Genomic DNA, 115,343 nt, shown 5'->3' with positions numbered 1-115,343 from the left:
ATAGTTGCTTAAACAGAATTATACTGCCTGTACATAAAAGAAATACTACTGATAAAAATATACCTATAAACAGCATAAGACCACTTAGTCTTATCAAATTATTATAGTTCTCAGTACTTGATGTAAAATTAAAAGGATAAGTAAATTCCATATTTTCATTTACTATATTTTTCAATTTTAAAGTTAAATCAAGTTCCTCTTTTTCATTATCTATGTCAATTAATCTTATTAGTCTAGTGCTTGCGTCTGATTTTAACCTATTAAATACTTTGTCTTTTATTACAACTAAATCAAACGTAGATTGTAAATTTATTTCTGGCTCTAAGATATTTTCTTGTACTGTAAAAATATTTGTACCATATTTTTTTTCACCTTTAATATATAGCTTTGTTTCTCCAATATTAAAGTTTTCAAAAAATATTTTCTTATATGAATCATAAACATAATATACATATTCATCTGAAGATAATTCTTCATAATCATTATTCTGATACTGTCTTAACTTCTTAAAATCACTTTCTTTAATAAAGTCTATAGATATTTTATCTTTTCTATGACTATTTGCATTTTTATAATACATTTCAAGGATTATATCTTTGTCTATAAGCTCTATTGTCTTATCAAAAATTACACTATTATCTTTTTTATATTTATATAACAGCTTGTCGATTTTACTATTTACATAACTATTTCCTGCATTTATAGTATAACTATATTTGTAATTTTCACTTATATTTCTATCTATATCATAATAAAGTGATATGGTAAATCCTAACATAGTTACACTTGTAGCTATTAATATTGCTATAATAGCCAATACTCTACTATTGCTCTTCAATTTAAATCCAAGCTCAGAAAAAGCAATTAGATTTCTTCCTTTATAATAAAAACTTTTTCTCTTCTTAACAGTATCAATGATTATAGACATAACTGATGAGAAAAATAAAAAGGTTCCTGGTATTATTGTAATTAATATAAAAACTGAAAGCATAATATTTTCAGCAATAAAATAACTAATTGACATAAAATAAGAAATTGTTATTAGCAAAATACCAAGTATCCCTTTTAGCCTTATACATTTTTTAGTTGTATGCTTTTCTGGAGATTTATTAAATAGTTCTACAATCCTTTTATTTCCAATGATTACAGTATTTCTTATTCCAATAATTATGAATATTATTAAAAATACAATGAGTGTTTGAACTAAAGCCTTTATGCTTAAATTCATCTTTACTACTATCATTTCGTTCATTAATTTTACAAGCATCATAGTCATAAGCTTTGAAAATAATAGACCTAAAACTATTCCTATTAATATTGCAAATATCCCCATTAAAAAAGTCTCATATAAAAATATTCTTCCTATCTGTTTTTTCCTCATTCCAAGTAAGCTATAAGTCCCCACCTCTCGCCTACGTCTATTAAAAAAAAATGAATTTGAATAATATATAAACAAGAAAACAAATATAATTATTACAATTGAACTTGTATTAATACCCATCCTAGTTTTTTCGCCAAGTGAGCTTAAAGCATCGTTATACTCTATAGATTTAAAGCTAAAAAATACAAACACACTAAATACAATTGAAACGAAATACATTAGATAGTTAAAAAAACTATTTTTTACATTTTGCATTGCAATTCTAAATAAACTCATTTTTATTAACTCCTCCAATTAAGGAAACTGTGTTTACTATTTTATTATAGAATTCTCTAGTACTTTCTCCCTTAACAATTTCTGTAAATATTATTCCATCCTTTATAAAGAGTATCCTATCACAAAAACTTGCACTTATAGCATCATGAGTGACCATTAATATTGTTCTATTGTTATTTTTATTTAATTTCAATAGGCAATTCAACAAATCTCTAGCAGATTTGGAATCTAACGCTCCTGTAGGTTCATCTGCAAGTATTAATGATGGTTTTGTTGCTATTGCTCTACAGACAGCTCCTCTTTGTTTTTGTCCTCCTGAAACTTCACTAGGGTATTTATCTAGTATAGATTCTATATTTAATTCTTTTGAGATTTCTTGTATTCTATTTTCTATTACTGATACACTTTCATTTTTTAAAGAAAGAGGCAACATTATATTTTCTTTTATTGTAAGAGTTTCCAAAAGATTAGAATCTTGAAACACAAATCCAAGATTATCACGTCTGAAATCTGCTAATTCATTTTGGTTCATTTTAATAGTATTCTTTCTATTTATATAAATGTCTCCTGATGAAGGAAAGTCTATTGTAGAAATGATATTTAAAAGAGTTGATTTTCCAGCACCAGATGAACCCATGATACCAACAAATTCTCCTTTATAAACCTTAAAATTTATTCCTCTTAGAGCTTCAAGTTTTGAACCCCTTCTCCCATACTCTTTTTTTATATTTTCAACAGATAAAACTTCTTCCATAGTTAAATACTCACCTTTCACCATAATTAGTTATTTATTAATTCTCATAAATATATTATATATATTAAAATAGCTTTTAAACATTTAATTACATTAATTTAAGGTTACATTTATGTAAGGTTACATTTATGTAAGTATTGCTTATATTTCTTCATTTTTATTGTAATTATGTTTAAAATATAATTTATCAAGCAAAATATAGTTATATTAATATAATTATTTTAAATTATAAGGTAGAAATATTCTTATTTATCAAGTAAAATAAGGTTATGTTAATATAACTATTTTGGATTAGGAGGTAGGAATGTTTAAAATAATGGTAATTGAAGATGATGTTTCATTGAAGAATATCATCTCAGAATGTCTTTCTAAATGGGGACATGATGTGCATCAAATAGAAAATCTTGAAAATATAATAGAAGAATTTAGAAACTATAAACCACAATTAGTTTTATTAGATATAAATCTTCCATTTTATGATGGTTTTCATTGGTGTAATGAAATAAGAAAAATTTCAAAAGTCCCTATAATTTTTATTTCTTCGAGAAATTCTAATATGGATGTAATAATGGGTGTAAATCTAGGAGCAGATGATTATATACAAAAACCATTTTCTATAGATGTTTTAGTAGCTAAAGTTAATGCCCTTTTAAGAAGAACTTATAATTTTGTTGATAATAATTCAAATCAAATTGTTCACAATGGTGTTATCTTAGATTTATCAACTGCAACCATAAGCTATGAAGGCAGGATTGTTGAACTAACCAAAAATGAAATTAAAATTCTTCATGAGCTTATGAAATATAAAGGACAAATCGTCAGTAGAAATAAACTTATGAAAAAATTATGGGATAGTGATTGGTTTGTAGATGATAATACGTTAACTGTAAATGTAAATCGAATACGAGTAAAGTTAAATGAAATTGGTTTAGAAAATTTTATAGATACAAAAAGAGGATTAGGTTATATAATCAGTTAAAACAACTCTAAGTAGGTGAATTTATGAGCTTTAAAGATTTTCTCAAAGATAAACTTGGGTTTTTAGTATACAATTTTGCTTTCTTAATTTTTACAATAGCAGTTATTATGTTTTCTCCTGTAGAGATTTTTCTAACTGACACTATTATATATATATTGGTTGTGAATGTTGTATTTTTGTTTTTATATCTACTAATTAGCTACATAAAGAAGAATAAATTTTTGGATAACATAAAAAATGACACATTTAAAATTAATACCAATGATATAGAATTAATTAAGTGTAAAAATGAAGAAAAAATATATTTGAATATCATTAAAAGTTACCAATATAAGTGTAATAAAATGATAAACAATAATATTGAGAAGTTTGAAGAAAATAAAGAGATTATGAGTATGTGGGTACACGATATAAAGATGCCTATAGCTATAATAAAACTTACCCTCGAACAGAATGAGAATTTAATTGATGAAAAAATTTCTGATGATATAGATAATGAAATATTTAGAATTGAAAATTCTGTTGAAAAAATTTTATATTTATCTAAACTTGAAGATTTTCATAAAGATTTCTTAATTCAAGAGGTAAATATTGAAAAAATTATTAGGGAGATTATAAGAAAATATTCAAAATATTTTATTTCAAAAAAAATAATTTTAGGCTTAAATAATTTGAATTTTAAAGTTTTATCAGACGAGAAATGGCTCTACTTCATATTCGAGCAATTATTGAGTAATTCCCTAAAATATTCCTCATTAGGAGATAATATATCTATCTATTGCAAAACAAGCAAAAATTATTTACAATTAAGAGTGGAAGATACTGGTTGTGGTATAAAAAAGGAAGATTTAAATCGAATATTCAATAAGGGATTTACAGGTAATAATGGAAGGAATAACGCTAAATCTACAGGGCTTGGGCTTTATTTAGCAAAAGAACTTTGTGACAAACTTGGCCATAAAATCGATGTAGATTCAGAGTACAATCAATATACAAGATTTACTATTACATTCAAGTATGATTTATAGTATCTTAGTATTGATAGTTTATTTTCATTTAACTTATATTCAGCAGGCTTCTTAATAATGGTTCTATATGTACATCCCAGTATATAATAAATAGTTTTTATAAAAAGGAGGAAGACATGTCTTTTCTAAAAAAATTTAAAAAGAAAAAATTTAGAAATAGCAGCTTCAAAAGTAACAACTTTAGAAGTAGTAGTTTTGGAAGTAGTGGCTTCAAAGCTAAAAATAAAGGTTTTAAAAACAATCCCTTTAAAAATAAAAGATTCAAAATCTATGCAGGAATAGTAGTAATCATACTTTTAATTTTAGGGATACTTGCTTATAATGATGCAAAAAACACTGAATTACAAGCTAATGAAAACTTTATAGAAACATATACTATTCCTGAAAATGAGAAAATATTTATAAATGGTATGGTTGTTCCTAAACAGACTAAAGACTTTAATATCTCTGGAGATTATGAACTAAGTGATGTTAATGTTACAAATGGTCAAAAAGTAAATCAAGGTGACCTTCTTTTTACTGCTAAAAATCCAAGTATAATAGCAGAAATAGATAGTCTAAAATCACAACTTAGCCAATACAGAAAACAAAAAATATCACTTTCTGATATTACTGAAAATAGAGATGCTATTGCTTCTATAAATGCTCAGATAAGTGCTTTAAACTCTCAAATAACTTCTTTGGATAAGAAAGCATATGATAGAGTTACTGCTCCTTTTGATGGTACTGTATACTTAAATGACCAAACTGGAAATCCAGACCAACCAGTTTCATTTATGACTATTCAAGGTCTAGAGTTCTATATGAAAGGACAAGCAAGTGAACAAGATTTACCTAAAATGAAAATTGACCAAATGGTTAATATACTAGTTTTCTCAACTGACCAAAAGCTTACTGGTAGAATAAGTTTTATATCTGATAAGCCATCTACTCCAGATAGCGAGATGGGAGCTCAACATAATACTCTATCTTATTATGATATAAACATAGCATTTGATAATCAAGAAGGATTAGTAAATGGATTCCATCTTCAAGCATCACTTGAAGTAGCTAGTTCAAGCTTTAAGATACCAGCATCTTGTGTACTTAAAGACAAAAAACACTCATACGTATTTAAGGATTTAGATGGTATATTGAAAAAACAAATTGTAGATGTAGCAAGTCAAAATGATGATTTTGCTGTAGTTAGAGGCGGTCTTGAACAAGGCGATATAGTAATAAAATACCCTACTAAAGAAATGAAAGAAGGAGACCCAGTTCAAGGCGATGGCGTAACTGCTAGTTCTAATAATGGAGATGCTACTCCAAATAAAAAAGTAAAAGAAGTTACTATGGATGTGAATTAATTTACATATGTTGATTAAATTAGAAAATATTCAAAAGTATTACAAAGTAGGGAAAGATGAATTACATGTTTTAAAATCCTTAAACTTAGAAATTGATTCTGGAGAATTCGTCATGATAATGGGTAAATCTGGTAGTGGTAAAACCACTTTACTTAATATCCTAGGTTTTCTTGATGTATTTGATGAAGGAAGATATATATTTGATGGAACAGATGTAACTAATTTAAGTGAAAATGAACGTTCTGTTTTTAGAAATATTAATATTGGATTTGTTTTTCAACAATTTAATTTAATAGAAACTTTAAATGTATATCAAAATGTAGAGTTACCTCTAATCTACAATAAGACACTAAAAAAATCTGAAAGAGAAGAAATTGTTAAAGATAAATTAAAATCTGTTGGACTTTTGGATAAACTTAAACAGAAGCCTCTTCAATTATCTGGTGGTCAGCAACAGCGTGTAGCCATTGCACGCTGTCTGGCAAATGACCCTCAAATAATCTTTGCTGATGAACCAACAGGAGCACTAGATAGCGAGACTAGCAAAGAAATTATGGAGCTTTTGACAAAACTTAATGAACAAGGTAAGACTATAATAATGGTTACACATGATCAAGATTTAACTAAGTATGCAACTAAGGTCATACGACTTAAAGATGGTGTGTTTACTTCGGAGGTGTAATCATGGGTTTATTAAAAAATTCTTTGGCTAATTTAAAAGGGCACAAACTTCGTGTTTTTGTAGCTTTACTTTGGATTATAATAGGAATAACTTCAGTAATACTTGTTAGTTCTATAGGTAATGGATTTCAGAAAGAAATTAAGAAGTCTGTAAACAATGTAAATCCTAATAAAACTACTATTTCGTTTGAATCGGCTGATAACACAGGCCTTACTGATGATATGAGTATATTTTTGAAACCATTTAATGCAAAAGACTTAGAAGAATTATCATTTGTTGAAGGTGTAGAAAGAATTGCTCCATCAAGAGATGGGTTTAATCTTGATTCAACTTACTCTTCACAAGCATCTTTTGATAAAAAGAGTACTTATGTTGACATTGGACCAGTAAAAAAAGATTCTAAAATAAATTTAGTTTGTGGTAGAGATTTTTCTCTAGATGATGAGAAAAGAAAAGTAATTTTACTTACATTACAAAGCACAAGTGAAATTTTTGAAAATCCAGAAGATGCTTTAGGTCATGGTATTAACATAAATGGAACTATATTTGAAATAATTGGAGTATTAGATGACTCTCAGCAAAACCAAAATGTAGGATTTTTTGGAGGTTATCAAGACATGCAGTTTACTACTTCTCTTATACCTAAAAAGGCTTTTGACAGTTTAATGAGTCAAAATTCTTATTCAAATGAAATCTACCAGTTAGACTTGGTGTCTTCTAATGGATATAATGTAAATGAAGTTGCAAACAATGTTATAGCTAAACTATATGAGATGCATCCTGGTATCAATGGTTCTTATACTACACCAGACCCAACTGAACAGACAGCTTATCTTGAAAGCATTAATTCTAATGTAAACAAATATGTATCTATAATAACTGTAGTTGCAATGTTTGTTGGTGGTATTGGTGTAATGAATATAATGTATGTTTCTGTTATGGAAAGACAAAGAGAAATTGGTATAAGACGTGCTATTGGTGCAAAACCTAGGTCTATATTATTTCAATTTTTAGTTGAGGCTGTATTTATAACAGTATGTGGTGGAATTTTAGGAACTATAGTTGGATTTATTGCTACTAATTATGTTTCTAAATACATCGGATTTGAAGCCATTCCTAGTTTAAACAGCTTATTTTATGCTATTGTGGCTACTATATTAACTGGGGTTGTGTTTGGTCTGATACCAGCCTTTAAAGCCTCTAAACTCGACCCTATAAAGGCGATTTATAAATAGACATTTTCTAGATTTATGATTTTTATATTTATTTATCTAAAACAAATTTAATATATAACGCACTATTATATATGATAGATTAAGAATTTAATCTTTTTCAAATATAATAGTGCGTTCTTTAGTTTCTAGTCTATTATTTCTCTTATAAAATCTGTTTTATTATCACAGTAAGCATCAACATTATATCTATAAAGTTTTGCTAGTTTTTTCTTTAAATTAGAATATTCTTTAACTTTATCTGGATTTAATCTTAAATAATCTCTAAATTTAATGTGTTCTAAATACCCTTTTCCATTTTTAGGACATACATATAAATTGTGTTCCATAAAATCAGTTGTATCATATAAAAAAGCTTCTCTTCCTTCTATATCTAAATTACCAAGATGCCTATACCCTAATTTTTCTAATTTCCTTATAGTATCATTTAGATAATTGTAGTTTTCAATTACTATATCAACATCCAATCTTGGTTTCGCAGAAAGCCCTTCAACAGAGGTACTACCAACATGTTCTATTTTTAAAATTGAGTTTCCTAATACCTTTTCTAGTGCAGATTTTAACTTTTCAAACTCATATTTCCAGTTTGGATTATACTCTACTACTTCGACAATCTTTGTAGTTAATCCAGTTACTTCTAATTGATAGATATCATGTTTCATTACTTTTCCTCTATAAATCTTATCATACTCTGATATTTTTTTCATACCTAACCTTTTTGCTACATTTATAGATGTTGTGTTTTCAGGTCTTATATCTGCTACTAAAGTATCTGCTTTTAAATTCTTAATAGCATAATCTATACAAGCAATTGCACCTTCAGTAGCATATCCTTGGTTCCAGTATTCTTTTTTTATTATATATCCTATTCCCAATCCTATGTCTTGTTTTATAAGACCTATTTGTCCAACTACGTCTTCTCTTTCCTTATCTATAGCAATAAAGTATCCATATCCATCATTATCGTATCTTTGTATATTTCTATCAATCCATTCCAAAACTTCTTCATCAGAGAAAGCATGTTCCCAAGCATACATTACCTCTATATCTTGTAATATTTTACTTATTTCCTCAAAGTCATTATGATTCATTTTTCTAATATATAATCTTTTACTTTCAATCATTGTATTCACCGCCTTGAAAAAATAATCCTAAATTAAGCGTTATATACAATCTCTCCATTACATATTGTATAATTAACCTTACCATATAGAGACTTACCTTTAAATGGCGAGTTATCAGCTTTAGAGGCAAAGCTTTCAACTGTCCATTCTTCTTCAGGATTAAATATAACAATATCTGCTATTGCACCTTCTTCTATAAATCCAGCGTTTAAGTTGTACAATTTTGCAGGGTTTGTAGACATTTTTTCTATTAACTGCATCATGCTAAGATGGTTTTTATGAACTAAGTTTGTTATTCCAAGAGATAAAGAAGTCTCCAACCCAATAATACCACTTGGAGCTTTAATGAATTCTCTGTCTTTTTCTTCTCTACTATGTGGTGCATGGTCTGTTGCTATTATTTCAATGGTACCATCATTTAATCCCTCTATAATCTTATCTCTATCCCACTTACTTCTTAAAGGTGGATTCATTTTTGCATTTGTTCCAAACTCTAATACATCTTCTTCTGTCAGTGTAAAGTGGTGTGGTGAAGCCTCTGCAACTACATTTGCACCAAGGTATTTTGCAAATCTAACCATATCAACAGATACCCCAGAACTTATATGTTGTATATCAATCTTAGCTCCAGTCTTTAATGCTAACATACAATCTCTAGCTACCATAACATCTTCTGCCACACTTGATGCACCTTTTAATCCTAACTCTGAAGCTACCTTTCCTGCATTTACACCTGGATTTCCAACTAAAGAAGGGTCTTCTTCATGAAAACTAAGTGGCACATCCAACTCTTTTGCCTTAATCATAGCCTCCATAATTAGATTGCTATCCATCAGAGGTAATCCATCATCAGTGAATCCTGGTACACCAGCTTTTTTGAGATTTTCCATATCAACTAACTCTTTACCTTCAAAACCTTTAGTTATAGCAGCCGCTTGTAAAACATTTATACATGCGTTTTTTGATTTTTCTTTAACATAATTAAAAGTATCTTCATTATCTACAATAGGATTAGTGTTTGCCATACATATAACGGTTGTAAATCCTCCTCTAGCAGCAGACTTAGCCCCACTTTCTATATCTTCTTTATATGTAAATCCTGGGTCTCTAAAATGAACATGTACATCTACTAAACCTGGAGCAATTATATTGCCACTAGCATCTATTATCTTTTCATATTCATTGCTTTTATCAAATTTACCGATTTTATAAATTTTATTTTCTTTTATAATTAAATCTATTTTCTCATCTTTTTGACTCTTAGGGTCTATTACCCTACCATTTTTAATTAAAATCATCTTATTTCTCCTTTATACTTTTCATTTATATAGACTTATATAATATTATACATTATTTTACATACTTAAATACAAAATTACGTTTGACATCAATAGCCTTTTTAGGACAAAGTTCATGGCAACAGTAACATCGTATACATTTACTTAAGTCTATAATAGCTCCCTTCTTTCCCATCTCTATAGTACTTGCAGGACAAGCTTCCTTACATTTTCCACATTTTATACAATCTTGAAATCTAACCACAGGTTTTGGTGTTATAAGCTTTGAAATAGGTTCATTTAAAAATTTTGGTAGTTTTACAGAAAATAATCTCAAATCTTTACTTACATTTGGAACCTTATAGTCTTTTATAATTAAATCATTTATATCTTCTCCTACAATCTCAACATCCGAAAAATCTGCTTCTATATATCCTCTTTTTATAGCTCCTCTAATTGTAGCAACTCTATTTGGAAATAAATTTATAATCTTACATGCAACTACATCTATAGCATACGGATTTTGTGATGCTAATAGGACACCTATTTCTCTAGTAGTTCCAGCTGAGGGTCCATCACCTTCCATACCTACTATTCCGTCCATAATTGTCAATGTTGGTTTCACATAGTCACAAATATCTAAAAGTACATTTTCGCAAAACAATTCTTCTGTAGGAAATCTATAATGAATTTCTGCTTTTTTCAATCCAGCTATGCATCCATACAAGTTTTTTGTACCACCAGTAAAAGTTGCCATCACATGTGTCTTTAATTTACAGAGATTTATTATATATTCTGCATCTACTATTGGTTTAATAATATCCATATATTTTAGAACATGTGCTTTTTCACTATGTATCTTAACATCTGAAACATCATAATTTAACTTAATACCCAAATCATTTGCTACCTCTTCAATTCCAGATGCTTTATAAATACTCTTAAGAGAGCTTTGATTATATGGACCACCAGGGCTATCTGCTATTGTAATATCACAATTTAACTCTAAAAGTTTCTCACATACAACTCTTACAATCATAGGATGCGTGGTTGTAGCTTCTTCGGGTCTTTTTTTCATCAATAAATTTGGTTTTACAAGTACTTTACTCCCTTTCTTAACAAATCTATCAATGCCTCCAATATCATCTAAATTTTTTTCAATAGAATCTCTTACATCTTCATAATTGTAAGTTTTACAACTCCTAACAGATACTGACTTCATATTATTTCCATCCTTTTATCAAAACAATTTATTTGTATAATTCAAAAAAGGAGAAACTAAAGTTTCTCCTTTTAATCTATGTTTTTAATTATTATTTTCCAAAATGTCTGTTTAATAATCCTAAGAATGCTTTACCATGTCTAGCTTCATCTTTACACATTTCATGTACTGTATCATGTATAGCATCTAATCCTAATTCTTTTGCTCTCTTAGCTAATTTTAATTTTCCATCAGTTGCACCGTACTCAGCGTCAACTCTAACTCTTAAGTTTTCTTTTGTATCTGCAACTACAACTTCTCCAAGAAGTTCTGCAAATTTAGCAGCATGCTCAGCTTCTTCAAAAGCTATTCTCTTATATGCTTCTGCTACTTCTGGATAACCTTCTCTATCAGCTTGTCTACTCATTGCTAAGTACATTCCTACTTCTGTACATTCACCAGTAAAGTTAGCTCTTAATCCTTCGATTATTTCTGCATCTACACCTTGAGCTACTCCTATTCTATGTTCGTCAGCCCAAACCATTTCACCTTTCATTTCTTCGAATTTATCAGCTCCAACTTTACATACTGGACATTGTGCTGGTGCAGCATCCCCTTCATGTATATATCCACATACTGTACAAACAAATTTTTTCATAATTAATTTCCTCCCAATTTTATATAATTAAATTTTTATTTTTAAGTTTAATAACTTGCTACAAGAATATATATACCCCCAGCTTTATGGTTTAAACACTAAAAATAAAATTTATTTCCTAATTAATTTTATCACTTTGAAACACCAGTATCAACCAAGTTTTGATGTCAAATTTCTACATAATACATAGTTTATTTGATTAATTAGGAAACAATTGTCTTATTAAATACTTTCCAAGGAAGACTCTTTTGAATCTTTAAGTTTAACTTTTTTGCTCTTTAAAAAAGATAATTTAGTTTCTGCTGTTATGATTGCAACAAATATCAATATGCTACCAATAACCAATTTTGCTGTAATAAGTTCCTTTAGAATTATTATAGAAAATATAGTACCAAATACAGCTTCTGTAGATAATATTATAGCTGTTCTCGTTCCATCAACTCTTTTTTGACATATAGTCTGAAATAAAAATCCTATTGTAGTACTAAATATAGCTAGATATATAGTTCCCATATAGCCAGATAATTCAGCTTCCATCTTCAATTGACCTGCAAATGTCTGAACTACTAAAGACATTAAAAATGCTACAGTAAATTGAACAGCTGTTAATGCTATTGGGTTGTTATCTTTTGCAAACTCACTTGTAAAGAATATATGAAATGCAAATCCTAATGAACATATAAGTGTTAGTAAATCGCCAAAATTGATAGAGAAATCTGCTTCTAAAGAAAGTATACCAATCCCTACAAGGGCTACCAAACTACTTATTATCCCTATCTTATCAAGTTTCCTTTTATAAAGTATAAATCCTATGAATGGAACTATTACAACATTTGCTGCTGTTATAAATGCATTCTTAGATGGTGTAGTGTACATAAGTCCAATGGTTTGTACTGTGAAGGCTAGAAATAAAAATACTCCTAAAAGCCCTCCTGCTTTTAACAATTTTTTCCCCATATTAGCGCGGATCTGTTTAAAAAACAATAAATTCATAATTACGGCTGCTAAGAAGAATCTTACAGTTATGATTTGTAGAGGTGTAAGCCCACCGTCTAATGCAAATTGGGTTGCTACAAAGCCACTTCCCCATATAATTGCTATAAATATTAGTCCTATTTCTCCAAAGTATTTTTTCAATAAAGCCCCCTCCTTTTTATTTTTTTGCAAAATTATAAACCCCCTAAACAGCAAGAGAGTTTTTCTATAAGCATTACTATAGATTAATATAGTAAATTTTTTCAGTATTTTAAATCTAAATTTGTATCCATCGTGAGCTCAGATTTATATCCACTATTTAACAGTAATATATTAATCATTTTTTGTAAACACCTTTTTAATAAATTTTTTTATTTTTTTACTTATACTAAATTTTTTTATGAATAACTTTAATATATTATACTTTAATATTATGCAAATAATGTCAAATAAGTTACACTTTGGTTATCTTAGTTACAACTTTGTCGGTTTACTTTTTCTACTTTGTTCGATATAATTATAATATATTTTTGATACAATTCGACAAAAGGGGGAATGCTGTAATCATGGTAAAAAGAAGAAAAAAGAAAACTGTTACACTTACTATAATTGTTGTAATAGCTATTGGTATTTTTTCTATGGCATGGGCGGATATGTCTAGAAAAAAAGAAATTAAAGAAACTCAAGAAAGACTTAGGGCTGAAAAGCTAGAAAAAGAAAGAATCGAAAAAGAAAAAAATGAACCTATTATTGGTGCAAAAAAAGAAGCTGCAAAAGAATATGGATATGATGCAAAATTAGTTTGGGATAAACTTAGCAAATACGACTATTCAAACAACGGAGAGAAGATAGTATTTCTTACATTTGATGATGGACCATCTACTACTAATACTCCACAAGTCCTAGATATCTTAAAAAGACATAGTGTTAGGGGAACTTTCTTTATTAAAGGTGATTCACTTGAAAGAAAAGGTGCTAATGAAATTTTAAAAAGAACATTTGATGAGGGAAATGCAATAGCTCATCACTCTTACACTCACGACTATAAAAAACTATACCCTGGCAGAAGCCTAAATCTTGATACATTCGTAAATGAACTTAATAAAACTGATGAAGCTATGAAAAAAGTTTTAGGAAAGAATTTCTCATCAAATGTAGTTAGATGCCCAGGTGGATATATGTCTTGGAAGAATATGGAACCTCTAGGTAACTACTTAAAAGAGAAAAATATGGCATCAATTGATTGGAATGCTTTAAATGCTGATGCAGAAGGTAAAAAGAAAAATGCTCAAGAATTATTTGAACATGCAAAAAAATCTTCTGAAGGTAAAGAAATGGTTGTTCTTTTAATGCATGATACTTATGGAAAGCAAGAAACAGTAAATGCATTGGACCAAATTATAACATATTTCAAAGATAATGGTTATCAATTTAAGATTTTAATATAATAAAAAAGCAAGCTCATTGATTATATTTTTTATACTCAATGAACTTGCTTTTATTTTAATCTATTTTACTAGTTCAATTTTTACAAACTTTTTCTTTCCTATTTGAACAACTAATTCACTTTCTTTAACAATAGCGCTTAAATCCTCTACTTTTTCACCATTTACCTTTACTCCACCTTGAGAAGCTAATCTTCTAACTTCACTCTTACTCTTAACAATTTCATTAGCAACTAATACTTCAATTAAATCAAATTCATCTTCTTTAACTTGAATTGTTTGTATATCTTCAGGTATTTGACCTTTTTGGAATACAGATTTAAATCTTTCTTCAGCTTCTTTAGCAGATTCTTCTCCATGGTATAATGTTACTATTTCTCTTGCTAAATTCATCTTTATATCTCTTGGATTTACTGAACCATCTTTTAACTGAGATTCTATTTTATTAACTTCGTCAGGATGAACATCAGTTACTAAATTATAGTATTTAATTATAAGTTCATCAGGAATTTCCATAGATTTTTGGTACATTATTCCTGCTTCTTCATCTATTCCAATATAGTTGCCTAAGCTCTTACTCATTTTTTCTTTTCCATCTAATCCCTCTATTAAAGGCATCATTATTACTATTTGAGACTCCATACCAAATTCTCTTTGTAGTGATCTTCCCATTAATAAGTTGAATCTTTGGTCAGTTCCACCAAGCTCTATATCAGCTTCTAATGCTATAGAATCATATGCTTGCATTAATGGGTAGAAGAATTCATGTACTGATATTGGCATTTGCCCTTCATATCTTTTCTTAAAATCTTCTCTTTCTAACATTCTTGCAACAGTAATAGTTGCTGCTAGTTTTATTACATCTTCAAAATTTAATTTAGCTAACCACTCACTATTGAATCTTACAATAGTTTTTTCTTTATCTAAAACTTTGAAAATTTGTTCTTCATAAGTTTTTGCATTCTCAAGAACTTGTTCTGTTGTTAAAGCTTTTCTTGCTTTAGATTTTCCAGTTGGGTCTCCAATTTTCCCTGTAAAATCTCCAATTATTATTACTATTTGATGACCTAAATCTTGTAGTTGCTTCATTTTTCTAAGAACTACTGTATGCCCTAAATGTATATCTGGAGCACTTGGGTCTAGACCCAATTTTACTATCATAGGTTTTCCTTCTTTTTCTGATTTAATAAGTTTTTCTCTTAACTCTTTTTCATCTATTAAATCATCTACACCTTTCATAATTATTCGTATTTGCTCGTCTATCGATTTCATTTTTCATTCCTCCTAAAATATTTATATAATCTTTAATTTTTATTTTTATAATAAAAAAAGCTTTCATCCTATTAAAAGGACGAAAGCATTGCTTACGTGTTACCACCTTAGTTCATCAATATCTCACGATACTAATCTCTTAGAGTATAATTACATATACCCGTGTACTATAACGTGTACTACTCCGATATCTCTTAATGGTTGTTATCTTTCAGAGATAGTGCTCTGAGATGTATTCAAACTAAATTAATTTATTCCATTTCACCAAGCTGGAACTCTCTGTTAAATAAAATCTAGCTCTACTTCTTCTCTTCACAGCATTTATATATTCAGATTATTTCATCAATTACAAGAAATTTTTCTTAACTTACTCATAATATATTATTATTTTTGTATTTTGTCAACCTTTTTTATTATTATATACATGTTTTTTTACATTATACTATCTTTTTATATTTTTTACCAATATGTAAAGTTATTTTTCAATTAAAATATTGATTTGTTTATTGACAATGTTAGTCTGACTCAATCTTATGTTTATTTTCTTATTTAAAAATGCATTTATGATTATTAAACCAACAATCGTCACGTTAAACATAAAAAATAACAATAAAATTATTATTAAAAAAGAAATTCTAGCATATAGTAACTTTCTAAACTTAGATATTATAAAATTTTGCAGTGACATACATGAATCCCTAATGATAAAATAAACACATAAATAAGCAATTGATATTAAGATTGTTTTTAAATAAACAAAATCAACTTTAATATTTAATAGTTTTACAATTTCAAAAACAGTTAAATAAGAAACACATATATAAAAAACTTTCTTTGAACAACATAAAAATTGATTTAGACTTCTAAAGTTCCTAAATATCAAAAACTTTTTTAAAGAATTAGAACCTAAAATATGCAATTTATGTCCCAAAATCAAGCTTAAAAAATATATACAAAAAACCATGCCAAATGGAAACAGTGCTATCATCAAATAATAAATAAGATTTGCATATCCATTAAAATAAATTAATTTACTATATCCCTGAAATTCTTTCATAAAACTGTAACCTATTAATGCTGAAGCATATATATCAATAAAAACCATTATAATTATTCCAAATATTGAACCATATACTAAATCATCCATCACCATTGTAGGTTTATTTATAAGATAACCACACATTATACCAAGTAATACACTCTGACTTGCCCAAATAGCAGTTCCTAGATTTCCAAGTACTAGAGAAATTATTAAAAGTGAAGTAATTCCAGATAAAATAGTATACTTTAAATCACATTTTAAGCATATTATACAAAAAAATATTGGTACTATAAAATCTAAATAAATAGCATATCCAAATCCAGTCCCCACAGCTATAATTGTCACTACTATGAATAAAGATGACAATAAAGCAGCTTCAGTTAATTTTTTAGTAGTATTCAAAATAAATCCTCCATAAATCATAAATTTTCTAACTAAAATTTTATTTTTAATATAGTATATCATTTTTTTAAAATATTTTTAATAAATATAAATTTTAATGAAAGTATTTATATTAGAAATGATATAATATATCTTAATATTCAGTTTTTTAAGACGCTAGGAGGTAATTACTATGTTTAAAATTAAACACTTTAATGATTTAAGTTTGGATGAATTTTATGAAATAGCAAAATCAAGATACGAAGTATTTGCTTGTGAACAAAGGATATTTTCGTTAAACGATTATGATGATATAGATAAAAACTCTTATCACATATTTTTAAAAAATGATGGATTGATTTGTGCTTATGCTAGGATAATTCCTAGAGAATATAGCTCTTATGATGATGTTTCTATTGGTAGAGTTTTGGTTCTTTCTACTCATAGAAAAAAGGGGTTAGCAAAACAAATGATGGATTGTGCTATAGACTTCATAAAGATTAATTTACATGAAAACAATATAACTTTATCAGCACAAGCTTATATAAAAAATCTTTATTTGTCTTGTGGTTTTAAAGAAATATCAGAAGTATACGATGAAGCTGGAATTGAACATATTAAAATGAGATTACAGTGTTGACAAGCTAATATTGTTAATATATAATTTAAGTATAAATAATATATTGAATTGATATTTAGGTATTTGAAAATACCTTATATAGAGTCAGAAGGCTTTTTGCTTTCTGATTTTTTTATTATCAAAATTCAATAATTATATAGATTCAAAATGTTAATTTTTATTCTATATTCTACTTTCCCCAAAAGTAAGAATTATACCCAACTTTGTGATAGGCATCTTGCCTATCTTTTTTTTGTGAAAGTAACAAGGTAATAATATAATGCATAGTTTAGAATAAGAAGATTAGCTCAGGCTAAATTTCATGCATGGAGGTGCTACTATGAAAAACCTTAACGATATTCAAGTGAAAAAAACTGTTAAAGTTGAAGATATATTATCTAGTGGTAATTTAAGAGAAAGAATGTTAGCGCTTGGTCTTACTAGAGGAGCTGTTATAGATGTAGTTAGAAAAGGTCCAAAAAATAATTTAACTGTCTACAAAATCAGAGGTAGTAAGATAGCTCTACGACAAGAAGAAAGTAGCTTAATATTAGTTTCTGACATTTAAAATTTTCTAGTAGGAGGATATTAATATGGGGTTGACACATAACTCAACTAAAATGAGTTCTTTAAAAGACATGTTTGATATAGACAATAAAGAGGACCAGTTTGTAATTGCATTGGCTGGTAATCCAAATACAGGTAAAAGTACTGTATTTAACCATCTTACAGGGCTTAGACAGCATACTGGAAATTGGCCAGGAAAAACTGTAGCTACAGCTCGTGGTAATTTTAAATATAAGAATGCTGAATATGCATTGATAGATTTACCAGGGACATATTCTCTATTTGCCTTATCACAGGAAGAAATTGTGGCTCGCGATTTTATATGTTTTGGTAATCCAGATGCAGTAATAGTAGTATGTGACGCTACATGTCTTGAGAGAAATTTAAACTTGGTATTTCAAGTGATGGAACTTACAGATAAAGTTATTTTATGTATAAATTTAATAGATGAAGCTAGGAAAAAAGGAATTACTATTAATACAAAACTTCTAGAAGATTCTCTTGGTATTCCAGTTATTTTAACTGCTGCAAGAAGTGGTTCTGGTATGGATGAATTATTAGATACTTTAAATGATGTATCTTTTGATAAATACAAGTTCAATAATAAACCTGTAAAATATAGTGAAGATATAGAAGATATGGTAAAATCAATTCAACCAGAATTAGATAATATCATGCCAAATATAAATTCTAGATGGTTAGGTCTCAGACTTATTGATGGCGACGAAAGTATCTTTGAATCCATGAGCAATTATATAGATAAAGATTCAATAGATGCTATTAATGAAGTGAAGAAAAAAATCCCAAATGATATAAATAAGCAGAAAATTAGAGATAAATTTACTAAAATCAACTATGATTATGCTAAGAAACTAAGTGATGAATGTTCTTCTAACGTTCCTAAAAAATCAACTGATAGAGAAGAAAAAGTAGATAAAATATTAACATCCAAAATATTTGGGCTTCCAATAATGCTCTTGTTACTAGGTACTATATTGTGGATTACTATAGAAGGTGCTAACTATCCATCCTCTTTACTGTCTAATTTGCTACTTGGATTTGAGCCAAGTATTTCAAGTGTATTGAATAGTATCAACTGTCCATCATGGTTAAATGATATGTTGGTTTTAGGATTATATAGAACTTTAGCGTGGGTAATTTCTGTAATGCTACCTCCTATGGCAATATTTTTTCCACTATTTACCTTACTTGAGGATTTTGGATATTTGCCAAGAGTTGCGTTTAACTTAGACCACTTATTTAAAAAAGCTTGTGCACATGGCAAACAATGTTTAACTATGTGTATGGGATTTGGATGTAACGCAGCTGGAGTTATTGGTTGTAGAATAATTGATTCTCCAAGGGAAAGACTAATAGCTATACTTACAAATAACTTTGTACCTTGTAATGGTCGTTTTCCCACTCTGATAGCTATATCTACAATATTTTTTAGCTCAGTTATAACTAGCTCTTTTGTATCAAGTATAGCAACTGCATTTTGTATAACTTTATTGATAATTTTAGGTGTTGTAATAACATTATTGGTTTCTTATACTCTTTCTAAGACGTTATTAAAAGGAGTTCCATCTACATTTACATTAGAACTTCCTCCTTATAGAGTTCCTCAAATAGGAAGAACTTTATATACTTCCATAATAGATAGAACAATATTTGTTTTGGGAAGAGCTGTAGTAGTAGCCATACCTGCTGGTGTCATAACTTGGATATTTGCAAATATCTATATAGGAGATTTAAGCGTACTATCACATGTTGCAAACTTTTTAGACCCTTTAGCTAAAGCAATTGGTCTTGATGGTTTTATATTGATGGCTTTTATTCTTGGATTTCCAGCAAATGAGATAGTTATACCTATACTTCTTATGGCTTACTTGGCAACTGGTTCTATGATAGAATTAGATAGCTTTAGTGCTTTAGGTCAAGTTCTTAGAGAACATGGCTGGACTTATTTGACAGCTTTAAATGTTATGCTATTCAGTTTATTGCACTGGCCTTGTGCAACAACGCTTTTAACAATAAAAAGAGAAACTGGAAGTTTAAAATGGACTGCCTTAGGATTTTTAATGCCTACTGTACTTGCTTTTGTTGTTTGTTTTTTAACAACTACAATTTACAATTTGTTCATATAATTAGCATTAGTTAGTATTAAAGGTGTTTTTTAAATACTATTTAAAACTTTATAGATATTATTATAAAACATAGAGATATACTCAGTGATAGGTATAATTACTTAATATTTGAATATATCTCTATTTTAATTCTTATTTAGATATTTGGATTGAAATCTCGGTCATATAATTATCTTCATTACTTTCACAAAAGAAGTCAAGTATACTCTCCTCATATGAATTTCCGACAATTTCATATCCGTTCTCATATATATACTTTTTCAATTTTCCATAAGATTTATATGAATCCTCATATTTTCCAATATGCTTTATACACGCATACATTCCCTCTGGCTTTATATATAACTTTTTGTCTTTTATTTTTTTATCTATTTTTAAATAAAAACTTGATATGCTCAAATAGTCTTCATTTTTTATATTATCATTACTTACTATTACTCCTAACTCATATCCTTGATACAAATTTTTTAATTTACAGTAATTAGTAAAATCTATTAATTCCATCATAAAATCACCATTACTCATACTACTCAAGTCGCTTGATAAGACTAAGTATTCCTCAAACCTTTTTGATATATAAATTTCTTCATTATTCATTTTAGAAATTCCTTCAACTGTTGTATTTATTCTATTTTGCATTTTAGAACTTATCTTTCTTAATTTTTTTATTTTTTCTCTTATCTTTTTTTCTTCTTCTCTAAGCATTTTTACACAAAGTTGGGGGCTTCTATTTTGTATATACGCTTTTATTTCTTCTAGACTCATTCCTATTTCTCTTAGTGATTGTAATATATCCAATGTATCATATTGATAGACTGAATAATATCTATAATTATTTTTATCTTTATATTCTGGAGAAAAAACTCCTATTTTATCATAAAAAATTAATGTCTGTTTAGATATTCCACACAACTTTGCAAATTCACCTGTGGTAAAATACTGTTTTTCCAAGGGCTACACACTCCTTATTTTCTTGTTTTCTATATAGTTACTATATTCTTTATTATTAGCTAAATCAAGTAATTCTTATTTAAGGAAGTTAGTATATTTTATTTTTAAGAATTAAATGTCAGCCATGTGTCAGTTGAATATTTATTTAAACTATCAAAATTTTTTTCTTCTATTTTTAAACATTCCTTAATGTCAATCCTCTTTTCTCAACACAACTCCTTTTATGTTTTATATAAAAAGTAGATAATTTAAACTTTCATTTTGATACATGCCCTTTTAACTGTTTATTACCATTCTTTTTTAATTTATATAAATATTGAGTACTCCATTCACATAATGATTTAAAAACTGGTTCTAGTGTTTTCCCTAATTTAGTAAAAATATTCAACTTTGATTGGAATTTCTGGATAGACTCTTAAAACAAGGAGCTAATAGCTATCAGATACCAATTAATATTATCTATTCATGTACATGTATTCTTATAAATATATTGACATTTTATAGTAATATTTATATAATGAATATGAATTCAAATTCATTATGATTGGAGAAATTTTATGAAAAATACTGTTCCTGATAAAACAGATAGTAAAAAATTTTTAAAAAGAAAAGCTATACTTGATGCAGCTGTAAAAGTCTTTTCTGAAAAAGGATATATTGATTCTTCTATAAAAAATATTACTGATGAAGCCTCTGTATCTGTAGGCTCTTTTTATTCTTACTTCGATAATAAAGAAGATGTATTAGAACAAATATATGAAGAAATTTTGGATATGAGTCTAAAATTGGCTTCTAATGTTTGTATAGGTACAAATGATAGTCCCTTTAAAAAATTCACTTTAGCAATGACTTGTGCTATTTGGACATATGTAAGAAATAAGGAGTTGTCAAGGATACTATTTGTAAAATCTACTGGCGTTAATGAATTGTTTGAGAAGAAACGTTGGGATATATTAGATAAAACAAATATTTATTTGAAAAATATATTGAAACATTTAAACGAAGTTCATTCCTTTGATATCAATAATATTGATGTAACTTCAGTACTGCTTACTCATAGTATATTTGGTGTTATAACTTACTGGCTTGATGAAAAATTTACAAATAATTTAGAAGATGTTATATTTTCTTTGTGTACTTATCATCTTAGGGCTTTGAAAATTGATTTCACAGATGATGATGTAAATCAATATATCATTCAAATTCTTACATCAGATTATGAAACTCTTCTTAAGTAAAAGAAAAAGTAATTATCTAAAAAACGTGTAAGTAGCTCAATTTACATTTAGCTTTAAAACAGTACTGTTAAACCTTTATCTATAGCAGTCAATAGTTTTATTAAACTTAAGGAGGTAGTTACAATGAAAGAATATCGAACAAATGAAATTTATGGTGACCTTTACGAAAATGATGGAAAACCACTAGTTATTGTCTTGGGTGGTAGTAGACCAGGTCTCCCAATAATAGGTGGTGATTTACTCAAATATTTAAAATCTAATTATAATGTTTTATTACTTGCATATTTTGGTGTTGGAAATCTTCCCAAAACCTTGGAAAGAGTTCCAATAGAGTATTTTATAAAAGCTATTAATTTCATTATGGAAATACTTAAACTAAATAATAGTCAGGTAGTTATTATTGGTAACTCCAAAGGAGGAGAGGCTGCTTTGTTATTATCAAATTATTTTGAATCAGCTATTACTATTGCTTGTGTCTCTGGATGTTATGTATTCCAAGGTCTACCAATTAATTCATTTAGCATGAAACATCCAAAATCCTCATGGTCATTAAATAATATTGAAATGCCATATATTAAATTTTATTATGACAAAGAGGTTATAAGAGATGCAGAGAACAATATTTATTCTACTTGTTATGAAAAATCTATCGAAAATAATTTTAATAAAGACGCATTAATCAGCATTGAACAATATAACGGAAAAATATTATTACTTTCTGCTGAAAATGATAAATACTGGCCAAGTAAAAAAATGAGTTCTATTCTAGTTGAAAATAGTATAAAAAAAGATAATATTAAACATATTGTATTGGACTTAGAGGGACATTATTTTTTAGAATATGATAAATCAAGTCAAAATATAATTACTTTTCTAAAGAAAAATGCCCAGTCTTTAGCTTAAAGATTTAAACACAACAAGATATAAACTTCGAAATAAATTAAATGTATATATGCCACCTTTTTTTACAATTACTCCTGATAATTATAAAAAAAGGTAGCAACTATTTATAGGTTCTACCTTTATGTACTCAACATCGTATTTCATTTTGATTATATTAACAGTTTCAATTATTATAATTACATGCATAAAATTCCTTTAATGATAAGATAAATAACCATAAATTTACAAATTCAATTAATATCAATTATCTATTTTTAAGGTATCAAAAATTTCCCTTGCTGTTTGTGGCTTTCCAAAAAAATATCCTTGTATATAATCTGGTTTCATTTGTTTAACTAAATTATACTCTTCCTTTGTTTCTACTCCCTCTAAGCAGACTTCTATGCCCACATCGTGACAAATTGCAACAATAAAATGTATAAATGTAGCATCAAACTTACTTTTTAATATATCTTTGACAAATACTCTATCAATTTTTACTATATCTATTGGAGAAAATTTTAAAACTTCTAACGATGAATATCCAGTACCAAAATCGTCCATAGCAATACGAATTCCTAAGTCTTGTAAAACCTTAAACTTATGTTGTAAAATACTCATATTTTGTACTGTATGACTTTCAGTTAATTCTAAAACAAGATTTTGATAAGGAAAATTTTCTTCATCTATAATTTTGATTATATCCTCAATAAATGTATCCTCTAATACTTGAACAGCTGAAATATTTACACTTACTGTAAAAAGTGGATAATAAGTAATCCACTCTCCACAAGTACGTAGTGCCATCCGAAGTACCCATGCTCCAACAATATTTATCATATCATTTTCTTCTAAAATTGGAATAAATTCTAAAGGAGAAATTGCTTTACATTCACTATTAGTCCATCTTAAAAGCACTTCTACACCTATTATCTTATGACTTTGTGTATCTACTTGTGGCTGAAATCTGAGGCTGAATCCCCGAAAATTGTCATTAATTGATGCTTTCAATTCCCACATCATTGCTAATGAATACATTTTATTTTTTAATATTTCTTCAGAGAAAAAAACAATTCTGTTCTTACCATGCTCTTTAGCATACTGCAAAGAGTAACTAGCATATTTACTAAGTTCTTTTACTGTATCTCCATGTCTTGGATATATAACACAACCAGCAGAAATTGTTATATTTAATCCATATTTTCTCCACAAGTGAAGATGTATAATTAAATTCTGTATTTGCTCATATAAAAGTTGAATTTCCTTTTCTTCAACATTATCAACGAGAATTCCCATTTCATCACTATCAAGCTTATAAAGTTCCGCATTACCTGGTAAAATAGATTGTATAGATTGTGCTAAAGTTTTTATTATATTATCTCCAAAGTCTCTATCATACATCTCATTAACATTTTTAAAATCATCAATATTCAATAATACTATACACAATTTTTCAATCATAGGATTTGAAAGTTTATCCTCAAACGCACTCATAAATTCATAGTAATTCAACAACTGTGTTAATGGGTCAATCTTATTTTGTTTCCCTAATTGTGTCATTATTCCAGCAAAAATGCTTGGTTCTCCAAATTCATCACGCATTAATTGCCCTCTACATCTTAACCAAATATATTCTCCAATACGATTTTTAGCCCGGAACTCTACTGAATGATAATCCATATGATTTTTACCTATTTCCATATTCGACTTATAAAAACGATTCCAGTCTTCTGGATGTACAATTTGCTTCCAGTAAACAAGTGGATTCTCCACAATTTCTCCTGGTAAATCAAATAGTTCAACCTGTGATGGTGAATATCGAAAGACTCCTGTTTTCATATTGCAAATATATATATACTCATCTGTACCTCTAATCAAAGCATCATAAAGTAATGTAGAATCATAATCAAACTTACTTCTTAAGATATTAAAATCTTCAAAATCATCTCTTTCTTCTTTGGTATTTGATATTTGATAAAATTCATCAAACTTAACTTGCTCATTTAAACTTGTCGAGTTTGTAATATCTATAGATTGATGCATATAAACAACTGTATCATCTTGCCATGTAATTAAACTATCATAATTCTCAAAAATTCGATTTAATTTATTACATTTTTCATACCACTTTATTAATATTCCTTTTTTATTATTCTTTAGCAGTTCTAAAACTTTATAAAAACTACAGGGGGCATTTTTTTCAGAATATAGTACCTCCCAACAAACTTTATCTTCTGGAACCGAAATATTATATTCTTTTTTCATATTTTTATTCATGAAAATTATTTTATTAGTATGAATATCCGTAATATATATATTAAACTGTAGTTGATTTAATATAACCTCAAGATTATGTTTGTTCATATACTTACCTCCTTCATTATTACTATTATTTCTAATAATATTCCTAGATTTTTTTTATTATAGAGGATTTATTTATCATTTATATATACATTAAATAGATCAATTTAATTGAAAAACTTATTTCTTTCTATTTTAAATTATAGTTGATAAAAAAAAATACATCAATATCATATTATCAATTTTAAGGAGATTATTGCTATATAATGGCTTGTAAATCTTGTCTTAAATTTTAATCCAGTATTTATCTTGATAAAATCAAACACAAAATAGACTATATATTTTTTATTATTTTAAACTTTGAGATAAAAAGATATAATATTGATAATATAAAGTAAAAAAAAATATTTTTTTACTTTATATGAAATTATTTTCATTATGTATTGTAAACTTTAAAATATTGAATTTAATAAATACCATAATTTTTTTACTTGTATTTTATTATATAGATTATGTTTTATATGAATTATCTAACTATATTTATTTTATTAATTTATGAAGATATTATTTTAAAGCTTTTTTAATTAGCTACATCTTTATCAGAATAAGACAATATAAATAAAAATACATTTAATCAATTTTTATAGAATTAATTGTCAACTTTTTATTTAAATGGTAAAATATCCATGGATGGTATCTTGTTATAAGAACTATACTTTAAATGTTTTTAATTATTTTGTCTTATATAACTCATATCTTCGTGAATGAGATTGGAAATTAAGATGTTGTATCACAAATTGGAGGTGATACTATTAAAATAGGATTTATTGGTTCCGGAAAAGTTGGTACATCTTTAGCAAATTATTTTTTGTCAAAGGATTATTGTGTAACAGGTTTTTATGGAAGAAATCAATTATCTTTATTAGAATCAACAGATTTAACAAAAACAAAGATTTATAGTAAATTGAAAGACATTATTTATGAAAATGATATATTATTTATTACAACATCAGATGATTCTATTGAAATTATAGACAAAAAACTTTCCAAATTTAATTTAAAACATAAATACATTTGTCACACCAGTGGCTCTTTAAAATCTAGTATATTGTTCTATTCAAAAAAAGCAGGTGCATTAATTTATTCTATCCATCCTATATTTGCATTTTCCAATAAAAACACTGATATAAAAAAAATGAAAGAAATTTGTTTTTCCATAGAAGGCGATAGTGAAAAAGATGATTCATTTATTCAAAATTTTATAGATAGTTTAGGAAATCAATTTTTCGTAAGAGATAAGAATACTTCATCCACTTATCATTTAGCTAATGTTTTAGTTTCAAATTTAGTGCTATCTTTACTAGATGTAGGAGTAAGTTATTTTATCAAGTTAGGTTTATCCGAAGAAGAAGCTTTGAAAGCTATAAATCCTTTAGTCAAAATAAATATAGAAAATATACTTAATAATGGATTTACTAAAGCTCTTACTGGGCCTATTGCTCGTGGGGATATAACACCAATAAAAAAACATTTATCAGCATTAGATAAAAAAGATGAAGATATTTACAAAATACTTTCCTTAAATCTACTAAAAATAATAGCCTTAGCAAATGAAGATTCATCAAAATGTACAAAAAATCTTTCTATAGAAAATGCAGTTGAAAATTTAATAAGTAAATCTGAGAAATACAAAGAGATTTACAAAATTTTAGGAGGAAAAAACGATGAAAAATACTGTAATGACTTTTAAAAATGCTAAAAGTGAAGGAAAAAAGCTATCTATGCTTACTGCTTATGATTACTCAATAGCAAAAATAATGGATGAGTGTAATATAAATGGTATTTTAATAGGAGATTCATTGGGAATGGTCATAAAAGGAGAAGAAAACACTCTATCTGTTACTATAGATGAAATTATATATCATACAAAAGCTATAAAAAAAGGTGCAAAAAATGCCTTAATAGTAAGTGATATGCCATTTCTATCTTACCACGTTTCTATAGAAGATGCTGTTAAAAATGCTGGTAGACTTGTAAAAGAAGGTGGCGCACATGCTGTAAAATTAGAAGGTGGCTCAAGTATTATAGAACAAATAAAATGCATTGTAAATGCTCAAATACCAGTAATGGGTCATTTAGGTCTAACACCTCAATCTGTAAATTCATTTGGCGGATTTAAGGTTCAAGGAAATACTAGTGAAACTGCAAAACAACTAATTGAAGATGCTAAATTAATAGAAAAAGCAGGTGCATTCTCTATTGTTCTTGAAGGAGTTCCTGCTAAAATAGCTGAGATGGTGACTAATTCTATTTCAATTCCTACAATAGGAATAGGTGCAGGAATTAATTGTGATGGTCAAATTTTAGTTTATCAGGATATGTTGGGAATGTTTGGAGATTTCGTACCTAAATTTGTAAAGCAATATGCAAATATAGGAGATATAATGAAAGATTCAATTAAAAATTACATACTAGAAGTTGAAACAGGTGCATTTCCACAAGAAAAACATAGCTTTTCAATAAATGAATCTGAATTAAAAAAATTATACTAAGATTAAGGATGGTACAAAATGCTTGTAAAAGAAATTAAATCATTAAAAAATATAATTAAAGATTGGAAAAAATCTGGCTATTCTATAGGGCTCGTTCCTACCATGGGATTTTTGCATGAAGGACATCAAAGTCTTATCAAAAAAGCTGTAAAAGAAAATGATAAAGTAGTTGTGAGTGTATTTGTAAATCCAACTCAATTTGGACCCAATGAAGATTTTAATAACTATCCAAGAGATATAGAAAAAGATTTTAAATACTGTATGGATAATGGTGCATCAATAGTATTTAATCCATCATCAGAAGAAATGTATTTAAAAGGAAATTGTACTACTATAAATGTGTCTGGACTTACAGAATTCCTTTGTGGTTCTAAAAGACCTGTTCATTTTGGAGGTGTATGTTTAATTGTTTCAAAATTTTTAAATATAGTAACCCCTGATAAAGCTTATTTTGGAGAAAAAGATGCTCAACAATTAGCAGTAATCAAAAGGATGGTCAAAGATTTGAATATAGACACAGAGATAATAGGCTGTCCTATAGTTCGTGAAAATGATGGTTTAGCAAAAAGCTCAAGAAATACATATCTTTCAAAAGAAGAAAGAAAATCAGCTTTAGTTTTAAATGAAAGTTTGAACTTAGCAAAAGAAGAATTAACAAAAGGAAATCTAGATGTAAAAAAAATAAAAGAATTAATAATCTCTAAAATAACTTCTAAAGATTTAGTAAAAATAGATTATGTTGAAATTGTAGATAGCGAGACATTACAACCTGTTAAACAAATAGAAAATTCTATACTCGTAGCAATTGCCGTTTTTATAGGGAAAACTAGATTAATTGATAACTTTACATTTCAGTTAAATATATAAATTATAATTTTATAAAATTTATACGATTATAAAAGGATTTTTTAAAAATTAGATTTACTTAAAATTATTATTAATTTCAATTATATAAGTGTGCTACTAGCACACTTATATTTTTTTGTGTAATTTGACTTGTTAAATTTTCTTAACTTAACTACCTAATGATTGGGTTTAAAAAGTTAGTATTTCTTCCTTTTGTATAAAAATTTATCCAGTTTTGCAATTATAATATCCAGTTTTACATATCTACTTGTAAAATATATGTAAGCAATATATCATACTATATATATTTATAAATGAAATAATGTCTACTATTTACTGAATATTTTTATTTTTTTGTTTTTTAGGGGGATTGATTGTGTTTAAAGATAAAATCGATGAATGTGTTCATATAATGACTGCATATATTGCCAGTTTAAAAGAATACTATTCATTCATAGAAACTCAAATTGGTGATTTTATAAAAAAATATGGAGAAGAGATTGTAGAGTTATGTCTCCATAGAATAATGATTCTACTATGTGAGTGTGGTTTGGCATAACATTAAATATATTGAAGTGGGGAAGAAAAATTTTATATAAGATTCTCTTCTTACCCACTTTAATATATCAATCTTATATTTTATTTTTTACAGAATTTACTGTCTTAACTATAATAAATCATACATAATTATCATACATTTAAGTCCTATCCATAGACTTAGTCATTTCATTTATTCTATTTGGTTCTTCCTATTCAAAAAATTATGCATGTTCTATTTAATACAGTTTACAATATTTCATATTTTACACTAGCTAACTTTACCATCTCTTTTTAGATTTAAAACATTTAGACCATTTATAAAGTACGCTTTACTTATTCTTCTTACCTATTTCATATATTATTCTATACATTAAATTATTCTTATTTTAATAATACTTTTTTATTGATATATTTATTATACAATCTTTTACTTATCATTGTCTCTAAATTGTTTACATACTTGATTTAATCCAATTGATACTCCCCAACATAGAATTCCTTGTAACACAGAAGTTGGATTAAACCCTAACATCCAAACAGAAAATACTACTCCAAATGCAAGCAATATAATAGGAATGTACTTATCACTTAATTTTTTATATTTTTTAAACCCCATACCTAAGACATTAAGTGCAACTATTAAAATTAACAATTGTTGTGGTATAAAACTTATTAAACTATCCATGTATTATCCTCCTCAAAATATTTTTTCTAATAAACTTGTATGCTTATTTCAGCAAATCACTTAAGCATATTCTAAGAGAATTTAAGTTGCACTCATATAAGGCTTTTATTTTTTCTTTATTTTTTGCTTATAATACCTTCAATTCGCCAATTTGTTCTCTATATTTAATTATGCTTGCTTCATATTTATTCAAATTTTCTTATAAAAGTTCTTGTTTTGCAAAAAACATTTGTTTCATATTAAGCTAACAATTCCCTTTACAACAGTAGAAAAAATGAATATATTACAAAATCATGCTATAATTATCACAAGAAAAAAGTCAATAAATTATAAATTTTTTAATAAGGTAGAATAAATATGAAGAAAAAGAATATAATAAAATGCTTATTGATAGCAATTGGAATCTCAATAATTTTATATATCTCACCTGTTTTCCAAGAACGCATAAATCACGGAATATGGCTTTCTGAACCTCCCATGACTAAAGTCACAGGGTTCCTGTTTCATAGAATTTCGCATACTAAAATATGTCTTACCAATTCTCCACAGGCTATCCCCGTAGTTCCTACGGTTCTTACATAAGTTATCTATTTTAAACTGTTATTAGTCTTAATCCTTCTTTTAGTATATTTATACTCGCATTTATGTCTCTATCGTGAGTTACATTACAACAAGGACAAATCCATTCTCTTATATTTAAATTCTTAACTTCCTCGTTTTTGTACCCACATTTATTGCATATTTGTGAACTTGCAAAGAATTTACCTACCTTTACAATTTGTCTACCATACCAATTAGCCTTATATTCTAATTGACGAACAAATTCTGACCATGACACATCAGAAATTAAGCGAGATAATTTACGATTTCTAGTCATATTCTTTACTTGTAAATCTTCTATGCAAATAATATCATTCTCTCGTATTAATTTAGTAGATAGTTTTTGTAGAAAATCCTTCCTTTGATTAGCTATATGTTCTTGAAGTCTTGCAACTTTTAACCTTGCTTTATTTCTATTTAAACTACCAATTGTTTTTCTCGATAATTCTCTTTGTAATTTAGCAAGTTTGTTTAATGACTTTTGAAGATACTTAGGATTTTCTATAAATTCTCCACAACTTGAGATACAAAACTCTTTAATTCCTAAATCTAAACCTATCTGATTATTAGTATTTTCAAATGCTTCAATCTCTATATCAGTACAACATAGTGATACATAATATTTACCACTTGGTTCTTTGGATACTGTAGCATTAAGTATTCTCCCTTGAGGTACTTGTTTATCCCTTACTTTAACCATACTAAGTTTAGGTAATTTTATATATTGACTAAAGTACATAATATTTCCATCTGTAAAGTTAGTTCTATATGAAAATCTATTAGTTTTCTTTGATTTAAATTTAGGAAATCCTGCATTTTCTTTAAAGAATTTTTTATATGCGTTTTCTAAATCTTTTAAGGTGTTTTGTAGTGAAAATTTGTCAGGTTCTTTAAGCCACTTTAATTCTCTTTTTAAATTGGTCAAATCAGAACTACACTGTTTATAAGTAAAAGTTTCTTTATAGTTTTCATAAACTTCTATTTTTTTAGCAAGATACTTATTATATACAAATCTACAACATCCAAAAGTTTTGTTAATTAACTCTTGCTGTTTTTTATTTGGATACATTCTAAACTTATATGCTTTTTCCACTACTATCACCTCACTTTAATTGTTTTTTATGATTATTAATATACATATCCGAGTAACTTCTATTTTTCATCACCCATTATAATATTAACAAACGTAATTATTTAAAACAATTATTTCGAAGGTTTTATATCTATTTTTAAATAACATATGTAAGAACCGTAAGTCTTAACTTTTATCATTTTTGAGGTTGTCGTTCACATAAGTTCGCTACTACCTATGCAGTTCTCTTATGAACTTCTTACACTTTCATGTAAGCACAGACTATATCTTATCCTTCGGCATTATCCGTTAAGGTCTACCCACTTCCACTACCAATAGCTTGTAGTGTACTTCCCTCAAGAGGAATAGTCGTTGAAGTTTCTCCTATTTGGAGCTTACCTGCTGATTGCCCATTTTAAAGTACTTAGGGTTTAACCTTATACCATCTAACCAATTTTTTCTACTTTCGTAACTTTCACACTTAGGTTTATTTCATCCTTATGTTTTAGTTTGGTTAGCTTTAGGGGTTTCCAGCAATTCAAGTAGTATTGGATAGGTTCTATCCTATCTCTACATATAAATTTCCCTATACGCTGACTACTTTAGTTACTAACTCACGACTAAAGTCACAAGTTTGCGTAGCTATTTTTTAATCAAATATAACACAAGAAAATATTGAAAACGCTAAATTGATAATGAATGAAAATTCATACCATACAGCAATTATTGTAAGCGACCCATTGCATATGAAAAGGGCAATGCTAATGGCAAATGATTATGAAATAGAAGCTTATAGTTCTCCAACACCGACAACAAGATATATAAGTTTAAAGAGCAAACTACCATTTTTAGCAAGAGAAGAATTTTTTTATATAGGATATAGAATATATAGAAATTTTCAGTAAAGTATTATTCATGTGCTCAATAAAAGTATTGATAAAGTAAATTTTTTAACTATAATTAAATAAAAAATATTGATATTAATAGCAATATAATTAGTTAATTTTTCCCTAATATACATAAATTCAAATATTAAGAATAAAGTATTATAAATAAGATACTTTCTAAAGGGAGGAAATTATGATAGATAATCAAAAATATGCTATTTTATCGCTAGAATTACATTTATTTTTTGCAAGAATTATGAAGGAACATTCTCTTTTTCTAGAGGCAGGATTTACACATAAAGATTATAATCTTGCTATGGAAGCTGACCACTATAAAAAACAATTTGAAGATTTGTTATCATATACTGTTAGCGCTAGTAATGGTATAATCAGACCTGATATATTATATTCAGAAGAGATTGTAACCACTCTCACATTGAATGCAGAACAAAAAACCGAAGAACTTACAGGAATAGAAATAAATCAAAACTTAACTACAAGAGAATTGAACCTACAAAGTGGTGTAAATCCTCAAGTTGGTCAAGATTTAGTAGACTATGTAGCTCAGCTTAACTCTGATGCAATAAGATTACTTGATGGGCTTATTGACTTAAAAGAAAGGGTTTTAGATGGAGTACTATCATGTACCCTTTTTACTTCAAACTATCCACTACTTATTGAACATATAATACATGAAGCAAACTTGTATCGTTCCTATGTAATTGACTTAGAAAATAAAATAGATATTGATTTGAAAAATTTTAAAGAAGTAGAATTATTCTGGGACCATATTATGATGGAACATGCTCTATTTATGAGAGGATTACTCGACCCATCTGAAAGTGAACTAATAAATACTGCAAATGAATTTGCCATAAAATTCAATGAATTAATTGAAAAAACAAATGAAATGACTGATACTGATGTAGCAAGTATTACAGAGGAAACGCTAAATGAAACTGTTGAATTTAAGGATTTTAAAGAAGCAGGTACATCAGGAATAGAAGAATGTAAGATAAAATCTATAATATTACCACTTTTGGCAGACCATGTATTAAGAGAAGCCAACCACTATGTTAGAATATTGGAAAGTTATAAAAATATGTAATTAAAATTCCTTTTAATCTCTATGTATTTAATCAAAATAAAGGTACACATAAATCGTACCTTTATTTTTTTATATTCTATAGAATTTAAATCATTTATTATAAAAGAACTAATCTTCTATAATTAATAACTTTATTTTTAATAAATAAAAAATTAAAAATATCCACAAGTACGTTTTTGTAAGCCCTTCTATCCCTCCAATGATTTATTAAAATTTTAATAGTAAATCTTATCCTAGAAAAATATTTATGTTATAACTATATTATAACTACATTAATAATTTGTAGTTATAATCTTAAAATTTAAATACGGGAGTGATTTTAGTATGATAAGACAAACACCTTTAGAAAAACGATATGACAAGTTAGGGCCACATATCGTTAAAGCTCTTAAAAAACGTTACTTTGATGCTTATTACTGTAAAACTAAGAATGATGCTTTACAACAAATCTTAGATTTGATTCCTCAAAATCATGTAGTATCATGGGGAGGTTCTGAAACTCTTAAAGAAATGGGAGTACAAACTGCTGTTAGAGATAAAGGATTCAAAGTCATTGATAGAGATTTAGCAAAAACTCCAGAAGAAAGAACAGAAATTATGCGCCAGGCTCTTCTATGTGATACTTTTTTAATGAGTAGCAATGCAATTAGTGAAGATGGACAACTCTTCAATATTGATGGAAATGGAAATCGTGTAGCTGCAATGATATTTGGTCCAAAAAACGTTATAGTTGTAGCTGGTATGAATAAAATTGTTAAAAATATTGACGATGCAGTACAAAGAGCTAGAACAATTGCTGCACCAGCTGTTGTACAACGTTTTCAGGATGTAAATACTCCATGTTATACTAATGGAAGTTGTATAGATTGCAAAAGTCCTGAAAGTGTCTGTGCATATATGGTAACTACAAGAATTAGTCGTCCAGCAAACAAGATAAAGGTAATATTAGTAGGAGAAAATCTTGGTCTATAAAATATACATACATTTAATCAAATCTATAAATAATAAAATTAAATAACTTAATCATAAAGGTGGTAAAATAAAATTCCTTAATAAAAATTTCATTCTACCACCTTTATAACCTTTTAAAACTTTTGCATTTATTTTCTTGATTTTCACTTATTTACATACTCTTAATTTTAGGAATTAAAGTATCTACTCCCTTTATTTGGGCTTCAACAATATACAAACTTTGAATTGTATTTCCTATAAAAACCTCATTTACACCTTGCTCTTTCATATTCTCAATCTGCTTCTTGATTCCATCTTCGTATTTTTTAAGTAAATCCCTTCTCTTCTCTAATAATATTATACTTCTATCTTTACCTAATATCCTAATAAAAAACACTGCTATTGAAAATGAAGTTATATCATAGTCAAAATTACAAATAAAGCTTTCTATAGTATCTAATAATTCTTGGTTTCCCTTTTCTGTAATACTATAAACAGTTTTATCTGGCATATTACCACTTTTTTCAATACATCCAACTATATATTCTTTTTTTTCAGCACTTTTAATTGTCGCATATACAGTTGAATCTGCAATATTATACCAACTCTTCACATTTAGTTTAGAAAGTAGCTTAGTTAATTCATATGCATTCACTGGTTTCTCTTGGATAATACCTAAAAGAATAGTCATTGTTTTTGAAAGCAAATTTATTTCCTCCTTGACACTATTATGTATATATAGTACTCTATATATAGAGTACTATATATTTACATTATAATTTTATCATTAAATCTACTAAAAAAAAAGAGTACTACAACTAAAATAAATTTTGGGGAGGTTTAAGATTATGAATTTTAATTTACTTAATCTTTCATGGGAAGATATTTTAAATTTAGACAAAGAAAAATTAATAGTATTTGTTGGAATTGCTCCAATAGAGGAACATGGTAAACATCTACCAATAGGTGTAGATATTTATGAAACAGAAGCATGGATTAATCTTGCTATTGAGAAACTAGATTCAGTTCTACCCAATTATTATTATGGAAAACTCCCTATAATACCTTTTGGCTTTGCAGATATGGGAACTTTCCCAGGTAATATTCATGTTAGTCGTGAGTTGATTTACAAAATAACTTATAGTACATTAGAAAATATAGTTAAATGGGGTATTACAAACATCATCGTTATATCTGGTCACGCTGACCCACTACATACAATTACTATAGAACAATCTTGTGAGGCAATCAATAAAGAGTATGGAATAGTTTCAATTTCACCTATGGGTTCAATTTTTAATTCTGAACAAAAGGAGATACTTAGAGATTTTCCTGATTTTGTTGAAGAAAAAATCAAACTATTTCCAAATGATTTTCATGCTGGATGGATTGAGACATCAAATATGTTAGCACTATACCCTGAATTAGTAAATGATAATTATCAAGAGCGACCTGATATATCTATCAAAGATAATGAAATGATGGATATTCAAAAAGTTATTAATGTAATCAAAAATGAAGGTCATATCGGATTTCCTAAAGAAGCTAGAAAAGAATTAGGAATTGAATTAAATAATAATATTGGAGAAGAAATATGTAAAGCTACACATAATTTTATTTTTCGTTCTAATTACGAAAAATATATGCACCATCCTCTATATGATATACCTGCTTTAAAACTTAAAATTTAAAGTATGCAATTAAAAACTCATTTTACTATCTATTTAGCTCCATTAGAAACATATAAAAATATTACATATTGAAAAATTTTAGTTTTATAATTATCTTTAAAGTTAAATTTTCATAAAATTATATAATTTACTTATAATATATATAAAACTTACATAAAATAGCACTTATAACTGATTATGAGTGCTATTTATATCATATTCTTCTCTTCTATTTATAAAACCAAGAATTTCCACCTCATGTTACCTTTACAATAGCAATTGTGAGAATAATTACAAAGACTAATAAAACTATGTATTTTAGATATTTTAAATATTTATCATCATAAACTTTTTTTATCTTTGTTAGAAATGATATTTTATATAATAAATCTTGTACAAGTCCAAAAGGACAAAGCCATTCACAGGTAAATCTTCCAAAAAAATCACCAAATGCCATTAAAAAACCAATAATTTGAACTGAGAATTTAGACTCTCAACTTGACAAAACTGCTTGTAATAAATCTATTGGACATGTATCAAATAGAATAAATAAAACAATAACTATAATAATAGAAATACCTTTTTTATTATCTTTAATAAAGTTACTTATTGTCCTTGATATAGTTCTTTGTTGATTTAAAGCTATTTATCGTATAAATAAACTTTTTCTTGACTATATAGTTACTATATAGCTTATTATATATAGAGAGTAATAAAAGGAGGTAAAATTTATGGAAAATTTATTTACAAGAAAATTCACTACTTTTGAATTTCTAAAATTTGTTTCTCCTGCAATTATATCCATGATATTTATATCTTTATACACAATAATAGATGGTATCTTTGTATCAACATTAGTTGGTTCAGATGCTCTTGCTAGTATAAATATTGTACTACCTATAATCAACCTTGTTTGTGGATTTGGAATAATGATGGCAACTGGAGGAGGAGCTATAGTTTCTATACGTATGGGCGAAAATAGACAAGATGATGCCAACTCTACATTTTCTTTTATAGTTTTGTTTTCATTGATTGTTGGAATTTTATTTACAGTAATCTCGTATTTTTTTGTCAAGGAAATATCTATTTTGCTTGGAGCAACAGACAAATTGCTACCCTATTGTATAACTTATGGTAAAGTTATGATTTTATGTACACCATTTTATATTTTAAAATTTATATTTGAATATTTTATACGAACTGATGGAAACTCTAAATTTAGTTTATTTCTATCAGTCATTGGTGGTGTAACGAATATAATATTAGATTATATATTTATTAAGTATTTTGGAATGGGTCTTTTAGGTGCTGCCGTTGCAACTGCTATAGGTATTATTCTAACTTGTATTTTAGGTATTATTTACTTCTTATCAAGTAAGTCTACACTAAAACTTAGAAAACCAAAAAATGATTTTAGGCTTATAAGAGATACCATGATAAATGGTTCTTCTGAGATGGTTACAGAGTTATCTACAGGTATTACAACATTCTTATTTAATATAGTCGCTTTAAAGTTAGCAGGAGAAAATGGACTTGCAGCTCTTACTATAGTATTGTATGCTCATTTTTTAATGACCTCGGTATATTTAGGCTTTGCTGCTGGAGTCTCTCCATTAATAAGTTATAATTTTGGTGCTGAAAATAGTGACAAGTTAAAAGAAACATTTAAACATTCAATTAAATTTATATTAGTTTCTTCTTTGTTAGTGTTTATTGTTGCCTTAGTCTTCGCACCACTTATTGTTAGAGTCTTTGTAAACCCAGATAATACAGTATTTGAACTAGCTTTACATGGATTAAAAATATTTGCTTTTGCTTTTTTATTTGTTGGAATAAACATATTTGCATCAGGATTTTTTACAGCATTTCATAATGGAAAAATTTCGGCTATTATATCTTTTAGTCGTGCCTTTGTTTTTATAATTATAGGAATTGTAATTCTTCCTCCTATGTTAAACTTGACTGGATTATGGCTTACTGTTCCATTTGCTGAAATTCTAACTATATTTATATCTATTCCACTTATAAAAAAATATAAAAGTAGATATAACTACTAAAAATTTATATTTATTAGAATAAATAAACCTGCCTTAAAACACAAATTTATAAATTTGATTTTTGGCAGGTTTTAATTTATTTACAATAAGTCATTTGCATAATCTTTAATTGGTGCCCTTCTAAGCAATAAAACTATGAATAGTACACAAATAACCATAATACCTACTTTTGTTCCCAGTAAAATAAATGGATTCTGGAATAAATAAATAATTTTTTCTAAATATATCAATATCTTTTCTATATTCTTAGTTGCAAAATTAATCATATAAATTATTACTAATACAGGTATGCCTATCAACATAGTAACACTGGTAGCTTTTCTAACTCTATATGTAAAAGCGCCTAATAATGCACCTATAAGACCTACGAATATTTCATTTACAACTATCTGTACAAAATAATTTAAATAAGTTAGTAGTATACTCGATGTTGTTGGCTCTATTAGAGCAGATATAGATGTCCAAATTGCATCTTTCTTTAGTAAAGTTGACAAATCTATACTGTAACCTGTTATAATCTCTATAAATAATTTTGATAAAAAAATTAAAACCATACCTACAATAGAAATTATAAAGCTTAAAACAATTAAATTCGTAACAATAGCTTTTATACAACTTTTTCTATCTGCTCTTATACTTAAAGCTCCTGAGAAATCTTTATTAACCATATTTACTCCATACACAAATATCAGTATAGTTAGATATGTTAAAATAGGGTTCACATTTGTATATAGATTATTTTTAGATACTTCACCAAAGGCTTTAAGAGCTATTACTGGCAAAATATTCATAACAATTCCTACAATTACAAATGTGATTATATATAACTTAGTATTTTTGTTAAAAAATTTTATATATGGCTTTAATTCATTCATTTACAATCCCTCCTTCTTAGTCATGTTAACAAACATGTCTTGTAATCCTATATACCCTACTTCAATATTTGAATTCCTAATCACTTTTTCATCATTTTCACTAAAATCACCATAGTAAAAATAAGCAACTGTATTACCAAATGCCTTTTTAGGCTTTATATTTTTTATAGACTCTAATTTCTCTAGTTCTTCTTTGTTTCCAGTAATGTAATGGGCTTTTTGTTTTATAACATCTATCTCTTCATCTACAATAATCTTGCCCTCGTTTAATATTACTACATGTTCCAATAAATCATCTATTTCATCTATCAAATGAGTTGATATTATTATCGTTCTTGGTTTTTTTATATAATTATCCAAAATTATGTTATAAAATTCTTGTCTATTTACTGCATCTAGACCTATTGTTGGTTCATCAAATATAGTGATAGCTGAATTAGAGCAAATTCCTATTATATTTGATAGTACAGTTTTCATTCCTCGTGACAATTGTCTATACTTTTTTTTAGTATTTAAATCAAAATATTTACATAATTCTTCTTCTAATCCTTTATCATAGTTTTTATAGAAACTAGAAGAAAACTCAAATACTTGACTTACTTTAAAATCTGAGCTATAAAATTCTTTTTCTCTCACAACACAGACTTCTTCCAATACTTTTACATCTTCTTTTAAGTTATTCCCTAATATTTCTATGTCGCCTTCATTTTGAATCAACTGATTTACCATTATGTTTAATAGTGTAGTTTTTCCAGCTCCATTTTTACCTAATAAACCATATATTTTATTTTCTTCAAAGTTTAAAGACATATTACTAAAAATTTTTTGTTTTTTAAAACTATGAGATAAATTTTTAATCTTAATAGAACTACTCATATGTTATATCCTCCTTGAAATTGATTATAATATCAACTAGCTCTTCTCTATTTATTTCTAATTTGTCAGCTTCTTGAAGTAGATTTTTTATGAAATTATGTTTAAAATTTTCTTTTCTAGCTTCTTTTATAATAGTTTTTGCACCCTCTGATACAAACATCCCTATACCTCTCTTTTTATATAGAATATTCTTGTCAACCAGTACATTTATTCCTTTTAATACTGTAGCTGGATTAATCTTATAAAGCTTTGAAAGCTCAGTTGTTGATGGAACCTGTTCTTCTTCTTTTATTCCATTTGATAGTATCTCGTCTTCAATTGCTTGTGCTATCTGAATAAATATAGGTTCTTCATTGTTTAATACTAATTTCATAGGCTCCTCCTTTCCACATTAGTTAGTTACTCAACTAACTAACTATATAACTTATAATATCTTGAAAAAGATTCTCTGTCAATACTAAATAAAAAAAACAGAGGAAAAATTCCCTCTGTTTTTTATTCTATAAATTCATAATTAAAGTTTAATCATTATTGCTTACTCATAAATTTAGAAATTTAATAGTCTGTTGTATTCTCATTCTTTAATATTTTACATATTGAGCTAGTTCCTAGTCTTTCAGCTCCTGCTTCTATAAATTTTTCTGCATCAGAAATTGATTTAACACCTCCAGCAGCTTTTATCTTTACATCTTTTCCAACATGTTCTTTCATAAGCTTTATATCTTCTAAAGTAGCCCCACCTGTTCCCATTCCTGTAGATGTTTTTATAAAATCAGCACCTGAAATTGTCACTATTTGACACATCTTTATTTTTTCATCTTCATCTAAATAACATGTTTCTATAATAACTTTTAAAACTTTCTCTCCAATAGCTTTTTTTATTTCTTTTATCTCATTTTCTATATTTTCATAAGCTTCATTTTTTATATCTGAAATGTTTACAACCATATCAACTTCGTCTGCTCCATTTTCAATGGCATCTCTTGCTTCAAATACTTTTGTAGCAGTAGTTTGATATCCTAAAGGAAATCCTATTACTGTACATACTTTTATTCTACCTTTTAGATATTCTGTCGCTCTTTTTACATATGAAGGTGGTATACAAACTGATGCTACATTCATATTTACAGCTTCATCACATAAAATTTTAATATCTTCCCATGTAGTTGTAGCTTTCAAAATAGTATGGTCCACTGTTTTTAATATATGTTTCATAAAATCCTCCTAAATTTGTGATTAATATAATTAAACTACTTTTTTAAATGCAGTTTTCTTTTTGCAATGTTTAGTATCATGTCAACTTCTTCAACCTTAAAAATATTCATTAATAATGTGTAAATTCCACCTCCAACTATAACTGCAATAGTTAATGATACAAATTCATTAAATGTGCCTACTCCCAGAATTCCAAATACAAATTTATACGTAAGGTATGATAAAATACTCATAATAAAAGATGCAGCTAAAGATTTCAGAGTTGCTTTTATTATTTTATCTTGACCAAAATATCCAACCTTTCTTTTTAAATTCCAGAAAAGTAATAATATACATGCAATTGATGATGAACTTGTTGCAAGTGCAAGACCGCCATGAGCCATTGGTTTTATTAAAATCAAATCTAACACTATATTTACACCTACAGATATAATCCCATTTACCATAGGTGTTTTTGTGTCCTGTAATGAATAAAAAACCTTACCTAAAATATCTCTTAAACCAAATGCAGTCATACCAACTGCATAAAAAGTTAAAGCAGTCGCTGTCATTTGAGTTGCCCTAGCATCAAAAGCTCCTCTCTCAAAAATGATTCTAACAACAGGAGTTGCAAAGAAAATAGATGCAACTGAAATAGGAATCATTGAGATTATTATCATATTTATACTAGATTTAACTGAGCTTGTAAATTTCTTTTGATTATTTTCTGCACTTAACTTTGATAACATAGGATACATAACAGATACTATTGAAGCTGTAAATGTGCCTGTAACAAAACCATTTAATCTATCTGCATAAGTAAGTGCAGGAATACTACCTTTAACTAGTGTAGAGGCTAACGTTGTATCCACCAATGAATTCACTTGATTAACAGCAACACCTATAAATACTGGTGAAAGTAATGTCAGTAATTTAATGAGGCTATCATCTTTAAAATTTAGGTAATATAAGTATTTGTAGTTCGTTTTTTTAACAAAAAACATGTAAAAAAGTAACTGAACTACCATAGCAATCACAGCGCCAATCGGAAGTATGTATGGACCAAATACTGTACTTAGCATTATTGAAATAATTATTACTATATTATAAGGTATACTCCCAAATCCAACTACAATAAAATTTTCTTTAATTTGTAAAAATGCTGACATAACACTAGTAATACCTATAAATATTATTCCTGTTATCAATATCTTAGTAAACTTTACAGTAAGAAAAAATCTCTCTCCCTCAAATCCTATCGCAAATATACTTACTAGTTGCTTTGAGAAAATAATACCTAGTATAGCAACAATTATGCATATACCAACTATTATATTTAAAACATTATTCAAAAACTTTAGTGCTTGCTTTTCACCTTGCTTACTACTTATATCTTGATACATTGGAATAAAAGTAGTAACTATAGCAGTACCAATTGCTGCAAATATAATATTTGGTATATTCATAGCTGTTAAATAACTTTCTGTATATAAGCCTGTACCATAAATTGATGATAGCACTAATTCTCTACCCATTCCAAGAATCTTAGAGATTATAGTAACTATCATCAAATAAAAAGTTGCTTTAGCCACCTTGCTCATTTTATCACTCCACTTCTAACATACTTCTTTTTAATCGAGTAAAATCTAGCTCCTTATATATAATTTAACCTATTAACCTTAAACCTATAAAATATAATTAACACCTATTTCTTAATATATCATAAACTACATTATTCTTCATATTTTTTTATTTCTACAATAACTTCTACATAATTATAATACAAGTTGTTCATACTCAATTATATTTAAAGAAATGGAGTTGTCACTTAATAACCTTTAAAGCAAAAAATAAAAAACAAATTTTATCATCTTTTTTAAACTATATTCTAACATATTTTGTCCATATTGAGAAATTTTACTAGACTATTATTTATTTTTATAAAAGAGAAAATTCTTTTATTAATAACACTCTCTTTTTATTTTAGTTAACAATAATATGAATTACAAATATAGTATACTTAAGCATATGTTGTAGTTTTTCTAAATCAGATTGTGTTTTCCTTTTCAATCTACATATTTACAAGATTTAACTACTAGCATATTACTTTGTTGTGATATTGATACATTTTTATTGTGCATCTCTTAATAAATTCTCTGTATCTTCCAATATATGCATACCATGTCCAAACAATGTATTATTGAGATTATCTTGAATGCATAAAATAATTATAAAGGTCTTTAATTCTTTGTTGTCCTGTTTCCTTATCAACTTTACTTATGTTGGATTGTTGTAAAATCAAGATAGATTTGAGCAGGTTTTAAAGCATATTCTTCCATTAGTTCATAAAAATATTTTTTCCCCGACTCGTTAAAAATTCAAATAAAATAACAGCACGCCTATAAAATATAAGTGTGCTGTTTATATATAATACATTTAAAAATATTAATAGAAATGCTTTAATTGTTTTAACTTACTTGGATGTCTTAACTTTCTTATTGCTTTAGCTTCTATTTGTCTTATTCGTTCTCTAGTAACTCCAAATACCTTTCCAATCTGTTCTAATGTCTTAGGGTCATCATCATCAATCCCAAATCTCATTCTTAAAACTTGCTGTTCTTGTTCTCCAAGACCTGTAAGTAACTCTTCTATTTTTTCTTTTAAATTATGTTGTTCAACTTCTCGTATTACAACATCCTTAAAATCAGCATCTGATGGTATAAATTCAACTAAACTACTATCCTCATCCTCTTTTAATGGCGTATCTAAAGATACAACATTTTTATCTCTTCTTAATAATTCCAGTACTTTATCAACTTCAAGACCACATGCATCTGCAATCTCTTCCACAGTTGGTTCTCTTAATAATACATTTAAAAGTTCTTGTTTCTTTTTCTTTACAAAATTTATTCTTTGATGAAGATGTATAGGTATCCTAATAGTATTTTCGCAATCATCGATATATCTTGTTATGCTTTGTTTTATCCACCAAGTTGCATAAGTGCTAAATTTGTATCCTTTTTTATAATCGTACTTTTCTACGGCTTTTATAAGTCCTATGTTTCCTGCTTGAATTAAGTCTAACATATCAATACTATCTCTTTTATATCTTTTTGCTATGCTCACTACCAACCTATAATTTGAATTTATAAACTTTTCCTTTGCTACTGAAGATGAGTTGATTATTTCCTTAGCCAGCTCTACCTCTTCTCCCGCTGACAACATTTTGTATTCCTCAATTTCCTTTAAATACATTTTCATCGCATTCGATACATTTGATGAACCCACACAAATATAATTTTCATAATTATTTTCTTTTTTAGTATCCATAATCAAACCCCTTCTATTCATAGAATTTGCTAAAACAAAAATAAATAATTTAAATCTACATAATCTACAATTACATAATATCCCCTTCTTCAAACAAGTTGTTTTGTACATTATGTATACAAAGTTACAAAAACTATACCTATAATACTATTCTACTTTTAACACCAATATCCTCCCTATATATATAATTTATTTTATTCCATCTTGTTATATCCTTGGTTTTTAGAATGATATATGTCTAAAAAAAAGACTGTTTAATAAACAGTCTCTTTTAATCTATATGCTCGATATTTAATTTTCATGATGATTACATCCACAGCCACAATTTTCATCGTGATGGTGATGTTCTTCTAAATCTTTTACTTGTTGCTCCATTTCATTAAACTCTTTTACCATTATATCATAAGTTGGAAGAGCTGCTTCAGTATCGTATTCTTCGCCTCTCCAATCAGCATACATCATAGCATCGCCATTAGTTAAAACTAATCTACCTGACATAGTTATATTATCTACTTCTTCTAAAAATTCTATTTGTTTTTGTAAAACTTCACCTTCTAGCTCTACATCTTCATCCAAACATTGAACTATCATTACAGGTGCATAATAATCTTCCTCATCTTTAACATTTACAATAATATCTAAAGTTCCTTCTGCGCCTTCTTCAAATTCTGCTAATTCAACATTTGTATCAATCATATCTTGAGGTACTAATAAATCTTCTATTAAATATTTTATTACTCTATCTTTTACTAATTCCTTTGACATTTATTTTTCTCCTTCCAATTCTGTAACATTATCATAATCATTTCTATATTATAGTATACTACATTAATTGTTTTTTCAATCTCTTACAAAAATTATTTTTTTATTATCTTCCTTATATTCCCTTTTTTATTACAATCTTGTAATCGCATTGATTTAAAAAATAGTTTATATTTAGTATAATAGAAATGTAGTACATATTTTTATTCAATATATTAATATATTGAAAATGTAATGTATGTTAAATCTAGGAGGAATATTATGAAGTTTAAAAAACAAATTAGCTCTATTGTTATATCTACGATGCTGGTACTTGGAAGTATGAACCTTTCTTATGCAGATGGTACAAACGTAGTTACACTTGGAGCTAACTTATCAGAATCTCAAAAGCAACAAATGCTTAATTACTTTGGAGTGAAAAAAGACCAAGTCTTAGTTTTAGATGTAACAAATGCAGAAGAAAGACAATACTTACAAGGTGTTGCAACAGAAGGTCAGCTTGGAAAAGTTACTATATCTTGTTCATATGTTGAACCTACTAAAAAAGGGAATGGAATTAATGTTAAAACAGCAAATTTAACTTGGGTAACTAGCTCAATGATTGCTTCAACACTTACAACAGCTGGTCTTGAAGATGCCAATGTTATCGCCGCTGCTCCATACCCTGTAAGTGGTACTGGTGCATTGACAGGAATCATGAAAGCATTTGAAGATGCTTCAGGAAAGAAACTTGATGAAACAAAGAAAGAGATTGCTTCTGAAGAATTGGTAGTTACAGGTGATTTAGGAGATGATATAGGTCAAGAAAAGGCAACTGGTGTAATGAATGATATAAAAACAGAAATTGTAAAAAATGGCACAAAAGACACTACTCAAATAGCAAATACAATAAACAATGTTGTAAATAATTACAATATTACTATTACACCAGAACAAAAAGAACAAATTAAAGGTGTAATGAAAAAAATAGCTGACCAAGATTATGATTACAATAACATGAAAAATACATTAGATAATGTATCAGATAATGTAAATGAGCAATTAAAGAAATTAGGTGAAAGTGTTAAAGGCTCTGGTATACTAGACACTATTGGTGGATGGTTTAGTGGAATAGGAGACTGGTTCTCTGGTTTATTCTCAGGTGGAGATAAAAAAGATTTAGGAATCTTAAATAGCACTAATGATGAGTCTCTTGGCTCTGATGCTGTAATAAACTCTACAGAAGGTGTTCAAATAAATCCACAAGATAACACTGATTCTAATAATAATAGTAATTCAAATAACTCAGAAAATAATAATACAGCTAATAACGAAAATAAAGATAACTCTCAATCAAATAACGATGACACAAATAATTCAGAAAATCAATCAAATAACGATGATTCAGTTGGTTTCTTTGAAAAAATAAAAAATTGGCTTTCAGGCTTATTTTAAAAATTAAATAAATAAAAAAAAAGAATTGCCTAAAATAGAAATTTTCTAAAGGGCAATTCTTTTTCTTTGCAATAAATTTTTATTACTCACTCATCTTTTTAGACTTATCTATACATGCACATATAGCTTTTATGACAGAAGCTCTAAAACCTTCCTCTTCAAGTACCTTAACTGCCTCTATAGTAGTTCCACCAGGTGAACACACCATATCCTTTAACTCGCCAGGATGTTTTCCTGTTTCAAGTACCATTTTTGCTGAACCCATAACTGCCTGTGATGCAAATTTATATGCCTGTTGTCTTGGCATACCTGCAATTACTGCTGCATCTGCCATAGCCTCTATAAATAAAAATACATATGCTGGTGCCGAACCACTCGCTCCAATTACAGCTTCTATAAGATATTCTGGTACTACTTCAGTATTTCCAAAAGAATTAAACACTTCTGTAACTGCCTCTAGGTCTTCATCGTTTATATTTTTATTTATAGAAAGAGAAGACATAGCTTCATTTACAAGAGCTGGAGTATTTGGCATAGTTCTAACTATTTTTTTATCTTCTCCTATGGTTGACTCTATATCTTTTATAGATTTTCCAGCGGCTATTGTAACTACAATTTTACTGTCATCTATAAAATCTTTTATATCTTCTAAAATATCATCATATATATCTGGCTTAACAGCCACAATTACTATATCAGAGTTTCTAGCTACTTCCTTTGAATCTTTTGTAGTATTTATTCCAAAACTTTTATGTATTCTATCAAGTGTTCCCTGACTGTATGCTGATGCTATAACCATATCAGGTTCAACTAATTTTGAATTTACTATCCCTCCTATCATAGCGCTTGCCATATTTCCTGCACCTATGAATCCAATTTTTTTCACTATAGTACCTCCTTATTATCTAGTATTAATAGTTAAAATTTAAACTTCTTTAATCGTATCAGATTTCTCAAATGGATTTGGAACACTTACCACCAAAATTTTTACTAATTTATTAGTATAGTTGACCCAATTGTGATTGTTCTTTTCACTATTATAATGTATTGTATCTCCTGGATACATTTCTATTTGCTCATCACCCAAAAACACTGTAAGAGTACCCTCTAGTACATACACAAACTCCTCACCGTCATGTACGTAACAACAAATTTCTTCACTACTCTTACTCGGAAGAATTTCAATTAATCTTGGCAACATTGTTTTTTCCTTTAGATTAGATGACAAATGATAATGTATAAATGTAGAATTTTCTACATCAAACACTTCTTTCTCATAACTTCTTAATACAGCTCTTTTATGCTCTTTCGGCTTCATAAAAAAGTATGTTAATTCTACATCTAATACACTTGCTATTTTTCCTAAGGAATCTGTTGCCACACTTGTCAATCCTCTTTCAAGCTGTGACAAAAAACCAATTGATAAGTTTGTTTTTTCACTCATATCTTTCAGTGTCATTTGCTTTTGAGTTCTAAGTTGCTTTATTTTTGCTCCTATGTCCTTATTCAAAACCATCACCCCTAAATAATTTTAATTTTTTCATAATATAAATACAAAAATATAAATATAGGCTTTTATGCCTATTTTATTTCACTTTTTAAAAAAATTATTAGTATTACTATAATTTATTAAATTTGTTTTGTCTACACTTTTACGATTTATTTTTCACATATTTTTATCTAACTCTACCAATTAAATATCTACTTCTTACAAGTCTTTATTTTTTATATAATAAAACTTAAGTTATTCATATGATTCAATATATTATCAAAATAATTCATAATAGTATACTAATCCTATTAATATACCTTATCTAATCAATATATCTAAATTATTTTTTATATGTTGCATGTCTTATTTAAATTTAATTATTAAAAATTCAGATTATTGTATTATTATTTCTACACATTCTTACATCCTTTTTTATAATTATAACATAATTTTACAATTTAATGACATCTATTCAATGCCTTTTTTTACTTTGCAACATCTTCCATTTTATAATTTAATATTATATATTTTTTTAGATACAGCCTTGTCAATTTTTAGATTGTCAAGTGTTATTGAAGTGTTTTATGTTCTTTTAAATATATCTCTATTCTAAATAGAATTTCTTTTTTTGTCAAAATTTCTTCATTCTTTAATAATTAATTTATTACTTATAAAATAAGTTAATTATCTATACAAATTTTATCATTTTTAATAAAATACACAAAAAAATTAATTTTTGTAGCTTATTTCGCCAAAATACATCTTTATTTATATTAGTAAAATAATTATAAATTTATTAAAATATGTTCGTAATTCATAAATTTATTTTTATTAAACTAAAAATTCTATAAAAAAATAAGATATCTATCTGGAGAAAATAATTTCCCATAGACAGATATCTCGGTTACATCAAGATTTATTCAATATAAAAACGCCACAAAAAATCTTTTGCCTCTTCTGCATAATCTATATTTATACGCTTACTAGTCTTTATATCCATCTGATTCTTACTAAACACCTTTATTCCTTCCTCATTATAATAAAAGTCACTTATATATAACTCTTCACCCATTATGCTCTTGCTATTTAAGCTTCTATCTATTTTTAAAGCCTTACAAAGTTTTCCTGGCCCATTAGTAATGTTTTTTATTTGATATTTACTCAAATCATTGTAAGATTTATTATATCTATTTATAGATATCTCATCTAGAGAAGTTACAGGTTCTACGCCTCTTATCAATACACACTCTGGTATATTTTCTACATTTGCCGATAAGTTTAAACAGTTGTACATACCATAGATTAAATAAACATATATATGTCCACCATCTAAATATAATGGCTTAGTTCTGTCCGTTTTTTTGTCACCATACACATGTGCTCCTTTGTCGGTTATACCCATATACGCTTCTGTCTCTATTATTTTAGTGACAATTGTTTTATCTTCATACTTTCTTATAAGATATTTGCCTAGTATTGATTTGGCTAAATCAATACCATTTTTTCTAAAAAAATCCTTTTCCAACACTTCACCTCATAAAATTTATTTTCAATGGATACAGTCTAGCTAAAAACATAAATAAAATTAGCTTATTTTATACTAGTATACGAATAATAGATTTCAGTATTTATTATTTATATATATCAAAAAATTCTATCTCGAATTTTTCAATGTTGTCATTATAATTTGACTTATCATAGACTTCTTCAACCACTTCTCTAATTGGGAATATAATTTTTACTTCTGTTCCTTCTCCTACTTTGCTGTCTATGTAAATTTCCCCATTTTGAATTTCAATCAATGATTTTGTAAGACACAGCCCTATTCCACTTCCAAATTCATTTGATATTCCACTATTTTCAATTTGTTTAAATCTATTAAATATATCAAATAATTTTTCTTTTTCTATACCTATACCAGTATCTTTTATAAGTATCTCTACTGTTTCACCTTTTTTATATATCCCTACAAGAATTTCTCCACCTTCTAAAGTAAACTTTATAGAATTTGATAATATATTCAGTATTATACGTTCTATAGATTCTGGGTCAAGCCCTACTCTCATAGTTTCCTCATTTGTATCAAAAACCAAGTCTATTCCCTTAGACCTAGCATAACTACTAATAGATGTAACTATTCTCTCTGTTATATCAATAATATCAAAATTAACTGCTTTAATCTTATATATATCTGATTTAACTTGAGAAATATTTATTATATTATCTATTAATCTTAATAATCTAAACATATTTTGTTTAGTTATTTGTATATGTTCTTTTAGTATATCCTGAGAATCAATTATTTTTCCCTTTTTATAAAGATTTTCGACAAGTTGAACTGAACTATATATATTATTTAAAGGTGTCTTAAGTTCATGAGATATATTAGCATAAAACTCCATTTTCATTTGGTCATATTGTCTTTGTTTTATTAATGCCTTCTTAAGTCTTTCAGACTCTCTTTGCACACTTAAATCTTTAATAATTCTCACTCTACTTCTTTTTTGTCCAAAATACAATGTTCTTGATATCATTTTTACTTCTTTAATATGATTGTTTTCGTTTACTATGTGAATACTCTTTTCTCTCTCTCCTATATTTAAATTATTTATGTATTTTTTTACTAATATATTTCTATATTTTTGTGTTGTAACTCCTAATACGTCACTAGAAATTCCAAATAGTTCTCTAAAAGCTCTATTTGTATATAGAACTCTTGATGTACTTAAATCTTCAAGAAAAATAGCTTCTGGTATAGCATCTAGTAATTTTTCGTATATTACCTTTTGTTCATTTACTATTCTAAGTATATTTATTTCTTTAGTTATATCTCTAAACGTAAGCAATTTAAATAGCTTATTATCAGACCAATAATCTCCAACTCTAACTTCTTCAACACGGTCTTCACCTTCTGAGTCAGACATTACAAAATTAACTATACAGTTTGCTGTATCATTATAACTTACTATTTCAGCTTTCTTTTCTTGTGTAAGATTTAATCTCTTAAATGATCTATTATCAAAGAAATCTATATTGAAAGTTTCAAAATATTGTTCTAATGTCATGCCAACTAAATCACTTGAATTACATTTAAAGCTCTTTTCATATTTCTTATTTATGCTTATTATCTTATTCTTCTTTATACCACCTTCAGCACTTCTTACAAGTATAGGAGATGGAATATTTAATATAATATTTTCATAATCTTTATTTATATGTCTTATTTCTTCATCCATTTTGATTTCATTTGTAATATCATTTAAGCTTATTAAGTAGTTACTTTCTTCTTTATTATTACTTAAACTCAATAAATAGATTTTATCATTTAATTCTACCTGCTTGTCAATTATACTTATATCATTGTCAAACTTCTTTAATTTTTTAGCTACATTTTTATCTTCTTTGACAAAAGTTAATATTTTATAAAAATTACTCATATCTTTTGAAAACTCATTTTTAAATTTATTATTTGTATAGCTTATATTAAAATCATAATCTGTTACTATCCACACATTTGGTATTGTATCAAGAGCTTGTCTCAATAACTCTTTTCTTTGGTCTATATAATTCTTTAATGTTCTTTGTATAGTCATATCTTTTTCTATTGCTAAATTTATCTTCCCTAGTTGCTCTGACTTTCTACTTAATTTTTTATTTATATAATCAAGCTCGTAATATGGATATACTATTCTATTATTGAAACTGTATACATATACATAATAAGTATGGTTACATAATAATAAATACACTACTCCTATTAACCTATCTGTATCTACTGTACTAAAACAAATTGCTATAAATCCTATAATTGTTGTAAAAAAAGCAAAATATGATAAATCTTTTATTAACTTATAGTGTTCAATTGTACTATCAAATTTATTCAATAAATATAACAAATTAAACAACGACATAGCAATATTAACTAATATAATAATCATATTCCAATTAAAATCACTAAAAATATTTCTTATAAAATAGTCTACTATGACAAAAGCACCATAAAAAATTAATACAGGGCTTATTCTCAATTTTTTTATTTTAGAAATGGTTAAATATATAAAAGTAGACATATTAATTATACTTAGATTGAGTAGCACAATTTGGAATTTTTGAAGTTTTAAATCTGCTACTCCTAAAATACTTACAAAAACTAATACGAGACATCCTATTTTTAATATATTTATAAATTCGTCTTTTTTGAAACTAGTTATATAAACTATAGAATACCCAAATATCCAAAGTAAAATTATCCTATACATATTTATAGAAACTGTATACAAATTTATATTTAAAATTGCAATAATCAAAAATACCCCATTAGCCAGTATATAGACCTTATTCTTGCTTAAAGTTCCCTTAGATTCCATATTCCCCACCACTTCTTCATTTTTATATAGTTTTACCTATAAATATGTTACCACAATTCTTCCAAAAAATTTGTCACTTTCTAGTTATAAAAAAAAATGAGTAAATATTTTTAATTTTACTCATTTTATAGATTTTGCATATTCAATTTAGAAAGCTGGCACTATACTTCCTTTATATTCATCTTGTATAAATTTCTTAACTTCTTTACTGTTCATAGCCTCTGATAAAGCTTTTATCTTATCACTATCTTTATTATTTTCTCTACAAGCTATTATATTTACATATGGAGAATCGCTTGATTCTATTACTATAGCATCTTTAGTAGGATTTAAGTTAGCTGTTAAAGCATAATTGGAATTTATAACTGCTCCATCAACATCTTTTAATACTGTTGGTAATTGTTCTGCATTCATTTCTTTTATTTGTATATTTTTAGGATTTTTAGTTATGTCTTTTTTAGTTATAAGCTCTCCATCTTTTACTTCTATTAATTTACTTTTTGCTAATAATTTAAGTGCTCTAGCTCCATTAGTTGCATCATTTGGCACAGCTATAACTGCTCCATCTTTTATTTCATCTAATGACTTAACTTTTTCTGAATAGAATCCCATTGGCTCTATGTGAACTTTAGATGTATACGTAAGTTTATATTCTTTCTCCTTCACAGTTTCTTCTAAAAATGGAATATGTTGAAAGAAGTTAGCATCCAAAGAACCTTCATCTAAAGCTGTATTTGGAAGTACATAGTCATCAAATATTTTTACTTCTAAATCATATCCTTTTTCTTTTAATAATGGCTTTGCAACTTCCAATATCTTTGCATGTGGATTTGATGAAGCTCCTACTAGTATTTTCTTATCCTCTTTGTTTGAACAACCTACTGCTGATATTGCTATTGCTGATACCAATGCTACTGATAATAATTTTTTTAATTTCATTTTTTACTCCCCCTCTTTAAAATGTTTATGATTAAGTTATTTTAGTTTCTTGTAAGCTAGATTTCCTATACCTTGTATTATCTGAACTAATATTACAAGTGCTATTACTGTATACACCATTACTGCTGTATCAAATCTTTGATATCCATAAATAAGTGCTATATTACCTAATCCTCCAGCTCCTACTGCACCTGCCATAGCTGTATATCCAAGTATAGATATTATTGATAATGTAATTCCAGATACTATTGAAGGCATGGCTTCCTTTATCATAACTTTAAATACTATTTGTCTCTTTGTAGCTCCAAAAGATCTTGCAGCTTCTATCAATCCTTTATCAACTTCATTTAGTGAACTTTCTATAATTCTAGCGATAAATGGTGCTGCACCAATAGTTATAGGCACTATTGCAGCAGTTTCTCCTATACTTGTTCCAACGATTAATCTAGTTATTGGAATCATTGCAACTATAAGTATCATGAATGGGAAACTTCTAAATATATTTACTATAAACCCTAAAGCACTATTTATTGTGCTATTTGGTTTTAATCCATCTGGTTTTGTAACCACTAATATGATTGCTAGTATAAATCCTAATATTGTTGCCACTATAGTTGGTATTATAACCATATACAAAGTTTGTAACAATGCATTTGGAAATAGTGTTGTCAAAAAGTCGATTAAACTATTCATTTATCATTTCCTCCCATCTTATGCCCTTACTAGTTAGATATTGTTTTACTTGTTCTCCACTTTTATCTGAAACATTTATGATAAGTGAGCCTAAAATATCTTCTTTGAATTGCTCTAATTTACCGAATATTATAGAAACATCTATATTTAGTTCTCTTGCCATAGTTGTAATAATAGCTTCATTAGAAATATCTTTAGGGAATAGTATCTTTATATTTGTTCCCTTTGGTAAGATTATACTTTCTTCACCGATTAATTTTCTAAGTCCTTTAGTATTTCTTAAGAAAATTTCTTCTGTATCTCCCACCTCTAAAACTTCTCCATTTTCCATTATTGCTACTCTTCCACAAATCTGTTTTATAACTTCCATTTGATGAGTTACAACTATTATTGTTATTCCTAGTTTTTTATTTATATCTTCAAGTAATGAAAGAATTGATTTTGTAGTATTTGGGTCTAATGCTGAAGTTGCTTCGTCACAAAGAAGTACTTGTGGATTTAGTGCCAAAGCTCTAGCAATTGCAACTCTCTGTTTTTGACCACCACTTAGATTTCTAGGTTTATCATTTTTCTTTTCAGATATTCCAACTACTTCTAATAACTCTAAAACTCTTTTCTTGATTTCTGATTTTGTATATCCAAAACATTCTAATGGCAATGCTACATTATCAAATACAGTTCTTCTCTCAAGTAATGAAAAGTGTTGAAAAATCATACCTAACTCTTTTCTTAAATCTCTCATCTGCTTTTCATTTAATGACTTTACTTCCTTATCAGAAACAAGTACATTACCTTCTTGATATTCTTCCAGTCCATTTATGCATCTAAGTAGTGTTGATTTACCTGCACCACTATGACCTATTATTCCAAAAATTTCTCCAGATTCTATTTCAATATTTACATCTTTAAGCACTTGAATCTTTCCATAATACTTATTAACATTTTTTATGCTAATCATAAAATTTCCTCCCCATATATTCTGCTCAGTTTTTATGTTTATCCTAGCTTATGTCTTTTAATTTGTATCTAACAAAATAAAAGCCTGAGTATAAACTCAGGCTTAGAAAGCTATTTATACTCATCTATCAACTATATTAGTTGCAGGATTTAGCACCAATGTATATAAAATATACTGGTTGCCGGGTTTCAAAGGGCCAGTCCCTCCACCACTCTTGATAAGACGTTATTTAATTTAATTTGATTATCATTTGTTGCTATGTTATATATGATATATTCATTAATAATATTTGTCAATGAATTTATTTAAATTTCTTATTTTTTATTACTTTTAGTGAAAAATAAATATCTATTTTTTATTGATTTTATAGCTTACAAACCCCTGTATTTTCAAATGACTTAAAGGCAATGATGATTACATAACTCTAACACCTTAGACTTTATTAAAGATTTAAGTTGCACATATTCTATTATTGTAGTATTTTTTGCAAAAGACAACAAATACTCAGCTCCCCAATTCAGAGTATATTTTGGTATATGCATATCTATATAACCACGATTAGACAAAACTTTTAACCCTCTTGCCAGTAAAAATTCTTTTAAACGTTCAGTGGCAATGTCACTTGTGACAAACTATATGGAAATGTTATATATACTTCCACTAGTGGGAATGTGGATATAAAATCTGCTGTTGGTTCAGGAAATTATAAATCCAATAATTCTGGTAATTTAAATATCGAATATACTAAAGTAATTAATAATCTTTCATTCTTTAATAAAAATGACAAGATTAATATTATACTTCCTAAAGATTTAGAGTTAGAATTTATAGCAAAAACAAAAAATAGCTTAATTCCAATCAATTTTCAAAAATATATTATTATTGAGAAAAAGACAGCAAAATGTAGAATTCGTAGTCATCCTAATATAGAAATTAATGTTGAAAGCAAGATTGGAAATATTAAGGTTACAAAATGATAGTGCTTATATTTTATGATGAAAAATATCAATGTCTTCTTAGATATCATACCAATTTGCTAATATTATTGAGGAATTAAGATATTCGACTTAATTATTGTATTGGATTTTGATATAAAAAAATACGAAGCCCAAGAAAGATAATATCTTCAGGGCTTCTATATGTTTTAAAACTTTTTCATTTTATAATTAGGTATTTGTTATATTATTTTTTATTATTTCCTGTTATTCCTAGTCTATCATTCATATCTTTTATCATTTTTCTAAAACCACTACCTATATCATTCCCAACATCTTCTGTTCCATGAACTAGTTTCATAAAGTCATTTTGACCTTTTTTCATATCTTCATCAGATACATTGTCTAATTTTTTTATTCTTTCATCTATATCTTTTACTAATCTTTCACCTTCAGTTATTAATTCATCATTCATTTTCTTTAATTCTGTATCTTCTGTTTTACCATCTTTTTTAAGAGATGTTACAAATGATTGTATTTTATCTCTACTATCTTTATATGCAGCCTTTACATCATTTAAGTATTTTTCATTTCCTGGATATTCTTTATCCTTAAACTGATTGTTTATGCTTTCTGGAGTATCATAAATAGAGTATCTATTTAAACCTGCTATATAATCGTTATAACTTGTTGAATAATAATTCATATAACCTTCATTGTTATTTACTGATTCATTGGGATTTTTTCCTGCATTCTCACTTGGTTCTTCTGTTTTTTTAGTACATGCAGTCATTCCTATAGCTAATACTAACGCTAGTCCTACAAATAAAGTTCTTTTTAATTTCATTTTTATTATCCTCCTAGATGTTTTGTATTACAAAAAAATTTAATATATTTCTTTCTTAATTTAGTATTTCTATATTTTTATTTTTTATTTACTAAAATTAAACAAGTTATAATTTATTTTTTTGGAAATTATAATAAATAAGCAACTAAATGAAAAAAATATAATTTTATTGTTGATATTGATTATCATTCATAGTATAATTTAATTAATTGATATTAATTTTCATTTGAAGGAGGTTATCTTTTATGTCTTGTTGTAATTCACAATTTTGTTGTAAAAATAAAATTGAATCATCATATATAAAATGGCTTTTAGAAGTTTTAGGTCCAGTTTTTTTAGGTTCTAAACCTGCTGAAATAATAAATATTTCATTTACTGATGTAAATAGAGAGGAAAAGATTAGTGACATTTACAAATATCTATATAAATGTAAAAAAATAGATTTTATAGTTATTGATAAAAAGAAAAAAGGATTAAAAATCTTATTTGTAAACAAAAATGCATTATCAGAAAGATTAAAATGTAAAAAAACAGTAAATTTTTTAAAATTTCTAGGATATAAACAAAATACGAATGTCAATGCTTATTTGGAGCATTTAGTAAATAAACTTAATGGTGACACTTTCCCTGATGAAATAGGAATTTTTTTAGGATATCCTCTTAAAGATGTAATTGGCTTTATGGGATATAGTAATTATGAAGTTTCTATGATTAAATATTGGAAAGTTTATGGAGATACAAAACAATCAGAAGACACGTATTCTAAATTTTTACTTCATCGTAAGAAAATGAGAAAATTACTAGACTACATAAGTGTAGATAAAATAGTAAGTTGTTTTTAATTGTGTTTTTATATATGACAATAAAAAATACACCCTTTTACTATGCTGTTTCCATAATAAATAAGGGTGTATTTTTTACTTCAATATTCTAATTTTGATTGTACAACATATCTTTAATATTTATTTTCTTTTCTTGCATTCCATTAGACATCAAGAATTCTTGTGTATCTTCTAACTCTTTTATATCTTTATCTGTTATTTTAGAACTAAAATCATACCAAGAATACATTTCTTTTGTTTCATCTAAAGATAATCCAACTTCTTTAGATACAACATCCATTACTTTGTCCTTATTTTCATCCATATATTTTAAAGTATCTTCATGAACTTTCATAAATCTTTTTACTAGTTCAGGATATTTTTCAGCAAAATCATCACTTACAGCAGTAACTATTATTCCACTAACTAATCCTTCTCCATTTACAATCATCTTAGCACCTGAATTTATTGTTTTTAATGCAGTTGGACCTGCAAGCATAGCTACATCAGCACTTTTACTTTCTAATGCAGAAGCAGCACCAGGAATATCCATATTTACATATTCAACATCGTCTATAGTGTAACCTTCCTTAGCAAGTGCAGCAATTAATAATTGATGAAGTATAGTTCCCTTTGGCCCTACTATTTTTTTGCCTTTTAAATCCTTTATAGATTTAATATTTTCGTTATTAGTTATAAGCATATATCCTTTTGGTGATCTACTATAAATATTTGTAATTTTAAGACCAACATCATTTGAAGCAGCTATTATTGCAGATGTTCCACCTAAAGCATGTAAAAAGTCTATCTCCCCTGCAGCTAGTGCCTGAGTTTGCTCTGGTCCTGTTGTTAATTCATGAAAATTAACTTTTATATTGTCCTTTTTAAATTCTTTTCCAAATAAGTCATCCTTTTTTTCCAGTATACTAGGAACATTAAGTGGTGATTTTACATAAGTCAGATTTATTTCCTTTGGTAAACTAGCTTCTTTTTTTGCAGGTGCATCTTTGTCCTCATCTTTTGTTGAGCATCCTACAGTACCAACCAACACCATTACTAAAGATGTCATTACTGCTAAAATTTTTTTATTTCTTTTAATCAATTAAAACTCCCCCAATTCCCTTAATATTTCTTTTTTTAAGCTTATATAATAGCTTTTAGTTAAATCTCTATTATATTCATCTTCGACACTAAACTGTTTAATCCCTTTATTTTTACTAAAAACAATTATTTTCTTTGCTATTTCCATAGCTTCTTCGATATTGTGAGTTACAAATACTACGCCTTTTTTAGTATTTTCATGGATATTTATAACTTCTTTCTGCATTTTTCTTCTTGTAAAGTAATCTAGTGCCGCAAATGGCTCGTCCATAAGTAAAATATCTGGATTGAAGGAAAGAGCTCTTGCTATACTTACTCTATGAGCCATACCTCCTGATAATTCATTTGGATATGAGTTTTTAAATTTTTCAAGCTTCATCATTTTTAAATATTTGTCCAAATCAACTTTATTTCTATTCTTTTTTTCAGTATGTAAAAGTATATTTTCACTCACATTCAACCATGGCATAAGTCTACTTTCTTGAAATACCACTCCCACTTTTGGAATGCACTTTTTATCATTACTATAAAAATATATATTTCCACTAGTCGCATTTTCAAGACCTGCTAAAATTCTAAGTAAAGTAGTCTTACCACATCCACTTTCACCTAATATAACAGTTATTTCTTCACTAGATATATTTAACGATACATCATCAAGAACTAAGTGTTCTTTATTATCAACTAAATATTTTTTATGTATATTCTCTAGTAAAAATCCATTTCTAACCATTTAAATCAACCTGCTTCCCTTTGCTAAACTTTATTATCGCCTTTGAAAATAAATAATCTGAAAGTATACCTAAAAATCCAATAACAAAAATACCTACCAATACAACATCAGTTCGTGACATATCTTTTCCATCAGAAATCAAATATCCTAGACCTGAAGAAGCTGCAATAAGCTCTGCTCCAATTATAGCTCTAAAACTATATCCAAGACCTAAACTAAGTCCAACAACAATATCTAACATAGAATTAGGAATTATTATTTTATAAAAAATTCTCTTCTTAGATAAATTAAAAGATTTACCCACTTCTATTAATTTGTTATCGCAATTTTTTATGCCTTTCAATGTATTTAAAAATATTGGGAAAAAGGATGCTAAAATGATAATTATAATTTTGGATTCTTCACCTATACCAAACCATAAAATCAGCATTGGAACTAAAGCTAGTGGAGGTGTACTTCGCATAAATTCAAAAAGTGGTTTGAAATATTCATACATTTTTTTATTTACTCCAAATACAACTCCAAGTGGTATCGCTATCAGTGAACTTATTAAAAAACCTACCAATATTCTTTTTATACTGGCATAAGCATTTAAGAAAATAGAACCATCATATATCATTTTTATGAAAGTATCTAAAACTCTTTCAGGAGGAGGCAAGATATAACTACTCCATATCCCCAGAATACATACAATCTTCCATAAAATTAAAATTATTAAAAAAATATAATATCCTTTGAACTTTTTATGAATTTTCTCAATCATATAAAACTCCTTTTAATATATCTATCCCTGCTACCCTTTTTATTTTTTAAAATCCTAAAGAATGATTAAGCTACACTATAAAATCTAATCTATACCAATTCTTAACCCACCTGAATTCATTCTATCAGAAGGTGTAGAATCTGTTTTCAAGCCAGACAATCTTTCAGATGGCTGTATAATAACTATTTGTCCAGGTTCAACAAATTCCATATGATAAGATTCCCCCGAAGTCTGACCAATAAAAGTCTTCCATGATAATTTTGCTACCTTTGGATATGGTTCTCTTCCAGTCCAAGCTACTAATGCATCTGGGTCAACACAACAAGGACCTTCAAGTATTAGAGGATTCCCATCTGTTATTATAGCAACATCTTGATTTTGACCGGTTTTATTTATTAAATGTGTAGTAAAAAGGCCTTTTTGAGATAGTACTCCTGAACCAATTAGTTTTACACTATAATTTAATTGTTCAGAAAATGCCAATAAATTTTCACTCTCAACATAAATTGAATCACCTGGGTCAATCGATATTACATCTACATGATAAGCATTTTGAGCTAGGTAAATTTCCCCTTCACCTTCAACAACCATTATTGGCATTTGTTCTCCTGTCAATGACCTTTGAACATGCCCTAACAGTGCTCTTCCTAAACCACCACCATTGTTGGGACCTAATAACAATTTTTCAAAATTAAAATTTCCCTTAAAGGCTACCATAGCACCTTTTTTTGCAAAAAATTTGCCACTTCCCCTTGCTATACACATAAGTTCATTTGTCACGTCAAATTTAAACATAATATACATTTATATTGCCTTGTTTAGCAATAATACCTCCTAATCATATATTTGTCTATAATTATACATTAAAATTACAACATAGTCTAACCTACCTCAAACATGAAATTTATTATTTATATAAAAAATAAGAACCTGATAACAAAGTAATTTATACTTTTTATCAGGTTCTTATTTTATCTATCTCTTAGTGCTATTACAGCTCTTGCTGCTTGAGCATCCAGAACAACCACATCCACAACTGCTACCATTCTTTTTTGAATTTTTAACCATATGCATTACAGCTAATGCCATTAATACTACCACAATAGCCGCTATAATAAATGTAGCCATATTTACCACTCCTTATTTATATGAATTAATTTTTCATATAACTTAATTTACCAATTTTTTCTTTTTTCATATTTCTATTTGAATAAGTTAAAACTGCCAATACTACAGCTACTGCTATAACTATAGATATTATTGCCCCAGCAATACTTCCTCCAGTACCTAAAACTAAACTTCCAACTTGATTGACAAGAAGAGCAACTATATATGCTGTTAAAGTTTGGAATCCTAATGTAATCCATGTCCATTTCCATGAACCCATTTCTCTTTTTATGGCTCCAATAGCTGCAAAACAAGGTGCACAAAGCATGTTGAATGTCATAAATGCAAACGCACTAGCTACTGTAAACATACTTGCAACTGAACCAAGAAGTGCTGGGTCTTGCTCTGTTGCATCTGATATACCAAATAAAACTCCAAATGTTCCAACTACATTTTCCTTAGCCACTAGTCCTGTAACTGTTGCTACTGATGATTGCCAGTTTCCAAATCCAAGAGGTGCAAATATTGGTGCAACTATATTTCCTAAACTAGCTAATATACTGTCACCAGCATCTACCATCTGTAATGACCAGTTAAATGATTGTAAGAACCAAATTACTCCACAAGCTATAAATATAATTGTACCTGCTTTGATTATAAATGCTTTTCCTCTATCCCACATGTGTATCAAAACACCTTTTGCACTTGGAACATGATATTGAGGTAATTCCATAACAAATGGAGATGGCTCTCCTGCAAATAAACTAGTTCTCTTTAATATTATTCCACAAATGATTATCATTACAATCCCTAAGAAATACATTGATGGTGCTACCCATGAAGCACCTCCAAACAATGCTCCTGCAAATAATGCTATTATTGGAATCTTAGCCCCACATGGAATAAATGTAGTTAACATAATAGTCATTTTTCTATCTCTATCATTCTCTATAGTACGAGTTGACATAACTCCTGGAACTCCACAACCAGAACTTATAAGCATTGGTATAAATGATTTTCCTGAAAGACCAAACTTACGGAAAATTCTATCCATTATAAAGGCTACACGTGACATATATCCACAATCTTCTAGTATTGATAATAGTAAGAATAAAAGCATGATTTGTGGAACAAATCCTAATACAGCTCCAACTCCACCAATTAGACCATCAACTACAAGCCCTTGTAACCAATCCGCTACATTTAAAGAAACCAAAAAGTTACTTACATTCCCTTGAATAATTTCTCCAAACAGTACATCATTAGTCCAATCAGTTGCTATAGCGCCCAACGAACTCACTGCTATATAGTAAACTCCCCACATTATAAGTGCAAAAATAGGTAATGCTAGTATTCGGTTTGTTACAATCTTATCTATCTTGTCTGATACAGTTTCCTTGCCTTTTCTATTCTTCTTTATTATACTTGAAATTATTGAGCTAATAAATTCATAACGATTTGCTGTTATTATACTTTCACTATCATCATCCAATTCATCTTCACAATTTCTAGTTATTTCTTCTATGTTATTCAATATTGTTTTAGAGATATCAAGTTTTTGTATAACATTTTCATCTCTTTCAAATAACTTTATAGCTAACCAACGTGTTTCCATATCTATGTACGGAGTCTTTTCTTCTATTATTTTTTCTATTTTTTCTATTGCTTCCTTACTTTCGTCAACAAAAGGCAATTTAAAATCTAATTTATTGTTGCTACTTGCAAGTTCAATTGCCTTTTCAGCAGCTTCCATTATTCCTTGACCTTTAACTGCTGTTACTTCTACCACTGGGCAACCTATAACCTCAGATAACTTTTTAATATTTATCTTATCACCATTCTTATTAACAATATCCATCATATTAAGAGCTATAACAGTAGGTATACCCAATTCTAAAACTTGAGTTGTAAGATATAAATTTCTCTCTATATTTGATGCGTCTACAATATTTATTACTGCATCTGGTTTATCATCCAACATAAAATTACGTGTAACTACTTCTTCTAATGTATATGGAGATAAAGAATAAATACCTGGTAAATCTACTATTTCCACATCTTTATTTCCTTTTAATTTTCCACCTTTTTTTTCAACTGTTACTCCTGGCCAGTTACCAACATATTGCGATGAACCTGTAAGCCCATTGAACATTGTTGTCTTACCACAGTTAGGATTTCCTATGAGACCTATTTTTATTGACATTTCCATTCCCTCCATTATTATTAAGTACATAACTATTTATGATACAGAAAATCATTCTCATTATATAATTGCACTAACCCTATTCTAATTAATTAATTTTATTATTCCACAATAATTTTTTCTGCATCTGACTTACGAATTGATAGTTCATAATCTCTGACTGTTATTTCAATTGGGTCTCCAAGAGGAGCTACTTTTCTTACAAATACATCAACACCTCTAGTAATTCCCATATCCATTATACGTCTTCGTGTGGCTCCTTCTCCCTCTAATTTTTTGACTTTTACAGTCTCTCCACACTTAATATCCTTTAGTCTGTTCATGTTGTTACCTCCCTATATTATTATTCTGCTTGCCATCTTTTTATCCAATGCAACTCTAGTATCTTTTACATCTATTATTAAATTACCATCTATCTTAGAAATTATTTTAACGTTTGTACCTACTACAAAACCTATACTATTTAAAAAAGTTCTTGTTTTGTCACTTCCTGAAATCTTCTTTATAACTACTTCTTCTCCTGTATTTGATAGTATCAATGGCATCATATAATATTCCTCCTCTTAAACTAATTTAAATTTACAAGCAATCGTTATCTCATATATGAATTACAATATTTTATCTTAAGTTTTAATCAGTTAAAATAATAACCTATTTTTTCCTTCTTTTTACAATTCCTAATTTTGATTTAAGTCTACCACAATAGTATAAACTTTGCAAGTGATTATTGTATTCTTTTGATTTTTTTTCTCATTTGAGTTATCCTATTGATAAAATCTATATAAAAATAAAGATGCTCCAAAATAGTATATTTAACTATATTAAAGCATCTTTATTGTGTATATGTTTTCACATCACTTATACATTATTTTCTTCTTTTTTAAAAACTATTTTCTCAAACTCTTTTATAGGCATTGGTTTAGAAAATAGGTATCCCTGTACCATATCACATCCAATTTGTTTTAAAAAGTCTAATTGTGAAATAGTTTCTACCCCTTCTGATATTACCTTCATTTTTAGTTCTTTTGCCATTCTAATGACATTGGATATAACAATTTTTTCATTATTGCTCTCATCTTTTTCTGTAAAAAATGCTCTATCTAATTTTAATATGTCAACAGGCAATTCTTTTAGAAGATTAAGCGAAGAATACCCTGTTCCAAAGTCATCCATAGAAATTATAAACCCATTTTCTTTTAGATGATTCATTGTATCAATCAAACCTTCTATATTATTTAATACTGCTGTTTCTGTTAGCTCTAATTCTATAAAATTTGTTGGTATCTTATATTTATCAACAATTAATCTAAACTTCTCAACAAAGTTACTATTTACAAAATGCATTCGAGATAAGTTAACAGATATAGGCACCACTTTTTGACCTTCATCCATCCATTCTCTAATCTTTTTACACACTTCTTCAAATACATAAAAATCAATGTTTACAATAAAACCATTTCTCTCAAATACTGGTATAAATTCTATTGGTGGTATTAAACCTTTCTTTGGATTATTCCAACGAACAAGTGCTTCAGCTCCTATGATTTGGTAATCTAAAAGGCTATATTTAGGCTGAAAATACACAATAAATTCTCCATTATTAAGAGCATCTATCATTGTATTTTCAATTTCTTTTTCTTTTAGTATTTTATTATGCATTTCATCATTATAAAAAGCAAATGAATTTTTATGACCACCTTTTATAGTCTTTCTAGCAGTATTTGCTCTATCCATAATAGTATTTATATCCCTATCATCTTTATTTATTTTGTATATACCACAATCTAAAATCAACTTATAGTAATTTATTTTCGGATTACTAAATATCTGAACTTTGTTATAAATACTGTTTAGTCTTGCTTTAATATCTTCATCTGTCTTATATCTAATGAGAAGAACAAAATGGTCAGCAGAAACTCTTGCAAAGATTTCATCCTCATGTAATTCACTTGCAATAGTATTTGATATATGTATCAAAGTATTATTTCCCATATCAAATCCAAACATATCATTTATATATTTAAATTTATCAACATCCATATAAAATAACACATATGATTCTGGATTATTTTTAGAAAACAGTTTATCTGCATTTATTTTAAACTTCTCTATACTATCTGCTCCTGTTAATGAATCTATGTATGCAATTTTTTTCAGAGAATCTTCTTTCTTTTTCTTATTATAAATTATATATTTGATGGCAATTAAAAATATAATACAAATACACATAATAATTTGTACCGAGTACTCTTTAAAAATAACACTAAATGGTACCTTATAAGGCTTATTAATAGTATTAGAATATATGCTATCATTTAACTGTTCTTCAGTAATTTTACCTATTGATTTATTTAAAATTGATATCAATATTGGATTAATTTTATTTGATACTCCTATACACATTCCATAATTAGTATCTAAAACTGATATAATAGATAAATTATTGGCTTTTCCTTTCTTTAAAAGTTCATCAAACTGATAAGAACTAAGTACCATTAAATTTGCTTTTCCTGCATCTATAGCATCTAAAGAATCTTCTGTAGACTTATAAGATGTTGTTTTAGAATTTTCAAAATTTTTTTCTATATAAGAATCAATAGACTTATAGCTACTCGTTAAAGCAATATTTAAATCATTATTCAGATTAGTTCCTAATTTTCCAACCATAACTATTGGAATATTTATGTACGGATTTGTCAATTTCATATTGAATCGTTTTTCTTTATTGTTTTCATTAATTGAGCCACAAAGCATATCTGCCTTTCCGTTTTTTATATAATTAAGACTCTCATTATAATTTTTTGTTTTAATATATTCAAATTCTATACCACATTTTTTTGATATAACTGACATTAAGTCAGAGCTTATACCTTTAAACGAATTACTTACCATATCATAATATTCAACAGGAGACCACTCTGAATCGTATACCATAGTAAGCTTTGGATTTGCTTTAATAAAATTAATTTCTTGACGAGTAAATGCTATGGAATTAGTAACATCTCTTTTAAAATACTTTTTATATAATTCCATATCATAGTACATGTTATTCATTTTTAATTCCTTTAAAGCATAATCTAATTCTTTTGCTAGGTTAGTTTTTTCTTTTGTAGTAGCAAAATAAAAAGGTTCCATTGAAAACTTACTAACTATTTTCATTCCTTTTGCATTTACGATACTTCCACAAACAAAAGCATCTGCTTTATTTTCATTTACAGACTCAATTAACTCATCAATAGAATTACAATATATATATTCCACTGAAAATTTATTTTCTTCTCTATATTTTTCAAATGCAATATTATGAAAATTACCTTTGAGCACAGCCACTCTCATACCGTTAAATGAACTTATATCTTCATAAAACATATTGTAGTTACTTTCATTTGTATATAGTGCACTATATTCATATCCCGAACTTATTTTAGGAAAATTAAATATTTTATTTCTTTCATCATTACTCTGTAAAGGTCCAAGTAAATCTATTTCACCTTTTTCTAATCTATCTAAACATTCTTCCCAAGACCCTTTTATAAATTCATACTTCCATCCCGTATATTTTGAAATTTCTTTTAAATAGTCATAACCATACCCTGTATAAGAATTGTCTTTTGGTGAAGATATAATTCCATAGTTATCACAATATCCAACTCGTATTTTTTTTGAATTTTCAGACTCATCAGCAAAGCATTGAACATTGTCAAGGCAGGATATAATAAGTAAAAATATCAAAGAAAGTATCAAGAAGTGCTTTTTAAATGATTTCATATTTAAAAACCTCCAATTTGCCAACTTGCTTTAATTTATTTAGTTTACCAGTTGTAACTACTTTTATTGTACTGGTAAATATATCAAATTGCAATATTCTCATATAATATTCTTATTCAGCTACAATTAATTTTCTTATTGTCTGTTTAAATGTATCGCATTATAGTAACTCATTAAAAATCATAAAAACATAATTAATACTATAATTAGATTAATTAACTATATCTCAAAAACATAATAGCACTAAAATATAATGGCACTACTAATATTTTTAAATATCAATAGTGCCATAAAAAACTTTTCAGATTAATTAAATATTTTTATATATTTTATAATAAGTTATACTACTCTAAATATTTAGCTATAAAACTTTTTTCTTTAATACTAAATACTTGTGTTTGAATATCAGAATAATGTTTTGAGTATACATCAATAAAACCATGATTTGCCTCTAAAATTTCGATTTGAATATTTTGTTTTCCAGAAAGTTGACAAGAAACAGAATCTACATCGAATGAATCATATTTTGCAAATACTAATAAAGTAGGACATTTCGGAATTACATCCATATAATCTCTAATTCGAGAACCATAACAACAAATTATACCATCACAAAGAGAATCTTCACTACATCTCCATGCAATAGTTGCACCCACACTATATCCTACAACAAGTACATATTTATATTCTGATTTTAAATCATTTATAAGTCTTTCTACTGTCTTATAAACGTCAAACCCGATATTATTTATAAAAAAAGCATATGCTTCATTGGCTTTTGAGTATGGAAATACTCTTTTTTCTCCTAAAAGTTCAGGACAAAATACATCAAACCCATATTGATAATACTTTTGACAAATATCTTCTATAAAGCTATTAACTCCATAAATTTCATGTAGCACAATAATAGCTATCTCACTTTTATGTATATACTTTATCAGATTATCCACCACCTTTATAAAATAATCAATATTTTTACACTCAGTTTAATGTATTCTTATTAGTATGTCAATTTGCTATTTCTAAATCTAACTTTACTTTTAAACTAATTACTTGTTTTATAAACTTACTTAATAATTCTTAAAATTATGCTCTATGGTTAAAAATATACTCATTAGAAACAACAAATAAAGCATAAAGAATAAAAAAGAGTATCTCACTCATAATTTTTAAAAATTATAAATGAAATACTCTTAAACTCTATTTTATATTAAATTTATTTTCCAAAATATCTATTTAATAATCCTAAGAATGCTTTACCATGTCTAGCTTCGTCTTTACACATTTCATGTACTGTATCATGTATAGCATCTAAGCCTAATTCTTTAGCTTTTTTAGCTAATTTTAGTTTTCCATCAGTTGCACCATACTCAGCGTCAACTCTAACTCTTAAGTTCTCTTTTGTATCTGCAACTACAACTTCTCCAAGAAGTTCTGCAAATTTAGCAGCATGCTCAGCTTCTTCAAAAGCTATTCTCTTATAAGCTTCTCCTACTTCTGGATAACCTTCTCTGTCAGCTTGTCTACTCATTGCTAAATACATTCCTACTTCTGTACATTCACCAACGAAGTTAGCTCTTAATCCTTCAATTACTTCTTCGTCTACACCTTGAGCTACACCTATTCTATGCTCATCAGCCCAATTTTTTTCGCCTTTCATTTCTTCAAATTTATCAGCTCCAACTTTACATACTGGACATTGTGCTGGTGCAGCATCCCCTTCATGTATATATCCACATACTGTACAAACAAATTTTTTCATAATTAATTTCCTCCTAAATTTTATATATCAAATTAAATTTTTTATTTATCAAGTTAGTTTATATATACCCGAGGCATATACCTTTAAACAATTTTTTTAAAGTTTTTTTCTAAATACTTACTTCCCTTGTGTTAACAGTATGTTTCTATAATAATGTCCTTTTAATTCTATTAGTTCTTTATGATTTCCAGATTCTATAATTCTACCATTTTCTAAAACTATTATATTATCACAATTTGATATGGTACTTAATCTATGAGCTATAATTATACTTGTCTTCCCAAAAGTTAAACTATTTATTGCATCTTGAATCTTAGCTTCAGTTGCTATATCTATATTGCTTGTAGCTTCATCTAAAATGAGTATAGGTGCATTTTTTAATATTGCTCTGGCAATGCTTATTAATTGTTTTTGACCTTCACTTAAATCCTCACCCCTATCTGATAATACAGTATTATATCCTTCATGCATTTTCGTTATAAATTTATGCGAATTTGCTATTTTGCTAGCACATATAACCTCTTCATCAGTGGCCATTAGATTTCCATACCTTATATTTTCCATGACCGTATCATTGAATATATAACTTTCTTGTGGAACTACTCCAAAACAAGACCTCAAATAGTTTCTGTTAATAGAATATATATCTTCACCATCTAAAAATATACTTCCTTTATCTACTTGATAGAAATTTGTAATTAGATTTATAATTGTTGTTTTCCCACTACCAGTCTCTCCTATAATGGCATTTGATGTGCCTGCTTTGATTCTTAAATTTATATTATCTAAAACTTTCTTTTTTGAATTATAAGAAAAACTTACATTTTTAAATTCTATTTCTCCATTTACAAAAGAAGAATTTAAATTATCCTTCTTATTGTCATTAAACTTACTTTTAAATACGCTCTTTGCTTCCTGTTCCTCTTTTTCGTCTATAATTTCAAAAACTCTTTCGCATCCTGCTATTGCTGAAAGTAATGTATTAAATAGATTTGCCAATTCATTTAAAGGTCTTGTAAATTGTCTTATATAACTTAAAAAACTAGCTATAACTCCTATAGTTATAATATCCTTAGATGCCAAAACTCCACCTATAATACATATAGTTGCAAATCCTATATTACTAATTACATTCATAATAGGCATTAAAAGGGATGTATAAATTTGCGATTTGAGTGAAATATTTAATAGTCTATCATTGACTTCTCTAAAATCCTCTACAGACTTTCTTTCATAGTTAAAAGATTTTACTACATTTATATTCGATACCATTTCTTCAATATGAGAATTTAACTTCCCTAACTCTACTTGTTGTTGCTTAAATAGAACTCTAGTCCTCTTTGCTATAAAGTTACTTAGAAACATTACTATTGGTATCAATATAATACTACAAAAGGTCAAAATTGGACTTAATATAAACATCATAATGAAAGTCATCAATATATTTAAAATTCCTGTAATTAATTGTACTAATGAATTTGAGATTCCTGTACTAATATTATCAACATCATTTGTTACCCTGCTCATAATATCTCCAGTAGAACTTTTATCAAAGAAGGTTATTGGTAGATTTTTAAATTTCAAAAACAAATTACTTCTCATCTCTTTAACTATACTTTGAGATAGTCTAGCTGTACATATACCCTTAGACAGTTTAACTGAGAATTCAATTATATAAAATGAGAATAATATAATTATGCCTTTCAAGAAAATGGACCTTGAATAAGTATCAATATTTATTATGTCAACTACTTTCCCAAGAGTATATGGTATTATAGTTGATATAATTGAATCGACTATTACCAGCAAAAAAATTAATCTAGTAATCTTTTTATCTTTTTTAAAGTACATAAAAATTCTTTTAAATGTTTTCTTAAAATCTTTAGGCTTCTCTTTTTTCTTCAATCTACTGACCTTTTGATTTCCAGTACCTAAATTCAATATACTTCCTCCTTAATTTACATCTTCATTTGCTAAGTTCTGCAACTCAAAAATTTTTTTATAAATTGGAGAACTAACCAGTAAATCTTCATGTGTAGCAAATCCAACCACCTCTCCCTCATCTAAGACTAAAATTTTATCACAGTCAATTATAGAACTAATCTTTTGTGAAATAGTTATGATGGTACATTTCTTATTTTCTTTGTTTTTTAAATTATTTATATAATCTTTTATATTCTTTCTAATAGTCGTCTCTGTATTAATATCCATTGCACTAAAGCAATCATCAAGAATTAATATTTGTGGTTTTTTTGCTATAGCTCTAGCTATAGTAATTCTTTGTCTTTGTCCTCCTGATAGGTTTTTACCCCTTTGAAATAAAACTTCATCATAAGAATTTTCAAGTTTTGTTATAAATTGATTTGCATTTGCTATCTTACATGAATTTATAACATCTTCTCTACTTATAGCCTTATTTCCCATAATTATATTTTCTAGTATACTTTTCCCAAATACACTACTATTTTGAAATACTACACCTATTCCTTCTCTTAAACTTTCTTCAGAAACACTGTATATACTATTTCCTCCAATCTTAATATCTCCTTTGTCAACTATATATAATTTTTGAATTAAATTTATTAAAGAAGTCTTTCCTGAACCAGTCTGACCAATCATACCAATATTTTGACCTTCTTCTATTTTAAAAGATACATTTTTTAATATTTTTTCATCTGTATTTTTATTATATGAAAAATAAACATTTTCAAAAACTATATCACCACTTGTAAATTTTAAATTCTTTTCTTCAACATTTAAACTGGTATTTTTCTCAATTATTTCTTCATTCTCATCAAGCAAAACTTCACTTACTCTTTCATAAGAAGCTTTTGCGCGAACAAAAACATTAAAAACATGTGAAATCATTATAAGTGAGGTTAATATTCTAGTCATATAATTTACATAAGCAACTATAATTCCAATTTTAATTTCTCCTGAATAAACTAAATGTCTTCCAATTAATAATATTATTATTATGGAAATATTAATAATTATTGTAATTGTAGGTCTAAAAAACGACATCATTGTTGTAGCTTTTCTACTATTTTGAAAAAGCTCTTCATTTAACTCTTCAAAACGTTTACTCTCATAATTGTATCTGCAAAATAATTTAACTACTTTTATTCCACTTAAAAACTGTCTTAATTTTGAATTTATTTTATCTGTACTTTCCTGTACATTTTTAAATAGTCTATATCCAATCTTCATATTGAGTAATATTATAATAAATATAATTAAAACTGCAACTAAGATAATTATTGACATCTTTAAATTTAATTTTATGGCTATAATTAAGCTTCCTATACACATGATTGGCGATTTTATAAAAACCCTCATCATTCCATGAACGAATTGTTGTATTTGGTTAATATCATTAGTGATTCTTGTTATTAGTGATGCTCTACCAAATTTATCTATTTGTTTTAATGAATATGTATTTATCTTTTCAAATACATCCTGTCTCAAATCGTAGGAAAAGCACTGAGAAACTCTTGCTGAGATTATACTTCTTATTATTGAAAATATTGCCCCTAAAAAGGTTATTCCTATCATTAAAGCTCCAGTTGATAATATGTAATCTAAGTTCTTATTTGAAACTCCTATATCTATTATTTTTGCCATTATAGTTGGTTGAGCTAAATCACAAAAAGCTTCCAATGTCAAAAAAAATACTGCTGTCAGAAATAATACTATATATTTTTTTATGTATTTTTTAAAATACCTCATTTAATCATCCCTTCATAGAATTTTCTCATTATAAAAAGTATATCATAATGGCTAATTTAATTGATTGTATCAATTATAAATATTTGTTTTATTATTAATTTTTATACTATACACGTTATAAATTATTTGTTTTTATTTCCTATATTTATATATATTTATAGCATACTATTATATATAATATATATGTATTAAAATTAAGACAAAACTTTAACTTTACTATTTGTGTAAAAAGTAATATAATTTAAAATTGATTATAAATCTAACTTTTTCTCTATCAAAATATTTTAGGAGGTGAGACATTTGAAAAAAACTAATAGTTTAAAAGAATTTTTAAACTGGAATAATATCAAGAATTTAAAACCTTCAAATGGTTTAAAAAATATATTAGAAATTTTTAAAAATGACCTAAAAGATATACGTGGAAATTACGCAGTACTTGTAATAGTTGTAGGACTTGCTTTTTTACCTTCTTTGTACGCTTGGTTCAATATAAAGGCATCTTGGGACCCTTATGGAAGTACTGCTAATATGCTTGTAGCAGTAACAAATGAAGATAAAGGAAATGAAATAGCAGGTCAAAAGATTAATGTAGGAGACCAATTAATCGAACAACTTAAGGATAATAAAAGTTTAGGTTGGCAGTTTGTAGATGAAAAAACCGCTCTTGAAGGTGTTAAAAAAGGTACTTATTATGCGTCACTTAAAATACCAAAGAATTTTACAAAAGATTTAACATCATTAATTACGGATGATGTTAAAAAAGGTGAAATTATTTATACAGTAAATGAAAAAATAAATGCAGTTGCACCAAAGATTACTGACAAAGGTGCTTCTACAATACAGTTACAAGTTAATCAGACTATAGTAAAAACAGTAAGTGAAATCGTTCTTGGTATATCAAATGGAGTTGGTGCAGGAATTGAACACAGTCTTCCAAAATTAACAAAGGTTGAAAGTTCTCTTATCGACCTTCAAAAGAGATTTGACCATATAAATAAGACTGTCGATTTAGCCTCTGATGCTACTTCAAAGTTGTCTGATACAGTTAAAGATATTAAATCAGATTTACCTACTATTAAAAAGACTTTAAATGATACAAAACTGTTATCAAATGATTTAAAGAAATTCTTAGAGGATACAAATGACAATTTAGATGAGCTTTCTCCTCTTATAAAATCTGATTTAAATTTAATGGTTGACCTTTCATCTTCGGCTTCTTCCCTTACATTAAATTTAATTGATGCTGTAAATAGTGGAAGTGAAGATGTCCCTAAGTTGATAGATAATTTATCAGAAAAGCTTTCTAATTTACAATCTTTAAATGATACATTAGAAGACTTTTTAACTAAATTAAACCAGCTTACATCAAATAATAGATTGGATGATGTAATAGATAACCTAGAAGACTCTAACAATAAAATAGATTCCTCTATATCAACATTGAATGACATTAAAAACAAGGTTATATCTGGGCAACAACCATCTATAAGTGCATTAAATAATGTTTTAAGTTTATCAAATGGTATTGGAAGAATTAATTTAAATATTTTAAATAATTTTGATTCAAAAATATCAAAACCTATAAATAGTATATTTTCAAATAGTATAAAAGTAGCAAATGATATAATTACTGTTTTAGATAAGGCAGAAGCAAAACTTCCAAAGGTTGAAGAAATACTTACTACTTCTCTAAGTCTTTCAGGAAATGCACAGGAAAGTATATCATTAATAAGAGAAAGACTTCCTCTTGCAAAAGGAATGTTGGATGACTTGATTGATAATTTAAGTAAGATTAGTAATGGTGAAGATATGAAAAAATTAGTCAGCTTACTTGAAAGTGATATATTAACAAAGTCTAATTTCTTAAAGGAACCTGTTGAAGTGAAAACAGAAAAATTATATCCAATTGAAAATTATGGTTCTGCAATGACACCATTTTATAGTGTTCTTTCTACATGGGTAGGTATATTACTTCTTTCAGCATTATTATCTACATCTGTACATGGAAACTATAAGCCATATGAAATTTATTTTGGAAGGGGTCTTACTTTTCTAAGTATAGCTCTCATCCAAGGCTTCATAATTGGAACTGGAGACATACTATTATTAGGAGTAACAGCAAAGCATCCAATTTTATTGATACTTCTGCTTATGTTTACTAGTATGGTATTTAACTTTATTGTTTATTCTTTGGTTTCTGTATTTGGAAATGTAGGAAAAGCAATTGCAATAGTACTATTAGTCGTTCAAATTGGTTCTTCTGGTGGTACATTCCCTATACAAGTTACACCTACATTCTTCCAAAGAATAAATCCTATAATGCCATTTACCTATGCAATAGGTGCTACAAGGGAAGCAGTGGGTGGTATATATGCTCCAAATTTAACTAAAGATATATTAGTTCTATTGCTATTTATGATTCTGTCTATTTGTTTAAATGTACTTCTAAAAGGACCTATAAACAGAATTATAAAGCCATTTAACGATAAATTTGGTGATAGTAATTTAACTGGTCATTAAAAAATCAATTTTGTATCTAAATATATTTTTAAATACAGAATTTCAACCTTACATTAAAGGTAGTAGCTTATCAGTTACTACCTTTTTTAACTTCAAAACTAAAATTTATTACATAATATAAATGACTGATATTCATTCATTGACTTTCAAAATTCCTTATGTTATTATGTATTTGAAATTATAAGGAGGATACTATATGGCACGTATTACTAAAGAACCAAATGAACGTAAGCAAGAAATTCTAGACACTGCAATAAAATTATTTTATGAAAATGGATATGAGAAAACCTCTATCACTGATATTGCAAAACATATGAATGTTGCACAAGGATTATGTTATCGCTATTTTCCATCAAAAGAAAGCCTATTTGATAGTGCTATAGACTACTATGCACAGACTCTAGTGGACAAAATGTCTACTATTATCGATAATACAGATAAAACATTAAAGCAAATTATTGAAGAAGTACCTACATTTATTGATATAGAAACTGATGATAACCATTACTACAAAGTATGTCATGGAGAAAAGAGTAAAAAAATTCATGACCAATTATCTTTAAAAATATGTGAAAAACTTATTCCTATAGTAAAAAAACAGCTTCAACTGGCTAATTTACGAGGAGAAATTAATATTCCTGACACTGATACCACAGCATACTTTTGTGTATATGGTCAGCAAGGAATATTATTACGTGAAGATATTTCAAATACTGAAAAAGTAGAAAAAATTTGTTCTTTCCTAAATTACCTTATGAACATATAAGTATATCCCTGCTTAATAAACAGGGATATATTCAGTATTCAATATAACTTACATACTTTAATTAAGATAATCAGTTATTCCTGAGTTTAAATTATACAGATGTTCAAATCCTTCCTCAGCCAATAAATTACATGCAGTAACACTTCTATGACCACTTCTACAATAAACCACTACTTTCTTATCCTTATATTCATAAATTTCATCTATGTTATTAATTAGCTCTTGTAAAGATATATTTATAGCATTTTCTATTTTACATTCTCTAAATTCATCTTTAGTTCTTACATCTAATAATAAAATATCTTTTTCATTTTTCATCATTTCTTTAAGTTGTTTCTTATTTATATTCTTGTACATATGTCTAAGATTCCTCCATTTTATTTGTATATATTACTTATACCCTTTATTCTTCATACAACAACAAATATTCTTTTATATTTTTCTCAGCTATATAAAAGATATACTTAATAAAAGCTTTTTTTATTGTTAATAATCTGTTGATTAAAATAATTAAGAATGTTATGCTAATTATAAATTATTAAAAGGGAAAAGAGGTAGTGTAATATGTTTAAGCAAAGGCTCTCTAAATTATTATCTAGTACATTAGTATTGAGTATGTTATTTACTGCTGCTCCAAATATTACTTTTGCTGATAGTAATGTAAAAGATAACTCGGAGAAATATCAAAGTTCTGACATAAAGCTAAATGATTATAGCAAAAACTCAGAATCTTATCCAAAAACTAAAGCTCTTGCTAAAGAGAAAATTAAAACTTTATTATCTAAGTATGGAATTGAAAATGCTCAATATGCTTTGATTGATAATGGTAAAATTGAGATTTCTGGTAATGGTGGAGTCTACAGTAGACAGGATAATAAAAATTTAACTAAGGATAACATGTATAATATTGCATCTATCAGTAAGATGTTTACTACTACTGCTGTTATGAAGTTAGTAGAAGAGGGAAAAGTAAAATTAGATACTCCTATTGTAAATTATATACCTGAATTTAAAATGGCTGATGAGAGATACAAAGAAATCACTCCAAGAATGTTATTAAATCACTCATCAGGATTAATGGGAAGTACTTTAAAAAATGCTCTTTTATTAGGAGATAATGATTCTTATGGTCACGATAGTTTTCTAGAAGAATTAAAAAAACAAAGATTAAAAGCTAAACCAGGAGCTTTTTCTGTTTATTGTAATGATGGATTTACTTTAGCTGAAATTTTAGTAGAAAAAGTATCTGGTATGACATTTACTAATTTTATTGACAAGTACATAAGCAGTCCACTTAATTTACAAAATACAAAAACTCCAGAAGATAGTTTTGATAGTTCAAGACTTGCAAAAGCCTATGTACCTTATTTTGAAGATGCTGTACCACAAGATAATTTTAATACCATAGGTGCTGGTGGTTTATATTCAAGTGCAGAAAATCTATGTACATTTGCACAAACATTTATGAAAAAATCAAATGGTATTCTTTCACCTTCTTCAATAAAAGCTATGGAAAATAAAGAATATTTAAATGGTCTATGGCCTGAGGGAGAAGATTCTATACTTGGATATGGTTTAGGATGGGATTGCGTAAACACTTATCCATTTAATCAATATAACTTAAAGGCTCTTACAAAAGGTGGAGACTCTTTACTATTCCACAGTAATATTATAGTGCTTCCAGATGAAAATATGGCAGTTGCAGTTGTTTCTTCTGGTGGAAGTAGTCAACTTAATGAAATAATTGGACAAGAAATGTTACTGTCTGCATTAAAAGAAAAGGGTAAGATTAAGGAAATAAAACCTGATAAAACATTCAGCAAACCACAACAAGTTAAAATGCCAAGTTATTTAAAAGAAAATAGTGGTCTTTATGCGTCTTCAAATATGATAAAAGTTGATGTTAATGATAATGGAACTTTAACAGTATCTTCTCCTTATCTAGAAAATGGACCTGAAGATAAGTATGTATATATAGGACAAGATAGATTTGTTTCTGAAAAAGGTAATAGTTGTTTAAAATTTGTAAAAGAAAAAAATAACCTTACATATTTAAATATGAGCTCTTACGATGATGTTCCAGGATTAGGTCAAACAGCAAGTTTATATTATGTAGCTCAAAAGGTAGATAGTAGTAATAATATATCAGATAGCGTAAAAGAAGCATGGAAGAAAAGAAATGATAAAGGTTACTATATAGTAGATGAAAAATATACTTCTCAGCACTATATGTTTGGTTCTGTAAAGGCAGTTCTTGGTCTTTCAGATGGAACTCCTGGTTATATAGCTAATACTAAAATAGCAGATGAAAATAACTCAAATGCATTTATAGAAATACCTGGTGTAATGGGACGTGACTTAGCTGATATTAAACTTCATAAAGAAAATGGTACAGAGTATTTAACTTTTGCCACACAGACATATATTAGTGAAGATTCTATAACTAATTTGCCATCAGAAAAATCTTTCACATGCGAGTTAGCATCTAACGGCTATGCAAAATGGTATAAGATTGGTGACGATATAGCAAACAAAAAAATAGAAGTTAATCTTCCTCAAAATTCATCTTTTGCTGTTTATGATGCTAAAGGAATTCCTGTAAACTATTCTTTAGTTACAAAGAATAATAGAGTTAGATTGCCAAAAGGAGGCGTAATTGTTTTCTCAGGAAGTCCAAATGCTAGATTTGAAGTTGCATATCAAGATGAGGTAAATACAAATACATTGACAGGAACTGATAGATATGAAACTTCTATTAAGATAAGTCAAGCAGGTTGGGAAAATGCTGAAAATGCAGTTTTAATAAATGACTCAGCAATTGCAGATGCTTTAGCTGCAACACCACTTGCATATAAGAAAAATGCTCCTATATTATTAACTGGAAGCTCTCAAATAAACGAAAAAACTTTAGCTGAATTGAAGAGATTAAAAGTTAAAAATGTATATGTAGTTGGTGGAGAAGCTTCTGTGAATGAAAAGTCCCTAGATACTATAAAATCAAATAATATTTCTGTATCTAGAATTTCAGGAAATGATAGATATCAGACTTCTATGAATATTGCCAAAGAATTGAATAATATTAGTAACATTTCAAAGATTTCAGTAGTTAATGGTGAAAAAGGATTAGCCGATGCAGTAAGCATTGGAGCTGTATCAGCTCAAAATGATATGCCTATAATACTTACTAATGAAAACAGTAATATAGATGAAATAAACAACTTGTTTAAAAACAAAAAAATTGATAAGTCTTATGTAATTGGTGGAGAATACACAGTTTCTAAAAATATAGAAAGTAAACTTCAAAATCCACAAAGAATATCAGGTAGCACTAGAAATGAAACTAATGCAAAGGTAATAAAAGAATTTTATAAAGATTCTAAGATAGACAACCTATACGTTGCTAAAAACGGAATCAATAAACAAGATGATTTAATAGATGGATTATCTGTTGGAGTTTTAGCTGGAAAAACTAAGTCTCCTGTAATATTAGTAGGAAATTTATTAGATTATAGTCAAAAAGAACTATTTAAAACTATGAGATTTAAATCTGTAACACAAATTGGTGGAAATGGAAATGAGAATTCATTTAAACAAATAAAAGAAATAGCTTAATATATTAAAATGGGCTATATTTAAGTAATATTACTTAAATATAGCCCTATTTTATCTATTTATCATTCATACTTAACAATTTATCCAAATATACTGACTTTAATTGTTTGCTGGCTAAAACTTTTTTAGCTGGTTCAAGTTTTAATATAGCTGATAGTATAGCTCCCATAGCTCTATGACTTGCTAATGCATTGTTATCAAAAATTAGATTTTGTAATTGTCCTTTTTCAATTGCCATTAGAACTGCTCTATGTACTGAGTTTGCTGGAGTTATTATCTTTTCATCTCTCTTTAATAGCATAATACTATTTTTATGACAATTTCTAACGCAAACTCCACAACCTAGGCATCTATCCTCATCAATTTGTATATATTCTTTATCATTTTCCTTGACCTTGCTTATTGCATCTATTGGACATGCAGATATACATTTACCACATTTTACACAACTTTCATGGTTTATATTTGGTATAAAACTAGTAGTCTGTACTGGATGAAGATTTCCAAATCTTTTAGCTGCTACTAATGCCTCGCAACAACAGCCACAACAATTACATATGAATGTAACTCCTTTTCTAACATTTTCTCCACATTGAACTAAGTTATGCTCATATGCTTGATGAAGTAGCTCTTTACATTCTACTTTATCTACACGTCTTGCAAACTTATTATTTATTAAAGAATTTGCTACGTTGTCAAATGTCATACATATATCCATAGGAGCATCACAAGCCTTACCAACATGTTGCATTCTATGTCTACAGTAGCACATACTTACACCTATATGAGTCGATGTATCAATTATATGAGTGGCTCTTTCATAATCTAAAATACTAACTTCATTATCATTAGTTAAAACTTCCTCTTGAACATACACTCTTCCAAGCTTTGTTTCCGTTGAATAAAATAAATCTTTTATAAAATCTTCTTCTACATTCATATATTGATAGTAAAGTTCTGCTAAAAGTTTTTGGTCTATATCATGTCTTGTTCTCATCATAGCAAACTCAAAAAAGCCAGCCATTGGAGGAGGCATTATATATTTTTTTCCTTTATTATCTTCTATATCTAGTATCAGAGCCTTACTTGCAAGTTTATCTAATACTCTATATGCTTCACTTTCACTTACACTCCAGATTTTAGCTGCTGTTTTTACTCTAAAAGGCTTTATTGGAAGCTGAGCTACTAATTTGGCTTCTTGTTCTGTATATAATACATTTAGTATTTTGTATAATGTATCTGATGGTGGAGCACCTTGTGGAAACTTGTTTATTCTTTCCTCTAAACTTTTATACATGTTCTTCGCAGTTATATGAGAAATAGTAATCACCTTCTTTTTCTTTTGTTTTCCAATAAAATCAAATATTTATACTTATTTATAAATACTTTATCTAAACCCTTACTTTATATAATACCAATTCTTTCTAAATAGTTAAATACCTCTAGTAATTTATTTATTAGATTTCTTATATAAATAAAAAATCGTTTATTTAGTATAATAATAGTTTATACCAATTAAACGATTTTAATAATATTTTATATAAATAAAAATTACTTTTATATTTAGATACTTTCTCTTCTTATATTATCTATTATATTTTCTTTGTTCAATTTACTCATTGGTATATAAGCTGCTATAAAAGTTATTATAAAAACACTTACTATACATATAGCTATTGCTGCCCATGGTATAACAGGAGAAAACTCAAGCACACCTGAAATAAGTTTATTCATAACTAGAGTCATACCAATACCAATTGGTATTCCAAATAATAAAGACAATATACCATATATAAAACTTTCTAAATATATCATTTTCCTAAATCCTTTAGGAGTAACCCCTATAGATTGTATTATCGCAAGTTCTCTTTTTCTTAGATTTATACTTGTACTTACTGTATTTAGTATATTTGTAACACTTACTAGAGATATAACTGCTATAAAGCCATATACAAATATTTTGACAACTTTTAGATTTTGTTTTTCTTCTTCTCCTGCACTTTCATCATGGAAGTTAAAATTATTTTTATCAGCTAAAGATTCTACTCTCTTCTTAGTCTGAACATCTCCTTCTGAATCTATAAATATAAGACTTCTATTTAATTTTAAACCTAAATTTTTAGCAACTTCATCATAAGTTATAAATTGCAAGCCCATATTTTGATAACCCATTCCTAGACGTTCTTCATCAGTTATAGCAAGAATTTTAATCTTCATTTTTTTACTTGAACCATTGTCATCAAGATATTCACAATTTACTGTATCTCCAACTTTGTAATTAGTTAACTCCACGATACCTTTCTTACCTCTAGATTCAAAGTAACTTTTTCTAACTAGAATCACACCATTTTCTTTAATTGCTTTTTCCTTATCAAAAGAACCTTTTATTAAATTATTTGTTTTATTTTTTATTGAAAATTCTCCTGGAAACCTTAATTCATTATTTATAAAGTCGTATTCATAACTATCTCCATTCTTATACTGTTCACAATAATCCTTAATTAAATCTTCATTGGATTTATTTATTTTATTTTCACTTACTCTTATAGACATAGACTGACCTGTTGCTAATTCAAAGTTTTTTATTCCAGGAATCTCCTGTAATGTACTTATAACATCATCAATAGGTCTAGCTGTACCCTTTGCAGTTAAATATAAATCATAGTTTTTTTGAGAATTTCTAATTTCTTCACCTTTTAGCAAAAGTAACGTAAATCCACTAAAAGATACAAATATTATTATACTTATCATTAAAGAAAAAAGAGTTACTATGAATTTTTTTCTATTTCTTCTCATATTTTTATATGCAAGTACTCCTTCAGTCTTAAAAATCAGTTTAATAAGCTTTGAGTCTTTGACTTTTCGTACTTTATAGTCTCCACTGTTTTTAATTATATCAAGTGGAGAAATATTAGAAGCTGCTATTGCAGGTAATAGAATTGATATAAATATTGTAAATAAAACTATTATTATACTAACAATAATTATTATTGGGTTATACACTATTTGTAAACTCATCTGTGTAACAATCGATTCTGTAAAATACCTATTTATAGTTTTAAATAATAAGTCTATAGCTATTGTTCCAGATATTAGCCCTATTGGTATTCCAATTAAACTAATTATAATACCTTCTATAAAGACCAATTTTTTAATTTGGCTAGATGTAGTACCTATAGAATTTAATATTCCAAACTGTTTTTTTCGTTCAATTATAGAAATGCTAAAAGAGTTATATACTGTAGCAATAGTACATATAACTACTAAAATAGTCACTACTGCAATTATAGACTTTATAGAGCTATTTATGTTTGCATACTTACTAGCACCTTGTAATCTTAATAAATGTTCATTGTATTTTACCATATCAGAAACTGATTCTTCATCTTTATTTGGATATATGTTTTTGCTTATTTTTTTACTTATTTTATATACATCTTTAGGATTTTTTACTGTTACTGAGATGTTCATTGTGCCATTGTAATTAACTGCAGGATTAAAGTAAGTTATAGCAGTTGTAATTTCATCATAAAGCTCAAATCCAGGTTTTTTAATTATACCAACAAGTTTAAAAGTTCTTTCCTTTTCGTTCGCTATATAATCACCCTCATGAAATACCCTGTTATCAATCTTTTTCTTATTTGAGTCAAACATGTCTCCTACTTTTAAGGTTATCTCATCTCCTATTTTTAATTTATCATCCATAAGATTAATAACATTTTCACTTAGAACAATTTCTCCAACCTTAGATGGCAATCTACCTTCTTCTATAGAAATTTTATATCCATCCATTGCATTTTTATCATACTGTTTTATACTTAATATAGCATTTTCACTATTTTCTAATTTAGAATATCCAATTTGCTTAGTAAATGCATGTTTTTCTATTTCAGCTGATTTTGTTACATATTCCATATCTTTTTTATTTACATCATTGAATGTAACATGAAAACTTCCATCATTCTTTATAGTTTCTCTTACTTGATAATCCATGAAACTTTCAAATATATTTCCTATACCACAGATTAAAGCTGTTGAAAGTATTATCCCAATTATAGTTACAATAGTTCTTCTTTTATTTTGTTTTAAGTATCTAATAGTTAGTGATGTATATAAGTTCATTTACATCACCTCATCACTTTTTATAATTCCATCTTCTATACCTATAATTCTGTCAGCCTGAAGCGCTATGTTTTTATCATGAGTTATCATTATTAGTGTCTGATTGTATTTCTTTACTGATAATTTTAATAATTCTAGTATTTCTTTCGAGTTTTTACTATCTAAATTACCTGTTGGTTCATCTGCTAATACTATAGAGGGTCTATTAATCAAAGCACGTCCTATAGAAGTTCTTTGTTGCTGTCCCCCTGATAACTGGTTTGGAAGATGCTTTTCTCTATCATTTAGACCTAGTGTTTTCATCAAATCATTTAAATATTCTTTGTCGATATCTCGATTATCAAGTTCTGCTGGAAGCAATATGTTTTCCTTTACAGTTAAGACTGGAATTAAGTTATAAAATTGATATATAAGACCTATATTTCTTCTTCTAAATATTGCTAAATCTTTGATTTTTAAATTATAGATATCCACATCATTTATATAAACTTTACCACTAGTAGGTCTATCAACACCTCCTAGCAAATGTAATAATGTACTTTTACCACTTCCACTTGGCCCTGTTATTGCTATAAACTCACCTTTTTCAATTGATAAGCTTACATTTTTTATAGCATCAACTTTTGTCTCATTTTTACCATAACTTTTAGTTAGATTTTCTACTCTTAAAATTTCCATGGCTACCTCCAATATTTATATTCTATACTTCATATATTAGACTTTAGCTATTACTACAAAGTGAATTAAATATTACAGATTAGTCACTATTATCAGCATACATTTTAGGAAATATTATATGGAATTCTGTCCCTTTGCCTTTTTCACTATTTACATAGATATCTCCATTTTGACTTTCTATTATTGATTTTGACATTGCAAGACCTATACCTACACTATCCTCTTTTGAACTACTTCTTCCTCTATAAAATCGTTTAAATATATGTGGTATATCTTTTTTATCTATTCCCTCGCCATCATCTTTTATTATTAGTTCAGAAAATAATGGATTTTCTTTATATGTCATACTTATATTTCCAAATTCAGGAGTATGTTCTATACAATTTTTAATTATATTCACTAATGCTTCCACAGACCAATCAATATCGCCAATATAGGATACATTATCGTTTCCTTCTATAGTTAATTTTTGATTTTTAGTTTCCATAGGTATTTTCATTGGTTGCATTGCTCTATGTATAAGTTCACTAAATTTTATCTTATCTTTTTTAAACTTTATCACTTTTGCTTCTACTTTTGATAGTTTAAGCATGCTTTTAATTAGCCAATCCATCCTATTTAACTGATTCTTTATCTTATCTAAGAAATCTATTTTTACTTCATATGGTACATCATTATATAACAAGTCATTCAACATTATTAAAGAAGTCATAGGAGTTTTTAATTGGTGTGATATGTCAGAAATTGTATTATTTAAAAATATTTTTTCTGATTTCAAAAGTTCAACCTTTTCATTAAGAATTGTCGTCATCTTTAATAGTTCAGTTTTTAAAAGACCTACCTGACCTTCTTGATTTTTATTTTTCATATCAAATGCTTTTCCTTCTGAACTATAGTAAACATACTTAGTCATATCTGATAAATCATTGTACATTACCTTAAAATAACTAGCAATCAATATAAATATTAGAATAAATATTATGCATACCAAGATTATATTTGTTTTTATAGTCTCTAAAACTAATTTAGAAATTATAGGCTCAGCGTTTATTTTAATAGATTTATCGTAATTATACTTACTTAATATTTTCTCTCCATAGTCTATATTTCTTATAGACTTTCCTTGAGTTATTATATCCACTATCTCTCTTTCTAAATTTGGATATTTGCTAGACAGTGTTCCTATTATCGCTTGATTATTTTTTACAATCATACCTTTAGTTATATCCATATTGATTATGCTAAGCCCAATAGATATAGTAATAGCAACAAACATCAAAACAATATACTTACTTAAAAACCTCTTCACTTCTGGATTATATAGAAACATTATTTTCACTTCCTATCCATTTATAACCAAGGCCTCTTACAGTTTCTATGTAGATTGGCTCACATAAGTCATCACCTATTTTTTCTCTAAGTCGTTTTATATAAACAGTTAGAGTATTATCATTTACAAAATCATACGTTACATCCCAAAGTTTTTCCAATATTTGAGTTCTGCTTAAAACTGTATTTTTGTTCTGTATAAGAATTAGAAGAAGTTTATATTCAACTGATGTCAGAAATATTTCTTTTTCATTTTTATATACTCTAGCTTCTAATGTATATATACTTAAATCTCCAAATTTGAGCATTTTCTTAGCTTCTTCTAAAGTATTACCTTTTCTTCTTAAAACAGCTTTTATTCTAGATATTAATTCTCTAATTCTAAAAGGCTTTGTTATATAATCATCTCCACCCATATCAAGACCCATTACAATATTTACTTCTTCATCACAAGCAGTCAAAAATATTATCGGAATTTGAGAGAATTCTCTTGTATATTGACACAATTCATAACCAGTTCCATCTGGCAATGTCACATCCAAAAGTATCATGCTATATTCATTAGAAGAAATCATTTCTTTTCCACTTGATAAATTCTTTGCTATATCTACACTAAATCCTTCTTGCTCTAAGGCATATTTTATTCCAAAAGATATGGTACTATCATCTTCAACTATCAATAACTTTAACATAGCTATTTCCTTTCTTTCCATTTTGATTTTAAATTATTTACCTATACAGTTTTTATTATACACAAATACCTTATATACTAAAATATATCTATAATTACAAAATAGTCACAAAGAGTTGTTAAAACTTATAGAAACAAAAATGTAAGTTGTTACTTAACTCACTTAAGAATAATACCTAGTTCTTCAAGTTAAGCTACAACTTACATTTTAGAAACCTTATGTTAAATAATCTAACATAACTATTTGTTTAACAATTTAGAATATAATTTATTCTTCATCATACTTTTTGTATTCTTCTTCTTTGTAAATATTATCTTTTTTATCATCTTCATGTAAATCAATATCAGTCTTTACATCTTTAACACTATTTACATATTGCATCATTTCTTCCTGAGAAACATGTGGACAATTTTCACAGTTTATTCTTCTTGAATTAAATTCTTTTACCTTTTTTTTTAGTTCTTCATACTCATAATCCTGTTTATTATCTCTACAGTTACAGTCATAATCAAATTCGTCATACTTATAGTCATCATAATCACTGTTTCCATAATAATTTGTATCAACCATTTGAGAATTAGATTTACGATTTTTTACCATCTTATATACAGCATATGCACCCACACCTGTAAGAACTGCTCCTGTAAACATCATTGGTTTACTCATTCCATCATCTTTTTTATGCATTTGTCTTTTAATTAAATATGTTAACATATTTTTTCTCCTTTCTAATTTTTATTTCTATCTATAGATAGTATCTGTATTATTTTGATAAAAATTATGTTATTTTTAAATTACAATTTTTACAAAATATAAATTTATATTTTGTGTTTGACATTATTTTTTATGTTATACTATATATATAACAATCGTTTTCATTTATAAAGCATAATGGAGGTCTTTTATGGTTTTAAATTTAGATTTTAATAGTGATAAATCTATTTATGTACAAATTAAAGAAGAAATAACTAAAGCTATAGCTTCAGGAGAATTGAAAATAAACGAATCACTTCCATCTGTAAGAAGTATGGCTGAAAATATTGGTGTAAATTTGCATACAGTAAATAAGTCTTATAATGAGTTAAAAGAAGAAGGCTTCTTAAATATTGATAGAAGAAAAGGTGCTATTGTTGCTGAATTACCAATAAAAGCCGCAAATCCAACTCGTCAAAAAAATAAGCTTGACTTAGAACTTCTAGTAGCAAAATCTTATTTATCAGGTATCAGCAAAGAAGAATTTTTATCACTAAGTTCAAATTTATTTGACAAATACGAGGTGAAATATCATGAGTAAGATTGAATGTTTATTTACAATATTTCCAGTTTTAATTTTGATGTATGCTTCATTTTATTTCATGCCTTATTTAGTAGGTAAAAAACATATTTATGGAGTTTCTATAGACCAAGAACACAAAAACTATACTAACTTTATAATGTTGGATAAGAAGTTTAAAAAACTTTTATCTTTAGGTTTTATTATAGACTTTATATTAATTTTTATCCTAGTTCTTGCATTTAATAAACTGGAACTTTCTTATTTTATTGGTATAATGGGATTTTTATTATATGAAAGTCTATTATATATTTATACTCATAATAAAGCTAAAAAGTTTAAATCAGAAATTTATTCTACAGAAGGTCATATAGATATAGATTCAAAGTTAATAGTAGATATGGATTTCTTAAATAAAAAAAATAAAATAATAAAAAGGTTTAAAATATTATATTTAATACCAATACTACTTGCTTTTGGAATGAGTCTTTTTATAGTATTTAATTATAATCAACTGCCAGACTTAATTGCTATCAATTGGACTATAAATGGAACTCCTAATTCTTTTATGGAAAAATCATATTTTAATGTTTTTAAATTAATAGGCACTGCATTTTGTTTAATCATTTTATTGTATATAACTTCTATTGGTTCTATAAAGTCAAGAATTAAAATAGATTCAAATAAAATTGAAGAAAGTCGAGCTGAAAACATTAAATATCTAAACAAAATTGGTTATTTATTTTTGATATTGATGATTTTAATGACAATACAACTTTTTACTGCTTTTTTATCAATAAAAACAAATTTATCAACTGCTATAATTATAGTAACATTTTTAGTTATAATTTATTTAATAATAACATATATTAAGTCTCCAAATTTAAAGTCTAACTCGTCCTATTCTCCAGAAGATGATGAAAAACATTGGATAGCAGGCATTATATATAATAATCCAAACGACCCATCATTAATGGTTGATAAGAGATTTGGTATTGGGTATACTGTAAATTTTGGAAATCCTATTGGAAAAATAATATATATTGCTATAGCTTTACTTTTAATTTTTTCATTGTTTAGCCTAATAAAATCTCTTTTACTTTAAATACCATAAAAGGTATCTTACTTGTATTATTGGGTATTATATTTTGTAGGATAAGAAATATTTCATATTATCATTGAAATATAGTATTTATATATTACTAGAAATGGAGATTTGCATAATGTTGTCAAAAGCTGAAATCAAATACTTTAATGAATGTGCTTCTGAAATACTTTCTTCAGAACAAGTACAACTTATGAGAACATTTCCTCATCATGGCAATGTTTCATGTCTTGAACATAGTTTATCAGTAGCATATTATAGTTATTTATTATGTAAAAAATTACATCTAAATGTTGATATTCAAAGTGTTATTAGAGGAGCTTTATTACACGACTTTTTCCTTTATGACTGGCATTACAAAGGGGATAGAAAAGGATTACACGGATTTACTCATCCTAAAGAAGCACTAAAAAATGCAAATTTATTTTTTCAAATAAATGAAATGGAAACTGATATCATTTTAAAACATATGTGGCCGCTTACTATTAAGCCACCTAAATACAAAGAAGCATTAATTGTATGTTTGTTAGATAAATTTTGCTGTTTGGTTGAGACTTTAAAGATACATTCTTTATTATCTCCTTATCATGTATAAGGTAGTGTTTAATATTGTTAAAATTAACAAACAAAGAGGTATTAAGTATTAAATTTTACTTGATACCTCTTTACTATTTCATTATTCATTTTTTTAAATATCATTGTAAGTCATAATATTTAACCTTGATAACTTACCCTTCTTATAGACATACTTACTACCTTAAATAACAGTAAACCAGCTATTAAATTTATTAGTATTGCTGGTACTACTGCAACCATAAACAATGCCATAAATGAACCTCCAGGAAGACCTACTATCATTTGAGCAAACAGTAAAAATGCAGTTCCACTCACAATAGTTCCTATTGGAAATATTATTGTAGCTACTATTAAGTCTTGCTTTTTATTACTTAAGTTTTTCATAAATGGTAATTTATAAATTACATACATTATCATGAACATTATATTTATTGTAATAGTTTTATCAAGTATGTTTGGAATCTGACCACCTGGAAATTTAGTTGTTAGTGCTGCAAATATTCCTGTCACAATTCCTGCTACTAGACAAATCTTATAATCCTCTTTATTTAATATCATTATTATAAACATCATTGCTAGTGATATATCTGGTTGCATTGGAAGTCCTATAGCAGGTGTAAGTTGATGTATTAGTAATCCCATAGCTAAAAGTATTGCATTTAAAGTTAATTTTTTTGTATTCGTTTTCATTGTAATAATTCTCCCTAATTTTATTAATATTTATTTTATTTTTTTGCCAATTTTCTAAATCATCCTCTTTAGCTTTGAAAGTTCATAACATCTTTTTCACCACCTTTTTCTGAAATTTATATATTTTCTTTTAAGAGTTTTTGTAAAATAAAAAACTCCGTCCTAAATCAATAGGACGGAGATTATCCGCGTTGCCACCTAAATTATATAAAAAATAAACCCTAAGTTTAATTCTTATACATCTCATTATCAGGTACTTACATACCCTATTCGCTGTAACGTGCGACTGACGATAAAGTCTACTCTCATAATAATATGATTTCAATTCACTCCTCTAAGGTCCATTCACTATATCCCTTCTTGCTAAGATTCCACCCTCCTCAGCTCTCTATGTTGAAGCTAAACATAATTACTCTTCCTTGTCATAGGATTTTTAATTTGCTGTTGCTATTATAATATTCTAAATTTTTATAATTGTCAACTCTAATTTTTATTTTAAATTTGTAAAAAGGATAGCATAATCTTTATAAATGTTTTAAAATTTAATTTAATAATCAAAATTAGAAAGGATGATATTATGTTTAGAGAAATGAGATTAAAAAAGAGAGAAATGACAAAAGAAGATACTGTAGAAGTATTAAAAAATGGTGAATTTGGTACTTTTTCTACTATATCTGAAAATGGCTATCCTTATGGAGTTGCTGTAAACTATGTGTACCTTAATGATTCTATTTACTTCCATTGTGCAAGAAATGGTCATAAATTAGATAATATATCAAACAACAACAAAGTTTCTTTTTTAGTAGTTGCTAATGAAAATGTTATTCCAGACAAATTTAGCACTACGTATTCTAGTGCTGTGGTATTTGGAAAGGCTTCAACTGTAGAAGGTGAGGAAAAGAAAAATGCTCTTGTAGAAATCATAAAAAAATATTCTAAAGGATTTTTTGAAGAGGGCATGAAATACATAGAGAAAGATATAAATTTAACAACTGTAGTTAAAATAGAAATTGACCATATTTCTGGTAAAGCTTCACGCTTATAATAAATATACTAATATACCTAAAAGTAGCTATACAGCCACTTTTAGGTACTTTAATTTGATATTCTTATACACTCAATCTTTTTAGATAATCTTTTATACCAAGCTTAACATCATCACTTGGTCTTATATCAGAGTTATCTCCTGCTATATGTAGTATTCCATATGCTGGATTGTCTCCTCTTACTGTACATGGAACTGATAAAAGAGTCATTCCCATATGTTGGGCAAATATATTCATTGCTTGTAAAGAAAGTTCTCCTCCTCCATGTTGTGAACCTGCTGTGGCAAAACAACCAAATATTTTTCCACTCAAAGGAGCACCTACCCAAATATCAGAAAAGCTATCCATGAACATCTTCATTGGACCAGATACATTTCCATAGTATGTTGGTGAGCCCATAAATATAGCATCATAATCTAGCAATTCTTTTCCAGATTTAATTGTATTTATACTCTCAAACTCATCTTTATATTCTTTTGAATTTATTAAATAATACTGAAGAAGTGTTTTTGCAACCTCATCACTTACTTTAAACATATCTACTTCTATATTCATTTCTTCAAGTACTTCTTTGTATGTTCTTGCTAATAAATATGTACTTCCACAAACACTATGAAAAATTACTGCTACTTTCATCTTTATCCCCCTAATTAAATTCAAATTTATTTTTTGTATAGTATTTTTTATAATAAAATACTACTAAATGACTAAATGATACTAAATGGATTCAAATATACATCACTTTTTATTACTTCTATTTCATTAAATTCATCCAAAAATCTCTTCATAACGTTTTTAAATATATCTTCTGTATCAAAATGCCCACAGTCTACTATACACATTCCTATATCAAGTGCATCTTGTGCCTCATGATACTTTACATCTCCAGTTATTAAGACTTCTGCTCCTTGTCTCTTAGCTTTTTTTACAAACTCTGAACCAGCCCCTGTTACAACTGCTACTTTCGTTATATTTGTATTAAGATTTCCAACCACTCTGATATGTTTCATATTTAATTTCTCTTTTATTTTATTTGAAAGATTTTCTAATGTCATACTTTCATCAAGTCTACTTACTCTACCTAAGCCAAATGTCTTGCCTTTATTTTCTAGCTTGTACAAATCATATGCAACTTCTTCATAAGGATGTGCATCCAACATGGAACTTATTACCCCTCCTAAAAGCTTCTGTGGCACCACAGTTTCAATTTTAACCTCATTTACTACTTCTATATCATTTATGCTTCCAAGAAACGGATTAGAGCCTTTTAATGGTTTAAATTGTCCTTCACCTTCTATTGAAAATGTACAATCACTATAATTTCCTATATGACCTGCTCCTGAATTACTTAAAACTCTTTTCAATTCATCTGAATAATTACATGGTACATATACTGCGAGTTTATATAAAATCTCGCTTTCTGTTATATCTAAAACCTTTGAGTTGCTAAATTCCATAATTTCCATAAAATAGTCATTTAAACCATCAAATGCTATGTCAAAGTTAGTGTGCATAGAATAAAGTGCTATATCATTTTTAATAAGTTTTTGTATAAGTCTACCTTTTAAATCTGCACTATTAATCTTATTGATTTTTCCAAATATAAAAGGATGATGTGTAACAATTAAATCTATATTTTTTGAGATAGCTTCATCAATAACATTTTCATTAGCTTCCAAAGATACTAATACTTTTTTTACATCTACATCAAAATCTCCAACTATAAGACCTACATTATCCCAATCTTCAGCTAAGTTTAGAGGATACTTTTTTTCAATTTTTCTAGTTAGACTCTTTAATAACATACATACCTCCAATTTATTTTATTAAATTTTCAAGTTTTTTTATTGCAGTTTTACTCTCTTCCCTTTTTTTATCTATTACTTCTCCACTCATTCCTTGTAGCTTATTAACTATAGCACTATATGTCTTTATCTTTTTTTCTATAAATTCATTAAAAAGAGAATCCTTATTTTCTAAAAGTTTTATTCCAGTTTCAAAGTATATCTCATCTTCTATTATAGTATTTTTGCCTGTGTATTTGGCAACTATTATTTCATATATCCTAAAATCTTCTCTTACCAAAACTTCTTCTAAGATTTCATAACCATTATTCAAAAGATAACGTCTAAGTTCTTCTTGTGCTTGCATAGGCTGTAGTATAAATTTTTCTACATTATGTGCTACTTGTTTTTTAGCTTCAAGAAGTTCACTTATCAAAATTCCACCCATTCCAGCAATTATTACTTCTTCTATTTCCCCTATTTCAAGAACCTCTATACCAGAACCCAATCGTAAATCAACCTTATCTAAAAGATTGTTCTGTATGACCTCTTTGCGTGCATTGTCAAGAGGTCCTTTATTAACATCTGCCAATACTGCAAACGGTACTCTTCCCTCTTTTAACAAATATACTGGTATATATCCATGGTCAGTTCCTATATCAGCTATTTTTTTACCATATGATATCAATGATGCTATTTTTAATAATCTATCTGTTAATTTCAAATATATATCTCCTTTCAATTTTCCTTGATTTATAGGCCTTATAGTAAGTCATAAGTATTAAATTAAGGTTACTATAAAAAATAAAATTAAATCTCTACTACAAAATAGCCATGAGATATCACTTATCCCATGGCCTTTATACAAAAACATTAATGATGTATCTTTTTAATCTAAATAATCTCTAAGTTTTTTTGATCTACTTGGATGTCTTAATTTTCTTAGTGCTTTTGCTTCTATCTGTCTTATTCTTTCTCTAGTTACATCGAACTCTTTTCCAACTTCTTCAAGAGTTCTAGCCCTACCATCTTCAAGACCAAATCTAAGTTTTAATACTTTTTGCTCTCTATCATTTAATGAGCCAAGTACATCTTCTATTTGTTCTTTTAGTAAAGAATATGCTGCTGCCTCTGCTGGGGCTGGAGCATCATCATCTGGAATAAAGTCGCCTAAATGGCTATCCTCTTCTTCTCCTATTGGAGTTTCTAAAGATACTGGGTCCTGAGCTATTTTCATTATTTCCCTTACTTTATCTTCTGTCATTTCCATTTCTTTTGCAATTTCTTCTGGTTTTGGGTCCCTTCCAAGCTCTTGAAGTAGTTGTCTTGATACCCTTATTAGCTTATTTATAGTCTCTACCATGTGAACTGGTATTCTTATAGTTCTAGCTTGGTCTGCGATGGCACGTGTTATGGCTTGTCTTATCCACCATGTTGCATAAGTACTAAACTTATATCCTTTTGTATAGTCAAATTTTTCGACTGCTTTTATAAGACCTAAATTTCCCTCTTGTATTAAATCTAAGAAAAGCATACCTCTTCCAACATATCTTTTTGCTATACTTACAACCAATCTTAAGTTTGCCTCAACTAATCTTTGTTTGGCTATCTCATCACCTTCGTGCATTCTCCTAGCAAATTCTACTTCCTCATGTGGTTTAAGTAGAGGAATTTTTCCTATTTCTTTTAAGTACATTCTAACAGGGTCATCTATACTTATCCCTTTTGGTAAAGATAAATCCACAGTTTCTATTTCTATTGCAGAAGAGTCTTCATGTGAAATTGCTTCTGTATCTTCATCTAGGTTGCTTATACTCAAATCATCATCAGTAGCCGAAAAATCTATATCAGCTTTATAGTTTTTTGTTTCTGTTATTTCTATTCCCAGATTACCTAAAGTCTCATAAAGATTTTCTACTTGGTCCTTATCAAGTTCAGTCTCCGAAAAAGCTTCCATTATCTCTGCAAGTGTTAATGAACCTTGCTTTTTTCCTTTTTCTATTAATGTCTTAGCAGTGACTTTTTTTAACTCTTTTTTATTCGATTTATTTTCCACACTCAAACCTCCTTTCTCTACAAGCTCTTTAAAATTTTATTTATATCAACTATTTTTAAAGCGATTTCCATAACTCTACCATCTACCTCTTTCATATCATTATTATTTTCTAATTCTTGTTGTTCTCTCAACAAGCTGTTAATTTGTTCTTCTAATGAATTTTTTCGGATATTTGTTATTATTCCTTCTATTTCTTTTGTGTTCTCTAAGTTTATACTATTCAAAGAAATTGAATTTAATTCTTTTAAGTATTCTTCGGATATGTTTAAACTTTTCAATTTGTCAATAGTTATTTTGTCCAATTCTTGATTTTTAATCATGTAATTTAAAATTTCTTTACTTTCTTTCAGTAAAAAATCACTTTCTTCTACTTTTAGTAACGCTATTTCTCTAATTTTTTTATCTTCTAACATTATTTTTATTAGAGTCTCTTCAACTAATTGTTTTCCATCTTGTCTGACTTCGACTTTTTCAATTATTTTTTCTTCTGCTTTCTTTTGATTTTTGTTATTATATGGCTTATTATAATTTTTACCATATACTTCTCTCTTTATAGACTCGACATTAATATCTATTTGATTGCTTAAATACTTTGTATAAAAATCAATTTCAACAGGACTTGTCAATTGTTTTATAATTTTAGAAGCTTCTTTTGCGAACTTCACTCGTTCTTCATCTTTTTGAATATTAAATTCTTTTTTAAGATGATCTATTTTATATTTTATGTAGTGAGTAGAAACATCCATAGCTTTTCTATAATCATTAAGTCCATATTTTCTTACAAATTCATCTGGGTCTTTCGCATCTTTTAAATCCAACACTTTTACATTAATACCTAATTTAGTAAGTATATCTATAGCTCTTAAAGTCGCTTTTATTCCTGGTTCATCAGAATCATAAGATATAATAGCAGTGTCCGCATATCTCTTTATTAAAATACCTTGTTGTTCAGTCAAGGCTGTTCCAAGGGTTGCTACTACATTTCTTATACCATACTGATAAAGCGAAATTAAATCCATATATCCTTCAACTAAGACTATAGTTTTACTCTCTAAATTCTTTCTAGCAAAGTTTAATCCATATAAGTTCTGTTTTTTATTAAAAATTATTGTGTCTGGAGAATTTAAGTATTTTGGTAAAGAATCATCTAATACTCTTCCCCCAAATCCTATTATATTTCCTCTATAGTCGAATATAGGAAACATAACTCTATTTCTAAATTTATCATAGCAATTAGTTCCATCTCTGTTTTTTGCAATTAGACCGCACTCCAACAAATCTTGCTTTTTATATCCTTTGCTGATTAGAGTGTTCATAAGTGAATTCCATGAATCCAAAGAAAATCCTAAACCAAATTTCTTAATAATTTTATCATCTAGTCCTCTTATTCTTAAATATTCATACCCAAGATTCTTACTTCCCAACAAGTTTGAAAGATAAAATCTAGCTGCTTCTGTGTGAATATCTTGAAATTTTTTGGATTTTTCTATTTTAATCCTAGTCTCTTCATTCATGTTAGTGTTAATTTCTATACCGCATTTATTCGCTAAAATTTTTACAGCATCCATAAAATCTAAATTTTCCATTTTCATGACAAAATTTATCACATCTCCACCTTCTCCACATCCAAAACATTTATAAATTTGTTTTGATGTATTTATATAGAAAGATGGTGTCTTTTCACCATGAAATGGACATAATCCTTTATAATTGGCTCCAGATTGTTTTATATTCATATATTCAGATATTATACTTGCTATATCGCATCTAGCCTTTATTTCTTCAATAATGTCTTTTATATCATTCATATTATCACCTTCTGGTGTAATTTTTTGTGTTAACATTTCTATTCTACACTATATTCTAAATTTGTCAATCACTCAATATACAGAATTCGACTTTTTTTATTGATATCCTTCTTATTAATCAAAAAATTTTTATTTTTTATATTAATTATATCAATATTAAGTCTTTATTTATATCAAATGGTCTAACTATTAAATTCCATATAACTTATAAATTCATCTCAATAACCATTACGAATAAAAAAGAGGCTCTTGCCTCTTTTAATAATTATTAATTGATTTCATTAAATCTTCAAACTCATTAAAACAAAGAGATTGAGTACCATCTGATAGAGCATTTTCTGGGTCAGGATGCACTTCTACCATTATTCCATCAGCTCCACATGCAAGTGATGCCATTGACATAGGTTTTATCAAGTATCTAATTCCAGTAGCATGACTTGGGTCTACCACAACAGGAAGACCTGTTTCTTTTTGAATAATTGGTACAGCAGCTAAATCTAATGTATTTCTAGTATAATCATTATATGTTCTTATACCTCTCTCACACATTATAATATTACTATTTCCTTCTATTGCTATATATTCTGCAGCGCCTATCCATTCAGTAATTGTTGATGCTATTCCTCTTTTTAACATAATAGGTTTGTTTTGTTTTCCTACTTCACTTAAAAGTGTAAAGTTTTGCATATTTCTTGAGCCAATTTGAATTATATCACTTATACTGTACAGTTCATCCATATCTCTTACATCCATAAGCTCTGTAATAACAGCTATACCAACCTCTTTTTTAACTGCTTTTAATATTTCAAGACCTTCTTTTTTTAATCCTTGAAATGAGTTTGGCGATGTTCTTGGCTTATATGCTCCACCCCTTAAAATATTTGCACCATGACTTTTTACAAATTTAGCAGTCATTAAAAGTTGCTCATAACTCTCTATTGCACATGGTCCAGCTATTATAAGTTTGTCCTTTTTTACAACTATTTCTTTATTATTTGTACTTATCTCTATTTTTGAATTACCATTAAATAGGTTTTCTTTCATAACCTACAAGCTCCTTTACTTCTTCTCTTTCTTCAGCAGATAGGAGGTTTAAATGTTCTTTTATTGATTTTTCATTTATTAGAAGTTCTTCATTTAAATCCATAAGTGGTATCAAAACGAAAGCTCTGTCTTGAATCCTTGGATGAGGTATTAGTAGTTTTTCATCAGTGGATACTACATCATTAAAAAATAGTATATCTACATCTATAGTTCTTGGACCCCAGTGTACTATTCTCTCTCTGTGTAGCTCTTTCTCTATTCCTTGACAATATTCTAACAGCTCATACGGTTCAAACTCTGTTTCTATTTCTACGCACATATTTAGAAAATCTGCTTGTTCTGTATATCCCCATGGTTTTGTTTCATATAACTTTGATTCTTTTACTTTATATATAGAATCACTCTTTCTTAAAAGCTCACATGCCACTGACAAATTATTAAATCTATCACCTACATTAGTACCTATTCCCAAATAAGCCTTATTCATCTCTTGTTCTCCTTATCTCGACACCAAAATAGTCATAAATTCCATTTACAGGAGCTTCAGGCTTTCTGACCCTAACCATAACTCCATTTATAAGCATAAATTTGTTTAAGACCTCTCCAGCAATGTTCTCTGCCAAAGCCTCCAAAAGATTAAATTGTTTATTTTCAGTAATATCCTTAACAACACTGTAAACTTCAGCATAGTTTACAGATTTATTTATATCATCACTAAGTCCAGCTTCTTTTGAGTCAACATAAAGCTCCATGTCGATAAAAAATTTCTGACCTAGAAAATTTTCTTCTTTAAGCACACCATGATATCCATAGAATCCTAGATTACTAAGTAATATTTTATCCATTATATCACACCTACTTTCTATATATTGCATCAGTCATTTTAGCTGCCATTAGGTTTTCATAAACATCATGTACCCTAACTATATCTACACCATCTCTTATACCAAGCACAGTAGTAGCTATTGTACCTTCCAACCTTTTTTTTGGTTCAACTGGAAGTACTTTTCCTATTACCGATTTTCTAGATGTTCCAAGTAAAATAGGATATCCTAAGTCTTTCAATTCACTTAGCCTTCTTAATACTTCAATATTTTGTTCAAAATCCTTACCAAATCCTATTCCTGGGTCAAGTACTATTTTTTCTTTTTTTACTCCACAGCTAATTGCCATTTCTATGCTTTCTTCAAAAAAGTCTTTTATTGACTCCATTATATCTTTGTTATAGTTTGTCCCATCTTGATTATGCATTATACACACTTCTGCATCATATTTACCTATTACAGAAGCCATATTTTTATCTTTTCTAAGACCCCAAACATCATTTACCATAGTGACACCTAATTTTAGTGCTTCTTCTGCAACATCTGCCTTATAAGTATCTATTGATATTGGTATATCTAATTCTTGTTTAAGTTTTTTTATTACAGGGATTACTCTTCTTAGTTCTTCATCTGAGTCTACATAACTATGACCTGGACGTGTAGATTCTCCTCCTAGATCTATTATATCAGCACCTTGGTCAACCATATCTTTTGCATGTTTTATTGCTATATCTAAGTTATTAAAATCTCCTCCATCTGAGAAACTATCTGGAGTTACATTTAATATTCCCATTATATAAGTTCTTTTACCATAATCAAACACAATTACTGACACTCCCTTAGATTAAATTTTATATCTCAATAAATGATTATATGAAACGGCTACTACTTCATAGTAATCAGACTCATAGCCTCAGCTCTAGATGCAATGTCCTTTTCAAATATACCTCTTACTGCTGATGTAACAGTTTTTGAACCTGGCTTTTTTACACCCCTCATCGTCATGCACATATGCTCTGCTTCCACTACAACTAAAACACCATAAGGTTGTAACTCTTCCATTATTATATCTGCAGCATTTTTAGTAATTCTTTCTTGTAATTGTGGTCTTTTGGCCAACGTATCTATTACTCTAGCAAGTTTAGAAAGACCTGTCAGTCTTCCTCCTTTTGGTAAATAAGCAATATGAGCTTTTCCAAAAAAAGGAACTAAGTGATGTTCACAGCATGAATAAAATGGAATATCTTTTACCAATACTAATTCCTCATGTTTTTCATCTGCAAAAAGGACTTTTAAATGGTCTCTTGGTTCTTCACCAAGACCAGAAAATATCTCTTCATACATTCTAGCAACCCTATTTGGAGTCTCGATTAAACCTTCTCTATCTGGGTCTTCTCCAATTGCCTCTAATATTTCTCTCACTGCATGTTGTATCTTTTCTTTATCAACTTTATTCATTTAAACTCCCCCCATTGATTTGCGACTAAAAGATTAGTTTTATAATCTCTTTTGTCTCAATTTCTTTAAAAATATAATTATAAACATCTAAAAGTTTTTGATAGTCATAATTTTCACTTACCATTGATACTAGTTCAAAAAGTTCATTATTTTCTTCTTTCAAAACTTTTAGTAATTTTTTATCTTTTGGTACCCAATTATCATTTATATTAAAGTACCCAATTATTATATCTTTTAAATATAAATTCGTCAAAAAATGATATTCAAAAACATTAAATCTTTCTTTATTTTTTAAATTTGATATTTTCCCTCCAATATCTTGTTTTAAAAAGGACTTTTCTTCTAGTGACATTTTATTAGGACCCTTTAAGTAAATATCTCTACTTATATCTTTTATAGTCTTTGATATATTCTCCTCATCAAATAGGACTTTGGCGTCTTTCATCTCTTTAATAAAAAAATACTCTCTATCTGATAATAATTTTTTCACACCATCTTTTGAAAAATAGTTTATGTCAAATTCTATTCCCTTTTTTTCAAACAGTACTCGCTCTTGTTTTTCCCCTTTTTTTACAAAAACGAATACATCAATATCATTTATTTCTACATCATGAAGAGTAAAATCTAAGTCTTTACTAGAACCAACCAAAAATACTGCTGAAGTATTTGGATTTTCTATTATCTTTGTTATCTCTTCACTATATACTTTATAAATACAACTTATCATTTTTTATCTCCAACAAATTGTTAATATTTTAATTTATTTTAAGAACTCTAATATTTTATCAAAAATAATATTTTCTTCATCAAATTTTATTTTGTCAATTTCTATAACTTTCATAGCTCCCATAAGACTATTTGTGACAAAAACAAAATCAAAAATGCCAATTTCTGATATATTAATTTCATTTTCTAACAACTCTATATATAATTCGTCACAAATATTTATAATCCTCTTTTTTATTATTCCATTTAATATTGATAATTTACCACTAGGAGTATACACTCTTTCTCCTTTTATAAAAAATATATTACTCATAGAACACTCTAAGATTACACCAGCTGAGTTTACAAATATACCGTCATTATAACCATTTTTATTGGCAACATTTTTGGTATATATATTTTCAAAATAATTTGTAGTCTTATGTCTATGAATCAAACTATCACCTCTAACGATTGGCGATACAGTTAATCTAAACCCCTTTTCATATGTTTCTTGATTATATGGAATGTCTCTAATAGATATATTGTATCCCTCATCAAAAACAGTAATTCTAAGTGCTTTATCAATAATAGTTTCTTTTTTTATATATGTATTAATTTCATCTATCAAGAAGTCTTTTTCATACTTTATATCTAAGTCTAGGCATCTTATCGAATTAAGCATCCTTTCTATATGGATATTTAAATCTATTGGTATGCCATTTTCAACTTTAATAGTTTCAAATAAACCAATTCCAAATTTGCTTAGACTACTATCAAAACCTACATTATTCTTCATAATATCCCCTCAAAGCCTTCATTATAGATTTTGCTTTATCAATTGTTTCTTGATATTCTTCATCTGGGTCAGAGTCCCAAGTCATTCCTCCTCCAACTTGGAAATAAACTTTTTTATCATCTTTTATTATTGTTCTAATAGCTATATTAAAATCCATATCACCATTAAAACCTATATACCCTATTGAACCAGTATATACGTTTCTTTGTGTTGGTTCCAATTCATCTATGATTTCCATTGCTCTAATCTTGGGTGCTCCTGTTATAGAACCACCTGGAAAAGTAGCTTTTATTATATCAGTAACATCCTTATTGTCTTTTAATTCACCTACAACTGTTGAGACCAAGTGGTTTACATTTGCATATGGTTCAATTACAAATAGTTCTGGAACTTTTACACTCCCAGTTTTAGATATTCTACCAATATCATTTCTTTCTAAATCCACTATCATAAGTAGTTCAGCCCTATCTTTTTCACTATTTTTAAGTTCTTGTTGAAGCTTTAAATCTTCTTCCGTATCTTTACCTCTTGGGCGAGTACCTTTTATTGGTCTAGCTTCTATTTTCTTATTAGTGCATCTTATAAATCTTTCTGGAGAATTTGATAATATATGTACATCTTCAAAGTTTAAAAATGCTCCAAATGGTGCTGGACTAAATCTTCTTAAATCTCTATATAGTTCAAAGCTTGTAAGCTCTGTTTCTCCACTAAACCTTTGTGTCAAGTTAGCTTGATATATATCCCCTTGTCTTATGTACTCTCTAACATTTTGAACTGCATTTTTAAATTCTTTCTTTGTAAAATTAGATTTAAGTCTTATAGGTTTAACTTCTTTTTCTTGATAGCATATATCATCTATACCTTTTTCTTCTTCTTTTAATATTTTTTGTTCTATGTCATCAATTATCTTTTCTTCTAATTTTATATCTATATCTGGAGTAGCTATGTAAGTTTTTTCCATAAGATGGTCTACAACTATTACATGATTATAAAATCCAAAATATATATCAGGCATCCCAATATCATCTACAGCACTTCTAGGTAATTCTTCCATATAATTACCTAAATCATAAGACAAATATCCTACAGCCCCTCCTATAAATGGAAGGTTAGTATCATTTGTAACTCTATATTTATTTAGTTCTTCTTTTAAAATTTCTAATGGATTTTCGTCAGTATCCTTATATTTTAATACCTTAAATGGCTGGCTACTTATAAAAGAATATCTTCCCAATTTTTCTTTATCCATAGCACTGTCTAATATAAAACTGTCATGTTCGTTTCTAAAAATAGTAAATATCTCAAAAGAATTAAGTTTAGTGTTTATCTCTCTTATCATATTACATATGTATCCTTTCTCTAGCTTCTGTTATAAAGTTTTTCAGCATCTCATGACCATATTCTGATAAAATAGCTTCTGGATGAAATTGTACTCCTTCTATTAAGTATTTCTTATGTCTAATTCCCATTATTTCACCTTTATCAGTAGTTGCTGTAACTTCTAGTTCTTCAGGAACTTTATTAGAGTCAATTATTAATGAATGATACCTAGTGACATTCAAAGGATTTTTAAGCCCACTAAAAACACCTTTATTAATATGGTTTATACTATGCACTTTTCCATGTACAGGTTGTTGTGCCTTTATAATATCCCCTCCAAAAACATGTCCAATAGTTTGGTGACCCAAACAAATTCCTAGTATAGGCTTTTTCCCTTTAAAATAGTTAACAATATCTATACAAATACCAGCTTCTTTTGGAGAACATGGCCCAGGAGATAACACAATTAACTCTGGATTAAGTTTTTCAATATCACTTATTTTGATTTCATTATTTCTCTTTACTACGACTATTTCCCCTAATTCTTCTATATATTGTACTAGGTTATACACAAAAGAATCATAATTGTCTATCATTAAAATCATACTATAAATCTCCCCCCCTAAAAATTATTTTATTAACTCAGAAACCGTTACAAATTTAAAACCTTTTTCTATCATTTTTGGGATAAACATATCTAAAGCTTTAACTGTATCATTGGTTGCATAATCATGTAAAAGTATTATATCTCCATTTTGTACTTTATTAATTATTTTATCTGCAATACTATTAGCACCTGGATTTTTCCAATCCTTCACATCTACGCCTGTCCATAAGACAACTTTATAGTCATGCTTTTTTGCAATTTCTATTAAATCTTTTTCTCTATAACTTCCAAATGGTGGTCTAAATAATGTAGGTTTCTTTCCAGTCACCTTTTTCAAAATATCTTCACACTTAACAATCTCCTCTTCTATCTGATTAGAATTTAAATTACTTATATCAGGATGATTAAAAGTATGATTACCTATCTCATGACCTTCTTTACTTGCTCTGACTAATGGCTCTTTATACCATTGTGCATGTTTACCAGCTATAAAAAAAGTAGCTTTTACATTATACTTCTTTAATACATCTAAAACTTGGCTAGTTTCTTTTGGATGTGGTCCATCATCAAAGGTAATTGCTATTAATTTTTTTTCTCTTGAACCATGTTTAATTAAAACATTTCCATTAGTATCTGTCATCAAAGCAGAAACTTTACTAAAATTAGATATTAGTATTATTCCGCAAAACAAAGCTATTGCTACTATACACTTATATGTTGTCCTTTTCTTCCATGGTGTCATTTTTAGACTTCCTTTCAAATAGTTTAGTTATTTATAAAAATTTTGAGTGTAATATGTTTTATAGCTTCCTCCAAATATTACTCCAACTCCAATATTATTATAATTCCCCAAAATATTTTTTCTATGACCTTCAGAATTCATCCAAGCTTCATGTGCATATATTGCATTAATTTGTCCTGCTGCTATGTTTTCCCCAGCTGAGGTATATACTATTCCTTCTCTTTTCATTCTATCAAATGGAGTTTCATCGTTCTTATTTATATGGTCAAAAAAATTATTATCTCTCATATCTTTACTATGTTTTCTTGAACTTAATGTAGCCTGTTCACTGTATCTCAATGAGTTTAAACTCCTTTGATTTCTAACACTATTTACAAGGTCTATAACTTCAAGTTCAAAACATTTTTTGAGTTCTTCTCTATCTTCTGGATATAATCCTTTAAACTCATCTTCAGTCGTTTTATCAATTATTAAATACGAACAAACTCTATTTTTTTCATGAATATCGTAGAAAATTGTAATATACTTGCCTTCTTTATTTATTATATCATATTGATTTTCTGAGTTTATTATATATCTAGTATTTCCTTTTCTCTTATATTTTAATGGTGTAATCTTAGTTCTTACTGTTTGTCTATCTTGATTTATTTTTATATCTTGATTTTCACATGAATTCATAGAGTTACTGTAAAGTGCCACTACTTCATTATTTTCAACACCAACCATTGCAAATTCTTTTCCATACTGATTATATACATACCAATCAAAACCATATTCACTAGTATCAATTCTACCAGGTTTGCCAATATTTGAAAAAACTTGATTTAAATTTTCTCCTAAAGTTATTTTTTCGAAATTCTTTATATCTGATTCTCCTAAATTTTCATTTTCAGCATTATTTAATTGTAAATTTTGATTCTTTTCTTTTTTTTCTTTGTCAGAATTACCATTTATATTTATCTTGTCTAAAAATTCATTCCATATTTCACTTTGAGAAATTTTGTCTTTTATATCATATACTTCTTCTAATAGTTCAGGACTATAAAATAAAACAATAAGTACTACTAACACTAAAGCAATTAATTTCTTCAATATATCCCTCCTTCATAAAATTAAACAAAAACTTTTTAATATTACATTTATTGCACTAATATTGATAATATATACTAATTAATAGTATTAATACCTATTTGTATTTAGTAAGTATTATAAAAAAGCTTTACCTACTAATAGATAAAGCTACAGTCTTAAAGAAAATATTTCATCTAATGTTCTATCAAAAATGGATGGTTTATCAAATTTCCAAGTACCTTCATAAACCAATTCATTATTTAGATAAAAAGTTCCTTGCCCATGTTTTTTCCCATGCATAAATTCACCTACATATTTCTTACCTTTTTCCCATATATAAGTCCCCTTACCATGAACCAAATTGTTCTTCCAATCTCCTTCATAAAGTATTTCACCTTCACTATTGTAACAAATACCATAGCCTTCCATTTTTCCACCTTTAAATTCGCCTGCATATATACATCCATCACTCCACTTATAAATACCTTTTCCATCTTTCTTACCATTTTTCCAAGTTCCAATATACTCATCTTTACTATTATAGAGCATATTTCCAACACCATTCATCGTATCTTCCTCAAAATTACCTATATATTCATTCCCATTTGAAAATATAAAGCTTCCTTTTCCACTTTTTTTATCTTGTTTGAACTCTCCTATGTACTCCATCTCTGTTCCTTCATCTACAAAAAAAGTATATGAGCCTTGACCTTCCATCTTTCCCTCTAAAAATTTGCCTACATATATATCTCCATTTGAAAATTTATATATTTTATTTTTTGGTTTCTTTGTATCGACATCATCTATATCACGAATTGTTTTTCCTTCTAATTCTAACACTTCATTTTCTGGAGCAAAATCTCCCTTTTTTAAAACACGTTTCTTCATGTTCTTTATACTTTTAATCTCTTTATTTACTTCATTTATATATTTCAAATAATTATCATACAAATTAACATATTCTTTAGATAAATTCATAATGCCATTCCTCCAACGTTATTACTAGATATTTTACTAAATCCATTAAATTTATTATATCCTAATAGTGGTCATGTTTTCTACACATTAAGTAATTTTTTCAATTTTAATTTTAAAATAGCATCTTTTAAAGTGATACACAAATCATTAATAAAAGCTTTATGTTCCACATATTAAATTTAAATAAGCTGAGAGCTATAATATATAAATTTATATTATATCTCTCAGCCTGTAAAATTTTCTATAAATCTTTTGCTTTAAATCCTCTTCCTTTTACCTCTGTGACATCATTTACAGATATAAAAGCTTTTTTATCATACTTCAAAGCTATATCTTTTATCTTTGGTATCTCATTTGATGAAACTATTGTATATATAATTTTCTTTTTTTGATGAGTATATGCACCTTCTGCATCTAAAAAAGTTACACCTCTAACTAAACTCTTCATTATGTCTTCTGCTATTAAATCGACTTCATTTGACATTACCATGACAGATTTTTGATAATTCATTGCATCTTTAATAAAACTCATTGAATACGCATTTAGAAATAAACCTATAAGAGTATATAATGCTAAATCTAATCCAAATAAGAAACTTCCTGTAAGTACTATTAATCCATTTATCGCTAAAGCAGTATCTTTCATTTCTATGTTCTTCTTAATTTTTAGTATTGCAGCTATTATGTCTGTACCACCTTGGGAAGACCTAGTTCTAAATACAATCCCAACACCTAAACCCGATAGTATACCACCATATACACTTTGAAGTAATATATCATGTATAGGTATAATCTGACTTATTTCCTGAGTTGCACCTAATAATAATGAAAATACAATCATATTTACTAAACTTGAAATACAAAACTCTTTTTCAAGGTATATGAACCCTAAAATAAATATTGGGATATTGATTAAAAATGTTAATAGACCCACATTTATATTTGTCAAATAGTTTATAGATGTTGCTATACCTGTAGCACCTCCACTAAGCAGATGTGCTGGTCTTAAGAACCCATTTATACCTATAGATGTCATCAACATCCCAAATAGCATTGTTAAATATCTTAAAACTGGATGTTTTTGTAGGGTATTCTTAACTTCACTCATTTCTTTCTCCCTTCAATCTTTCTAAATCTTTAGAATTTTAAAAACTTATCTTTACATATATTATATTATTCCTGATGTAATAGATAATATTTCAAATAAATTTTTTATACAATTTCTTGAACTGTCATCTATTACATCATCTATTATAGTATCTTTTTCATATATGTCTAGTGCAATTTTTTATATTTTAATCTGTAAAAACGTTCAAATCATCTCATTTATGCTTTAAATGAAAATTCTTCTAGCACAATATGATACTACTTATTATTTAACTTGCAATATAGTAAATTTATAGTATTTTTTTCTAAATATCTCTTTTTACAGTAATTTATCTTATCTTAGCAAATTCAAATTTAGTAATTATCTGTTCATAATTAATTGGTAAATGAAATTTTTGTTTTTATAATTTCAGTATATGATTTTTTTATTTCATTATTTGCATTTTTTTCATTCAATTTTTATTTTAAATTTTTTTTATTTTATTTTGTTTTAAGTATCCACAATACTAATTTTAATCTTATTTTTATATAAAATTCATTATAATTGGAATTAATATTACTGTAATTGTACCAGATACCCCAATAGAAACACCACTCATAGCTCCTTCCACTTCTCCAAGTTCAAAAGCTTTTGTAGTCCCTAGAGCATGTGCAGACGTTCCAAGTGCAATCCCTTTAGCAACTGGATGATTTATATTTCCAAGTTTAAATACTGTAGAAGCAAGCATTCCACCAAAGATACCTGTAAAAATTATAGCCACAACTGTTATTGACTCTACACCATTTAAAGAATTTGCTAAAGATATTCCCATTGGTGTTGTTATAGATTTTGGAATCAAAGAGTTTATAATACTTACATCTGAATTAGCTATCCTACCAATTATCAATACAGATATAAAAGAAATTACTATACCACAACCTATACCTACAATAATTTCAACCATATACTTTTTAAATAATTCAAATTGCTTATAAAGTGGAACTGCAAGTACTACTGTAACAGGACCTAGAAAGAAATTTATACTATCTGCTCCTATCTTGTAGTTCTCATAAGGAATTTTAGTTATGCTTAAAAACACTATTATTCCTACGATTGCAATTAACATGGGATTACATATAGGATTGTTTGTTTTTCGTTGGATATATCTCCCTAAATTAAAAAATACTATTGTTACTATTATGCCAAACACTGGCGTTTGTAATACATTATACATCTTTTTGTCCTTCTTCCTTCTTTTTTATCATCTTTTCTACTATAATTCCAGTAGCATACATCACTATTAGTGTGCTTAAACATATGACTAATAAAAGCACTAGTACATTTTCCCTTATTAGGTCTAATGATTTTATGAGTGATACACCCGCTGGTATAAAGAATACAGCCATATTATCAAGGAAAAATCCACTTATATTTTCTATACTACTTAAATCTAATACTTTAAATTGTAGTAGTAAAAATAATAATAACATCCCAACGATACTCCCAGGAATAAGTATAATTCCTTGTATAAAGGAACTTATATACTCTCCTATAACCCATATACTTAAAATTATTACTAATTGATTGAAAACTTTCATTTTCCACCTCCAAAAACTAAAGAGATTGCTTCAAATCATATATTTGTAGTTTTTTCAACAAGCAAATATCTTTCTTCAAATAGAAAGTTATAATTTGATACAATCTCTTTTAAATTTATTTTTATTTTAATTTAATAAAATACATGCTTGGTTGTTTCAAAAAACTTAACTTTATAAACCTATTTTTCACTTAAAATCTCTTTTATTTTTGAATTGTTATACATACTGTCTGGAACTTCACTTCTTAAACTATAAAAAGTTTGTTGTGCATTTTTCAAATCACCATTATCATAATAAAGCATACCCAGCTCATAATATGAATCATCATAATACTGGTCGTGTTTAGTATAAGTATTTATATACTTTTTATAATATTTTATGGCTTCGTCTTTATTTCCTAATAACTTATTTGTTATGGCTAGTTGATATATTGATTCAGAAATATATTTTTTAGTTTTACCAGAAGAAACTACACTTTTAAAATTATCTATAGCTTTTTCATATTCTTTATTTTTCTTTAAATCTAGAGCTTGATAGTATAAATCTTCTTCATCAGCTACAGTTATATCTCTTTCTGGTTCTTTATTTTTAGCTTCACTTAACTCTTTATTCGTTTTTTCTAATTTTTCACTTGTTTCTCCCAGCTTTTTATCAGTTTCATTTAGCTTTTCATCTTTACTACTTATTTGATTATTTAAATTTTCTATTCTCTTTTTACTTTGAATCAAATATACACCCATACCTATTAAAACACAAACAACTATAATATATGGTAAAATATTTTTCTTCTTTTTAACTTTTTTTACTTCTTCCTTTTTACTTGTGCTTTCTTTTTTGTCCTCATTATTTTCAAATACTGGATTATCTTTATCTAACTCTTTAAGCTTATCTAAGTATCCTTCTCTCTTCTTTACATTGCCTAGCTTATCATACAACAAAGATAAAATTACATATGGTTCTATTAGTTCAGGTTCTTCCTCAATTATATTCTCCAAAATATGTATTGACTCATAATTTAATTCTTCATTTATAAATCTTATAGAATGATTGTACCTTCCTAAAAATGTTTTAAAATCTTCAGATGAAATTAGATTTACATATTTTCTCGATATATGGTTATTTTCATAACATAAAGCTGTATAAAAGCTCTCAAATGACTTAGCAAAGTCACATTTTAATAGCTTTAAAAGACCTCTAAGATTTAGTATATCAATATCTTTAGGGTTTATTTCTAAAGCTTTGTTCACCATATTAATAGCACTAGTTATATAGTTTTTATATGCCAAATCTAATGCATTATTATATCTTTTGTATGATTCTAATTTTAATTCCTTTGATGTTGTGTCTGACTTTGAATTTAAAGCTCCTTGTAAGTTCAATAGTGTCTCTTCTTTATAATTTGTAGTCACATAACTCTGTTTTAATGTTTTTAGTGTCTCATCACCATCTTCTTCTTCTATGTTAAAAAAAGTCAAATCACTTTTATTATCTTCTATCAAAGATATATCTAAAATTTTTCTAGGCATGTTTTCTATATCCTGTTTTATATCTTTAACTAAAATAATACTCACCTCCACTCTAAAATATATATTTAAGATAACATATTTAATATATCAAGTCAAAACTATACATATTTTGCCATTATTCCCATAATAAAAAAGGTAATCCTCTTCTTCTCGTGAAAAGGTTACCTCTTTTACAATATTACTAACTTTTAATGTTGAATTTTTTTACTTTTCTATACAGTGTAGCTATACCTATATTTAAAGCCTCTGCTACCTTTTTCATACCTTCTGTGTTACTTCCATATTTTTTTATAGCCTTTTCTATAGCTTCCCTCTCAAGGTCATCCATAGTCTTAACTTCTTGTTTATATAATTCATCTAGTTTAAAAGATATTAAGTCAGACATACTTCTTATAAAAGCAGTTAATTCCTTGTCTTTTGAAAGTATTTTCTCCTTTTGCTCTTCATTAAATGCAGCTATACCCAAAATTCCAAGTATATGTTCTCCCATTTTAACAGGAGTACATATATCAGCTAACTCTTTACAATTTTCTCTATTTGCACATTTATTACAGTTCTCTTCTATTTCCTTATTTATAACATAGGATTTTCCATCTTTTAAAACAAGAGAGTATACTGATTTCTCTGAGATTGTCTCTCCTATTTTACCTCTGAATATTCCTGTACCTGCTATCCTAGTTAAATCTTTTGTAACTAAAGTAACATCTACATCCAACACATTAGAAATATTCTCGCAAATACTTTGAACGTAATTCGTTATATTATTTAAATTCAAAGTAATCCCTCCTATTTAGATTTATATTTTTTAACACTCTACATAAATCCTATTCTTGAGAACTTTAAGCTTGCGGTTGTGGTTGTGTCTCATTAGGCTTATTATCAGTTGGTGGTGTTTCTGGTTTTTGCTGATTATCTTGATTTTGATTATTTGTGTTTTGATTATTTTTATTTTCATCTGTCTTTGGTTTTTCTTCTGGTTTTGGTTCCATAGTTCCAACTAATATAATACCTTCCTTCTTAGGATAATATGAATTAGCTATTTTTTCAGTTTTAATTTTCTTGCCATTAGCGTCATTAAATGTTCTATATGTTGATACAGAGTATGCATTTCTTCCGCTTTTATCCACTTTTTCTTTACCTTTAGGCATTGTAGAATCATTAACTCTTTTCATTGTAGTTTGTGAAACACCATCTAATTTTGTTGATATTGTTATGTTTTGTTTGTCTTCTGCACTTCCATATATGTTGCAAACAATTTGATTCCCTGAAACGTAATTTTTTATGTAAACTGGATGCTTTAGATTATTTTTAAATAAGAAATCTATTCCACTATCTGCAACAGTTGCATCTCTTCCTTTTGGAACATAACTTGATGGTATTGTATGATTTTTTACATTAACAATTTCTAAACCTGCATATAACACAGAATTATATAATGTTGATGAAACTTGACAAACTCCTCCACCATAGTCTTCTTCCATCTCACCCTCCATTATTACAGGTGCACTCTTGTATCCATTTTCTTTACTTCTTTTACCTGTATGATTGTTAAATGAAAAAGTTTCTCCTGGCATAAGCAACACATTACTTATGTTATCTGTTGCTAATTTTATATTTATACTTCTATTTACCTGAGAAGTCTTAAATGTTGTTGAATACGTACCTAAATTTGTGTCTATTTTAGCAAGCTGTTCTTTTTTTATCTTTGCTTGAGTAGCTTTTACTACTAATTTGTTCTTATAGTTACCTTTTTTAGTTTGATTATCAAAACTTTCCATACTCTTAGAAATGTCCATTTTAAGACCATCAGAGTCTGGCACAACTTTTACTTTTTCGCCACTTATATCAAGTGTTGCATCTTTTACGTCTACATCTATTTCTTTAGCTATCTTTTCCATCTCTGATTTTAGCTTATTTTTATCATAGTTTATCACTACTACTAAGTTACTCTTCTTTCCAAAATTTGCTGAAATAGTTTTTGATAGATTTCCAAAGAAACCATTCTTTCTATTTAAATTATATGCATTTTCTACTGTTTTATCCAAATCTGTAGATAAATTTAAATCTTTGCTTTTAACTTTCCAGTTTTTATCATTGTAGATAAACTCAACATTTTCTAATTTGTATTTTTTACTTAACTCCTGTTTTGCTTGTGCTTTAGTTAATTTGCCAATATTTACTCCATTAACATATGTGTTTTTTGCTATTTTCTCCCCTTTAAATTGCATACACATTACACCCATAAAAATTATGACTACTAATGCTACAGCTCCAATAGCTATAACTAGCTTTTTGTTCACATTACTCATCCCATACTTCTCCTTACAATAAAATTATTTATATACACCTACTATTATATTACTACATAATCTGCCTTAAAAACCCAAAAACTTTTTAATTATATAATAATTTAACATTATTAATATAATTAATTAATATTCATTTAGACCTTTTTCTGATATGGCATATATTTTTTCATTGTAAATATTAACCGCGTAAACCTCTTTACCTTTAAACAATCCTTTGTTTACTACAGCATAATAATAAATATTTTTATACTTTCCAAATAATTCTTCTAAAGTTTTTTTACTTTTTACATATCTGTCAGCTTTCTCTATATCTAATATCTCAACCTTTTTATATTTATTTTCTTTTTCATCAAGAGTATTAGTTAATACAAACTTAGCTTTATCTTTAGTAATACCAAATTGATAGCTTCCATCCTCTAATATTCTAAAGTACCCATCTCCATAGTCTACTTTGTAATCTTTTTTACCATCTTTATATGAATATAAATCTTTAGTTTTTGCACTCACTAATACCTCATTTATTAATTTATCATATTCATATACTTCGGCATAATAGTATTTATTATTTTTTATCATTTGTGGAAGTGAGTTTATAGATAGATTTGACTTGTCTTTGCCACTTTTTTTGGATATTACATTTATAATGTCATCAGATGTTAAAGTATACAATGATAAATTCTTTTTATATTTTTTCTCTAAACTTTGTACCTTTTCATCATCTGAATAGTCTTCTTTTAAATACTCTATATACTGTAATGCTCTTTCATAGTCTCCAGAAGTGTTTGCCTCTTCAGCTTTACTTATATAGTAATCATACATTTCCTCAATGCATTGCTTTTTAGCATTTTGAGCCATATTATAATACTTCTCATCTTCTTTTAATACTTTATTATACTTTTCAATAGCTTCATAATACTTATAGACCTTTTGGTCTTTGACTGCAGAATCATAAACATCTCTAGATTCCTTGATTGTTTCTATATTCTGTTTGTATACATCTAAATTACTACCCACGCCATTTAATATCGAAACAGTGTTTATGTAATTAATGGCAATATCATAAGTAGTATTCTCTTCCTTATACATTTCCTTAACTCTATCAGCCTGAACTAATAAATCATCCATATCTATATTTATTTTATTTAACTCTTTTACTGTATTTATTAATCCAATAAAACTTTCTTGACTTATATCTCCATCTAAATATTTATCTCCACTGTTTAATAACAATTTGTTTATTTTTTTAGAAACAGACTTATTGAATCTTTCCATTTTCGAGTCAGAAAACTTCTTTTCTATGCTTGCATAGTAATCAACAGCTACAGAATACTGTCTTTTGTCTATAATTTTCAACAACTCATTAGCTTCATTTCCTACACTAAATTCATTACTACTTAAGAAAAATACTATCATTAAAACAATTACGCCTAATACTGATAATGAAATTGCAACTATAGACTTTCTTTTTTCATCAATAAAATCTACAGCTTTTTCAAATAAATCTCTAAAATTCATTATAGTTCCCTCTCCATTTAGCAATATTTATATTTTATGGTAAACTAAATTTCTTATTGGTTATTATATCATAATTCTTGAAAAAAAATAAAAACACAAGTTAAATCGTGTTTTTATTTTACCTATCAATCATTATTTTATACATAAATATTTCCTTTACATAAATTATGATATCTTTCTGTTTATATCTCTAGAATGACTTTTCTGTTTTTTATTAGCATTGACATTTTTCATTCTTGTTTTATGTATAGTTTTATTATCAAATATTTTTCTAGCATTGCATAAAAC

General features: G+C 27.4%; 107 protein-coding genes, 1 riboswitch and 2 other annotated features (2 of these 110 running past the window's edge). Of the genes, 30 read left to right on the top strand and 77 right to left on the bottom strand.

Annotated elements, in window-relative coordinates:
• A protein-coding gene (locus ACTG45_RS08000; protein WP_021384297.1) for an FtsX-like permease family protein crosses the window boundary here: on the bottom strand, positions 1-1,657 show its 5' portion. The gene continues 281 nt to the left of window position 1, outside the view; 1,657 of the gene's 1,938 nt are visible here — the first part of the coding sequence; the start codon lies at positions 1,655-1,657; its stop codon lies beyond the left edge, outside the window.
• A complete protein-coding gene (locus ACTG45_RS07995) occupies positions 1,644-2,411 on the bottom strand; it encodes an ABC transporter ATP-binding protein (RefSeq protein ID WP_021384292.1) in 768 nt (255 codons plus the stop codon). Before ACTG45_RS07995 ends, ACTG45_RS08000 begins: the two co-directional genes overlap by 14 nt.
• Before the next feature lie 304 nt (positions 2,412-2,715).
• Between ACTG45_RS07995 and ACTG45_RS07990 the strand changes: the two genes are divergently transcribed.
• The 5 genes from ACTG45_RS07990 to ACTG45_RS07970 all read left to right on the top strand — a co-directional run bounded on the left by ACTG45_RS07990 (position 2,716) and on the right by ACTG45_RS07970 (position 7,681).
• Entirely contained in the window at positions 2,716-3,390 is a 675-nt protein-coding gene (locus ACTG45_RS07990; protein ID WP_479918561.1) for a response regulator transcription factor, read from the top strand.
• A gap of 23 nt (positions 3,391-3,413) precedes the next feature.
• Entirely contained in the window at positions 3,414-4,418 is a 1,005-nt protein-coding gene (locus ACTG45_RS07985; protein WP_479918560.1) for a HAMP domain-containing histidine kinase, read from the top strand.
• A gap of 116 nt (positions 4,419-4,534) precedes the next feature.
• Entirely contained in the window at positions 4,535-5,764 is a 1,230-nt protein-coding gene (locus tag ACTG45_RS07980; protein ID WP_479920130.1) for an efflux RND transporter periplasmic adaptor subunit, read from the top strand.
• A gap of 7 nt (positions 5,765-5,771) precedes the next feature.
• Entirely contained in the window at positions 5,772-6,446 is a 675-nt protein-coding gene (locus ACTG45_RS07975; RefSeq protein ID WP_044213240.1) for an ABC transporter ATP-binding protein, read from the top strand.
• A gap of 2 nt (positions 6,447-6,448) precedes the next feature.
• Positions 6,449-7,681, top strand: coding sequence for an ABC transporter permease (locus tag ACTG45_RS07970; protein ID WP_479918558.1), 1,233 nt, complete (start codon positions 6,449-6,451; stop codon positions 7,679-7,681).
• 125 nt (positions 7,682-7,806) lie between these two features.
• Here the strand turns inward: ACTG45_RS07970 and ACTG45_RS07965 are convergent, their stop codons facing one another.
• From ACTG45_RS07965 to ACTG45_RS07945, 5 genes are all read right to left on the bottom strand, one after another.
• The gene (locus tag ACTG45_RS07965; RefSeq protein ID WP_479920129.1) at positions 7,807-8,802 is read right to left on the bottom strand and encodes a GNAT family N-acetyltransferase; all 996 of its coding nucleotides are present in this window, start codon (positions 8,800-8,802) and stop codon (positions 7,807-7,809) included.
• 32 nt (positions 8,803-8,834) lie between these two features.
• The gene (locus ACTG45_RS07960) at positions 8,835-10,100 is read right to left on the bottom strand and encodes a dihydroorotase (protein WP_479920128.1); all 1,266 of its coding nucleotides are present in this window, start codon (positions 10,098-10,100) and stop codon (positions 8,835-8,837) included.
• Positions 10,101-10,152: 52 nt separating this feature from the next.
• Complete coding sequence (locus ACTG45_RS07955) at positions 10,153-11,301, bottom strand: DUF362 domain-containing protein (RefSeq protein ID WP_479920127.1); 1,149 nt, start codon at positions 11,299-11,301, stop codon at positions 10,153-10,155.
• Between the two features lie 91 nt (positions 11,302-11,392).
• Positions 11,393-11,938 carry an NADH peroxidase gene (locus ACTG45_RS07950; protein ID WP_009889371.1) on the bottom strand — a complete coding sequence of 182 codons (546 nt, stop codon included), beginning with the start codon at positions 11,936-11,938 and terminating at the stop codon, positions 11,393-11,395.
• Positions 11,939-12,160: 222 nt separating this feature from the next.
• Positions 12,161-13,105, bottom strand: a complete 945-nt coding sequence (locus tag ACTG45_RS07945) for a DMT family transporter (RefSeq protein ID WP_021384268.1) — start codon at positions 13,103-13,105, stop codon at positions 12,161-12,163.
• A 374-nt stretch (positions 13,106-13,479) separates the two neighbouring features.
• On the opposite strand from ACTG45_RS07945, the gene ACTG45_RS07940 reads away from it, so the two are divergent.
• Positions 13,480-14,361 carry a polysaccharide deacetylase family protein gene (locus ACTG45_RS07940; protein ID WP_021384259.1) on the top strand — a complete coding sequence of 294 codons (882 nt, stop codon included), beginning with the start codon at positions 13,480-13,482 and terminating at the stop codon, positions 14,359-14,361.
• Positions 14,362-14,421: 60 nt separating this feature from the next.
• Here the strand turns inward: ACTG45_RS07940 and tyrS are convergent, their stop codons facing one another.
• Both tyrS and ACTG45_RS07930 read right to left on the bottom strand, forming a co-directional pair.
• Positions 14,422-15,630: a tyrosine--tRNA ligase gene (gene tyrS, locus ACTG45_RS07935; RefSeq protein WP_021384286.1), complete on the bottom strand. Its 1,209-nt coding sequence runs from the start codon at positions 15,628-15,630 to the stop codon at positions 14,422-14,424.
• A 72-nt stretch (positions 15,631-15,702) separates the two neighbouring features.
• Positions 15,703-15,955: a binding site (T-box leader), on the bottom strand.
• 150 nt (positions 15,956-16,105) lie between these two features.
• Positions 16,106-17,074, bottom strand: coding sequence for a DUF2232 domain-containing protein (locus ACTG45_RS07930; RefSeq protein ID WP_479918552.1), 969 nt, complete (start codon positions 17,072-17,074; stop codon positions 16,106-16,108).
• Between the two features lie 172 nt (positions 17,075-17,246).
• On the opposite strand from ACTG45_RS07930, the gene ACTG45_RS07925 reads away from it, so the two are divergent.
• The 3 genes from ACTG45_RS07925 to feoB (ACTG45_RS07915) all read left to right on the top strand — a co-directional run bounded on the left by ACTG45_RS07925 (position 17,247) and on the right by feoB (ACTG45_RS07915) (position 20,386).
• A complete protein-coding gene (locus ACTG45_RS07925) occupies positions 17,247-17,693 on the top strand; it encodes a GNAT family N-acetyltransferase (protein WP_479920126.1) in 447 nt (148 codons plus the stop codon).
• Between the two features lie 319 nt (positions 17,694-18,012).
• The gene (locus tag ACTG45_RS07920) at positions 18,013-18,240 is read left to right on the top strand and encodes a FeoA family protein (RefSeq protein WP_003420037.1); all 228 of its coding nucleotides are present in this window, start codon (positions 18,013-18,015) and stop codon (positions 18,238-18,240) included.
• A 25-nt stretch (positions 18,241-18,265) separates the two neighbouring features.
• A complete protein-coding gene (feoB, locus tag ACTG45_RS07915) occupies positions 18,266-20,386 on the top strand; it encodes a ferrous iron transport protein B (RefSeq protein ID WP_021384258.1) in 2,121 nt (706 codons plus the stop codon).
• 132 nt (positions 20,387-20,518) lie between these two features.
• Here feoB (ACTG45_RS07915) and ACTG45_RS07910 read toward each other — a convergent pair whose 3' ends face one another.
• Positions 20,519-21,337, bottom strand: a complete 819-nt coding sequence (locus tag ACTG45_RS07910) for a MerR family transcriptional regulator (protein ID WP_479920125.1) — start codon at positions 21,335-21,337, stop codon at positions 20,519-20,521.
• A gap of 557 nt (positions 21,338-21,894) precedes the next feature.
• On the opposite strand from ACTG45_RS07910, the gene ACTG45_RS07905 reads away from it, so the two are divergent.
• Positions 21,895-22,575 (top strand): TetR/AcrR family transcriptional regulator, encoded by a 681-nt coding sequence (locus tag ACTG45_RS07905; RefSeq protein WP_021384272.1) that lies wholly within the window; start codon positions 21,895-21,897, stop codon positions 22,573-22,575.
• A gap of 123 nt (positions 22,576-22,698) precedes the next feature.
• A complete protein-coding gene (locus ACTG45_RS07900) occupies positions 22,699-23,478 on the top strand; it encodes an acyl-CoA thioester hydrolase/BAAT C-terminal domain-containing protein (protein WP_479920124.1) in 780 nt (259 codons plus the stop codon).
• Between the two features lie 240 nt (positions 23,479-23,718).
• Here ACTG45_RS07900 and ACTG45_RS07895 read toward each other — a convergent pair whose 3' ends face one another.
• On the bottom strand, positions 23,719-25,821 hold the full coding sequence (locus ACTG45_RS07895) for a bifunctional diguanylate cyclase/phosphodiesterase (protein WP_479920123.1): 2,103 nt from the start codon (positions 25,819-25,821) through the stop codon (positions 23,719-23,721).
• Between the two features lie 733 nt (positions 25,822-26,554).
• On the opposite strand from ACTG45_RS07895, the gene ACTG45_RS07890 reads away from it, so the two are divergent.
• From ACTG45_RS07890 to ACTG45_RS07875, 4 genes are all read left to right on the top strand, one after another.
• The gene (locus ACTG45_RS07890) at positions 26,555-27,508 is read left to right on the top strand and encodes a Rossmann-like and DUF2520 domain-containing protein (protein WP_479920288.1); all 954 of its coding nucleotides are present in this window, start codon (positions 26,555-26,557) and stop codon (positions 27,506-27,508) included.
• Positions 27,483-28,310, top strand: coding sequence for a 3-methyl-2-oxobutanoate hydroxymethyltransferase (gene panB / locus ACTG45_RS07885; protein ID WP_021384279.1), 828 nt, complete (start codon positions 27,483-27,485; stop codon positions 28,308-28,310). The genes ACTG45_RS07890 and panB overlap by 26 nt, the downstream gene beginning before the upstream one ends.
• An 18-nt stretch (positions 28,311-28,328) precedes the next feature.
• Positions 28,329-29,177 (top strand): pantoate--beta-alanine ligase, encoded by an 849-nt coding sequence (panC, locus tag ACTG45_RS07880; protein WP_479920122.1) that lies wholly within the window; start codon positions 28,329-28,331, stop codon positions 29,175-29,177.
• A 355-nt stretch (positions 29,178-29,532) separates the two neighbouring features.
• Positions 29,533-29,715, top strand: a complete 183-nt coding sequence (locus ACTG45_RS07875; RefSeq protein ID WP_021384275.1) for a hypothetical protein — start codon at positions 29,533-29,535, stop codon at positions 29,713-29,715.
• Between the two features lie 408 nt (positions 29,716-30,123).
• On the opposite strand, the gene ACTG45_RS07870 is transcribed toward ACTG45_RS07875, so the two are convergent.
• On the bottom strand, positions 30,124-30,381 hold the full coding sequence (locus ACTG45_RS07870) for a phage holin family protein (RefSeq protein WP_021384262.1): 258 nt from the start codon (positions 30,379-30,381) through the stop codon (positions 30,124-30,126).
• A 592-nt stretch (positions 30,382-30,973) separates the two neighbouring features.
• Entirely contained in the window at positions 30,974-32,083 is a 1,110-nt protein-coding gene (gene tnpB, locus ACTG45_RS07865) for an IS200/IS605 family element RNA-guided endonuclease TnpB (RefSeq protein WP_479920121.1), read from the bottom strand.
• Between the two features lie 629 nt (positions 32,084-32,712).
• Between tnpB and ACTG45_RS07860 the strand changes: the two genes are divergently transcribed.
• The 3 genes from ACTG45_RS07860 to ACTG45_RS07850 all read left to right on the top strand — a co-directional run bounded on the left by ACTG45_RS07860 (position 32,713) and on the right by ACTG45_RS07850 (position 35,020).
• On the top strand, positions 32,713-32,958 hold the full coding sequence (locus ACTG45_RS07860) for a YdcF family protein (protein ID WP_265113934.1): 246 nt from the start codon (positions 32,713-32,715) through the stop codon (positions 32,956-32,958).
• 175 nt (positions 32,959-33,133) lie between these two features.
• Positions 33,134-34,048: a spore coat protein CotB gene (cotB, locus tag ACTG45_RS07855; RefSeq protein ID WP_021384282.1), complete on the top strand. Its 915-nt coding sequence runs from the start codon at positions 33,134-33,136 to the stop codon at positions 34,046-34,048.
• 324 nt (positions 34,049-34,372) lie between these two features.
• Complete coding sequence (locus tag ACTG45_RS07850; protein ID WP_021384284.1) at positions 34,373-35,020, top strand: lactate utilization protein; 648 nt, start codon at positions 34,373-34,375, stop codon at positions 35,018-35,020.
• Between the two features lie 151 nt (positions 35,021-35,171).
• On the opposite strand, the gene ACTG45_RS07845 is transcribed toward ACTG45_RS07850, so the two are convergent.
• Positions 35,172-35,705: a PadR family transcriptional regulator gene (locus tag ACTG45_RS07845; RefSeq protein ID WP_479920120.1), complete on the bottom strand. Its 534-nt coding sequence runs from the start codon at positions 35,703-35,705 to the stop codon at positions 35,172-35,174.
• Positions 35,706-35,847: 142 nt separating this feature from the next.
• On the opposite strand from ACTG45_RS07845, the gene ACTG45_RS07840 reads away from it, so the two are divergent.
• Entirely contained in the window at positions 35,848-36,690 is an 843-nt protein-coding gene (locus ACTG45_RS07840) for a creatininase family protein (RefSeq protein ID WP_479920119.1), read from the top strand.
• A 235-nt stretch (positions 36,691-36,925) separates the two neighbouring features.
• On the opposite strand, the gene ACTG45_RS07835 is transcribed toward ACTG45_RS07840, so the two are convergent.
• A complete protein-coding gene (locus tag ACTG45_RS07835; protein ID WP_479920118.1) occupies positions 36,926-37,126 on the bottom strand; it encodes a 4Fe-4S binding protein in 201 nt (66 codons plus the stop codon).
• Positions 37,127-37,400: 274 nt separating this feature from the next.
• Here ACTG45_RS07835 and cdeA point away from each other — a divergent pair, with 274 nt between their 5' ends.
• Positions 37,401-38,726, top strand: coding sequence for a multidrug efflux MATE transporter CdeA (cdeA, locus tag ACTG45_RS07830; protein ID WP_021384266.1), 1,326 nt, complete (start codon positions 37,401-37,403; stop codon positions 38,724-38,726).
• Positions 38,727-38,806: 80 nt separating this feature from the next.
• On the opposite strand, the gene ACTG45_RS07825 is transcribed toward cdeA, so the two are convergent.
• The 7 genes from ACTG45_RS07825 to ACTG45_RS07795 form a co-directional block, all read right to left on the bottom strand.
• Positions 38,807-39,601 (bottom strand): ABC transporter permease, encoded by a 795-nt coding sequence (locus tag ACTG45_RS07825; RefSeq protein WP_479920117.1) that lies wholly within the window; start codon positions 39,599-39,601, stop codon positions 38,807-38,809.
• The gene (locus ACTG45_RS07820; protein ID WP_479920116.1) at positions 39,602-40,477 is read right to left on the bottom strand and encodes an ATP-binding cassette domain-containing protein; all 876 of its coding nucleotides are present in this window, start codon (positions 40,475-40,477) and stop codon (positions 39,602-39,604) included.
• Positions 40,470-40,850: a GntR family transcriptional regulator gene (locus ACTG45_RS07815; protein ID WP_021384290.1), complete on the bottom strand. Its 381-nt coding sequence runs from the start codon at positions 40,848-40,850 to the stop codon at positions 40,470-40,472. The genes ACTG45_RS07820 and ACTG45_RS07815 overlap by 8 nt, the downstream gene beginning before the upstream one ends.
• A 182-nt stretch (positions 40,851-41,032) precedes the next feature.
• The gene (gene deoC / locus ACTG45_RS07810; RefSeq protein WP_021384280.1) at positions 41,033-41,692 is read right to left on the bottom strand and encodes a deoxyribose-phosphate aldolase; all 660 of its coding nucleotides are present in this window, start codon (positions 41,690-41,692) and stop codon (positions 41,033-41,035) included.
• 35 nt (positions 41,693-41,727) lie between these two features.
• A complete protein-coding gene (murJ, locus tag ACTG45_RS07805; protein ID WP_479920115.1) occupies positions 41,728-43,272 on the bottom strand; it encodes a murein biosynthesis integral membrane protein MurJ in 1,545 nt (514 codons plus the stop codon).
• Positions 43,273-44,116: 844 nt separating this feature from the next.
• Positions 44,117-45,001: a sigma-70 family RNA polymerase sigma factor gene (locus tag ACTG45_RS07800; RefSeq protein WP_021384276.1), complete on the bottom strand. Its 885-nt coding sequence runs from the start codon at positions 44,999-45,001 to the stop codon at positions 44,117-44,119.
• A 291-nt stretch (positions 45,002-45,292) separates the two neighbouring features.
• Positions 45,293-45,766, bottom strand: coding sequence for a type I restriction enzyme HsdR N-terminal domain-containing protein (locus ACTG45_RS07795; protein WP_479918537.1), 474 nt, complete (start codon positions 45,764-45,766; stop codon positions 45,293-45,295).
• A 258-nt stretch (positions 45,767-46,024) separates the two neighbouring features.
• Between ACTG45_RS07795 and ACTG45_RS07790 the strand changes: the two genes are divergently transcribed.
• Positions 46,025-47,197, top strand: a complete 1,173-nt coding sequence (locus ACTG45_RS07790) for a DUF1002 domain-containing protein (RefSeq protein WP_479920114.1) — start codon at positions 46,025-46,027, stop codon at positions 47,195-47,197.
• 82 nt (positions 47,198-47,279) lie between these two features.
• Here ACTG45_RS07790 and proC read toward each other — a convergent pair whose 3' ends face one another.
• From proC to ACTG45_RS07750, 8 genes are all read right to left on the bottom strand, one after another.
• The gene (gene proC / locus ACTG45_RS07785) at positions 47,280-48,083 is read right to left on the bottom strand and encodes a pyrroline-5-carboxylate reductase (RefSeq protein ID WP_479920113.1); all 804 of its coding nucleotides are present in this window, start codon (positions 48,081-48,083) and stop codon (positions 47,280-47,282) included.
• Positions 48,084-48,122: 39 nt separating this feature from the next.
• Positions 48,123-48,713, bottom strand: a complete 591-nt coding sequence (locus tag ACTG45_RS07780; protein WP_479918535.1) for a helix-turn-helix domain-containing protein — start codon at positions 48,711-48,713, stop codon at positions 48,123-48,125.
• Between the two features lie 892 nt (positions 48,714-49,605).
• Positions 49,606-50,217, bottom strand: a complete 612-nt coding sequence (locus tag ACTG45_RS07775) for a DNA-3-methyladenine glycosylase (protein ID WP_044213203.1) — start codon at positions 50,215-50,217, stop codon at positions 49,606-49,608.
• A gap of 103 nt (positions 50,218-50,320) precedes the next feature.
• Positions 50,321-53,056: a sensor histidine kinase gene (locus ACTG45_RS07770; protein WP_479918534.1), complete on the bottom strand. Its 2,736-nt coding sequence runs from the start codon at positions 53,054-53,056 to the stop codon at positions 50,321-50,323.
• Positions 53,057-53,203: 147 nt separating this feature from the next.
• A complete protein-coding gene (locus tag ACTG45_RS07765; protein WP_021384237.1) occupies positions 53,204-53,995 on the bottom strand; it encodes a MetQ/NlpA family ABC transporter substrate-binding protein in 792 nt (263 codons plus the stop codon).
• 36 nt (positions 53,996-54,031) lie between these two features.
• A complete protein-coding gene (locus tag ACTG45_RS07760) occupies positions 54,032-54,688 on the bottom strand; it encodes a methionine ABC transporter permease (RefSeq protein WP_021384241.1) in 657 nt (218 codons plus the stop codon).
• Positions 54,681-55,646, bottom strand: a complete 966-nt coding sequence (locus ACTG45_RS07755) for a methionine ABC transporter ATP-binding protein (RefSeq protein ID WP_021384244.1) — start codon at positions 55,644-55,646, stop codon at positions 54,681-54,683. The genes ACTG45_RS07760 and ACTG45_RS07755 overlap by 8 nt, the downstream gene beginning before the upstream one ends.
• Before the next feature lie 117 nt (positions 55,647-55,763).
• Positions 55,764-55,870, bottom strand: a riboswitch (SAM riboswitch).
• A gap of 174 nt (positions 55,871-56,044) precedes the next feature.
• Positions 56,045-56,212, bottom strand: coding sequence for a hypothetical protein (locus ACTG45_RS07750; protein WP_479920112.1), 168 nt, complete (start codon positions 56,210-56,212; stop codon positions 56,045-56,047).
• Positions 56,213-56,293: 81 nt separating this feature from the next.
• Here ACTG45_RS07750 and ACTG45_RS07745 point away from each other — a divergent pair, with 81 nt between their 5' ends.
• Entirely contained in the window at positions 56,294-56,623 is a 330-nt protein-coding gene (locus ACTG45_RS07745; protein WP_479920287.1) for a DUF4097 family beta strand repeat-containing protein, read from the top strand.
• Positions 56,624-56,828: 205 nt separating this feature from the next.
• On the opposite strand, the gene ACTG45_RS07740 is transcribed toward ACTG45_RS07745, so the two are convergent.
• A complete protein-coding gene (locus tag ACTG45_RS07740) occupies positions 56,829-57,428 on the bottom strand; it encodes a hypothetical protein (protein ID WP_479918531.1) in 600 nt (199 codons plus the stop codon).
• A 245-nt stretch (positions 57,429-57,673) separates the two neighbouring features.
• Between ACTG45_RS07740 and ACTG45_RS07735 the strand changes: the two genes are divergently transcribed.
• Positions 57,674-58,270 carry a DUF3793 family protein gene (locus tag ACTG45_RS07735; protein ID WP_021384242.1) on the top strand — a complete coding sequence of 199 codons (597 nt, stop codon included), beginning with the start codon at positions 57,674-57,676 and terminating at the stop codon, positions 58,268-58,270.
• A gap of 88 nt (positions 58,271-58,358) precedes the next feature.
• On the opposite strand, the gene ACTG45_RS07730 is transcribed toward ACTG45_RS07735, so the two are convergent.
• The 13 genes from ACTG45_RS07730 to ACTG45_RS07670 all read right to left on the bottom strand — a co-directional run bounded on the left by ACTG45_RS07730 (position 58,359) and on the right by ACTG45_RS07670 (position 73,415).
• Complete coding sequence (locus tag ACTG45_RS07730; protein WP_479920286.1) at positions 58,359-59,318, bottom strand: NrtA/SsuA/CpmA family ABC transporter substrate-binding protein; 960 nt, start codon at positions 59,316-59,318, stop codon at positions 58,359-58,361.
• A gap of 33 nt (positions 59,319-59,351) precedes the next feature.
• Positions 59,352-60,083: an ABC transporter ATP-binding protein gene (locus ACTG45_RS07725; RefSeq protein ID WP_021384254.1), complete on the bottom strand. Its 732-nt coding sequence runs from the start codon at positions 60,081-60,083 to the stop codon at positions 59,352-59,354.
• On the bottom strand, positions 60,076-60,846 hold the full coding sequence (locus ACTG45_RS07720) for an ABC transporter permease (RefSeq protein ID WP_044213199.1): 771 nt from the start codon (positions 60,844-60,846) through the stop codon (positions 60,076-60,078). The genes ACTG45_RS07725 and ACTG45_RS07720 overlap by 8 nt, the downstream gene beginning before the upstream one ends.
• An 84-nt stretch (positions 60,847-60,930) precedes the next feature.
• Positions 60,931-61,641 carry an AIM24 family protein gene (locus ACTG45_RS07715; RefSeq protein WP_021384249.1) on the bottom strand — a complete coding sequence of 237 codons (711 nt, stop codon included), beginning with the start codon at positions 61,639-61,641 and terminating at the stop codon, positions 60,931-60,933.
• A gap of 180 nt (positions 61,642-61,821) precedes the next feature.
• Positions 61,822-61,974, bottom strand: a complete 153-nt coding sequence (locus ACTG45_RS07710; RefSeq protein WP_021384256.1) for a FeoB-associated Cys-rich membrane protein — start codon at positions 61,972-61,974, stop codon at positions 61,822-61,824.
• 25 nt (positions 61,975-61,999) lie between these two features.
• Positions 62,000-64,156, bottom strand: a complete 2,157-nt coding sequence (gene feoB / locus ACTG45_RS07705) for a ferrous iron transport protein B (RefSeq protein WP_021384245.1) — start codon at positions 64,154-64,156, stop codon at positions 62,000-62,002.
• Between the two features lie 101 nt (positions 64,157-64,257).
• Positions 64,258-64,479, bottom strand: a complete 222-nt coding sequence (locus tag ACTG45_RS07700; protein ID WP_021384243.1) for a FeoA family protein — start codon at positions 64,477-64,479, stop codon at positions 64,258-64,260.
• 12 nt (positions 64,480-64,491) lie between these two features.
• Positions 64,492-64,704 (bottom strand): FeoA family protein, encoded by a 213-nt coding sequence (locus ACTG45_RS07695; RefSeq protein WP_021384253.1) that lies wholly within the window; start codon positions 64,702-64,704, stop codon positions 64,492-64,494.
• Between the two features lie 310 nt (positions 64,705-65,014).
• Positions 65,015-67,924, bottom strand: a complete 2,910-nt coding sequence (locus ACTG45_RS07690) for an EAL domain-containing protein (protein WP_479920111.1) — start codon at positions 67,922-67,924, stop codon at positions 65,015-65,017.
• A gap of 344 nt (positions 67,925-68,268) precedes the next feature.
• Positions 68,269-68,877: a dienelactone hydrolase family protein gene (locus ACTG45_RS07685; protein WP_479920110.1), complete on the bottom strand. Its 609-nt coding sequence runs from the start codon at positions 68,875-68,877 to the stop codon at positions 68,269-68,271.
• Positions 68,878-69,140: 263 nt separating this feature from the next.
• Positions 69,141-69,686 carry an NADH peroxidase gene (locus ACTG45_RS07680; RefSeq protein ID WP_107594844.1) on the bottom strand — a complete coding sequence of 182 codons (546 nt, stop codon included), beginning with the start codon at positions 69,684-69,686 and terminating at the stop codon, positions 69,141-69,143.
• A 117-nt stretch (positions 69,687-69,803) separates the two neighbouring features.
• Complete coding sequence (locus tag ACTG45_RS07675) at positions 69,804-71,627, bottom strand: ABC transporter ATP-binding protein (RefSeq protein ID WP_479920109.1); 1,824 nt, start codon at positions 71,625-71,627, stop codon at positions 69,804-69,806.
• Positions 71,628-71,639: 12 nt separating this feature from the next.
• A complete protein-coding gene (locus ACTG45_RS07670; protein WP_479920108.1) occupies positions 71,640-73,415 on the bottom strand; it encodes an ABC transporter ATP-binding protein in 1,776 nt (591 codons plus the stop codon).
• Positions 73,416-73,706: 291 nt separating this feature from the next.
• Here ACTG45_RS07670 and ACTG45_RS07665 point away from each other — a divergent pair, with 291 nt between their 5' ends.
• Together ACTG45_RS07665 and ACTG45_RS07660 are read left to right on the top strand one after the other, a co-directional pair.
• Entirely contained in the window at positions 73,707-75,935 is a 2,229-nt protein-coding gene (locus tag ACTG45_RS07665; RefSeq protein WP_202594856.1) for a YhgE/Pip domain-containing protein, read from the top strand.
• A 196-nt stretch (positions 75,936-76,131) separates the two neighbouring features.
• A complete protein-coding gene (locus tag ACTG45_RS07660; protein ID WP_479920107.1) occupies positions 76,132-76,701 on the top strand; it encodes a TetR/AcrR family transcriptional regulator in 570 nt (189 codons plus the stop codon).
• 57 nt (positions 76,702-76,758) lie between these two features.
• On the opposite strand, the gene ACTG45_RS07655 is transcribed toward ACTG45_RS07660, so the two are convergent.
• The gene (locus ACTG45_RS07655; protein ID WP_479918521.1) at positions 76,759-77,058 is read right to left on the bottom strand and encodes a rhodanese-like domain-containing protein; all 300 of its coding nucleotides are present in this window, start codon (positions 77,056-77,058) and stop codon (positions 76,759-76,761) included.
• A gap of 207 nt (positions 77,059-77,265) precedes the next feature.
• On the opposite strand from ACTG45_RS07655, the gene ACTG45_RS07650 reads away from it, so the two are divergent.
• Positions 77,266-80,313 (top strand): serine hydrolase, encoded by a 3,048-nt coding sequence (locus tag ACTG45_RS07650; RefSeq protein ID WP_479920106.1) that lies wholly within the window; start codon positions 77,266-77,268, stop codon positions 80,311-80,313.
• Positions 80,314-80,368: 55 nt separating this feature from the next.
• On the opposite strand, the gene ACTG45_RS07645 is transcribed toward ACTG45_RS07650, so the two are convergent.
• The 6 genes from ACTG45_RS07645 to ACTG45_RS07620 form a co-directional block, all read right to left on the bottom strand.
• Positions 80,369-81,643, bottom strand: a complete 1,275-nt coding sequence (locus ACTG45_RS07645) for a 4Fe-4S dicluster domain-containing protein (RefSeq protein WP_479920105.1) — start codon at positions 81,641-81,643, stop codon at positions 80,369-80,371.
• A gap of 233 nt (positions 81,644-81,876) precedes the next feature.
• The gene (locus tag ACTG45_RS07640; RefSeq protein WP_479920104.1) at positions 81,877-84,435 is read right to left on the bottom strand and encodes an ABC transporter permease; all 2,559 of its coding nucleotides are present in this window, start codon (positions 84,433-84,435) and stop codon (positions 81,877-81,879) included.
• A complete protein-coding gene (locus ACTG45_RS07635; RefSeq protein ID WP_479920103.1) occupies positions 84,436-85,113 on the bottom strand; it encodes an ABC transporter ATP-binding protein in 678 nt (225 codons plus the stop codon).
• Between the two features lie 79 nt (positions 85,114-85,192).
• On the bottom strand, positions 85,193-86,443 hold the full coding sequence (locus ACTG45_RS07630) for a sensor histidine kinase (RefSeq protein ID WP_479920102.1): 1,251 nt from the start codon (positions 86,441-86,443) through the stop codon (positions 85,193-85,195).
• Entirely contained in the window at positions 86,430-87,134 is a 705-nt protein-coding gene (locus ACTG45_RS07625) for a response regulator transcription factor (protein ID WP_021384175.1), read from the bottom strand. The genes ACTG45_RS07630 and ACTG45_RS07625 overlap by 14 nt, the downstream gene beginning before the upstream one ends.
• Before the next feature lie 267 nt (positions 87,135-87,401).
• The gene (locus tag ACTG45_RS07620) at positions 87,402-87,848 is read right to left on the bottom strand and encodes a hypothetical protein (protein WP_021384216.1); all 447 of its coding nucleotides are present in this window, start codon (positions 87,846-87,848) and stop codon (positions 87,402-87,404) included.
• A 190-nt stretch (positions 87,849-88,038) separates the two neighbouring features.
• Here ACTG45_RS07620 and ACTG45_RS07615 point away from each other — a divergent pair, with 190 nt between their 5' ends.
• The 3 genes from ACTG45_RS07615 (at position 88,039) to ACTG45_RS07605 (ending at position 90,107) form a co-directional block, all read left to right on the top strand.
• Positions 88,039-88,428 carry a GntR family transcriptional regulator gene (locus tag ACTG45_RS07615; protein WP_021384190.1) on the top strand — a complete coding sequence of 130 codons (390 nt, stop codon included), beginning with the start codon at positions 88,039-88,041 and terminating at the stop codon, positions 88,426-88,428.
• Complete coding sequence (locus tag ACTG45_RS07610; RefSeq protein ID WP_021384188.1) at positions 88,421-89,512, top strand: DUF5808 domain-containing protein; 1,092 nt, start codon at positions 88,421-88,423, stop codon at positions 89,510-89,512. The genes ACTG45_RS07615 and ACTG45_RS07610 overlap by 8 nt, the downstream gene beginning before the upstream one ends.
• 118 nt (positions 89,513-89,630) lie before the next feature.
• Positions 89,631-90,107: an HD domain-containing protein gene (locus tag ACTG45_RS07605; RefSeq protein ID WP_021384205.1), complete on the top strand. Its 477-nt coding sequence runs from the start codon at positions 89,631-89,633 to the stop codon at positions 90,105-90,107.
• Between the two features lie 119 nt (positions 90,108-90,226).
• On the opposite strand, the gene ACTG45_RS07600 is transcribed toward ACTG45_RS07605, so the two are convergent.
• Positions 90,227-90,778 (bottom strand): tryptophan transporter, encoded by a 552-nt coding sequence (locus tag ACTG45_RS07600; protein WP_479918513.1) that lies wholly within the window; start codon positions 90,776-90,778, stop codon positions 90,227-90,229.
• A 168-nt stretch (positions 90,779-90,946) separates the two neighbouring features.
• Positions 90,947-91,213, bottom strand: a binding site (T-box leader).
• Between the two features lie 142 nt (positions 91,214-91,355).
• Here ACTG45_RS07600 and ACTG45_RS07595 point away from each other — a divergent pair.
• On the top strand, positions 91,356-91,823 hold the full coding sequence (locus tag ACTG45_RS07595; RefSeq protein ID WP_021384199.1) for a pyridoxamine 5'-phosphate oxidase family protein: 468 nt from the start codon (positions 91,356-91,358) through the stop codon (positions 91,821-91,823).
• A 64-nt stretch (positions 91,824-91,887) separates the two neighbouring features.
• On the opposite strand, the gene ACTG45_RS07590 is transcribed toward ACTG45_RS07595, so the two are convergent.
• The 25 genes from ACTG45_RS07590 to ACTG45_RS07470 all read right to left on the bottom strand — a co-directional run.
• Positions 91,888-92,460 (bottom strand): flavodoxin family protein, encoded by a 573-nt coding sequence (locus ACTG45_RS07590; RefSeq protein ID WP_021384193.1) that lies wholly within the window; start codon positions 92,458-92,460, stop codon positions 91,888-91,890.
• A gap of 71 nt (positions 92,461-92,531) precedes the next feature.
• Positions 92,532-93,629 carry a Nif3-like dinuclear metal center hexameric protein gene (locus ACTG45_RS07585; protein WP_479920101.1) on the bottom strand — a complete coding sequence of 366 codons (1,098 nt, stop codon included), beginning with the start codon at positions 93,627-93,629 and terminating at the stop codon, positions 92,532-92,534.
• 13 nt (positions 93,630-93,642) lie between these two features.
• Positions 93,643-94,332 (bottom strand): tRNA (adenine(22)-N(1))-methyltransferase, encoded by a 690-nt coding sequence (locus ACTG45_RS07580; RefSeq protein ID WP_479920100.1) that lies wholly within the window; start codon positions 94,330-94,332, stop codon positions 93,643-93,645.
• Between the two features lie 165 nt (positions 94,333-94,497).
• The gene (gene rpoD, locus ACTG45_RS07575) at positions 94,498-95,664 is read right to left on the bottom strand and encodes an RNA polymerase sigma factor RpoD (protein ID WP_021384218.1); all 1,167 of its coding nucleotides are present in this window, start codon (positions 95,662-95,664) and stop codon (positions 94,498-94,500) included.
• 17 nt (positions 95,665-95,681) lie between these two features.
• Positions 95,682-97,472: a DNA primase gene (dnaG, locus tag ACTG45_RS07570; protein WP_044213161.1), complete on the bottom strand. Its 1,791-nt coding sequence runs from the start codon at positions 97,470-97,472 to the stop codon at positions 95,682-95,684.
• A gap of 258 nt (positions 97,473-97,730) precedes the next feature.
• Positions 97,731-98,516: a 3-deoxy-7-phosphoheptulonate synthase gene (aroF, locus tag ACTG45_RS07565; RefSeq protein ID WP_479920099.1), complete on the bottom strand. Its 786-nt coding sequence runs from the start codon at positions 98,514-98,516 to the stop codon at positions 97,731-97,733.
• Positions 98,497-99,003 carry a 2-amino-4-hydroxy-6-hydroxymethyldihydropteridine diphosphokinase gene (gene folK, locus ACTG45_RS07560; protein ID WP_021384225.1) on the bottom strand — a complete coding sequence of 169 codons (507 nt, stop codon included), beginning with the start codon at positions 99,001-99,003 and terminating at the stop codon, positions 98,497-98,499. Before folK ends, aroF begins: the two co-directional genes overlap by 20 nt.
• Complete coding sequence (gene folB / locus ACTG45_RS07555) at positions 98,996-99,361, bottom strand: dihydroneopterin aldolase (RefSeq protein ID WP_021384220.1); 366 nt, start codon at positions 99,359-99,361, stop codon at positions 98,996-98,998. The genes folK and folB overlap by 8 nt, the downstream gene beginning before the upstream one ends.
• A gap of 10 nt (positions 99,362-99,371) precedes the next feature.
• Positions 99,372-100,163 carry a dihydropteroate synthase gene (folP, locus tag ACTG45_RS07550; RefSeq protein ID WP_479918509.1) on the bottom strand — a complete coding sequence of 264 codons (792 nt, stop codon included), beginning with the start codon at positions 100,161-100,163 and terminating at the stop codon, positions 99,372-99,374.
• A 62-nt stretch (positions 100,164-100,225) separates the two neighbouring features.
• Positions 100,226-100,798, bottom strand: coding sequence for a GTP cyclohydrolase I FolE (gene folE / locus ACTG45_RS07545; RefSeq protein ID WP_021384210.1), 573 nt, complete (start codon positions 100,796-100,798; stop codon positions 100,226-100,228).
• Positions 100,799-100,823: 25 nt separating this feature from the next.
• Positions 100,824-101,525 carry a hypothetical protein gene (locus tag ACTG45_RS07540; protein WP_021384176.1) on the bottom strand — a complete coding sequence of 234 codons (702 nt, stop codon included), beginning with the start codon at positions 101,523-101,525 and terminating at the stop codon, positions 100,824-100,826.
• 33 nt (positions 101,526-101,558) lie between these two features.
• Entirely contained in the window at positions 101,559-102,302 is a 744-nt protein-coding gene (locus tag ACTG45_RS07535; RefSeq protein WP_479920098.1) for an aminotransferase class IV, read from the bottom strand.
• Positions 102,292-103,641 (bottom strand): aminodeoxychorismate synthase component I, encoded by a 1,350-nt coding sequence (gene pabB / locus ACTG45_RS07530; protein WP_479920097.1) that lies wholly within the window; start codon positions 103,639-103,641, stop codon positions 102,292-102,294. The genes ACTG45_RS07535 and pabB overlap by 11 nt, the downstream gene beginning before the upstream one ends.
• A gap of 1 nt (position 103,642) precedes the next feature.
• On the bottom strand, positions 103,643-104,227 hold the full coding sequence (locus tag ACTG45_RS07525; protein ID WP_479918506.1) for an anthranilate synthase component II: 585 nt from the start codon (positions 104,225-104,227) through the stop codon (positions 103,643-103,645).
• A gap of 24 nt (positions 104,228-104,251) precedes the next feature.
• Positions 104,252-104,971, bottom strand: a complete 720-nt coding sequence (locus ACTG45_RS07520) for a polysaccharide deacetylase family protein (RefSeq protein ID WP_021384191.1) — start codon at positions 104,969-104,971, stop codon at positions 104,252-104,254.
• Positions 104,972-104,998: 27 nt separating this feature from the next.
• Entirely contained in the window at positions 104,999-106,063 is a 1,065-nt protein-coding gene (locus tag ACTG45_RS07515) for a CAP domain-containing protein (protein ID WP_479920096.1), read from the bottom strand.
• Between the two features lie 147 nt (positions 106,064-106,210).
• Entirely contained in the window at positions 106,211-107,020 is an 810-nt protein-coding gene (locus ACTG45_RS07510) for an MORN repeat-containing protein (RefSeq protein WP_021384171.1), read from the bottom strand.
• 241 nt (positions 107,021-107,261) lie between these two features.
• Complete coding sequence (locus ACTG45_RS07505) at positions 107,262-108,128, bottom strand: YitT family protein (RefSeq protein ID WP_479920095.1); 867 nt, start codon at positions 108,126-108,128, stop codon at positions 107,262-107,264.
• Between the two features lie 523 nt (positions 108,129-108,651).
• Positions 108,652-109,341 (bottom strand): LrgB family protein, encoded by a 690-nt coding sequence (locus ACTG45_RS07500; protein WP_044213158.1) that lies wholly within the window; start codon positions 109,339-109,341, stop codon positions 108,652-108,654.
• On the bottom strand, positions 109,334-109,705 hold the full coding sequence (locus ACTG45_RS07495; RefSeq protein ID WP_479920094.1) for a CidA/LrgA family protein: 372 nt from the start codon (positions 109,703-109,705) through the stop codon (positions 109,334-109,336). Before ACTG45_RS07495 ends, ACTG45_RS07500 begins: the two co-directional genes overlap by 8 nt.
• Positions 109,706-109,884: 179 nt before the next feature.
• Positions 109,885-111,231, bottom strand: a complete 1,347-nt coding sequence (locus ACTG45_RS07490; RefSeq protein ID WP_479920093.1) for a tetratricopeptide repeat protein — start codon at positions 111,229-111,231, stop codon at positions 109,885-109,887.
• Between the two features lie 181 nt (positions 111,232-111,412).
• Complete coding sequence (locus ACTG45_RS07485; protein ID WP_021384219.1) at positions 111,413-112,006, bottom strand: helix-turn-helix domain-containing protein; 594 nt, start codon at positions 112,004-112,006, stop codon at positions 111,413-111,415.
• A 64-nt stretch (positions 112,007-112,070) separates the two neighbouring features.
• Positions 112,071-113,540, bottom strand: coding sequence for a VanW family protein (locus ACTG45_RS07480; RefSeq protein WP_021384204.1), 1,470 nt, complete (start codon positions 113,538-113,540; stop codon positions 112,071-112,073).
• 123 nt (positions 113,541-113,663) lie between these two features.
• A complete protein-coding gene (locus ACTG45_RS07475) occupies positions 113,664-115,055 on the bottom strand; it encodes a UbiD family decarboxylase (RefSeq protein ID WP_479918501.1) in 1,392 nt (463 codons plus the stop codon).
• A 165-nt stretch (positions 115,056-115,220) separates the two neighbouring features.
• Positions 115,221-115,343, bottom strand: partial view of a hypothetical protein gene (locus tag ACTG45_RS07470; protein ID WP_479920285.1) — the end only. It continues 126 nt past the right edge of the window; the window shows 123 of its 249 coding nt (coding positions 127-249); the start codon falls outside the window, past its right edge; the stop codon is at positions 115,221-115,223.

This window comes from Clostridioides sp. LIBA-7602, from assembly GCF_056688945.1.
The sequence above is the reverse complement of the archived record's forward strand: the minus strand, read 5'-3'. Positions and strand labels throughout refer to the sequence as shown.

Bases quoted from the DNA above. Each gene is read 5' to 3' on its own strand.
- ACTG45_RS07700 (WP_021384243.1), bottom strand. From the start codon at position 64,479: ATGAACAGACTAAAGGATATTAAGTGTGGAGAGACTGTAAAAGTCAAA.
- ACTG45_RS07800 (WP_021384276.1), bottom strand. From the start codon at position 45,001: ATGGATACTAAAAAAGAAAATAATTATGAAAATTATATTTGTGTGGGT.
- murJ (WP_479920115.1), bottom strand. From the start codon at position 43,272: ATGAGCAAGGTGGCTAAAGCAACTTTTTATTTGATGATAGTTACTATA.
- ACTG45_RS07695 (WP_021384253.1), bottom strand. From the start codon at position 64,704: ATGATGCCATTGATACTATCAAATACAGGAGAAGAAGTAGTTATAAAG.
- folB (WP_021384220.1), bottom strand. From the start codon at position 99,361: ATGGATAAAATATTACTTAGTAATCTAGGATTCTATGGATATCATGGT.
- ACTG45_RS07605 (WP_021384205.1), top strand. From the start codon at position 89,631: ATGTTGTCAAAAGCTGAAATCAAATACTTTAATGAATGTGCTTCTGAA.
- ACTG45_RS07690 (WP_479920111.1), bottom strand. From the start codon at position 67,924: ATGAAATCATTTAAAAAGCACTTCTTGATACTTTCTTTGATATTTTTA.
- cotB (WP_021384282.1), top strand. From the start codon at position 33,134: ATGATAGATAATCAAAAATATGCTATTTTATCGCTAGAATTACATTTA.
- ACTG45_RS07905 (WP_021384272.1), top strand. From the start codon at position 21,895: ATGAAAAATACTGTTCCTGATAAAACAGATAGTAAAAAATTTTTAAAA.
- ACTG45_RS07640 (WP_479920104.1), bottom strand. From the start codon at position 84,435: ATGAACTTATATACATCACTAACTATTAGATACTTAAAACAAAATAAA.
- ACTG45_RS07965 (WP_479920129.1), bottom strand. From the start codon at position 8,802: ATGATTGAAAGTAAAAGATTATATATTAGAAAAATGAATCATAATGAC.
- ACTG45_RS07995 (WP_021384292.1), bottom strand. From the start codon at position 2,411: ATGGAAGAAGTTTTATCTGTTGAAAATATAAAAAAAGAGTATGGGAGA.
- ACTG45_RS07650 (WP_479920106.1), top strand. From the start codon at position 77,266: ATGTTTAAGCAAAGGCTCTCTAAATTATTATCTAGTACATTAGTATTG.
- ACTG45_RS07980 (WP_479920130.1), top strand. From the start codon at position 4,535: ATGTCTTTTCTAAAAAAATTTAAAAAGAAAAAATTTAGAAATAGCAGC.
- ACTG45_RS07660 (WP_479920107.1), top strand. From the start codon at position 76,132: ATGGCACGTATTACTAAAGAACCAAATGAACGTAAGCAAGAAATTCTA.
- ACTG45_RS07615 (WP_021384190.1), top strand. From the start codon at position 88,039: ATGGTTTTAAATTTAGATTTTAATAGTGATAAATCTATTTATGTACAA.
- ACTG45_RS07925 (WP_479920126.1), top strand. From the start codon at position 17,247: ATGTTTAAAATTAAACACTTTAATGATTTAAGTTTGGATGAATTTTAT.
- ACTG45_RS07505 (WP_479920095.1), bottom strand. From the start codon at position 108,128: ATGAGTGAAGTTAAGAATACCCTACAAAAACATCCAGTTTTAAGATAT.
- folE (WP_021384210.1), bottom strand. From the start codon at position 100,798: ATGAATAAAGTTGATAAAGAAAAGATACAACATGCAGTGAGAGAAATA.
- ACTG45_RS07985 (WP_479918560.1), top strand. From the start codon at position 3,414: ATGAGCTTTAAAGATTTTCTCAAAGATAAACTTGGGTTTTTAGTATAC.
- ACTG45_RS07735 (WP_021384242.1), top strand. From the start codon at position 57,674: ATGTCTTGTTGTAATTCACAATTTTGTTGTAAAAATAAAATTGAATCA.
- panB (WP_021384279.1), top strand. From the start codon at position 27,483: ATGAAAAATACTGTAATGACTTTTAAAAATGCTAAAAGTGAAGGAAAA.
- ACTG45_RS07850 (WP_021384284.1), top strand. From the start codon at position 34,373: ATGATAAGACAAACACCTTTAGAAAAACGATATGACAAGTTAGGGCCA.
- ACTG45_RS07990 (WP_479918561.1), top strand. From the start codon at position 2,716: ATGTTTAAAATAATGGTAATTGAAGATGATGTTTCATTGAAGAATATC.
- deoC (WP_021384280.1), bottom strand. From the start codon at position 41,692: ATGAAACATATATTAAAAACAGTGGACCATACTATTTTGAAAGCTACA.
- ACTG45_RS07760 (WP_021384241.1), bottom strand. From the start codon at position 54,688: ATGAATAGTTTAATCGACTTTTTGACAACACTATTTCCAAATGCATTG.
- ACTG45_RS07920 (WP_003420037.1), top strand. From the start codon at position 18,013: ATGAAAAACCTTAACGATATTCAAGTGAAAAAAACTGTTAAAGTTGAA.
- ACTG45_RS07630 (WP_479920102.1), bottom strand. From the start codon at position 86,443: ATGTTTCTATATAATCCAGAAGTGAAGAGGTTTTTAAGTAAGTATATT.
- feoB (WP_021384245.1), bottom strand. From the start codon at position 64,156: ATGTCAATAAAAATAGGTCTCATAGGAAATCCTAACTGTGGTAAGACA.
- ACTG45_RS07725 (WP_021384254.1), bottom strand. From the start codon at position 60,083: ATGGTTAGAAATGGATTTTTACTAGAGAATATACATAAAAAATATTTA.
- ACTG45_RS07710 (WP_021384256.1), bottom strand. From the start codon at position 61,974: ATGGCTACATTTATTATAGCGGCTATTGTGGTAGTATTAATGGCATTA.
- ACTG45_RS07730 (WP_479920286.1), bottom strand. From the start codon at position 59,318: ATGACATCTTTAGTAATGGTGTTGGTTGGTACTGTAGGATGCTCAACA.
- ACTG45_RS07835 (WP_479920118.1), bottom strand. From the start codon at position 37,126: ATGGCATTTGGTGATTTTTTTGGAAGATTTACCTGTGAATGGCTTTGT.
- dnaG (WP_044213161.1), bottom strand. From the start codon at position 97,472: ATGAATGATATAAAAGACATTATTGAAGAAATAAAGGCTAGATGCGAT.
- aroF (WP_479920099.1), bottom strand. From the start codon at position 98,516: ATGAAAGAAAACCTATTTAATGGTAATTCAAAAATAGAGATAAGTACA.
- ACTG45_RS07895 (WP_479920123.1), bottom strand. From the start codon at position 25,821: ATGAACAAACATAATCTTGAGGTTATATTAAATCAACTACAGTTTAAT.
- ACTG45_RS07870 (WP_021384262.1), bottom strand. From the start codon at position 30,381: ATGGATAGTTTAATAAGTTTTATACCACAACAATTGTTAATTTTAATA.
- ACTG45_RS07655 (WP_479918521.1), bottom strand. From the start codon at position 77,058: ATGTACAAGAATATAAATAAGAAACAACTTAAAGAAATGATGAAAAAT.
- ACTG45_RS07955 (WP_479920127.1), bottom strand. From the start codon at position 11,301: ATGAAGTCAGTATCTGTTAGGAGTTGTAAAACTTACAATTATGAAGAT.
- ACTG45_RS07940 (WP_021384259.1), top strand. From the start codon at position 13,480: ATGGTAAAAAGAAGAAAAAAGAAAACTGTTACACTTACTATAATTGTT.
- ACTG45_RS07535 (WP_479920098.1), bottom strand. From the start codon at position 102,302: ATGAAGAATAATGTAGGTTTTGATAGTAGTCTAAGCAAATTTGGAATT.
- ACTG45_RS07960 (WP_479920128.1), bottom strand. From the start codon at position 10,100: ATGATTTTAATTAAAAATGGTAGGGTAATAGACCCTAAGAGTCAAAAA.
- ACTG45_RS07720 (WP_044213199.1), bottom strand. From the start codon at position 60,846: ATGATTGAGAAAATTCATAAAAAGTTCAAAGGATATTATATTTTTTTA.
- ACTG45_RS07795 (WP_479918537.1), bottom strand. From the start codon at position 45,766: ATGTCAAAGGAATTAGTAAAAGATAGAGTAATAAAATATTTAATAGAA.
- ACTG45_RS07680 (WP_107594844.1), bottom strand. From the start codon at position 69,686: ATGAAAAAATTTGTTTGTACAGTATGTGGATATATACATGAAGGGGAT.
- ACTG45_RS07490 (WP_479920093.1), bottom strand. From the start codon at position 111,231: ATGCCTAGAAAAATTTTAGATATATCTTTGATAGAAGATAATAAAAGT.
- ACTG45_RS07475 (WP_479918501.1), bottom strand. From the start codon at position 115,055: ATGAATTTTAGAGATTTATTTGAAAAAGCTGTAGATTTTATTGATGAA.
- ACTG45_RS07765 (WP_021384237.1), bottom strand. From the start codon at position 53,995: ATGAAATTAAAAAAATTATTATCAGTAGCATTGGTATCAGCAATAGCA.
- ACTG45_RS07600 (WP_479918513.1), bottom strand. From the start codon at position 90,778: ATGAAAACGAATACAAAAAAATTAACTTTAAATGCAATACTTTTAGCT.
- ACTG45_RS07820 (WP_479920116.1), bottom strand. From the start codon at position 40,477: ATGAGTAGTTCTATTAAGATTAAAAATTTATCTCATAGTTTTAAAAAA.
- ACTG45_RS07790 (WP_479920114.1), top strand. From the start codon at position 46,025: ATGAAGTTTAAAAAACAAATTAGCTCTATTGTTATATCTACGATGCTG.
- ACTG45_RS07840 (WP_479920119.1), top strand. From the start codon at position 35,848: ATGAATTTTAATTTACTTAATCTTTCATGGGAAGATATTTTAAATTTA.
- folK (WP_021384225.1), bottom strand. From the start codon at position 99,003: ATGAATAAGGCTTATTTGGGAATAGGTACTAATGTAGGTGATAGATTT.
- ACTG45_RS07495 (WP_479920094.1), bottom strand. From the start codon at position 109,705: ATGAAAGTTTTCAATCAATTAGTAATAATTTTAAGTATATGGGTTATA.
- ACTG45_RS07620 (WP_021384216.1), bottom strand. From the start codon at position 87,848: ATGTTAACATATTTAATTAAAAGACAAATGCATAAAAAAGATGATGGA.
- ACTG45_RS07595 (WP_021384199.1), top strand. From the start codon at position 91,356: ATGTTTAGAGAAATGAGATTAAAAAAGAGAGAAATGACAAAAGAAGAT.
- pabB (WP_479920097.1), bottom strand. From the start codon at position 103,641: ATGATAAGAGAGATAAACACTAAACTTAATTCTTTTGAGATATTTACT.
- ACTG45_RS07755 (WP_021384244.1), bottom strand. From the start codon at position 55,646: ATGATTAGCATAAAAAATGTTAATAAGTATTATGGAAAGATTCAAGTG.
- feoB (WP_021384258.1), top strand. From the start codon at position 18,266: ATGGGGTTGACACATAACTCAACTAAAATGAGTTCTTTAAAAGACATG.
- ACTG45_RS07815 (WP_021384290.1), bottom strand. From the start codon at position 40,850: ATGAAATTAGTATTAAACAATGAAGAACCTATATTTATTCAGATAGCA.
- ACTG45_RS07670 (WP_479920108.1), bottom strand. From the start codon at position 73,415: ATGAGGTATTTTAAAAAATACATAAAAAAATATATAGTATTATTTCTG.
- ACTG45_RS07950 (WP_009889371.1), bottom strand. From the start codon at position 11,938: ATGAAAAAATTTGTTTGTACAGTATGTGGATATATACATGAAGGGGAT.
- ACTG45_RS07500 (WP_044213158.1), bottom strand. From the start codon at position 109,341: ATGTATAATGTATTACAAACGCCAGTGTTTGGCATAATAGTAACAATA.
- ACTG45_RS07715 (WP_021384249.1), bottom strand. From the start codon at position 61,641: ATGTTTAAATTTGACGTGACAAATGAACTTATGTGTATAGCAAGGGGA.
- ACTG45_RS07520 (WP_021384191.1), bottom strand. From the start codon at position 104,971: ATGACACCATGGAAGAAAAGGACAACATATAAGTGTATAGTAGCAATA.
- ACTG45_RS07590 (WP_021384193.1), bottom strand. From the start codon at position 92,460: ATGAAAGTAGCAGTAATTTTTCATAGTGTTTGTGGAAGTACATATTTA.
- ACTG45_RS07770 (WP_479918534.1), bottom strand. From the start codon at position 53,056: ATGGAATCTAAGGGAACTTTAAGCAAGAATAAGGTCTATATACTGGCT.
- panC (WP_479920122.1), top strand. From the start codon at position 28,329: ATGCTTGTAAAAGAAATTAAATCATTAAAAAATATAATTAAAGATTGG.
- ACTG45_RS07970 (WP_479918558.1), top strand. From the start codon at position 6,449: ATGGGTTTATTAAAAAATTCTTTGGCTAATTTAAAAGGGCACAAACTT.
- ACTG45_RS07780 (WP_479918535.1), bottom strand. From the start codon at position 48,713: ATGGTTTTGAATAAGGACATAGGAGCAAAAATAAAGCAACTTAGAACT.
- ACTG45_RS07585 (WP_479920101.1), bottom strand. From the start codon at position 93,629: ATGTTATTAAAGAGTCTAACTAGAAAAATTGAAAAAAAGTATCCTCTA.
- ACTG45_RS07525 (WP_479918506.1), bottom strand. From the start codon at position 104,227: ATGATTTTAATGATAGACAATTATGATTCTTTTGTGTATAACCTAGTA.
- ACTG45_RS07625 (WP_021384175.1), bottom strand. From the start codon at position 87,134: ATGTTAAAGTTATTGATAGTTGAAGATGATAGTACCATATCTTTTGGA.
- ACTG45_RS07610 (WP_021384188.1), top strand. From the start codon at position 88,421: ATGAGTAAGATTGAATGTTTATTTACAATATTTCCAGTTTTAATTTTG.
- ACTG45_RS07510 (WP_021384171.1), bottom strand. From the start codon at position 107,020: ATGAATTTATCTAAAGAATATGTTAATTTGTATGATAATTATTTGAAA.
- ACTG45_RS07740 (WP_479918531.1), bottom strand. From the start codon at position 57,428: ATGAAATTAAAAAGAACTTTATTTGTAGGACTAGCGTTAGTATTAGCT.
- ACTG45_RS07540 (WP_021384176.1), bottom strand. From the start codon at position 101,525: ATGATAAGTTGTATTTATAAAGTATATAGTGAAGAGATAACAAAGATA.
- ACTG45_RS07900 (WP_479920124.1), top strand. From the start codon at position 22,699: ATGAAAGAATATCGAACAAATGAAATTTATGGTGACCTTTACGAAAAT.
- ACTG45_RS07480 (WP_021384204.1), bottom strand. From the start codon at position 113,540: ATGAGTAATGTGAACAAAAAGCTAGTTATAGCTATTGGAGCTGTAGCA.
- ACTG45_RS07635 (WP_479920103.1), bottom strand. From the start codon at position 85,113: ATGGAAATTTTAAGAGTAGAAAATCTAACTAAAAGTTATGGTAAAAAT.
- cdeA (WP_021384266.1), top strand. From the start codon at position 37,401: ATGGAAAATTTATTTACAAGAAAATTCACTACTTTTGAATTTCTAAAA.
- ACTG45_RS07825 (WP_479920117.1), bottom strand. From the start codon at position 39,601: ATGAATGAATTAAAGCCATATATAAAATTTTTTAACAAAAATACTAAG.
- tyrS (WP_021384286.1), bottom strand. From the start codon at position 15,630: ATGAAATCGATAGACGAGCAAATACGAATAATTATGAAAGGTGTAGAT.
- ACTG45_RS07975 (WP_044213240.1), top strand. From the start codon at position 5,772: ATGTTGATTAAATTAGAAAATATTCAAAAGTATTACAAAGTAGGGAAA.